The organism is Enterobacter sp. NFIX58 (assembly GCF_900110475.1).
Taxonomy (GTDB): Bacteria; Pseudomonadota; Gammaproteobacteria; order Enterobacterales; family Enterobacteriaceae; genus Enterobacter; species Enterobacter quasiroggenkampii.
The window spans coordinates 228,212-343,554 of record NZ_FODW01000004.1 but is presented as its reverse complement, the minus strand read 5'-3'; the positions used below and the strand labels follow the sequence as shown (position 1 = coordinate 343,554).

The 115,343-nt window shown below is 56.2% G+C and carries 108 protein-coding genes, 2 tRNA genes, 1 pseudogene and 1 other annotated feature (1 of these 112 cut by a window edge); of the genes and pseudogenes, 59 read left to right on the top strand and 52 right to left on the bottom strand.

From position 1 onward, the window contains the following. The first annotated feature begins 260 nt into the window (after positions 1-260). On the top strand, positions 261-3,146 hold the full coding sequence (locus tag BMW97_RS17970) for an autotransporter family protein (protein WP_082087731.1): 2,886 nt from the start codon (positions 261-263) through the stop codon (positions 3,144-3,146). Positions 3,147-3,193: 47 nt separating this feature from the next. On the opposite strand, the gene BMW97_RS17965 is transcribed toward BMW97_RS17970, so the two are convergent. From BMW97_RS17965 to BMW97_RS24355, 10 genes and pseudogenes are all read right to left on the bottom strand, one after another. Next, positions 3,194-3,427: a YgdI/YgdR family lipoprotein gene (locus BMW97_RS17965; protein ID WP_045907769.1), complete on the bottom strand. Its 234-nt coding sequence runs from the start codon at positions 3,425-3,427 to the stop codon at positions 3,194-3,196. 181 nt (positions 3,428-3,608) lie between these two features. Then, positions 3,609-6,833 carry a carbamoyl-phosphate synthase large subunit gene (carB, locus tag BMW97_RS17960; RefSeq protein WP_045907768.1) on the bottom strand — a complete coding sequence of 1,075 codons (3,225 nt, stop codon included), beginning with the start codon at positions 6,831-6,833 and terminating at the stop codon, positions 3,609-3,611. Between the two features lie 18 nt (positions 6,834-6,851). Further along, the gene (gene carA, locus BMW97_RS17955; RefSeq protein ID WP_045907767.1) at positions 6,852-8,000 is read right to left on the bottom strand and encodes a glutamine-hydrolyzing carbamoyl-phosphate synthase small subunit; all 1,149 of its coding nucleotides are present in this window, start codon (positions 7,998-8,000) and stop codon (positions 6,852-6,854) included. Positions 8,001-8,454: 454 nt separating this feature from the next. Then, positions 8,455-9,276 (bottom strand): 4-hydroxy-tetrahydrodipicolinate reductase, encoded by an 822-nt coding sequence (dapB, locus tag BMW97_RS17950; RefSeq protein ID WP_045907766.1) that lies wholly within the window; start codon positions 9,274-9,276, stop codon positions 8,455-8,457. A 205-nt stretch (positions 9,277-9,481) separates the two neighbouring features. Then, positions 9,482-10,432, bottom strand: coding sequence for a 4-hydroxy-3-methylbut-2-enyl diphosphate reductase (gene ispH / locus BMW97_RS17945; protein WP_045907765.1), 951 nt, complete (start codon positions 10,430-10,432; stop codon positions 9,482-9,484). Between the two features lies 1 nt (position 10,433). After that, a complete protein-coding gene (fkpB, locus tag BMW97_RS17940; RefSeq protein WP_003856450.1) occupies positions 10,434-10,883 on the bottom strand; it encodes an FKBP-type peptidyl-prolyl cis-trans isomerase in 450 nt (149 codons plus the stop codon). 117 nt (positions 10,884-11,000) lie between these two features. Next, positions 11,001-11,501, bottom strand: a complete 501-nt coding sequence (gene lspA, locus BMW97_RS17935) for a signal peptidase II (RefSeq protein WP_008502034.1) — start codon at positions 11,499-11,501, stop codon at positions 11,001-11,003. Continuing rightward, on the bottom strand, positions 11,501-14,317 hold the full coding sequence (gene ileS / locus BMW97_RS17930) for an isoleucine--tRNA ligase (protein ID WP_045907764.1): 2,817 nt from the start codon (positions 14,315-14,317) through the stop codon (positions 11,501-11,503). The genes lspA and ileS overlap by 1 nt, the downstream gene beginning before the upstream one ends. Before the next feature lie 45 nt (positions 14,318-14,362). Next, the gene (ribF, locus tag BMW97_RS17925; protein WP_045907763.1) at positions 14,363-15,289 is read right to left on the bottom strand and encodes a bifunctional riboflavin kinase/FAD synthetase; all 927 of its coding nucleotides are present in this window, start codon (positions 15,287-15,289) and stop codon (positions 14,363-14,365) included. Between the two features lie 7 nt (positions 15,290-15,296). Further along, positions 15,297-15,503 (bottom strand): annotated as a pseudogene (locus BMW97_RS24355) (DUF2575 domain-containing protein); the annotation flags it as partial. Positions 15,504-15,618: 115 nt separating this feature from the next. On the opposite strand from BMW97_RS24355, the gene rpsT reads away from it, so the two are divergent. Beyond that, positions 15,619-15,882, top strand: a complete 264-nt coding sequence (gene rpsT, locus BMW97_RS17915) for a 30S ribosomal protein S20 (protein WP_003856458.1) — start codon at positions 15,619-15,621, stop codon at positions 15,880-15,882. Positions 15,883-15,941: 59 nt separating this feature from the next. Here the strand turns inward: rpsT and nhaR are convergent, their stop codons facing one another. The 4 genes from nhaR to dnaK form a co-directional block, all read right to left on the bottom strand. Further along, a complete protein-coding gene (gene nhaR, locus BMW97_RS17910) occupies positions 15,942-16,841 on the bottom strand; it encodes a transcriptional activator NhaR (RefSeq protein WP_032660752.1) in 900 nt (299 codons plus the stop codon). Positions 16,842-16,899: 58 nt separating this feature from the next. Then, positions 16,900-18,075, bottom strand: coding sequence for a Na+/H+ antiporter NhaA (nhaA, locus tag BMW97_RS17905; protein ID WP_047746184.1), 1,176 nt, complete (start codon positions 18,073-18,075; stop codon positions 16,900-16,902). A 172-nt stretch (positions 18,076-18,247) separates the two neighbouring features. After that, a complete protein-coding gene (gene dnaJ / locus BMW97_RS17900) occupies positions 18,248-19,393 on the bottom strand; it encodes a molecular chaperone DnaJ (protein WP_008502040.1) in 1,146 nt (381 codons plus the stop codon). An 87-nt stretch (positions 19,394-19,480) separates the two neighbouring features. Beyond that, positions 19,481-21,394: a molecular chaperone DnaK gene (dnaK, locus tag BMW97_RS17895; RefSeq protein ID WP_045907761.1), complete on the bottom strand. Its 1,914-nt coding sequence runs from the start codon at positions 21,392-21,394 to the stop codon at positions 19,481-19,483. Positions 21,395-21,690: 296 nt separating this feature from the next. Here dnaK and satP point away from each other — a divergent pair, with 296 nt between their 5' ends. Continuing rightward, entirely contained in the window at positions 21,691-22,257 is a 567-nt protein-coding gene (gene satP, locus BMW97_RS17890) for an acetate uptake transporter (RefSeq protein ID WP_032649862.1), read from the top strand. On the opposite strand, the gene BMW97_RS17885 is transcribed toward satP, so the two are convergent. The 3 genes from BMW97_RS17885 to tal form a co-directional block, all read right to left on the bottom strand. Further along, on the bottom strand, positions 22,234-23,556 hold the full coding sequence (locus BMW97_RS17885; protein WP_045907760.1) for an MFS transporter: 1,323 nt from the start codon (positions 23,554-23,556) through the stop codon (positions 22,234-22,236). The two genes, satP and BMW97_RS17885, sit on opposite strands and share 24 nt — an antisense overlap. Before the next feature lie 122 nt (positions 23,557-23,678). Then, the gene (gene mog, locus BMW97_RS17880; protein WP_008502044.1) at positions 23,679-24,266 is read right to left on the bottom strand and encodes a molybdopterin adenylyltransferase; all 588 of its coding nucleotides are present in this window, start codon (positions 24,264-24,266) and stop codon (positions 23,679-23,681) included. Positions 24,267-24,376: 110 nt separating this feature from the next. Beyond that, positions 24,377-25,330 carry a transaldolase gene (gene tal, locus BMW97_RS17875; protein WP_024907418.1) on the bottom strand — a complete coding sequence of 318 codons (954 nt, stop codon included), beginning with the start codon at positions 25,328-25,330 and terminating at the stop codon, positions 24,377-24,379. Between the two features lie 262 nt (positions 25,331-25,592). Here tal and BMW97_RS17870 point away from each other — a divergent pair, with 262 nt between their 5' ends. Beyond that, a complete protein-coding gene (locus BMW97_RS17870; protein ID WP_045907759.1) occupies positions 25,593-27,023 on the top strand; it encodes an alanine/glycine:cation symporter family protein in 1,431 nt (476 codons plus the stop codon). Positions 27,024-27,089: 66 nt separating this feature from the next. Beyond that, positions 27,090-27,863: a peroxide stress protein YaaA gene (gene yaaA / locus BMW97_RS17865; RefSeq protein ID WP_008502047.1), complete on the top strand. Its 774-nt coding sequence runs from the start codon at positions 27,090-27,092 to the stop codon at positions 27,861-27,863. Between the two features lie 32 nt (positions 27,864-27,895). Here the strand turns inward: yaaA and BMW97_RS17860 are convergent, their stop codons facing one another. From BMW97_RS17860 to yjjY, 7 genes are all read right to left on the bottom strand, one after another. After that, the gene (locus tag BMW97_RS17860) at positions 27,896-28,198 is read right to left on the bottom strand and encodes a DUF2502 domain-containing protein (protein ID WP_045907758.1); all 303 of its coding nucleotides are present in this window, start codon (positions 28,196-28,198) and stop codon (positions 27,896-27,898) included. Between the two features lie 319 nt (positions 28,199-28,517). Next, entirely contained in the window at positions 28,518-29,804 is a 1,287-nt protein-coding gene (gene thrC / locus BMW97_RS17855; RefSeq protein WP_023326668.1) for a threonine synthase, read from the bottom strand. Positions 29,805-29,807: 3 nt separating this feature from the next. Further along, positions 29,808-30,737 (bottom strand): homoserine kinase, encoded by a 930-nt coding sequence (gene thrB / locus BMW97_RS17850; protein ID WP_045907756.1) that lies wholly within the window; start codon positions 30,735-30,737, stop codon positions 29,808-29,810. A 1-nt stretch (position 30,738) separates the two neighbouring features. Then, positions 30,739-33,201, bottom strand: a complete 2,463-nt coding sequence (gene thrA, locus BMW97_RS17845; protein ID WP_045907755.1) for a bifunctional aspartate kinase/homoserine dehydrogenase I — start codon at positions 33,199-33,201, stop codon at positions 30,739-30,741. A 24-nt stretch (positions 33,202-33,225) separates the two neighbouring features. Then, positions 33,226-33,343 (bottom strand) — a sequence feature (Thr leader region). After that, complete coding sequence (gene thrL, locus BMW97_RS17840) at positions 33,282-33,350, bottom strand: thr operon leader peptide (RefSeq protein WP_015572623.1); 69 nt, start codon at positions 33,348-33,350, stop codon at positions 33,282-33,284. (Overlaps the previous feature by 62 nt.) Positions 33,351-33,561: 211 nt before the next feature. Continuing rightward, a complete protein-coding gene (locus BMW97_RS17835) occupies positions 33,562-34,248 on the bottom strand; it encodes a tRNA/rRNA methyltransferase (protein ID WP_090393055.1) in 687 nt (228 codons plus the stop codon). A 399-nt stretch (positions 34,249-34,647) separates the two neighbouring features. Then, positions 34,648-34,788, bottom strand: a complete 141-nt coding sequence (gene yjjY / locus BMW97_RS17830; protein WP_085928893.1) for a YjjY family protein — start codon at positions 34,786-34,788, stop codon at positions 34,648-34,650. Positions 34,789-34,883: 95 nt separating this feature from the next. On the opposite strand from yjjY, the gene arcA reads away from it, so the two are divergent. Next, positions 34,884-35,600 carry a two-component system response regulator ArcA gene (gene arcA, locus BMW97_RS17825; protein WP_003856501.1) on the top strand — a complete coding sequence of 239 codons (717 nt, stop codon included), beginning with the start codon at positions 34,884-34,886 and terminating at the stop codon, positions 35,598-35,600. Positions 35,601-35,646: 46 nt separating this feature from the next. Here the strand turns inward: arcA and creA are convergent, their stop codons facing one another. Further along, positions 35,647-36,120, bottom strand: a complete 474-nt coding sequence (gene creA / locus BMW97_RS17820; RefSeq protein WP_090393053.1) for a protein CreA — start codon at positions 36,118-36,120, stop codon at positions 35,647-35,649. A gap of 211 nt (positions 36,121-36,331) precedes the next feature. On the opposite strand from creA, the gene robA reads away from it, so the two are divergent. Next, on the top strand, positions 36,332-37,201 hold the full coding sequence (gene robA, locus BMW97_RS17815; RefSeq protein WP_045907752.1) for an MDR efflux pump AcrAB transcriptional activator RobA: 870 nt from the start codon (positions 36,332-36,334) through the stop codon (positions 37,199-37,201). On the opposite strand, the gene gpmB is transcribed toward robA, so the two are convergent. Then, positions 37,198-37,845, bottom strand: a complete 648-nt coding sequence (gene gpmB / locus BMW97_RS17810; protein WP_008502057.1) for a 2,3-diphosphoglycerate-dependent phosphoglycerate mutase GpmB — start codon at positions 37,843-37,845, stop codon at positions 37,198-37,200. The genes robA and gpmB overlap by 4 nt on opposite strands. A 50-nt stretch (positions 37,846-37,895) precedes the next feature. Between gpmB and yjjX the strand changes: the two genes are divergently transcribed. Beyond that, entirely contained in the window at positions 37,896-38,411 is a 516-nt protein-coding gene (gene yjjX / locus BMW97_RS17805) for an inosine/xanthosine triphosphatase (RefSeq protein WP_045907751.1), read from the top strand. On the opposite strand, the gene trpR is transcribed toward yjjX, so the two are convergent. Continuing rightward, positions 38,408-38,734, bottom strand: coding sequence for a trp operon repressor (trpR, locus tag BMW97_RS17800; protein WP_021240574.1), 327 nt, complete (start codon positions 38,732-38,734; stop codon positions 38,408-38,410). The genes yjjX and trpR overlap by 4 nt on opposite strands. A gap of 55 nt (positions 38,735-38,789) precedes the next feature. Continuing rightward, positions 38,790-40,727 carry a murein transglycosylase gene (gene sltY, locus BMW97_RS17795; RefSeq protein ID WP_045907750.1) on the bottom strand — a complete coding sequence of 646 codons (1,938 nt, stop codon included), beginning with the start codon at positions 40,725-40,727 and terminating at the stop codon, positions 38,790-38,792. A 227-nt stretch (positions 40,728-40,954) separates the two neighbouring features. Between sltY and ettA the strand changes: the two genes are divergently transcribed. Further along, positions 40,955-42,622 (top strand): energy-dependent translational throttle protein EttA, encoded by a 1,668-nt coding sequence (ettA, locus tag BMW97_RS17785; RefSeq protein WP_003856515.1) that lies wholly within the window; start codon positions 40,955-40,957, stop codon positions 42,620-42,622. 128 nt (positions 42,623-42,750) lie between these two features. On the opposite strand, the gene BMW97_RS17780 is transcribed toward ettA, so the two are convergent. Continuing rightward, entirely contained in the window at positions 42,751-43,650 is a 900-nt protein-coding gene (locus BMW97_RS17780) for a LysR family transcriptional regulator (RefSeq protein WP_045907749.1), read from the bottom strand. Between the two features lie 108 nt (positions 43,651-43,758). Here BMW97_RS17780 and BMW97_RS17775 point away from each other — a divergent pair, with 108 nt between their 5' ends. Continuing rightward, a complete protein-coding gene (locus BMW97_RS17775; RefSeq protein WP_044597175.1) occupies positions 43,759-44,760 on the top strand; it encodes a zinc-binding alcohol dehydrogenase family protein in 1,002 nt (333 codons plus the stop codon). Positions 44,761-44,825: 65 nt separating this feature from the next. Here the strand turns inward: BMW97_RS17775 and nadR are convergent, their stop codons facing one another. The 3 genes from nadR to serB form a co-directional block, all read right to left on the bottom strand. Further along, a complete protein-coding gene (nadR, locus tag BMW97_RS17770; RefSeq protein WP_032643997.1) occupies positions 44,826-46,058 on the bottom strand; it encodes a multifunctional transcriptional regulator/nicotinamide-nucleotide adenylyltransferase/ribosylnicotinamide kinase NadR in 1,233 nt (410 codons plus the stop codon). 35 nt (positions 46,059-46,093) lie between these two features. Next, positions 46,094-47,479: a DNA repair protein RadA gene (gene radA, locus BMW97_RS17765; RefSeq protein WP_023293325.1), complete on the bottom strand. Its 1,386-nt coding sequence runs from the start codon at positions 47,477-47,479 to the stop codon at positions 46,094-46,096. Between the two features lie 74 nt (positions 47,480-47,553). Next, positions 47,554-48,522, bottom strand: a complete 969-nt coding sequence (serB, locus tag BMW97_RS17760; RefSeq protein ID WP_008502066.1) for a phosphoserine phosphatase — start codon at positions 48,520-48,522, stop codon at positions 47,554-47,556. A gap of 117 nt (positions 48,523-48,639) precedes the next feature. Here serB and BMW97_RS17755 point away from each other — a divergent pair, with 117 nt between their 5' ends. From BMW97_RS17755 to BMW97_RS17720, 8 genes are all read left to right on the top strand, one after another. Continuing rightward, positions 48,640-49,284 carry a YtjB family periplasmic protein gene (locus BMW97_RS17755; protein ID WP_045907748.1) on the top strand — a complete coding sequence of 215 codons (645 nt, stop codon included), beginning with the start codon at positions 48,640-48,642 and terminating at the stop codon, positions 49,282-49,284. Positions 49,285-49,323: 39 nt separating this feature from the next. Then, a complete protein-coding gene (lplA, locus tag BMW97_RS17750) occupies positions 49,324-50,340 on the top strand; it encodes a lipoate--protein ligase (protein WP_048028573.1) in 1,017 nt (338 codons plus the stop codon). 234 nt (positions 50,341-50,574) lie between these two features. Beyond that, entirely contained in the window at positions 50,575-51,285 is a 711-nt protein-coding gene (locus BMW97_RS17745) for a DUF1120 domain-containing protein (protein ID WP_045907746.1), read from the top strand. A gap of 245 nt (positions 51,286-51,530) precedes the next feature. Continuing rightward, on the top strand, positions 51,531-52,247 hold the full coding sequence (locus BMW97_RS17740) for a DUF1120 domain-containing protein (protein WP_045907745.1): 717 nt from the start codon (positions 51,531-51,533) through the stop codon (positions 52,245-52,247). A gap of 82 nt (positions 52,248-52,329) precedes the next feature. Next, a complete protein-coding gene (locus BMW97_RS17735) occupies positions 52,330-53,019 on the top strand; it encodes a fimbria/pilus chaperone family protein (RefSeq protein WP_045907744.1) in 690 nt (229 codons plus the stop codon). Positions 53,020-53,082: 63 nt separating this feature from the next. After that, positions 53,083-55,449, top strand: a complete 2,367-nt coding sequence (locus BMW97_RS17730; RefSeq protein WP_254783061.1) for a fimbrial biogenesis usher protein — start codon at positions 53,083-53,085, stop codon at positions 55,447-55,449. Continuing rightward, positions 55,440-56,003: a DUF1120 domain-containing protein gene (locus BMW97_RS17725; protein WP_052714348.1), complete on the top strand. Its 564-nt coding sequence runs from the start codon at positions 55,440-55,442 to the stop codon at positions 56,001-56,003. The genes BMW97_RS17730 and BMW97_RS17725 overlap by 10 nt, the downstream gene beginning before the upstream one ends. A 117-nt stretch (positions 56,004-56,120) precedes the next feature. Next, complete coding sequence (locus BMW97_RS17720; protein WP_045907742.1) at positions 56,121-56,825, top strand: DUF1120 domain-containing protein; 705 nt, start codon at positions 56,121-56,123, stop codon at positions 56,823-56,825. A gap of 43 nt (positions 56,826-56,868) precedes the next feature. On the opposite strand, the gene deoD is transcribed toward BMW97_RS17720, so the two are convergent. The 4 genes from deoD to deoC all read right to left on the bottom strand — a co-directional run bounded on the left by deoD (position 56,869) and on the right by deoC (position 61,182). Continuing rightward, entirely contained in the window at positions 56,869-57,591 is a 723-nt protein-coding gene (deoD, locus tag BMW97_RS17715; protein WP_045907741.1) for a purine-nucleoside phosphorylase, read from the bottom strand. Positions 57,592-57,694: 103 nt separating this feature from the next. Continuing rightward, on the bottom strand, positions 57,695-58,918 hold the full coding sequence (gene deoB, locus BMW97_RS17710; RefSeq protein WP_014882457.1) for a phosphopentomutase: 1,224 nt from the start codon (positions 58,916-58,918) through the stop codon (positions 57,695-57,697). 53 nt (positions 58,919-58,971) lie between these two features. Further along, a complete protein-coding gene (gene deoA, locus BMW97_RS17705; protein ID WP_024908263.1) occupies positions 58,972-60,294 on the bottom strand; it encodes a thymidine phosphorylase in 1,323 nt (440 codons plus the stop codon). A gap of 108 nt (positions 60,295-60,402) precedes the next feature. Next, entirely contained in the window at positions 60,403-61,182 is a 780-nt protein-coding gene (deoC, locus tag BMW97_RS17700) for a deoxyribose-phosphate aldolase (protein ID WP_003856543.1), read from the bottom strand. Between the two features lie 262 nt (positions 61,183-61,444). Between deoC and BMW97_RS17695 the strand changes: the two genes are divergently transcribed. After that, positions 61,445-62,992, top strand: a complete 1,548-nt coding sequence (locus tag BMW97_RS17695) for a YjjI family glycine radical enzyme (protein ID WP_045907740.1) — start codon at positions 61,445-61,447, stop codon at positions 62,990-62,992. After that, complete coding sequence (locus BMW97_RS17690; protein ID WP_045907739.1) at positions 62,967-63,827, top strand: YjjW family glycine radical enzyme activase; 861 nt, start codon at positions 62,967-62,969, stop codon at positions 63,825-63,827. Before BMW97_RS17695 ends, BMW97_RS17690 begins: the two co-directional genes overlap by 26 nt. Here BMW97_RS17690 and BMW97_RS17685 read toward each other — a convergent pair. The 8 genes from BMW97_RS17685 to BMW97_RS17650 form a co-directional block, all read right to left on the bottom strand. Then, on the bottom strand, positions 63,822-64,604 hold the full coding sequence (locus tag BMW97_RS17685) for a TatD family hydrolase (protein ID WP_045907738.1): 783 nt from the start codon (positions 64,602-64,604) through the stop codon (positions 63,822-63,824). The two genes, BMW97_RS17690 and BMW97_RS17685, sit on opposite strands and share 6 nt — an antisense overlap. Continuing rightward, a complete protein-coding gene (locus tag BMW97_RS17680; protein ID WP_045406360.1) occupies positions 64,601-65,653 on the bottom strand; it encodes a patatin-like phospholipase family protein in 1,053 nt (350 codons plus the stop codon). Before BMW97_RS17680 ends, BMW97_RS17685 begins: the two co-directional genes overlap by 4 nt. Before the next feature lie 120 nt (positions 65,654-65,773). Continuing rightward, complete coding sequence (locus tag BMW97_RS17675) at positions 65,774-65,935, bottom strand: DUF1328 domain-containing protein (RefSeq protein ID WP_003856556.1); 162 nt, start codon at positions 65,933-65,935, stop codon at positions 65,774-65,776. A gap of 127 nt (positions 65,936-66,062) precedes the next feature. Next, positions 66,063-66,680 carry a molecular chaperone OsmY gene (gene osmY, locus BMW97_RS17670; protein ID WP_008502075.1) on the bottom strand — a complete coding sequence of 206 codons (618 nt, stop codon included), beginning with the start codon at positions 66,678-66,680 and terminating at the stop codon, positions 66,063-66,065. Between the two features lie 299 nt (positions 66,681-66,979). Beyond that, positions 66,980-68,569 (bottom strand): peptide chain release factor 3, encoded by a 1,590-nt coding sequence (gene prfC / locus BMW97_RS17665; protein ID WP_008502076.1) that lies wholly within the window; start codon positions 68,567-68,569, stop codon positions 66,980-66,982. A gap of 91 nt (positions 68,570-68,660) precedes the next feature. After that, entirely contained in the window at positions 68,661-69,338 is a 678-nt protein-coding gene (yjjG, locus tag BMW97_RS17660; RefSeq protein WP_045907737.1) for a pyrimidine 5'-nucleotidase, read from the bottom strand. A gap of 20 nt (positions 69,339-69,358) precedes the next feature. Further along, positions 69,359-69,802, bottom strand: coding sequence for a ribosomal protein S18-alanine N-acetyltransferase (rimI, locus tag BMW97_RS17655; protein WP_008502078.1), 444 nt, complete (start codon positions 69,800-69,802; stop codon positions 69,359-69,361). After that, a complete protein-coding gene (locus tag BMW97_RS17650) occupies positions 69,771-70,184 on the bottom strand; it encodes a DNA polymerase III subunit psi (protein WP_045907736.1) in 414 nt (137 codons plus the stop codon). The genes rimI and BMW97_RS17650 overlap by 32 nt, the downstream gene beginning before the upstream one ends. Before the next feature lie 102 nt (positions 70,185-70,286). On the opposite strand from BMW97_RS17650, the gene rsmC reads away from it, so the two are divergent. The 3 genes from rsmC (at position 70,287) to BMW97_RS17635 (ending at position 71,702) form a co-directional block, all read left to right on the top strand. Further along, a complete protein-coding gene (gene rsmC, locus BMW97_RS17645) occupies positions 70,287-71,315 on the top strand; it encodes a 16S rRNA (guanine(1207)-N(2))-methyltransferase RsmC (protein ID WP_045907735.1) in 1,029 nt (342 codons plus the stop codon). A 172-nt stretch (positions 71,316-71,487) separates the two neighbouring features. Beyond that, positions 71,488-71,574 (top strand) — tRNA-Leu (locus BMW97_RS17640). Between the two features lie 42 nt (positions 71,575-71,616). Continuing rightward, positions 71,617-71,702, top strand: a tRNA-Leu gene (locus tag BMW97_RS17635). Between the two features lie 38 nt (positions 71,703-71,740). Here the strand turns inward: BMW97_RS17635 and BMW97_RS17630 are convergent. After that, positions 71,741-72,010: a DUF1435 domain-containing protein gene (locus BMW97_RS17630; protein WP_045907734.1), complete on the bottom strand. Its 270-nt coding sequence runs from the start codon at positions 72,008-72,010 to the stop codon at positions 71,741-71,743. Positions 72,011-72,225: 215 nt separating this feature from the next. Between BMW97_RS17630 and BMW97_RS17625 the strand changes: the two genes are divergently transcribed. Together BMW97_RS17625 and fhuF are read left to right on the top strand one after the other, a co-directional pair. Next, positions 72,226-73,290 (top strand): GGDEF domain-containing protein, encoded by a 1,065-nt coding sequence (locus tag BMW97_RS17625; RefSeq protein ID WP_045907733.1) that lies wholly within the window; start codon positions 72,226-72,228, stop codon positions 73,288-73,290. Positions 73,291-73,385: 95 nt separating this feature from the next. Continuing rightward, complete coding sequence (fhuF, locus tag BMW97_RS17620; protein ID WP_045907732.1) at positions 73,386-74,174, top strand: siderophore-iron reductase FhuF; 789 nt, start codon at positions 73,386-73,388, stop codon at positions 74,172-74,174. Between the two features lie 83 nt (positions 74,175-74,257). Here the strand turns inward: fhuF and BMW97_RS17615 are convergent, their stop codons facing one another. Then, positions 74,258-75,604 carry a PTS sugar transporter subunit IIC gene (locus tag BMW97_RS17615; RefSeq protein WP_045907731.1) on the bottom strand — a complete coding sequence of 449 codons (1,347 nt, stop codon included), beginning with the start codon at positions 75,602-75,604 and terminating at the stop codon, positions 74,258-74,260. A 328-nt stretch (positions 75,605-75,932) separates the two neighbouring features. On the opposite strand from BMW97_RS17615, the gene BMW97_RS17610 reads away from it, so the two are divergent. After that, on the top strand, positions 75,933-76,391 hold the full coding sequence (locus BMW97_RS17610; protein WP_008502085.1) for a YbaK/EbsC family protein: 459 nt from the start codon (positions 75,933-75,935) through the stop codon (positions 76,389-76,391). A 38-nt stretch (positions 76,392-76,429) separates the two neighbouring features. Here BMW97_RS17610 and bglJ read toward each other — a convergent pair whose 3' ends face one another. After that, entirely contained in the window at positions 76,430-77,065 is a 636-nt protein-coding gene (gene bglJ, locus BMW97_RS17605; RefSeq protein ID WP_045907730.1) for a DNA-binding transcriptional activator BglJ, read from the bottom strand. Further along, a complete protein-coding gene (locus BMW97_RS17600; RefSeq protein ID WP_045907729.1) occupies positions 77,062-77,799 on the bottom strand; it encodes a helix-turn-helix transcriptional regulator in 738 nt (245 codons plus the stop codon). Before BMW97_RS17600 ends, bglJ begins: the two co-directional genes overlap by 4 nt. A 408-nt stretch (positions 77,800-78,207) precedes the next feature. On the opposite strand from BMW97_RS17600, the gene BMW97_RS17595 reads away from it, so the two are divergent. The 17 genes from BMW97_RS17595 to BMW97_RS17515 all read left to right on the top strand — a co-directional run bounded on the left by BMW97_RS17595 (position 78,208) and on the right by BMW97_RS17515 (position 93,025). Continuing rightward, positions 78,208-78,984, top strand: coding sequence for a threonine/serine exporter family protein (locus BMW97_RS17595; protein WP_045907728.1), 777 nt, complete (start codon positions 78,208-78,210; stop codon positions 78,982-78,984). Further along, entirely contained in the window at positions 78,975-79,448 is a 474-nt protein-coding gene (locus tag BMW97_RS17590; protein ID WP_045907727.1) for a threonine/serine exporter, read from the top strand. The genes BMW97_RS17595 and BMW97_RS17590 overlap by 10 nt, the downstream gene beginning before the upstream one ends. Positions 79,449-79,515: 67 nt before the next feature. Then, positions 79,516-80,157, top strand: coding sequence for a TetR/AcrR family transcriptional regulator (locus tag BMW97_RS17585; protein WP_045907726.1), 642 nt, complete (start codon positions 79,516-79,518; stop codon positions 80,155-80,157). A gap of 41 nt (positions 80,158-80,198) precedes the next feature. Further along, positions 80,199-80,651, top strand: coding sequence for a MarR family winged helix-turn-helix transcriptional regulator (locus tag BMW97_RS17580; RefSeq protein WP_023293337.1), 453 nt, complete (start codon positions 80,199-80,201; stop codon positions 80,649-80,651). A gap of 84 nt (positions 80,652-80,735) precedes the next feature. Continuing rightward, positions 80,736-81,164 (top strand): organic hydroperoxide resistance protein, encoded by a 429-nt coding sequence (locus BMW97_RS17575; protein WP_008502092.1) that lies wholly within the window; start codon positions 80,736-80,738, stop codon positions 81,162-81,164. Between the two features lie 148 nt (positions 81,165-81,312). Further along, positions 81,313-81,858 carry a primosomal protein DnaT gene (dnaT, locus tag BMW97_RS17570; RefSeq protein ID WP_045907725.1) on the top strand — a complete coding sequence of 182 codons (546 nt, stop codon included), beginning with the start codon at positions 81,313-81,315 and terminating at the stop codon, positions 81,856-81,858. After that, entirely contained in the window at positions 81,855-82,592 is a 738-nt protein-coding gene (dnaC, locus tag BMW97_RS17565; protein ID WP_008502094.1) for a replicative helicase loader DnaC, read from the top strand. The genes dnaT and dnaC overlap by 4 nt, the downstream gene beginning before the upstream one ends. 83 nt (positions 82,593-82,675) lie before the next feature. Beyond that, positions 82,676-83,158 carry a YjjA family protein gene (locus tag BMW97_RS17560; RefSeq protein ID WP_082087734.1) on the top strand — a complete coding sequence of 161 codons (483 nt, stop codon included), beginning with the start codon at positions 82,676-82,678 and terminating at the stop codon, positions 83,156-83,158. 270 nt (positions 83,159-83,428) lie between these two features. After that, complete coding sequence (gene opgB, locus BMW97_RS17555; RefSeq protein ID WP_045907851.1) at positions 83,429-85,720, top strand: phosphatidylglycerol--membrane-oligosaccharide glycerophosphotransferase; 2,292 nt, start codon at positions 83,429-83,431, stop codon at positions 85,718-85,720. 180 nt (positions 85,721-85,900) lie between these two features. Next, positions 85,901-86,539, top strand: a complete 639-nt coding sequence (locus BMW97_RS17550; protein ID WP_045907723.1) for an EAL domain-containing protein — start codon at positions 85,901-85,903, stop codon at positions 86,537-86,539. A 178-nt stretch (positions 86,540-86,717) separates the two neighbouring features. After that, a complete protein-coding gene (locus tag BMW97_RS17545; protein WP_045907722.1) occupies positions 86,718-87,212 on the top strand; it encodes a Csu type fimbrial protein in 495 nt (164 codons plus the stop codon). Positions 87,213-87,214: 2 nt separating this feature from the next. Further along, positions 87,215-87,991 carry a fimbrial biogenesis chaperone gene (locus BMW97_RS17540; protein ID WP_045907721.1) on the top strand — a complete coding sequence of 259 codons (777 nt, stop codon included), beginning with the start codon at positions 87,215-87,217 and terminating at the stop codon, positions 87,989-87,991. Continuing rightward, on the top strand, positions 87,912-90,200 hold the full coding sequence (locus BMW97_RS17535; protein ID WP_254783060.1) for a fimbria/pilus outer membrane usher protein: 2,289 nt from the start codon (positions 87,912-87,914) through the stop codon (positions 90,198-90,200). The genes BMW97_RS17540 and BMW97_RS17535 overlap by 80 nt, the downstream gene beginning before the upstream one ends. Further along, entirely contained in the window at positions 90,191-91,147 is a 957-nt protein-coding gene (locus tag BMW97_RS17530; protein WP_090393049.1) for a Csu type fimbrial protein, read from the top strand. Before BMW97_RS17535 ends, BMW97_RS17530 begins: the two co-directional genes overlap by 10 nt. A 126-nt stretch (positions 91,148-91,273) precedes the next feature. Beyond that, on the top strand, positions 91,274-92,014 hold the full coding sequence (locus BMW97_RS17525) for a winged helix-turn-helix domain-containing protein (protein ID WP_045907718.1): 741 nt from the start codon (positions 91,274-91,276) through the stop codon (positions 92,012-92,014). Between the two features lies 1 nt (position 92,015). Next, positions 92,016-92,489, top strand: coding sequence for a hypothetical protein (locus BMW97_RS17520; RefSeq protein ID WP_045907717.1), 474 nt, complete (start codon positions 92,016-92,018; stop codon positions 92,487-92,489). Positions 92,490-92,518: 29 nt separating this feature from the next. Further along, positions 92,519-93,025, top strand: coding sequence for a GNAT family N-acetyltransferase (locus BMW97_RS17515; protein WP_045907850.1), 507 nt, complete (start codon positions 92,519-92,521; stop codon positions 93,023-93,025). A gap of 228 nt (positions 93,026-93,253) precedes the next feature. On the opposite strand, the gene tsr is transcribed toward BMW97_RS17515, so the two are convergent. Both tsr and hpaR read right to left on the bottom strand, forming a co-directional pair. Further along, positions 93,254-94,918: a methyl-accepting chemotaxis protein gene (gene tsr / locus BMW97_RS17510; RefSeq protein WP_045335615.1), complete on the bottom strand. Its 1,665-nt coding sequence runs from the start codon at positions 94,916-94,918 to the stop codon at positions 93,254-93,256. Between the two features lie 83 nt (positions 94,919-95,001). Next, positions 95,002-95,442: a homoprotocatechuate degradation operon regulator HpaR gene (gene hpaR, locus BMW97_RS17505; protein WP_045907716.1), complete on the bottom strand. Its 441-nt coding sequence runs from the start codon at positions 95,440-95,442 to the stop codon at positions 95,002-95,004. A 270-nt stretch (positions 95,443-95,712) separates the two neighbouring features. On the opposite strand from hpaR, the gene hpaG reads away from it, so the two are divergent. The 14 genes from hpaG to yjiA all read left to right on the top strand — a co-directional run bounded on the left by hpaG (position 95,713) and on the right by yjiA (position 110,641). Continuing rightward, complete coding sequence (gene hpaG, locus BMW97_RS17500) at positions 95,713-96,990, top strand: 4-hydroxyphenylacetate degradation bifunctional isomerase/decarboxylase (RefSeq protein WP_045907715.1); 1,278 nt, start codon at positions 95,713-95,715, stop codon at positions 96,988-96,990. Next, entirely contained in the window at positions 96,987-98,453 is a 1,467-nt protein-coding gene (gene hpaE / locus BMW97_RS17495) for a 5-carboxymethyl-2-hydroxymuconate semialdehyde dehydrogenase (protein WP_045907714.1), read from the top strand. Before hpaG ends, hpaE begins: the two co-directional genes overlap by 4 nt. A 2-nt stretch (positions 98,454-98,455) precedes the next feature. After that, a complete protein-coding gene (gene hpaD / locus BMW97_RS17490) occupies positions 98,456-99,307 on the top strand; it encodes a 3,4-dihydroxyphenylacetate 2,3-dioxygenase (protein WP_014830538.1) in 852 nt (283 codons plus the stop codon). A gap of 9 nt (positions 99,308-99,316) precedes the next feature. Then, positions 99,317-99,697, top strand: a complete 381-nt coding sequence (locus tag BMW97_RS17485; RefSeq protein ID WP_045907713.1) for a 5-carboxymethyl-2-hydroxymuconate Delta-isomerase — start codon at positions 99,317-99,319, stop codon at positions 99,695-99,697. A gap of 107 nt (positions 99,698-99,804) precedes the next feature. After that, positions 99,805-100,608 (top strand): 2-oxo-hept-4-ene-1,7-dioate hydratase, encoded by an 804-nt coding sequence (gene hpaH, locus BMW97_RS17480; protein ID WP_024908290.1) that lies wholly within the window; start codon positions 99,805-99,807, stop codon positions 100,606-100,608. A gap of 9 nt (positions 100,609-100,617) precedes the next feature. After that, positions 100,618-101,415: a 4-hydroxy-2-oxoheptanedioate aldolase gene (hpaI, locus tag BMW97_RS17475; protein WP_045907712.1), complete on the top strand. Its 798-nt coding sequence runs from the start codon at positions 100,618-100,620 to the stop codon at positions 101,413-101,415. A 21-nt stretch (positions 101,416-101,436) separates the two neighbouring features. Continuing rightward, positions 101,437-102,789 (top strand): 4-hydroxyphenylacetate permease, encoded by a 1,353-nt coding sequence (gene hpaX, locus BMW97_RS17470; protein WP_045907711.1) that lies wholly within the window; start codon positions 101,437-101,439, stop codon positions 102,787-102,789. Further along, a complete protein-coding gene (hpaA, locus tag BMW97_RS17465; RefSeq protein WP_044597194.1) occupies positions 102,761-103,651 on the top strand; it encodes a 4-hydroxyphenylacetate catabolism regulatory protein HpaA in 891 nt (296 codons plus the stop codon). Before hpaX ends, hpaA begins: the two co-directional genes overlap by 29 nt. Before the next feature lie 195 nt (positions 103,652-103,846). Then, positions 103,847-105,409 carry a 4-hydroxyphenylacetate 3-monooxygenase, oxygenase component gene (gene hpaB / locus BMW97_RS17460; RefSeq protein ID WP_008501307.1) on the top strand — a complete coding sequence of 521 codons (1,563 nt, stop codon included), beginning with the start codon at positions 103,847-103,849 and terminating at the stop codon, positions 105,407-105,409. 17 nt (positions 105,410-105,426) lie between these two features. Further along, entirely contained in the window at positions 105,427-105,936 is a 510-nt protein-coding gene (locus BMW97_RS17455) for a 4-hydroxyphenylacetate 3-monooxygenase reductase subunit (RefSeq protein ID WP_045907710.1), read from the top strand. Between the two features lie 178 nt (positions 105,937-106,114). Next, positions 106,115-107,032: a helix-turn-helix transcriptional regulator gene (locus BMW97_RS17450; RefSeq protein WP_045907709.1), complete on the top strand. Its 918-nt coding sequence runs from the start codon at positions 106,115-106,117 to the stop codon at positions 107,030-107,032. Positions 107,033-107,223: 191 nt separating this feature from the next. Next, positions 107,224-109,377: a carbon starvation CstA family protein gene (locus BMW97_RS17445; protein WP_024908297.1), complete on the top strand. Its 2,154-nt coding sequence runs from the start codon at positions 107,224-107,226 to the stop codon at positions 109,375-109,377. Positions 109,378-109,473: 96 nt separating this feature from the next. Then, a complete protein-coding gene (locus tag BMW97_RS17440) occupies positions 109,474-109,677 on the top strand; it encodes a YbdD/YjiX family protein (RefSeq protein WP_003856610.1) in 204 nt (67 codons plus the stop codon). A 10-nt stretch (positions 109,678-109,687) separates the two neighbouring features. Further along, on the top strand, positions 109,688-110,641 hold the full coding sequence (gene yjiA, locus BMW97_RS17435; protein WP_045907708.1) for a GTPase: 954 nt from the start codon (positions 109,688-109,690) through the stop codon (positions 110,639-110,641). 68 nt (positions 110,642-110,709) lie between these two features. Here the strand turns inward: yjiA and BMW97_RS17430 are convergent, their stop codons facing one another. Beyond that, on the bottom strand, positions 110,710-112,068 hold the full coding sequence (locus BMW97_RS17430; protein ID WP_045907707.1) for an esterase-like activity of phytase family protein: 1,359 nt from the start codon (positions 112,066-112,068) through the stop codon (positions 110,710-110,712). Positions 112,069-112,479: 411 nt separating this feature from the next. Between BMW97_RS17430 and BMW97_RS17425 the strand changes: the two genes are divergently transcribed. Further along, the gene (locus BMW97_RS17425) at positions 112,480-113,025 is read left to right on the top strand and encodes a YfaZ family outer membrane protein (protein WP_024908300.1); all 546 of its coding nucleotides are present in this window, start codon (positions 112,480-112,482) and stop codon (positions 113,023-113,025) included. 175 nt (positions 113,026-113,200) lie between these two features. Here the strand turns inward: BMW97_RS17425 and BMW97_RS17420 are convergent, their stop codons facing one another. Beyond that, positions 113,201-114,571, bottom strand: a complete 1,371-nt coding sequence (locus BMW97_RS17420; protein ID WP_045907706.1) for an NAD-dependent succinate-semialdehyde dehydrogenase — start codon at positions 114,569-114,571, stop codon at positions 113,201-113,203. Positions 114,572-114,722: 151 nt separating this feature from the next. On the opposite strand from BMW97_RS17420, the gene BMW97_RS17415 reads away from it, so the two are divergent. Continuing rightward, a protein-coding gene (locus BMW97_RS17415; RefSeq protein ID WP_045907705.1) for a helix-turn-helix transcriptional regulator crosses the window boundary here: on the top strand, positions 114,723-115,343 show its 5' portion. The gene runs 123 nt beyond the window's last position; the window shows 621 of its 744 coding nt (coding positions 1-621); its start codon is at positions 114,723-114,725; the stop codon falls past the right edge of the window.

Below are 115,343 nucleotides of genomic sequence, written 5' to 3'. Positions count from 1 at the left end.
ATGATTGTCCCGGACGGGTATAGCAGGCGAAAAATGACCGTTTACAGAGAATATATTAAATGAATGGTTAAGGATGAAATATATTAATTAACGATCAATTAAGAAACTCTAAAATCATTATTTAATAAATCAACCTATACATAACGCATTGAAAAAATAATAATTTTATGCTCTTAGTCGTAAGCCCATTCTTGTAAGCAGCCTAAAAGGGTTACTCCATATCATTAATTAGCGTCACTTCTTCTCAAATGGATGTGTACATGCGCAACAAAAAATTCAAATTAAACAAAACCACAAGCAATCTCGGAAAGATATTTCCTGCCTTGTTTATATTCACACCGATAGTGGCCCTTGCCGGAACCATTGATCAATCCACCTCTGTCCCACAAGAGTTTTCCTCCGAAGCAGAATACACCATCAATAAAGACGTCACCATCTCGTCCTCGGGAAGTGAGAGCGCGGTTTCTGTTTCAGGATTCAACGTAACAACCGTGACTAACAATGGGAATATTTCTGGCGCAGGTAAAGGTCTGGACATTAATACCTCTGCGCAACGTGTTACCTTAAATAACGAGGAAGGTGCGACGATTTCCTCAACCGGTGCCTCTGCCGTTAACATTGAATCCATGCAGGGGGATATTATCAATAACGGAAGCATTACCGCTTTCGACAACGGTATTTATGTCAGTCAGAACTCCTCAGCGGTAAATATATCGAATGGCGCTACCGGGGTTATTAAAGGTAAAACAGGTCTTAGTGCACACGTCGGTGTGGCTATAAATAACGAAGGCACGCTTACCGGCACGGAAAATGATGGTATACACCTGAGCGACGGTAATACCAAAATCACCAATACCGGAACCGTTCAGGGCGCGCAGAACGGCATCAACGTAACGGATACGGCGAAAGTTGATATCACTAACAAGGGCTCGATTGGCGGTGGCGATACGGCGATTACGTTTGCCAGCAGCAAAAATAATACGTTGGTACTTGATACAGGCTCGTCATTGAAAGGCGACGTCATTTCTAGCGTCTCTAAAGGAAATACGGTAACTCTGGCAGGAACCGGCACAGAAGACAGCAATTTTGTTGGCTTATCGGAAGGCGATGGTTTTGCTTCTTTAGAAATGGACGGCGAAAGCTGGGCGCTCTCAGGGAATATCGACATTATCGGTTCTGGCAATTCGCTGCTGGTTAACAGCGGTGAGTTAATCCTGTCGGGGAATGTGTCTAATGCAGGCACGACTCTCGTTGCCAAAGATGCTTCTCTCCAACTGGGTGATGGCTCGAAAACCGCGACGCTGAGCGGTGGACTGACCAACAACGGCACCCTTATTTTTAATCAGGGCAGTAATACGGCGTTCGCCACCGGCATTACCGGTAGCGGCAATGTTGAAAAAGTGGATTCCAACACCCTGACGCTAACCGGTAAAAACACCTACACGGGTGATACCGTTCTGCATAGCGGCACCACGCTGGTCGGTGTTGGTTCAACGCTTGGTACAAAGAGTAGCAACGCGACGATTACTGTCGAAAATGGCGCTCAGTTTGCCACTGCTGGCGAAGTAAACGACAATATCAACATCCTCACGGGTGGTACGCTGGCAGCATGGAATGCGATTCAGGGTAACGATACGCTGAGCGTTTCAGGTATCGATACGGTCAACGGCAACGTCACCAACGGTGGCACACTGTTACTCAGCGCCGCCAATAACAGCGTTGGCAATAATTTCACCATTAACGGCGACTATACCGGCTCTGCGGGCAGTCAGATCGTGATGAACAGTACCCTGGGTGAAGACAACTCGCCAACCGATCATCTCACCATTACCGGCAGCAGCTTTGGCCAGTCCGACGTCAGCGTTAACAACATTGGCGGCCTGGGCGCGCAAACCGTTAACGGCATGGAAATTGTCAGCGTTGGCGGCAGCTCCGAAGCCCAGTTGACCCTTGCCAAACCGGTGGTTGCCGGTGCGTGGGAATATAATCTCTATCAGCACAGCAACGGCAACTGGTACCTGGAGTCAAAGGCCACGCCTTCCGATGAACCGTCTGATAATACCGATGATGGCGATAACACCGACAACGGTGATAACACCGACAACGGCGGTAACACCGACAACGGCGGTAACACTGACAACGGCGGTAACACCGACGACGGCGGCAACACCGACAACGGCGGTAACACCGACAACGGCAGCAACAGCGGTCCTGAGGTCATGGCTCCGGAGGTTGGCGCTTACTTAGGCAACTACCTTGCCGCGCAGAGCATGTTCCTGCACAAGCGTGACGATCGCGATCAGATCACCTTCCGTAATGAAGAAGACCTCAACACCTGGATGTACGTCAAAGGTCGCTACCATGAAAACAATGCAGGCGGCGACAAAGTCAGCTATGACACCACCACCACCGTGCTTCAGGTAGGCAGCGACTTTATGAGCAAGCCTATGGACAACGGTATTCTGCGTGCGGGCGGCATGTTCGGGGCCGGTCAGGCGAAAACCCACTCTGATGCAAAACACAACGTGCGTGATGCGCAGGGCAAAGTGGACGGCTTTAACGTCGGCCTGTATGCAACCTGGCAGGAAGATCAGAAGCTGCGCCTGGGCAGCTACGTTGATACCTGGGCCGCCTACAGCTGGTACAACAATAAAGTGACCAGCAATCGCAACGATGAAGACTACGACAGCACCGGTTTTGCCGCTTCCGTCGAAGTGGGCCATGCGTGGGTGGTTGATTCAGAGAATGAGCGCACCTGGAAAATCGAACCGCAGGCTCAGATCGTCTACAGCTATCTGGATCAGGAAAATCATACCGATCGCGACGGCGTGCGGGTGACAACGCTGGACAATGACGGTCTGTTTGGTCGTCTGGGCGTCAAATCAAGCTACTTCCAACAGAAAGATGTGAAAGCCTGGCAGCCGTACGTTGCCGTGAACTGGCTGAAAGGTGCGGGTCAAAACGATCTGGCGTTTAACGGCGAGACTGTCAGCAACGATACGCCGGAAGATCGTGGGCAGCTGGAACTGGGCGTCACCGGTAACCTGAACGACACCACCACGCTCTCCCTGCGCGCCAGCGGCGAGTGGGGTGAAAACAGCTATGCTGCTTATGGCGGTCATATCCTGCTGAACCACCGCTGGTAATCGTTCCTGAAAGACTAAAAGCCGTGGCAAACGCCACGGCTTTTTTATTAGTTATCCAGCTCGCCCATTGATTTAACCTGATCGCGGTTGATCTGCTCGGTCTGACCCGTTTCCGCATTTTTATACGACACCAGACCGGTATCATCATCGACCTCTGGTTTTCCGTCGGTGACAATGGTTTTGCCATCGGTGGTTTTCACTGCCTGGTTAGAGGAACAGCCCGCGACGGTAAACGTTGCAGTGGCGGCAAGAAGGGTGGCGATCAGTAATTTATTTTGCATGGTGTTTTCCCCTGCTCTCAGTTGAATTTCGTTATCGACCTAATGATTTTAGGCTAACTCACTGAATGCGGATGAAAAACCAGAAGGTTCTGAAGATGGATAAAGAAAAAAGCAGGGCGGGTAAGCGAAGCGCCACCCGCCATTTGCCCGGCGGCGCTACCGCTTGCCGGGCCTACGCAGATTACTTGCTAATCTGCGCGTGCATTTCCTGAACCGAAATCACCTTCTCGGTGGCATCCGCGTTCAGCGCCATGGCTGTTGCGAAACCGCCGTTCAGGGTGGTGTCGTAGTGCACTTTGTACTGCAGCGCGCTGCGGCGAATTAGCTTGGAGTCTTCAATCGCCTGGCGGCCTGCGGTGGTGTTGATGATGTAGGTGTATTCGCCATTCTTGATACGATCCTGAATGTGCGGACGACCTTCATGCACCTTGTTCACCAGACGCGGGTTGATGCCCGCTTCACCCAGCACAATCGCCGTACCGTGGGTCGCGTCCAGCTCAAAGCCCTGCTTCAGCAGCTTGGCGGCCAGGTCAACCACGCGCTCTTTATCGCCTTCGCGAACGGAGAGCAGCGCACGGCCCGATTTTCTCATGGTTGAGCTACTGCCCAGCTGCGCCTTCGCGAACGCTTCTGCGAAGGTGCGGCCTACGCCCATCACTTCCCCGGTTGAGCGCATTTCTGGCCCTAACAGTGGGTCAACGCCCGGGAATTTGTTGAACGGCAGCACCACTTCTTTCACCGAGTAGTACGGTGGAATGATCTCTTTGGTCACGCCCTGCTGTGCCAGCGTCTGGCCTGCCATCACGCGCGCCGCCACTTTCGCCAGCGGAATACCGGTGGCTTTGGAGACGAACGGTACGGTACGTGCCGCACGCGGGTTGACTTCAATCAGGTAGACTTCGTTATCTTTCACCGCGAACTGGACGTTCATCAGGCCGCGAACCTGCAGCTCGAAGGCCAACTTCTGCACCTGCTGGCGCATCACATCCTGAATTTCCTGGCTCAGGGTGTACGCTGGCAGAGAACAGGCAGAGTCACCGGAGTGCACGCCCGCCTGCTCGATATGCTCCATAATGCCGCCAATCAGCACCATTTCGCCGTCGCAGATGGCATCAACGTCCACTTCTACCGCATCGTCGAGGAAGCGGTCGAGCAGCACTGGCGCATCGTTGGAGACGCTCACCGCCGTCTGGAAGTAGCGACGCAGGTCGGCTTCGTCGTAGACGATTTCCATCGCGCGGCCGCCCAGCACATAGGAAGGACGCACCACCAGCGGGTAGCCAATCTCTTTCGCCTTCTCTACGGCCTGTTCGATGGCCGTCACCGTGGCGTTCGCCGGCTGTTTCAGCTTCAGACGGTCAACCGCCTGCTGGAAACGCTCGCGGTCTTCCGCACGGTCAATCGCATCCGGGCTGGTACCGATAACCGGTACGCCTGCCGCTTCCAGCGCGCGCGCCAGCTTCAGCGGAGTCTGGCCACCGTACTGCACGATAACGCCTTTTGGCTTCTCGATGCGCACGATTTCCAGCACGTCTTCCAGGGTAACCGGCTCGAAGTAGAGGCGGTCGGAGGTGTCGTAGTCGGTGGAGACGGTTTCCGGGTTACAGTTGACCATGATGGTCTCGTAACCGTCTTCGCGCAGCGCCAGCGAGGCGTGTACGCAACAGTAGTCGAACTCGATGCCCTGGCCGATACGGTTTGGACCACCGCCCAGCACCATAATCTTATCGCGATCGACGGACGGGTTCGCTTCGCACTCCTCTTCATAGGTGGAGTACATGTACGCGGTGTCGGTCGAGAATTCAGCCGCACAGGTGTCCACGCGCTTGTAGACCGGGTGCAGGTCATACTGGTCACGCAGCTTGCGGATTTCCGCTTCACGCACGCCCGCCAGCTTAGCCAGACGCGCATCGGCGAAGCCTTTACGCTTCAGCACACGCAGGAAGTCAGCGTCCAGGCCGTTGATGCCCAGCTCGGCCACTTTCTCTTCCAGACGCACCAGCTCTTCAATCTGCACCAGGAACCAGCGGTCGATGTTAGTCAGGTTGAACACGCCGTCGACGGACAGGCCGGCACGGAAGGCATCGGCGATGTACCAGATACGCTCTGCACCCGCGTCTTTCAGCTCGCGGCGGATTTTGGTCAGCGCTTCCGGGTCGTCCAGGCTCACTTTCGGGTCGAAACCGGTCGCGCCCACTTCCAGACCGCGCAGTGCTTTTTGCAGGGATTCCTGCTGCGTACGGCCAATCGCCATCACTTCCCCGACAGATTTCATCTGGGTGGTCAGACGGTCATTCGCGCCTGCAAATTTCTCGAAGTTAAAGCGTGGAATTTTGGTCACAACGTAGTCGATGGACGGCTCGAAGGACGCAGGGGTGCGGCCACCGGTGATGTCGTTCATCAGCTCGTCGAGGGTATAACCCACCGCCAGTTTCGCCGCCACTTTCGCAATCGGGAAGCCGGTCGCTTTAGAGGCCAGCGCGGAGGAGCGGGACACGCGCGGGTTCATTTCGATAACAATCAGGCGGCCGGTTTTCGGGTTCACGGAGAACTGCACGTTTGAACCACCGGTTTCCACGCCGATTTCACGCAGTACCGCCATCGAGGCGTTACGCATGATTTGGTACTCTTTGTCGGTCAGCGTCTGGGCTGGCGCAACGGTGATGGAGTCGCCGGTGTGGATACCCATCGCATCGAAGTTTTCGATGGAGCAGACGATGATGCAGTTGTCGTTTTTATCACGCACCACTTCCATCTCGTACTCTTTCCAGCCAATCAGCGATTCATCAATCAGCAGCTCTTTGGTTGGAGAGAGATCCAGACCGCGTTCGCAAATTTCTTCGAACTCTTCACGGTTGTAAGCGATACCGCCGCCGGTGCCGCCCATGGTGAACGATGGACGGATGATGCACGGATAGCCCACGTCAGCCGCAACGGCCAGCGCTTCTTCCATGTTGTGTGCGATACCGGAGCGCGCGGTGTCGAGGCCGATTTTCTTCATCGCCACGTCGAAGCGGCGACGGTCTTCGGCTTTATCAATCGCGTCGGCGGTCGCACCAATCATGGTGACGCCGAATTCGGCCAGCACGCCCTGACGCTCCAGCTCGAGCGCGCAGTTCAGCGCCGTCTGGCCGCCCATGGTTGGCAGCACCGCGTCCGGACGCTCTTTCTCGATGATTTTACGCACCACTTCCCAGTGAATCGGCTCGATATAGGTCGCATCTGCCATTTCCGGGTCGGTCATGATGGTCGCCGGGTTAGAGTTAACCAGGATGACGCGGTAACCCTCTTCACGCAGGGCTTTACACGCCTGCGCGCCGGAGTAGTCGAATTCGCAGGCCTGGCCGATGACGATCGGGCCAGCGCCAAGGATCAGGATGCTTTTTATGTCTGTACGTTTTGGCATTGTCTTCTCGGCTCCTGATTATTTAGCGGTCTTACGGTATTGCTCGATAAGTTCGATGAAGTGATCGAACAGCGGCGCGGCGTCGTGTGGGCCCGGGCTGGCTTCCGGATGCCCCTGGAAGCTGAACGCTGGCTTATCGGTGCGATGAATCCCCTGCAGGGTGCCATCGAACAGCGACTTATGGGTCACGCGCAGGTTAGCCGGCATTGAGGCCTCATCGACGGCAAAGCCGTGGTTCTGCGCGGTGATCATCACCGTGTTGTTATCGATATCTTTCACCGGGTGGTTACCACCGTGGTGGCCGAACTTCATCTTGACGGTGTTCGCACCGCTCGCCAGCGCCAGCAGCTGATGGCCGAGGCAGATGCCGAATACCGGGATGTCGGTTTCCAGGAAGGACTTGATGGCAGCGATGGCGTAATCGCACGGCGCCGGGTCGCCAGGCCCGTTGGACAGGAAAATACCGTCCGGATTCATCTTCAGTACGTCTTCAGCAGACGTTTTTGCTGGCACCACCGTCAGGCGGCAGCCGCGGTCAACCAGCATGCGCAGGATGTTGCGCTTGGCGCCGAAATCGTAGGCCACCACGTGGAACGGCAGCTCGCTCTCTTTTTTCGCTTCCGGCAGGTCGCCTTCCAGCGTCCAGCTACCCTGAGTCCAGCTGTAGGCTTCTGCGGTAGTGACTTCTTTCGCCAGGTCCATGCCGTTCAGGCCCGGGAAGGCTTTCGCTTTTTCCAGCGCCAGCGTCGCATCGAGGTTATCACCCGCGATGATGCAGCCGTTCTGTGCACCCTTCTCGCGCAGCAGACGCGTTAACTTACGGGTATCGATATCGGCAATCGCCACGATGTTATGGCGCTTCAGGTAAGAAGAGAGGTCTTCGGTATTGCGGAAGTTGCTGGCAATCAGCGGCAGGTCACGAATGACAAGGCCCTGCGCATGTACCTGAGAGGATTCTTCGTCAGCCGCATTGGTGCCGACATTGCCGATATGAGGATAAGTAAGAGTAACGATTTGGCGAGAATAGGAAGGATCAGTGAGGATTTCTTGATAACCGGTCATTGAAGTATTGAAAACGACTTCCCCAACCGCCGAACCCGTTGCCCCTATGGCCCGACCGATAAACTGGGTTCCGTCTTCCAGAACCAATAGCGCTGACTTAATCAAAACACCCTCCAGAGAATATTCACTCACTTTATTTGCATATTAATTCATAACCATGTCATGGATCAATGCAAATGTGTTGCCAGCGGATTTTTGGCAAACGGCGGCATTCTGGAGATTTGGTGGGTAAAAGTCAACTTAAAACCGATATTTTGTTTAGTCTTTTGCGTATCTGACGAGGTGAGTGAAGCTTAAGCGACAAAAAGATCAGGTAAATCACTGCGGAAAACGCTTGCGCGCCGGGTTTAATGAAAAATGAGTCGACGCAGCATCAAAAAGTGGACCAAATGGTCAAAATTTACATTTCAGTAACGGGAATTAAGGGGAATAGCTATACTTTCAAGGCCAAAGGAACAAAATGGGCGCGAAATAGATAAAATAAAAGGGCAATAAATTATTGCCCTATGCAATCAAAGGATTACGACTGCAATAACCACATCACGATGGGTAATAATGCTTACAGATTGTTGAGATCAAGCACATCTCTCATATCAAAAAGACCATTTTTCTTCTCTTTTAGCCACAAGGCGGACCGAACGGCACCATTGGCAAACGTCATTCGGCTGGACGCTTTATGCGTAATCTCGACGCGCTCGCCAATATCGGCGAACATCGCGGTATGTTCGCCGACGATGTCACCCGCCCGGACGGTTGCGAAACCAATGGTGCCCGGCACGCGCTCCCCGGTGTGGCCTTCGCGGGCATAGACTGCGCAGTCTTTTAAATCTTTATCAAGTGCATGAGCAATCGCTTCGCCCATTGCCAGCGCCGTGCCTGATGGCGCATCAACCTTATAGCGGTGGTGAGCTTCGACAATCTCAATATCGGTGTAGTTGCCCATCACCTTCGCCGCCTTCTCCAGCAGCTTCAGCATGACGTTAACGCCCACGCTAAAGTTTGCGGCGAAGACAATCGCAATCTCTTTGGATGCATCCTGGATAGCCTGCTTGCCCGCATCGTCAAAACCGGTGGTGCCGATCACCATCCCCTTGCCGTGCTGACGGCAAAACGCCAGATGCGTGAGCGTCCCTTCAGGACGGGTAAAATCGATGAACACATCGAAGTCATCTTTAACCGCGTCCAGGCTGCTTTGTACGGTGACGCCGGTCTTTCCCGCGCCCGCCAGCTCGCCAGCATCGGTCCCCAGAAGTGATGAACCGTCACGCTCCAGCGCCGCGCCAAGTGCTACGCCATCCATCTGAAGTGCCGCCTGAATAAGCTGACGGCCCATACGTCCACCCGCGCCCGCAATGGCGACACGGATCTGTGCATCATGCATAGTTATTCTCTTACGTTAAAATGATGTAAACCGTTTTCAGATTAACCAGCCTTTCTGAGCACTGCCAACTGAAAACACCAATAATTAGAATTTAACGTGAAACCGACTTAAATATCAGTAAAAGACATGATTTTGTCGTCACGATAAAGTAACGGGTAAAAAAAAGGCCAGCACAGGAGGTGCTGGCCTTTCATCAGAAAAGGGACTATTCGACTTCGCGGGCGTCGATTCTCAGCTCTTTCGGCACTTCGAAAACAATATTCTCTTCGCGTCCTTCCAGCGGCACCGCTTCGCCGCCGCCCAGCTCCTGCAGACGGGAAATGACGTTTTGTACCAGAATATCGGGCGCGGATGCCCCGGCCGTCACGCCTACGCAGGCCGCGTCTTTAACCCACACTTCCTGAATATCCGTGGCATCGTCGATCAGGAACGCCGCCTTCCCCATTCGCTGTGCCAGTTCAGCCAGACGGTTAGAGTTGGAGGAGTTCTTAGAGCCGACCACCAGCACCACGTCCGCCTGTTCAGCCAGTGCGCGCACCGCTTCCTGACGATTGGTGGTGGCGTAGCAGATGTCGTCCTTGCGCGGCCCGACGATTTTCGGGAAGCGCTGACGCAGGGCATCAATCACGTCTGAGGTATCGTCGACGGAGAGCGTCGTCTGGGTCATAAACGACAGACGCGCTTCGTTTTTCACGTTCAGCGTGAAGACATCTTCAGGCGACTCCACCAGGTACATTCCCCCTTCAGGGTTGCTGTACTGGCCCATGGTGCCCTCGACTTCCGGGTGGCCAGCATGGCCAATCAGGATCGACTCTTCACCACGGCGGCTGGCGCGCGCCACTTCCATATGCACCTTGGTCACCAATGGGCATGTAGCATCGAAGACGGTCAGATCGCGACTTTTCGCTTCGTTACGGACCGCCTGAGAGACGCCGTGCGCGGAGAAAATCAGGATCGCACCGTCCGGCACTTCGCTGATCTGCTCGATAAAGATGGCACCGCGTTCGCGCAGGCTGTCGACCACGTAGCGGTTATGCACCACTTCGTGACGTACATAAATCGGCGCGCCGTAAATCTCCAGCGCGTTTTCAACAATGCTGATAGCGCGGTCTACACCGGCGCAGAAGCCGCGCGGGTTAGCCAACAGGATCTGCATTTCAGGCCTCCAGTGCCGGATCGATTTCCAGCACTTCAACATCAAAATGAACGGTACGCCCGGCAAGCGGATGGTTGAAGTCAACGGTAATCGAGTCGCCGTTGATTTCGCGGATCACGCCAGGCATTTCGCTGCCGTCCATAGCGGTAAAGAGCATAATCGCGCCGATTTCCGGTTCACCTGCGTCCATAAACTCGCGGCGCGAGAAATACTGGATCAGGTCCGGGCTTGGCACGCCAAATGCCGCATCCGGCTCCAGCGAAAAGGCTTTTTTCTCGCCCTCTTTCAGGCCCAGAAGCTGCTGCTCAAGACCTTCAGACAGGGAGGTATCGCCAAGACGAAACAGGGCCGGTTTACCGTTATTGCGGGTGGACTCAGCCGTTGAACCATCATCCAGCTTCAGCGTGAAGTGAACGAGAACCGCGCTGTTGCTCTGTACGGATTTAGACATGCAAATTGCTCGCTTGTTTTGGGTCACCTGTTGCCCGGTGGCGCTACGCTTACCGGGCCTACGGGAAGCCACAAATTCTGTAGGCCGGGTAAGCGTAGCGCCACCCGGCATTGATGCTTACGCCTGCTCTTTCGCAGCGGGTTTAGGCAAGAAGCCTTCCAGCACGATTAACGCCGCACCGATGCAAATGGCGCTATCAGCGAGGTTAAAGGTCGCGAAGTGCCAGTCGCCGACGTAGAAGTCGATCATATCGACCACAAAGCCATGCCACAGGCGATCAAACAGGTTGCCCAGCGCGCCGCCAATGATCAGCGCGTAGGCGATGTTATTCAGCTTTTGCGTTGCCTTCGAGCGGTACATCAGCACCGCCAGGATCACGCAGATACCGAGAGCGATACCCGCAAAGAACCAGCGCTGCCAGCCACCGCTGTCAGCAAGGAAACTGAACGCCGCACCGTAGTTGCGCGCGTAGTGCAGGTTAAGCGACGGGAACAGCGGGACCGTCTCCCCCAGAGCAAAGTTCTGGAGGATCAGGAACTTGCTGCCCAGATCAATAATCAGCACCACCACAACCAGCCACAGCCAGCGCAGTCCTGTTGAACAGAGAGTTTTACTCATCAGGCAAACTTACGTTTTTCGCCGTCACCGGCGACGTTGCTTACACAGCGTCCGCAGATGTCTGCGTGTTCCGCCACCTGACCGACATCGGTGGTGTAATGCCAGCAACGCGGGCATTTCTCACCGTCGGCTTTGCTCAGCGCGACTTTCAGTCCTTTGAGCAGTTCGCTCTGCTGAGCATCAGCAGAAGCCTCGGCATAATCCGCAACTTTCGCACCGGAGGTCAACAGGACAAATCGTAATTCATCGCCCAGCGCCGTCAGCTTCGCCGCCAGCTCTGGCTCCGCGTACAGGGTTACTGCCGCTTCCAGAGAGCCGCCGACTTTCTTATCAGCACGCGCCTGCTCGATAACCTTGTTCACTTCGCCACGTACTTTCAGGAGCTCGTCCCAGAAGGCATCGTTCATCGCTTCGGTGCTGGAGAGATCGAACAGACCTTCGTACCACTCGCCCGTGAAGACATACTTCTCACGATCGCCCGGCAGATAACCCCAGATTTCATCCGCGGTGAAGGACATGATCGGCGCCATCCAGCGTACCAGCGCTTCTGCGATATGGAACAGTGCGGTCTGGCAGCTACGACGCGCTACGCTGTCCGCTTTCGCGGTGTACTGGCGGTCTTTGATGATGTCGAGATAGAACGAGCCCATCTCAATGGAGCAGAAGCGCATCAGGCGCTGCACCACTTCGTGGAAGTCATAAGACTCATAGGCCTTCAGGATATCCTCCTGCGCCGCTTTCGCGCAGCCTACCGCCCAGCGGTCCAGAACGACCATCTCTTCCGGTTTCACCATGTCTTTTGCCGGATCGAACCCGTTCAGGTTCGCCAGCAGGAAGCGCGCGGTGTTACGGATACGACGATAGCTGTCGGCAGCGCGTTTCAGGATCTCGTCAGACACCGCCATTTCGCCGGTGTAGTCGGTCGACGCCACCCACAGACGCAGAATGTCTGCGCCCAGTTTGTTCATCACATCCTGCGGAGAAACGGTGTTACCGATAGATTTGGACATCTTACGGCCCTGACCATCCACGGTGAAGCCGTGAGTCAGTACCTGACGGTAAGGCGCTTTACCCTTCATGGCGGTAGAGATCATCAGAGATGACATGAACCAGCCGCGGTGTTGGTCAGACCCTTCCAGATACATATCGGCAGCGTGACCGGCAAACTCCGGACGCACGTCAACCACGGAGGAGTGGGTAGACCCGGAATCGAACCACACGTCCAGGGTATCCGGCACTTTCTCGTAGTTATCCGCATCAGCGCCCAGGATGTCGCGGGCGTCGAGATCCCACCATGCCTGAATGCCGTCAACTTCGACGCGCTTCGCCACTTCTTCCATCAGTTCCAGGGTATTCGGGTGCAGCTCCTGCGTCTCTTTATGTACGAACAGAGACATCGGTACGCCCCAAGTACGCTGACGGGAGATACACCAGTCAGGACGGTTAGCCACCATGGATTCGATACGCGCCTGGCCCCAGTCCGGGATCCACTGCACGCCTTTGATCTCTTTCAGAGACTGCTCGCGCAGGCCTTTCTGATCCATGCTGACGAACCACTGCGGGGTCGCACGGAAGATGATCGGGGTCTTGTGACGCCAGCAGCACGGATAGCTGTGCTGCATTTTTTCAACGTGCAGCAGCGCGCCGCTGGTGCGCAGCATGTCGACGATGATGTCGTTCGCTTTGAAGACGTTGATACCGTCCAGAGCCGGGTAGGTGCCAGGCAGGTAAGAACCATCCGGGCCCACCGGGTTAGCGATTTCCAGACCGTACTTCAGGCTGATGTTGTAGTCGTCAGGACCGTGGCCACCGGCGGTATGCACCGCACCGGTACCCGCTTCCAGCGTCACGTGGTCGCCGAGGATCGCCGGAACGTCGAAGTCCAGGAACGGGTGTTTGAAGCGCATCAGCTCCAGGGCGTCACCTTTCACGGTGCCCAGCACGGTGTAGTCAGTGATATGCGCGCGCTTCAGCACGCTCTCAACCAGATCTTTCGCCAGGATAACCGCCTGACCGTCAATCTGCACCAGCGCGTATTCGAACTCACCGGACAGGGAGATCGCACGGTTGGCTGGCAGGGTCCACGGGGTGGTGGTCCAAATCACCAGAGAGATCGGGCCGTTTACCGAGGCGACGCCAAATTTGGCTTTTACCGCATCCTGATCCACCGCGTGGAAGGCCACGTCGATAGACGGAGAGGTTTTGTCGTAATACTCCACTTCCGCTTCTGCCAGCGCAGAACGGCAGTCCACGCACCAGTGCACCGGCTTAGCGCCTTTGTGCAGGTGGCCATTACCGATGATTTTGCCCAGCGCACGGATAATGTTGGCTTCCGTTTTGAAGTCCATGGTCAGGTACGGGTGCGACCAGTCGCCCAGTACACCCAGACGGATGAAGTCAGCACGCTGACCGTCAACCTGCGTGGCTGCGTATTCGCGGCACTTCGCACGGAACTCAGCGGCGGTGAACTTCTCACCTGGCTTGCCGAACTCTTGCTCGACTTTCAGCTCGATTGGCAGACCGTGGCAGTCCCAGCCCGGAACGTAAGGCGAGTCATAGCCCGCGAGTCCTTTGGACTTCACGATAATGTCTTTCAGAATCTTGTTAACCGAGTGACCAATATGAATGCTGCCATTCGCATAGGGAGGGCCATCATGCAGAATGAAGGTTTTTTTGCCTTTTTTGGCTGCACGAATGATGCCGTACAGGTCATCATCGGTCCAACGCGCCAGCATTCCCGGTTCGCGCTTGGCGAGATCGCCGCGCATCGGGAACCCTGTTTCCGGCAAATTCAGGGTTGATTTATAGTCACTCATCAGATTCTCGGTTCCGTATTTATCACGTAGGCAGTTAAGCCGGTTCTAAAGCCCAAAAAACTCGCGGGCCGTCAATTCATCTCGCGCAATTTGCGCTTTGAGTTCATCCAGCGAACCAAATCGCTGCTCATTGCGTATTTTTTTACGCAGTATTACATCTATATGGCGACCATACAGGTCCATTACAACGTCCAGCAGGTGCACTTCTAGCTGTTGACGCACACCGGCGACGGTCGGACGCGTGCCAATATTGGCGACGCCGTAGAACGGTTTATCGCCCAGTCCTGCCACTTCTACCGCATAGACCCCTTTAACCGGGGAAACCTGACGACGCAGCGGTATATTCGCCGTCGGGAAACCTATCGTGCGGCCCAGCGCATCGCCATGGACCACGCGGCCAGAGATGGTGAACGGATGCCCCAGCAGGGTTTCTGCCGTATCCAGTTCATCATCGGCCAGTGCCCGGCGTACCGCCGTGCTGCTGACGCGTACGCCGCCTTCACAGAAGGTCATCGCGCTGGTGACGTCAAAACCGTACTCCAGACCAGCCTTCTGTAATAGCAAGAAATCGCCCTGACGACCAGCGCCAAAGCGGAAATCATCGCCCACGGCAAGAAACTGCACGCCAAGACGCTTAACCAGCAGGTCGCTGACGAAATTTTGTGCTGTCAGCGCGGCAAAGCGGCGATCGAAACGTACGCACAATACGTAGTCCACGCCGGACTCAGCCAGATAGCGCAACTTCTCGCGCAGGCGTGTAAGACGGGCGGGAGATTTATCGCCCGCGAACAGCTCCAGCGGCTGCGGTTCGAAAATCATCACTACAACGGGCAGGCCGCGGGCCTCCCCTTCTTTACGCAATCCCTGCAGCAGCGCCTGATGACCACGATGCACGCCGTCGAAATTACCAATGGTCAGCACGCACCCGTGCGGGGCTCTGCTGAGATTATGTATGCCGCGTATCAGCTTCATGTCTGGCTCAAAACAGTGAAAATCGCCAAAGTATACCTTGTACAGCGGTTAAGGTTAACCGGCGATTGTTCGTGCAAAACAGAAAGCCGTAATGATTTCATCAGGCTGACCTTTCGCAGCGAAAAAATCTGCTCGCGAACTGCGATTTTTATGCCGAAAAGCTGTATTCACGAACAACAAGCTGGTAGAATCCTGCGCCATCACTACGTAACGTAGCGTCGCCACATTAACGGCGCTTATTTGCACAAATCCATTGACAAAAGAAGGTATAGAGGGCATATTCCTCGGCCTTTGAATTGTCCACATAGATCATATTTGGGAGTTGGACCTTGGCTAATATCAAATCAGCTAAGAAACGTGCCGTACAGTCTGAGAAGGCTCGTAAGCACAACGCAAGCCGTCGCTCTATGATGCGTACCTTCATCAAGAAAGTATACGCAGCTATCGAAGCTGGCGACAAAGCTGCTGCGCAGAACGCATTTAACGAAATGCAACCAATCGTGGATCGTCAGGCTGCTAAAGGTCTGATCCACAAAAACAAAGCAGCGCGTCATAAAGCAAACCTGACCGCGCAGATCAACAAACTGGCTTAATCGCCGCTTGTTGTTGCTTGTTTTAAAAGAACCCGCTTAACGCGGGTTTTTTTATGTCTTCAGATTGCCGGTGGCGTAAACAGCGCCGAGTAGTCACGGTTACAGATTCGCTGCACCGCAGGGTGCTGAATCATTCTTTCGGCAAATATGGCGTGATACTCCTCCATCACGTTATCCACTCTGCCTATCTCCGTAATCTTGTCATCCGAATAGAGATCGTGCGCGTAGAGCGTCGGCGCAACAAAGATGGCGTTATGCGCTTCACCAAAGGCTTTCATCAGCGCCGCATCGTCAAACTCACCGAGGATTTCCACCTTCAGCCCCTGGGAATTAAACCAGTTCAGCAGCTTGCGTCCGAGCATGGAACGTCTTCCCGGCACCAGCAGGCGACGCTCTTCCAGGCAGGCCGGGAAGGGTTTCTCCGGCGGCGGATTAATGCACCAGAAGCTCACGCCGCATTCACCAATCTTCACCGAGAACAAGCCTTCCTGCTGCGTGGAGTCAATCGGGCAGTCCGAGATAATCATGTCCAGCTTGTGCTGGCTTAGCTGTTCCAGCAGCATCTCGTGAGTGGATTCAAAGCAGCGAAGATGAATTTGTTCATCTTCAACCACCGCTGCGTCCAGCACGCCGCTCACCAGCCGTTTGGACAGCGCATCCGCCACGCCAACATCAAAGAGCAGGTTCGACTCTTTGCGATAGTTAACGATATCCAGCATCTCCTGGCTCAGGGTGAACATCTTGTCCGCGTAGCGGAAAACCAGTTCACCCAGTTCGCTGGGTTCAATCCCGCGCCCCTTACGCTTGAACAGCTTGCCCTGCAAACGCTCTTCCAGCGCCTTAATTTGCCCGGTGATGGTTTGCGGCGTCAGGTAGAGCGCCTCTGCTGCCCCGACCACCGACCCCTGTTTATAGACGTGCCAGAAGTAGTAAAGATGGTTGTAATTCAAATGAGACATCGCGTCTTCTCTCCCTGAGTGTGTATCGGGAGAAGGCTCGCCTCCTCCCGGTGTTCCGTTATGCCTGGACGGCCTGTCCGGACAATTTTACCTTCAGCAAGGTATAACCGATTACCGCGGCCAGTAATGACCCGATAAGAATGCCGAGTTTCGCCCAGACGATCAGCTCAGGCGCATGCGCGCCAAACGCCAGCGTCGAGATAAAGATCGACATCGTAAACCCGATACCACACAGCACGCCGACGGCCATAATCTGCTTAAACGTGGTGCCGTGCGGCAATGACGCCAGCTTCAGTTTCGTCGCCAGCCAGCAGAAGAGACTAATACCCAGCGGCTTACCGATAAACAGCCCGGCAATAATGCCCAGCGGCAGCACGGACGTTAGCCCGTCCAGCGTCACCCCGCCGAGGGAAACGCCCGCATTGGCAAACGCAAACAGCGGCAGGATCATAAAGGCGACCCACGGATGCAGCACATGCTCCAGCTGTTTGGCAGGCGACTTGCCGTCCTGCGGCTTCAGCGGCACGAAGAAGCCGACGATCACCCCAGCCAGCGTGGCATGCACGCCTGATTTCAGCACCGCCGTCCACAGCACCATCCCCACGAGGATGTAGATACCGATGCGGCGCACATTAAAGATGTTCAGCAGCGCCAGCACCGCAATCGCCCCGGCAGCCACGCTCAGGGAGAGGATCGACAGATCGCTGGTGTAGAACAGCGCGATAATCACAATGGCGCCAAGGTCATCAATAATCGCCAGCGCCATCAGGAAGATTTTCAGGGCTACCGGCACGCGGCTTCCCAGCAAGGCCAGCACCCCGAGCGCAAAAGCGATATCCGTCGCAGCCGGGATCGCCCAGCCGTGACGTGCGATCGGATCCTGCCAGGTGAACGCCAGAAAGAGCAGCGCCGGCACCACCATCCCGCCGAGCGCAGCAATGACCGGGAACGCCGCACGCTGGCGGCTGGCAAGCGAACCCAGCACCAGCTCACGCTTAACCTCAAGCCCCACAAGCAGGAAGAACACCGCCATCAGCGCATCGTTGATCCACAGCAGCATGTTCTTGTTGATTTCCAGCGCCCCGACCTTCAGCTCAACGGGCGTTTCCAGAAAAGCATGATACAGATCGCGGGTCATTCCGACGTTGGCCAGTACCATCGCGGCCGCAGCAGCCATAATCAGGATCACGCCGCCGGATGCCTCACTGCTAAAGAAACGGTGTAGTAATTTCACTTTAGTTCTCTCTTTTACAACAATACCTCGATAAAACCATAATACCAAGCCAGATAACTCGGCAAAAACAGATTAATATTGAGTATAGATTCAGTTTAACCGAGCAATACCGATAAAAAGAAAAAGCCCGGAATCGCTTCCGGGCTTTTGCGGATAAAAACCAGCTAGTCGATTAGCGGGTCAAATCATCGAAGAATTTTTTGACGCCATCGAAGAAGCTTTTGGAGCGCGGGCTGTTTTTCTCACCCGTCGGGCCACCGAAGCTCTCCTGCAACTCTTTCAGCAGCTGTTTCTGCTTGTCGTTCAGGCCAACCGGCGTTTCCACGACGACGCGGCACAGCAGGTCGCCCTGCGCACCACCACGAACGGATTTAACGCCTTTACCGCGCATGCGGAACAGCTTACCGGTCTGGGTCTCGCCCGGGATCTTCAGATTGACGCGGCCATCCAGCGTCGGTACTTCAATTTCGCCACCGAGTGCGGCCATCGCGAAGTTGATCGGCACTTCACAGTACAGGTTGTTCCCTTCGCGCTCGAAAATCGCGTGCTGTTTAACCTGCACCTGAACGTACAGATCGCCTGCCGGTGCGCCGTGTTCTCCGGCTTCACCTTCGCCCGCCAGACGGATGCGGTCGCCCGTATCGACGCCAGCTGGGATCTTAACGGACAGGGTCTTGGTTTTCTCAACGCGACCGTGGCCGTGGCACTTGGTGCACGGATCTTTAATCAGCGTACCGCGACCGTGACAGTGCGGACAGGCCTGCTGTACCGCGAAGAAGCCCTGACGCATCTGCACCTGGCCGGAACCGTGACAGGTTGGACAGGTCTGCGGCTGCGTACCCGCTTTCGCGCCGCTGCCATGGCAAACGTCACACTCTTCCAGCGTCGGAATACGGATCTCTTTGGTGACACCGCGAACGGCCTCTTCCAGCGTCAGATCCATGTTGTAGCGCAGATCCGCGCCGCGCGCCGCGCGCTGACGACCACGACCGCCGCCGAAGATATCGCCAAACACATCGCCAAAGATATCGCTGAAGTCAGCGCCGCCGCCAAAGCCGCCGCCGCCGAATCCACCGCCGCCCATGCCGCCCTGTTCAAAGGCTGCGTGACCGTACTGGTCATAGGCCGCACGTTTTTGTGCATCGGTCAGGACTTCGTAGGCTTCTTTGATCTCTTTAAATTTGGCTTCAGCCTCTTTGTCACCCTGATTACGGTCCGGGTGGAATTTCATGGCCAGGCGCTTATACGCCTTTTTGATTTCACGCTCTTCCGCAGTTTTCGGAACGCCTAAAATCTCGTAATAGTCTTGCTTTGCCATTGGTTTTTTTAAGCCCCTTAACATGCGAGCACGGGCGTGGAGAGTTCTCCTACGCCCGTGCCGATTAATTACCCTGCATCAGGGCGATTATTTTTTGTCTTTAACTTCTTCGAACTCAGCGTCGACAACGTCGTCGTCTTTCGCGTTGTTCGCAGAAGCGTCAGCGCCCGCCTGCTGTTGAGCGTGCTGCTGCTGAGCGATTTCCATCAGCTTCTGGGAAGCCTGTGCCAGCTCCTGCATTTTCGCTTCGATGTCCGCTTTGTCTTCGCCTTTCAGAGACGTTTCCAGCGCGCTCAGTGCAGCTTCGATAGCAGTTTTGTCTTCCGCTGGCAGCTTATCGCCGGCTTCTTCAACCTGCTTACGGGTGCTGTGCAGCAGATGGTCACCCTGGTTACGGGTCTGAACCAGCTCTTCGAACTTACGGTCGGATTCCGCGTTAGCTTCGGCATCGCGAACCATTTTTTCGATTTCTGCTTCGTTCAGGCCAGAAGATGCCTTGATGGTGATCTTCTGCTCTTTACCGCTGTTTTTGTCTTTCGCAGACACGTGCAGGATACCGTCAGCATCGATGTCGAAGGTGACTTCGATCTGTGGCATGCCGCGCGGTGCCGGGTTAATACCGTCCAGGTTGAACTGACCCAGAGATTTGTTATCCGCCGCACGCTTACGCTCACCCTGCAGCACATGGATGGTTACCGCAGACTGGTTGTCTTCAGCGGTAGAGAACACCTGGCTGTGCTTGGTTGGGATGGTGGTGTTTTTGTTGATGAGCGCCGTCATCACACCGCCCATGGTTTCGATACCCAGAGACAGCGGGGTAACGTCCAGCAGCAGTACGTCTTTCACTTCACCGGTCAGTACGCCACCCTGAACCGCAGCACCAATTGCCACCGCTTCGTCCGGGTTAACGTCTTTACGTGGCTCTTTACCAAAGAACTCAGCCACTTTCTTCTGGACCATTGGCATACGGGTCTGGCCACCAACGAGGATAACGTCGTTGATATCAGACACGGACAGGCCAGCGTCCTGCAGAGCAACTTTCAGCGGCTCGATAGAACGGTTCACCAGGTCTTCTACCAGGCTTTCCAGTTTCGCACGGGTCACTTTGATGTTCATGTGTTTAGGACCGGTCGCGTCTGCGGTGATGTACGGCAGGTTCACGTCGGTCTGCTGAGCGGAAGACAGTTCGATCTTCGCTTTCTCAGCGGCTTCTTTCAGGCGCTGCATAGCCAGCGGGTCGTTACGCAGGTCAATGCCCTGATCTTTCTTGAATTCGTCAACGAGGTAGTTGATCAGACGGGTATCGAAGTCTTCACCACCCAGGTGGGTATCACCGTTGGTTGCCAGAACTTCGAAGGTTTTTTCGCCGTCAACTTCGTCGATTTCGATAATAGAGATATCGAAGGTACCACCACCCAGGTCGTAAACCGCGATAGTACGGTTGCCAACTTCTTTATCCAGACCGTAAGCCAGTGCAGCCGCGGTTGGTTCGTTGATGATACGTTTTACTTCCAGACCTGCGATACGGCCAGCATCTTTGGTTGCCTGACGCTGAGCATCGTTGAAGTAGGCAGGAACGGTGATAACCGCTTCCGTTACCGGTTCGCCCAGGTAATCTTCAGCCGTTTTCTTCATTTTTTTCAGCACTTCAGCAGAAATCTGCGGTGGTGCCGTTTTGGTGCCTTTCACATCAAGCCATGCATCGCCGTTATCTGCTGCGATGATTTTGTAAGGCATGATGGAAACGTCACGCTGAACTTCTTCGTCCTGGAAGCGGCGGCCGATCAGGCGTTTAATCGCAAACAGGGTGTTTTGCGGGTTTGTCACTGCCTGACGTTTAGCCGGCTGACCAACCAGAGTTTCACCATCCTGGGTATAAGCAATGATAGAAGGCGTGGTGCGATCGCCCTCGGCGTTCTCCAGCACGCGTGCAGTAGTGCCATCCATAATCGCTACACAAGAGTTGGTTGTACCCAGGTCGATACCAATAATTTTACCCATCTAAACGTCTCCACTAAAAATTCAGTCAACATGTGGTTGTGTACCTGTAATAAGGGCAGAACGTGCTTTTTCAACTGCCCAGATTTGATTTTTTTCAGGTCCACACACTGCGGTTGACTACAAGATGGGGTCGCGACGGCATCCATCAAGGGGGAATGATAAAAAAAATTTTAATTTCACCCTGATGAGATCATAGACGCCATCGATTGCGCCCATTATGATGCCGCGCCCCGTCAGGGAGAACTGACGCGGGTTTAACCATTTCACCATATTAATGATGATTTTTTTGAGGACTTATGGGCAACACTAAGTTGGCTAATCCGGCTCCGCTGGGCCTGATGGGTTTTGGCATGACCACTATTCTGCTGAACCTGCACAATATCGGGATGTTCCCGATGGATGGCATCATCCTGGCGATGGGCATTTTTTACGGCGGTATCGCGCAAATTTTCGCGGGCCTGCTGGAATATAAAAAAGGCAATACCTTCGGCTTAACCGCCTTCACCTCTTACGGTTCTTTCTGGCTGACCCTGGTTGCCATTCTGCTGCTGCCTAAAATGGGCATGGCAGACGCGGCAAACGCCCACTTCCTGGGCGTTTATCTGGGCCTGTGGGGCATCTTCACCCTGTTCATGTTCTTCGGTACCCTGAAAGGCAACCGCATGCTGCAGTTCGTCTTCCTGAGCCTGACCGTCCTGTTCGCCCTGCTGGCGATTGGTCACCTGGTGGATAACGAAGGCATCGTTCATGTTGCAGGCTGGATTGGTCTGGTTTGCGGCGCAAGCGCTATCTACCTGGCAATGGGTGAAGTGCTGAACGAGCAGTTTGACCGCACCGTGCTACCGATTGGTGAAAAACACTGATCCTTCTGTCGTGTCCGCCTCGCGGGCACGACATCCCTTCTTCTGCCCCAGCCAAATCCCTAATCCCAGCCCCAGCACCGACAGCGCCAGCACGTACCAGGCCGGAGCCATGGGAGACACGCCCATCAGGACCGTCACCGCAATCGGCGTCAGCCCGCCGAAAATGGCATACGACACGTTGTAGGAAAACGAAATCCCGGTGAAGCGAACCTCTGGCGGGAACGCGCGCACCATCACGTACGGTACCGCCCCGACAACGCCCACGCACAGCCCTACCACGCCGTACAGCAGGAACAACTGTTCAGGATGGCTGCCTGCCAGATGGTAAAACGCCCAGCTTGAAGCGGCCAGTAACAGGCTGCCGACAATAAAGGTGACGCTGGCACCGAAACGATCCGCCGCCAGCCCGGCGGCCAGACAGCCAAAGCAGAGCATGATTGTCGCGATACTGTTTGCCTGTAGCGTCACGGCAGGGGCGAAACCGTACTGCTTTTGCAGCCAGACTGGGGACATCAATATCACTACCACAATGCCCGCCGAGAGCAGCCAGGTGAGTAGCATCGACACCACCACCGCTTTTTTATGGCGTACCACGACCGCCTTCACCGGCAGCTCCTGCGCCAGCGCTTTGCGCTGCTGCATTTCGAGGAAAATGGGGGTCTCCTGCAGCCAGCGGCGCAGGTACATCGCGACCAGACCAAACGCCCCGCCCAGCAGGAACGGAATACGCCATCCCCAGTCGTGTACGGCCTGCTGCGTGATGCTGGTATTCACAATGGTTGCGACCACCGAGCCGAGCAGGATCCCGACCGTCAGCCCCGCCGTTAAGGTTCCGCAGGCGATACCAATGCGGCGCGCCGGAACATGCTCCGCGACAAACACCCACGCGCCCGGCACTTCACCGCCAATTGCCGCGCCCTGCAGGACGCGCATCAGTAACAGCAGCAACGGCGCGAGAATACCCATCGAGGCATAGGTAGGCAACAGACCAATGGCCAGCGTCGGCACGGCCATCAGCAGGATGCTAAGGGTAAACATCTTCTTACGACCGACCAGATCGCCAAAGTGGGCCATGATAATGCCGCCCAGCGGACGCGCCAGATACCCGGCGGCAAAAATGCCGAAGGTTTGCACCTGACGCAGCCACTCCGGGATATCTGCCGGGAAGAAGAGTTCCCCCACCACGGCGGCGAAGAAGACGAAGATAATGAAATCGTAAAACTCCAGCGCGCCGCCTAAGGCCGCGAGCGTGAGGGTTTTGTAATCCTGTCGATTCAGAGGTCGGGTGTTATGTGACATAGCGAACCATTATGCGTGTATTGTGGATTTATTTTTACAGCAATCGTAAAGAAAAAATTACTATACCGTAAAACCGTTACCACGCTATCGCCGCTTCAGCTTATGTCACATATTGATTAATTTCAGGAGATTGTTTCGCGACGCGCGTTTTTAGGACGAAAAGCTGCTACCACTTTCTCATCGGTTTCGACATACGGGCCGTCAAGCAGCTGTATACAATACGGTACACTTGCAAAGATACCGTGAACGATGACGCTACCGTCTTCCGCTTTAAGCCCTTCCAGAGTCTCTTTGATCGACTTCGGCTGGCCCGGCAGGTTCAGGATCAACGCCTGCTTGCGGATCACCCCCACCTGGCGGGAAAGAATGGCCGTCGGAACAAAGTGTAGACTGATCTGGCGCATCTGTTCGCCGAAGCCAGGCATTTCACGATCGGCAATCGCCAGCGTCGCGTCCGGCGTCACGTCGCGGCGTGCGGGGCCGGTTCCGCCGGTGGTTAACACCAGGTGACAGCTCATCTCATCCACCAGCTCACACAGGGTCTGCTCGATGATCGGCTGTTCGTCGGGAATCAGGCGAGTCTGGATCTCAAACGGGGTAGTCAGTGCACTGGCCAGCCACGCTTCCAGAGCAGGGATGCCTTTATCCTGGTAAACACCGCTGGAGGCGCGGTCAGAAATCGACACTAAGCCGATGCGTAAGGTATTCATATCCATTCCATTCAAAGAGTACTGATTAAAGGGAATGATACACGCAGAGAGGGGATTCAGACAGGGGACGAAAGCAGTCGCGTGACCGGGAGCCCGGTCACGCGGAATGATTACAGCAGGTCGCCGATCATTTTTTCCAGTTTGCCCTGGTCAACAGCAAACTTACGGATACCGTCCGCCAGCTTGTCTACCGCCATTGGATCCTGGTTATGCTGCCACAGGAACTCGGATTCAGTGATGCGCTCTGGGCGTGCTTTCACTTCACCGGTGTAGGACAGTTTACGCTCCAGGGTACCTTCGCTTTCTGCCAGCTCTTTCAGCAGCGCAGGCGCGATGGTCAGGCGGTCACAGCCAGCCAGCTCGATGATTTCACCGACGTTACGGAAGCTTGCGCCCATAACCACAGTCTCATAGCCATGCTGTTTGTAGTATTCGTAGATTTCAGTCACAGAAATCACGCCTGGATCTTCAGCCGGTGCGTACTCTTTCTTATCGGTGTTGGCTTTGTACCAGTCCAGAATACGGCCTACGAACGGAGAAATCAGGTATACGCCCGCTTCTGCACAAGCACGCGCCTGCGCGAAGGAGAACAGCAGGGTCAGGTTACAGTTGATACCGTCTTTTTCCAGCTGCTCTGCCGCGCGAATACCCTGCCAGGTAGAAGCCAGTTTGATCAGGATACGATCGTTGCTGATGCCCGCGTCGTTGTACATTTTGATCAGACGTTTCGCTTTGGCAATAGACGCTTCGGTGTCGTAGGAGAGACGCGCATCCACTTCGGTAGAGATACGGCCAGGAACCAGTTTCAGGATCTCCAGACCGATGTTCACTGCCAGTTTGTCAGTGGCATCCACAACCTGCTGCGCGCGGTCATTGCTCTGCGCTTTCGCCCAGGTCACTGCGTCGTCAATCAGTTTGCGATACTCAGGGATCTGTGCGGCGTTAAGGATCAGAGAAGGGTTGGTTGTGGCATCCTGCGGCTGGTACAGCTTCATTGCCGCGATATCTCCGGTGTCAGCTACGACAGTGGTGAACTGACGAAGGGAGGTCAATTTATCCGTCATGATAGTGTTTCTCTTTTAACGTGCCCTGGATAATTCACGCTACCGACAGCATGCCTGCAGCGGAAAAATGACAGGTTTACTTGTTAGGGGGATGTAACCGGTCTGCCCTGATGATAACACGACGGAGGGGTAGCGCAACCGCAGACAGTGCGCTTAGGCAGAGTATGATAAACTGGAAATATTAACAGGCTGCTAAGCAACAGCATGCCCAATCAGTGGTAGCGCTTACATATTCACATTGGCATCAACAAGAGGGACGTTAATGCCTGATTTCTTTTTCTTTATTAACGAAGTCCTTTGGGGTTCGATAATGATATACCTGCTTCTGGGAGCAGGGATTTGGTTTACGCTACGCAGTGGGTTTATCCAGTTTCGCTATATTCGCAAGTTTGGCAGAAGTCTGAAAAACAGCGTCACGCCTCAGCCGGGCGGATTAACGTCATTCCAGGCGCTCTGTACCAGCCTCGCGGCTCGCCTCGGCAGCGGCAATCTGGCGGGCGTTGCGCTGGCCATCAGCGCCGGTGGGCCGGGCGCGGTCTTCTGGATGTGGGTGACGGCGCTACTCGGGATGGCCACCTCCTTTGCCGAAAGTTCGCTTGCACAACTCTACAAAGAGAAAGATAAGCACGGCCAGTTTCGCGGTGGTCCAGCCTGGTACATGGCGCGTGGCTTAGGGATGCGCTGGATGGGCGTCCTGTTCTCGGTTTTTTTACTGCTCGCGTACGGTCTTATTTTTAATACCGTCCAGGCGAATTCGGTCGCCAACGCCCTGCGCTATGCCTTCTCCTGCCCCGAGTGGATCGCGGGTCTCGCTTTAGCCCTCGTCGTTCTGCTTACCATCTCGGTCGGTCTCAAGGGCATCGCTCGCCTGATGCAGTGGCTGGTGCCCATTATGGCGCTGCTCTGGGTTGCCGCGAGCCTGTTCGTTGCCGCACTGCATCTCGATCAGGTGCCGGGCGTGATTGCCACCATCGTCAAAAGCGCCTTTGGCTGGCGCGAAGTGGCCTCCGGGGCGCTGGGCTACACCTTCAGCCAGGCGCTGATGGCGGGTTTTCAACGGGGCATGTTCTCCAATGAAGCCGGTATGGGGTCAACCCCCAACGCGGCCGCCGCCGCCTCTTCCTGGCCGCCGCACCCGGCCGCACAAGGCATTGTGCAGATGATTGGCGTCTTTACCGATACCATTATTATCTGTTCCGCCAGCGCCATGATTTTGCTGCTGGCAGGCCCCGTACCGCACGCGTCGGGCACCGTCGGGATACAGCTTCTCCAGCAGGCGCTGGTCAACCTGACCGGCGGCTGGGGAGCCGGATTTGTCTCGCTCATCCTGATCTTGTTTGCCTTCAGCTCGATAGTGGTGAATTACCTTTACGCCGAAAATAACCTTATTTTCCTGAAGCTCGACTCCCGCGCCGCAATCGGAACCCTGCGCCTGGGGGTTATCCTGATGGTGATTGCAGGCTCCCTGCTCAGTATGCCGCTGGTCTGGCAGCTGGCCGATATCATTATGGCGCTGATGGCGATCACTAACCTCACGGCAATCCTGCTGCTCTCGCCCGTGGTGACCCTGATTGCCAGAGACTATCTGCGTCAGCGTAAACTCGGCGTTCCGCCGGTCTTTGATCCCGCCCGCTATCCCGATATCAAGGCGCAGCTTGCCCCCGGCACGTGGGATGATTTGCCGCGGCAATAACAGCTATCGATCAATTCGGGGCGATTTTTTGCTAAAGTCGCTCTAAATTTCCTGCAAGGACTGGATATGCTGATTCTGATTTCACCTGCAAAAACGCTCGACTACCAGAGCCCGCTCGCCACCGAACGCTATACCCAGCCTGAACTGCTGGACTATTCGCAACAGCTGATCCGCGAAGCGCGTAAGCTCTCTGCGCCGCAAATCGCCTCGCTGATGAGCATCAGCGACAAGCTGGCAGACCTTAACGCGACCCGCTTTCATGAATGGCATCCGGATTTCACCCCTGCCAACGCTCGTCAGGCGATTCTGGCATTTAAAGGCGACGTATATACCGGCCTGCAGGCGGAAGATTTTAGCGAAGCCGATTTCGATTTTGCCCAGCAGCATCTGCGCATGCTGTCGGGTCTGTACGGCGTACTGCGCCCGCTGGATCTGATGCAGCCGTACCGTCTGGAGATGGGGATTCGCCTGGAGAATGCCAAAGGCAAAGACCTGTACCATTTCTGGGGCGATATCATCACCGATAAGCTGAATGCGGCGCTGCGTGCACAGGGCGATAACGTAGTGATTAACCTGGCGTCCGATGAATACTACAAGTCGGTGAAGCCGAAAAAACTGGATGCCGACATCATCAAGCCGGTATTCCTTGACGAGAAGAACGGCAAGTTCAAAGTGATCAGCTTCTACGCCAAGAAAGCGCGTGGCCTGATGAGCCGCTACATTATCCAGAACCGCCTGACGAAGCCGGAGCAGCTAACCGCCTTCAACAGCGAAGGCTATTTCTTTGACGAGGCGTCGTCAGGGAAAGGCGAACTGGTGTTTAAGCGCCACGAGCAGTAAAAACAAACCCCGCCAACTGGCGGGGTTTTGCATTAGTGGTGTTTCCAGTCCGGGCCGCGATCGTCGCGGCGGTCATCGTGGTGATGGTCATCGTGACGATCGTCGTGTTTACGATGCTCATCATGTGGGCGCCAGTGGTTATCGCGCCAGTCATAATGCGCTTTCCACCAGTCGTGGTCGCGCCAGCGGCCGCCGTCCCAGTAATGCCCGTTATTATCCCGGTCGCCAATCTGCAGTTTGACCGCGGGTACGAGGGTGATTTCGGATGCCTGTACCGCCATGGGAGCGACCAGCATCAGTGAAAGCGCAATCAGCACAGGTTTCAGTGTAGACATCGGTGACTCCTTATTATCTTTGCCCAACGTGGGCCGATGTAAGGAGAGTACGCGAGGGGAACGGGGGATGTTATTCTCTGCAATCCTAAACGCTAAGTGACCGCATTTATTGGGAATTTCTACTTTTTCCCTGCTATTTTTCTCCTTAATTTCTTCACAAAAAAAGCCGGGTGGCGGCTTCGCCTTACCCGGCCTACGTTCTGAGCCGTTGTCGTCGTTGTAGGCCCGGTAAGGCATAGCCGCCACCGGGCAACACAATCACGCACGCGTCATCATTGGTTGTAGGTCGGGTAAGGCGTAGCCGCCACCCGACAAAAAATCATGCGCGAGTCATCATCAGCTTACGCAGCGCGGCAAAGTCTGCCGGTAGCTCATGAGACAGCAGCGGCAAGTCGGCACGCTCGGCCAGCTCTTTCGGCAGCGGCAGCGTTTCGCCCAGAATCGCCTCCACGCTCTCTTTGAACTTCGCCGGATGTGCGGTTCCCAGGAACAGGCCGTATTCACCCGGATTAAGCTGATCGCGCAGCGCGCGGTAGGCAATCGCCGCGTGCGGTTCAGAGGTATACCCCACCGCCTTCAGCTCGCGCATGGTGGATTTGGTGGTCTCATCCGTCACCGCGGCATAGCCCAGGTCGCCCAGACGCCAGATCTTACGGCGGAACAGCTCTTCCACGCGCGGCCAGTTGTTTGGCTGTGACACATCCATCGCATTGGAGAGGGTCGCCTGCGTGGCGTTCGGCGCCCACTTCCCGTCTTTCAGGAAGCGCGGCACGGTGTCGTTGGCGTTGGTGGCGGCGATAAAGCGTTTCACCGGCAGCCCCAGGGATTTTGCCAGCAGGCCCGCCGTCAGGTCACCGAAGTTACCGCTCGGCACGGAGATCACCAGCTGGTTGCGCGCTTCCTGCGGCAGTTGCGCCACCGCTTCGAAGTAGTAGCAGATCTGAGCCAGCAGACGGCTGATGTTGATGGAGTTGGCGGAGTTCAGACCCAGCGCCACCTTCAGCTCTTCGTCGTCGAAGGCCTGCTTGACCAGCGCCTGGCAGGCATCGAAATCACCGTCAATTGCCACGGTTTCAATGTTGCCGCCGAGGGTGCAGAACAGTTTCTCCTGCAGCGGGCTGATTTTACCTTTCGGATAGAGGATCACCACGCGGACGTTTTTCAGGCCGTAGAACGCGTGGGCTACCGCCGCGCCGGTATCGCCGGAGGTTGCGGTCAGGATGGTCACCGGCTTGTCGCCGCTGATGTGGGTCAGCATCTGCGCCATAAAGCGGCCGCCGAAGTCTTTGAACGCCAGGGTCGGGCCGTGGAACAGCTCCAGACAGCCGACGTCAGGCTCAACCTGCTGAACCGGCGCCGGGAACGCGAATGCCGCGCGTACGCGCTCTTCCAGCAGCTCCTGCGGAATTTCATCGCCGATAAACGCGGACAGAATTTTGGTGCTGCGGGTGACAAAATCCTGCTTCAGCAGGTCATCAATCTCGGTCAGCTGGAATTCTGGCAGGTCATGAGGGAAAAACAGCCCCTGATTTTTACCCAGTCCCTGAGTCACCGCCTGCGCGAAGCTGACCTGCTCGTTATGATCTTTAAGGTTGTAGAGTTTCATTAATTATCCCAGTACTCGTGCGCCAGCCGTGTCCAGACGGCAAATATGAACAAAGCCTTCCTGATTTTGCAGGTAGTGTTTAGAGAGCCAGTCCGCCACGCGCTGCGCAGTGTCTGCCTTGTCGCACAGGGCGAACAGCGTCGGGCCGGAGCCGGAGATGCCGCACGCCTGCGCGCCGATATCCATTGATGCCTGTCGCGCCTCGTTAAAGCCGGGCAGCAGCTTCGTGCGGTACGGCTCGGCAATGACGTCCTTCATCAGTTTGGCCGCCAGCTGCGGCTGGCGGGTGTAGCAGGCGTGGATAAAGCCCGCCAGATGCCGCCCGTGGGCAATACAGTCCTGACGACGATACTGCGCGGGCAGGATCGCACGCGCTTCCGCGGTTGAAACCTTGATACCCGGATAGGCCAGCACCCACAGCCACTCATCAAACCCTGGCACCTGCTGGCTGATGATGCCATTTTCTTCGATCATCAACTGCATACCGCCGAGGAAGCACGGCGCCACGTTGTCATAGTGAATGCTGCCGGAGATACGCCCTTCCAGCTCGCCCATTAAGCCCAGCAGGCGGTTGTTGTTCAGCGGCTTGCCGCAGTGCTCGTTCATTGCTACCAGCGCGGCGACCACCGAGCAGGCGCTGGACCCCAGACCCGAGCCGATCGGCATACTCTTTTCCAGCGTCATGGCGACCGGCACGTTTTTGCCGATCTCCTGACAGAAGCGTTCCCAGCACTGATAAACGATATTTTCGCGCGGCTCAGACGGCAGTTTACTGGCGAAGCGGCCCACGTTATTCAGGCTGAAGCTGTCTGCCGCTTCCACCGTCACCGTATCACCCAGCAGCGAACCATCCACCGGCGTCACCGCCGCACCCAGCACGTCGAATCCGACGCTCATATTCGCGCTGGAAGCCGGGGCATAAACTTTGACCATGTTAAACTCCTAACTTCCATGACAGGGTACGCAGCAGATCGGCAAACACACCCGCCGCCGTAACATCGTTCCCTGCGCCATAGCCGCGAAGCACCAGCGGCAGTGGCTGATAATAGTGGCTGTAAAACGCGAGGGCGTTTTCGCCGTTTTTGACTTTGTACAGCGGGTCGTTGCCATCCACTTCGGCAATCTTCACCCGGCACACGCCATCTTCTTCAATGTTGCCAACATAGCGCAATACCTTACCTTCATCACGGGCTTTTGCAACGCGAGCGGCAAACGCGTCGTCAAGCTGCGGCAAACTGGCCATAAAGGCGCCAACATCGCCGCTGCTGTCAAATTCTGCCGGCAGGACCGGTTCAATCACGATATCAGAAAGCTCAAGCTCACGGCCCGTTTCGCGGGCGAGGATCAGCAGCTTGCGCGCCACGTCCATACCGGAAAGGTCGTCACGCGGATCCGGCTCGGTATAGCCCAGCTCGCGCGCGGCGCGGGTGGCTTCCGAGAGGCTCATCCCCTCATCCAGCTTGCCGAAGATAAACGACAGCGAGCCGGAGAGAATGCCGGAGAAACGCTGCAGTTCGTCGCCCGCGTTAAGCAGGTTCTGCAGGTTCTCGATAACCGGCAGGCCCGCCCCCACGTTGGTGTCGTACAGGAACTTGCGGCGCGACTTGCTCGCCGCCAGACGCAGCTGGTGATAGTAATCCATCGACGAGGTGTTGGCCTTTTTATTCGGCGTCACCACGTGGAAACCTTCGCGCAGGAAGTCCGCGTACTGGTCGGCCACCGCCTGGTTCGAAGTGCAGTCGACGATGACCGGGTTAAGCAGGTGATACTCTTTTACCAGACGGATCAGGCGGCCCAGGTTGAACGGCTCTTTTGCCTCCTTCATCTCGGCCTGCCAGTTTTCCAGGTTCAGGCCGTGGACGTTGGTCAGCAGCGCTTTGGAATTCGCGATCCCGCAGACGCGCAGGTCGATGTGTTTCTTCTTCAGCCACGCCTGCTGGCGCTTCACCTGCTCCAGGAGCGCGCCGCCCACGCCACCCACGCCAATCAGGAACAGCTCGATGACCTGATCGGTGTTGAACAGCATCTGGTGAACCACGCGAACGCCGGTGGTGGCATCGTCGTTATCGACGACAACAGAAATTGAACGCTCTGACGAACCCTGGGCAATCGCCACGATATTGATATTGGCGCGCGCCAGCGCGGCAAAGAATTTGGCGGAGATACCGCGCAGGGTGCGCATACCGTCGCCCACCACGGAGATGATCGCCAGACGCTCCTGAATCGCGAGCGGCTCCAGCAGCTCTTCTTTCAGCTCCAGATAGAACTCTTCCTCCAGCGCGCGGCGGGCGCGCAGGCAGTCAGCCTGCGGCACGCAGAAGCTGATGCTGTATTCGGAAGAGGACTGGGTGATCAGCACCACCGAAATACCGTTGCGGGACATGGCCGCAAACACGCGTGCCGCCATGCCGACCATTCCTTTCATCCCCGGACCGGAGACGCTGAACATCGCCATATTGTTGAGGTTGGAGATGCCTTTCACCGGCAGACCGTCCTCATCGGTGCTCGCGCCAATCAGCGTACCCGGCGCCTGCGGGTTACCGGTATTTTTAATCAGGCAAGGGATCTGGAACTGGGCAATCGGGGAGATGGTACGCGGGTGAAGCACTTTGGCGCCGAAGTAGGAAAGCTCCATCGCTTCCTGGTACGACATCGACTTCAGCAGCCTGGCGTCCGGTACCTGGCGCGGGTCGCAGGTATAGACGCCGTCGACGTCAGTCCAGATCTCACAACAGTCCGCGCGTAAACAGGCAGCCAGCACGGCGGCGGAGTAGTCGGAGCCGTTACGGCCCAGCACCACCAGCTCGCCCTTCTCGTTACCAGCGGTAAAGCCAGCCATCAGGATCATGTGGTCAGACGGAATTTTGCTGGCGGCGATACGGCGGGTTGATTCGGCAATATCAACGGTGGATTCGAGGTAGTGGCCCACCGCCAGCAGTTTTTCAACGGGATCAATCACGGTCACGCTATGGCCGCGCGCTTCCAGCACGCCCGCCATGATGGCGATAGAGAGTTTTTCACCGCGACAAATCAGCGCCGCGTTGATGCTGTCCGGGCATTGGCCAAGGAGGCTGATGCCGTGCAGGACATGTTTAATTTGCGCGAATTCCTGCTCAACGAAGGACTTCAGCTGCGCATGCGGGAAGCCAGGCAGCGCCTCTGCCAGCCCTTGCAGTAAGTCAGCGAAGATACGCTCTGCGTCGCTGATGTTCGGAAGTGCATCCTGACCACCGATGGTCTTTTCAATCATCGCCACCAGATGGTTCGTGATTTTTGCCGGGGCAGAGAGCACGGTCGCAACCTGCCCCTGCCTGGCGTTGCTTTCCAGGATATCGGCAACACGCAGAAAACGTTCTGCATTTGCCACTGATGTACCGCCGAACTTCAACACTCGCATGGTTCTACCTCGTTTCCTTTAGCCGAAAAAAAAGCCCGCACTGTCTAGGTGCGGGCTTTTTTCTGTTTTTCCTGTACGCGTCAGCCCGCATCGTTACCTGTGGTAATGATGATGGTTGTGGTAATGGTGGTGATGCTGATGCGTTTCATGGATGTTGTGTACTCTGTCATTATTATCTGTCTGTGCTGTATTCTTTTAGGGTTAAAGGATCGGGCACCTTAAGTCAACGAATTTTTAATTTGATCACAATTCGGGAGACTCTCACGTCCCGCTGTGTGCAGATTTATTTTCATCCGATTCCCCCATGTGCAACCCATCCAGACAGACTTATTCGCCATAGTAAAAACTTATGTCAGTGTTTTACTCGGCCAATTTTTTTTCAATATCGTGTAGCAAACGGTGCAGCATGGCGGTGTCCCGCTGTTCAAGACGCCCCAAACGCTGCTGCAACCAGTCAGCCATTTTTTGATCGTCCGCCACCCCCAGATGCACGAGCAGGTTTTCTACGCGCGCGCGAAGTGCTGCAAGCTGATTTTCATCGGTTCCTGTATTTTGCGACGGGGGAATTTGTATTAAGGATGCTAATTGATAGCAATACACCATGACCGCCTGGCCTAAATTGAGGGACGGATAATCCGCGACCATCGGTGCCCCCGTCAGCACGTCCGCCAGTTCCAGCTCTTCATTGGTTAATCCGGAATCTTCACGCCCAAACACCAGCGCCGCTTTCTCCAGCCACTGGCTTTTCTCGCTGAGCATCGGCACCAGCTCCGCTGGCGTGGCATAGTAGTGGAACTTCGCCCGGCTGCGCGCCGTGGTTGCGACGGTAAACGAAATATCGTGCAGCGCATCGGCAAGCGTAGCGTAAGTGGTTATATTATCGAGAATATCTCCCGATCCGTGCGCCACCCAACGGGCGGCGGGTTCCAGATGGGCCGTGCTGTCCACAATACGCAAATCGGTAAAACCCATGGTCTTCATGGCACGCGCCGCTGCGCCTATATTTTCTGCTCTGGCTGGGGCAATCAGTACAATCGACAGATGCATTTATGCTCTCTTTTTAATCAGTTAGCCGGTAAAAATGTGATGCACTTCAACATATTACGCAGCGCGAATTTACAAAATTGCAACACAAATCACCGAAATAGCGTTTCATAACAAATTAAAAACGCTAAACTATTCTGTGTCTGAACAATCAGTTAGAATGTTAACAGAACACTATTATCCTTATGTTTTATAATGATAATAGCGACATGAATACCCTATTCTGATTGGATTCGCTTCGTTTATAAATCAATGTCCGCAACTAGTTGGTTTATTGAAAAATTGTGACAAAGGCTAGCATTCGGCTACGATGATTTCATCAAACTGTTAACGTGCTACAATTGAACTTGATATATGTCAACGAAGCGTAGTTTTATTGGGTGTCTGGTGTCACTTAGCCTGTTATGTTGCTGTTAAAATGGTTAGGATGACAGCCGTTTTTGACACTGTCGGGTCCAAAGGGAAAGTACCCAAGACCAAGCTAATGATGTTGTTGACGTTGATGGAAAGTGCATCAAGAACGCAATTACGTACTTTAGTCACGTTAAGCCGATCATGTTAATTTGCGACATGCATCAGGCAGGTCAGGGACTTTTGTACTTCCTGTTTCGATTTAGTTGGCAATTTAGGTAGCAAACATGCAGACCCCGCACATTCTTATCGTTGAAGACGAGTTGGTAACACGCAACACGTTAAAGAGCATTTTCGAAGCAGAAGGCTACGATGTCTTTGAAGCGACCGATGGCGCAGAGATGCATCAGATCCTTTCTGAAAATGATATCAACCTGGTGATCATGGACATTAACCTGCCGGGCAAAAACGGTCTTCTTCTGGCGCGCGAACTGCGCGAGCAGGCGAACGTCGCGTTAATGTTCCTGACGGGCCGTGATAACGAAGTTGATAAAATTCTTGGCCTGGAAATCGGTGCGGATGATTACATCACCAAGCCGTTCAACCCTCGCGAGTTAACCATTCGTGCACGCAACCTGCTGTCCCGTACCATGAATCTGGGCACGGTCAGCGAAGAGCGTCGTAGCGTTGATAGCTACAAATTCAACGGCTGGGAACTTGATATCAATAGCCGTTCGCTGATTAGCCCGAACGGCGAGCAGTATAAACTGCCGCGCAGTGAATTCCGCGCGATGCTGCACTTCTGCGAAAACCCGGGCAAGATCCAGTCCCGTGCAGAGCTGCTGAAGAAAATGACCGGCCGTGAGCTGAAGCCGCACGACCGTACCGTAGACGTCACCATCCGTCGTATTCGTAAGCACTTCGAATCTACGCCAGATACGCCGGAAATCATCGCCACGATCCACGGCGAAGGGTACCGTTTCTGCGGTGACCTGCAGGAGTAATCCCGCAGTTAACGCATTAAAAAACGGCGCATTTGCGCCGTTTTTTTTATTCCCGCCACGGCATAATCGGCACCGCGCTGATCGCGTTCTTCGGTGAGCCTTCCACCACTTTGTCAGAATAGGCAAGGTAGGCCAGCGTATTGCGTTTGGCGTCGTAGAAACGCGCAACCTGCAGCTTTTTGAACACCAGCGAGGTCCGTTTCTGGAATACCACGTCGCCCTGCGCTTTGCCGTTTTTAATTTTATCGCTCAATTCAACCGGTCCCACCTGCTGACAGGAGATCGCCGCATCGGAGGTGTCCTCCGCCAGCCCCAGGCCGCCTTTGATACCGCCTGTTTTCGCACGGCTGACATAGCAGGTGACGTTTTTCACGTCTGGATCGTCAAACGCCTCAACGACAATTTTGTGGTCCGGGCCAAACATTTTGAACACGGTATCGACGGAACCAATCTGTTCCGCCTGCGCAGCGCGTCCGACCATCAACATCAGCGCGGTGAAGAGCAAAGTCTTGTATTTCATATTGTTACCATTCTTTAAAATTACACTGAGCGATTATTCAACACTTTAGACAAAAATGTAGCAAGATCACAGGATTAGAATATATTTGCCCATAATGCCCTGCAAAAAGCATGAATGCGCAAAAAAAACACTGAATGCTAAAACATCAAAAAATGCTATTATCCGCTAACCTGTTATCAGGCACCTGCTGTTTTAAGGATGAGGATAGTATATGGATCAGGCTGGAATTATTCGCGACCTGCTCACCTGGCTGGAAGGTCATCTCGACCAGCCTTTGTCACTGGATAATGTGGCGGCTAAAGCAGGCTATTCCAAGTGGCATCTGCAAAGGATGTTCAAGGATGTCACCGGTCATGCTATCGGGGCCTATATTCGCGCACGTCGTTTATCGAAATCTGCTGTGGCTCTGCGCCTGACCGCGCGCCCGATTCTGGATATTGCCCTGCAATATCGTTTCGATTCGCAGCAGACCTTCACCCGCGCCTTTAAAAAACAGTTCTCGTTGACGCCAGCGCTGTATCGTCGCTCGCCTGACTGGAGCTCGTTTGGCATGCGTCCGCCGCTGCGTCTGGGCGAGTTCGCGATGCCGAAGTATGAAATTATTACCCTGCCGGAAACCCATCTGATCGGCACAACGCAGAGCTACTCCTGTTCACTGGAACAGATTTCCGAGTTCCGTCATCAGATGCGCGTTCAGTTCTGGCGCGACTTCCTGAGCCACGCGCCGGCGATCCCGCCGATCCTGTATGGTCTCAACGAAACGCACCCAAGCCAGGAAAAAGACGACGAGCAGGAGGTGTTCTACACCACCGCGCTGACGCCAGAGATGGCCAATGGCTACATTCAGGGTTCGAAGCCTGTCGTGCTGGAAGGTGGCGAATACGTGATGTTCGCCTATGAAGGGCTGGGAACGGGGGTGCAGGAGTTTATCCTGACCGTTTACGGAACCTGCATGCCGATGCTGAATCTGAATCGCCGTAAAGGTCAGGACATTGAGCTCTACTACCCGGCTCAGGATGCGAAACCGGAAGAAGGCCCTATCAATCTGCGTATGGAATTCTTGATTCCAATACGTCGTTAACGCTGCAGTTCGTCAAGCGCAGGGGCATCGAGATGCGAAATGTCCCCTGCCATCTCCACGACCCAACCTGACGCCAGCCACGCGCTTTCCTGATAATCAATTCGGGAAATGGAGCAGTTACGCAGACGCAGACGGCGCTCAGCGTAAGCCGGTAACCCCAGAATGGTGCTCACCAGGCAACCCAACGCAATCCCATGACTCACCAGCAGCGGACGGCTTCCCGCCGGAAGCTTCAGACATTCCGCCAGTGCGGCATGCATACGTACGCTGAGCTCCTGCATGGATTCGCCCTCAGGAATACGGCCATCTTCGGTACCGTTCACCAGCGTGCGGCGCCAGCCCTCTTCCGTTTCCGTCAGCGTATCGATATGGCGTTTTTCCAGCACGCCCATATCCAGCTCGCGCAGGCGCGGCTCAAGCATGACGTCACAACCGCAGGCGTCTGCGATGATGCGCGCCGTCTGCTGTGTGCGACCTAAATCGCTGGTAATGACGTGGGTAATGCCCAGCGTTCTGGCACGCTCTGCCACCTGCCACGCTTGCTGCACACCCTTCTCAGTGAGAGGACTGTCTGACTGGCCTTGAATACGTCGCTCGGCGTTCCACTGCGTTTCACCGTGGCGAACAAGGTATACCTGTAACATGCTTTTTTTCCGTTATACTGCGATGAGTTTTTTTTGAATCGAGCTTAATTATGCACCATGTTGTCTCTGCTACCACTAATCCTGCCAAAATTCAGGCAATTCTAAGGGCATTTGACGAGATCTTCGGCGCAGGATCCTGCCATATTGAGGCCATCGGCGTCGAGAGTGGCGTTCCTGAACAGCCGTTTGGCAGCGAGGAAACGCGCGCTGGCGCACGAAATCGCGTGGCAAATGCCAGGGTTGCGGCACCGGATGCGGACTTTTGGGTGGCGATTGAAGCCGGTATCGACGAAGGTGCAACCTTTAGCTGGGTGGTGATCGAAAGCCGTGAACAGCGCGGCGAGGCGCGTTCGGCCACCCTGCCCCTGCCGGAGATCATTCTGGAAAAAGTGCGTGCGGGTGAAGCGCTCGGGCCGGTGATGTCGCAGTACACCGGCATTGATGAGATTGGCCGTAAAGAAGGGGCGATTGGCGTCTTTACCGCCGGTGCGTTGACGCGTTCAGGCGTTTATCACCAGGCGGTGATCCTGGCGTTAAGCCCGTTCCATAACGCGATCTATCGTTAAGCGTTTTTCAACAACACCGCTTCCAGCCACTGGCGCAGCTCAACGGGCGCCGACTTCAGGCTGTTCGATCCGCGGGTAATCGTTGCGATGCCCGCGCCGAGCTCATTTTTCAGCTCGCGCTGGCTCATCTCGCCGCGCAGCAGCTCTTCAATGATGCGCACACGCGTGCCCAGCGCCTCACGCTCGTCTGGCGTAAGCATCAGCTGCATCAGGGGTAAATGCAAATCCTGCTCGTAAGACTGGCGAAGCAACTCCACAAAACGAAGCCACTCCTGATGACGTTGTTCGGCCATTGCCGAGGAATACGGGGAATGCTGGGTCATGTTATGCTGCCTCTTGTACTCATTAGCGAGTACAGCATAACACAACCCACGCCGATCAGTAACGTCTCTGCCACTCGGCATCGCTCATCAGGGTATCTTTCTGCCCCATGAAGTAGCGATAGTAGGCGTCGTAGGCCAGCACGTTCTTCACGTAGCCGCGCGTTTCCGAGAACGGGATGCTCTCGACAAACGCCACGGCGTCGATGCGTCCGGCGCTGTTGCCGAGCCAGGTGCGCACGCGACCCGGTCCCGCGTTATAGGCCGCCGACGAGAAGATGCGGTTGTTGCCGAACTGCTGATACACATACTGGAGATAGCTGGTACCGATATTGATGTTGGTATCCGGATCGAGAAGCTGTGACGGGCTGCTGTATCCTGGGATGTTAAACATCTTCACCGTGTGCGTCGCCGTGCCCGGCATGATCTGCATCAGGCCGCTGGCGCCCACCGGGGAACGGACTTTCGGGTTCCAGGCACTTTCCTGACGGGCAATGGCCATCGCGTAGCTTTGCGGAATATCTTTGCCGCGGGTATAGCGTTCGAACAGATTGTTGTACGCCAGCGGGAAACGCTCTTCCAGATGATCCCACAGCTTACCGGCGATCGTCGCCTGCACGCTCAGATCCCACCAGTGGTTATCAAAGGCATAGCGGGCAAGCTGGGCTTTTTCATCGGTGGTGCGGCTGGTCACCAGATTCGCCCATTCGCTGCGCGCGGTGTTATCCATATTCCAGTACATCAGCTCGCGAACGCGCGCCATTTCTGGCCCCTGCGTCAGCGCCGGGTTCGCGTTAGCGGGCGCCTTATCAATGCGGAAGGTGTACTCCTCGCCCAGGCGCTGCGCGGCCGCCATCGGGTAGAACCCGCGTTGCTGCATCAGCGTATGGAGAATCTCTTTGGCTTCATCATCACGACCGCGCTCCATCAGCAAATCGGCCTGCCAGTAGCGCCATTCGTCTTTCTCTTTGGCCTCCATTGGCAACCGCGCGAGCCAGGTATTGAGCCCGCGACGATCGCCCGTACCCAGCGCCATGCGCACGCGGCGCTCCACCAGCGACGTGGAGTTCGAACGCATAATGGCATCGTCTCGCCAGCGCGCCTGCTCGTCGGTCACATCGGTGCCCATCAGTCGCCACGCCACAATATCGCGCAGCTCCTGGGTTTGCTCCTCATTAAGCTGCTGTGCCTGCACCAGCTGCGGGATCATCAGTCGTGCGTTTTCCACATCGTCACGCGCCACGCTGGCAAAAGCCACCGCCGCCATCTGGCGGGTAAAATCGGTCGCGCCCGTACTGCGGGCAAAGGTCAGCACGCTGTTGGGATCGTTTGCCAGCGAGATAACCGCCGTGGAGATCGTCTGGTAATCGGACGGCATCTGCCCCGCCAGCGTGGTCACCAGCCGCGTGTTGCCTGCCTTCATCGCCAGGCGGATGCGCTCAAGGTAGGACAGCGGGTCCTGTTTCCCGGATGCTCGCCACGCGCCGAACAAGGAATCACAGGCGTTCGGCTGATTTTTCCCGGTCAGCCAGAGCTCTTTCGCCCCGGCCCAGGCCTCTTCCTGCTGGCCGGTCGCCCATTTCGCGTAGTAGTAGTTACACTGCGCTTCGGTGGTATTCGGCTTTTCTGGGCTAAACGCCAGCAGCCCGCGCCAGTCTTCGCGACGCGCCAGCTCATTCACAAAACGAGACTGGAGATTTCGGGCTGGCGGCAGGGTCGGGTTCGCCTGAATGAAGTTATTCACGGTGACGGTGGGCTGGTTCATGAGATCGTCCGTGATCTGGCGATACTCGAGATACGGATACAGCGGATAATCCTTTAGCGTCGGCATCAGCGCCTGCACGGTATCCATCTGCTTGTTGTCCCACGCCTGTTTAATCTGAGCGTAGCGACTACGTTGTTCATCCAGTGAATCGGCATGCACCGCCTGGCTTACCGCCATTACGCATACGCTGGCAGCCAGCAGACGCCAGACCACCTGTTTGGCTTTTTCCACAAGCTCTTCCTCATTGTTTTTTCGTCAATTGCAGCGTCTTGCCACGTCAAAGTCTAATTAACTTATGCTAACCAGGCATCCTTCAACGCGCCACGTCATGGACACTTTTTTACCTTTCTTGCGCGTTTTAACACTCCCGACGTTCCTGGCTGGGATTAGGGCGGGAAAAAGGCTACACTTCGAGGCTGAAATTCCTTCTCATTACGATAAAAGAGGCGAAGTCCAACGTGGCTCAATTCGTTTATACCATGCATCGTGTCGGCAAAGTTGTCCCGCCGAAACGTCATATTCTTAAAAATATCTCGCTGAGCTTCTTCCCGGGCGCAAAAATCGGTGTTCTGGGTCTCAACGGTGCCGGTAAGTCCACCCTGCTGCGCATCATGGCCGGCATTGATACAGACATCGAAGGTGAAGCCCGTCCGCAGCCTGGCATCAAGATTGGCTACCTGCCGCAGGAACCTCAGCTGAACCCGGAACACACCGTTCGCGAATCCGTTGAAGAAGCGGTATCCGAAGTGGTTAACGCCCTGAAAGGTCTGGATGAAGTGTATGCCAAATACGCCGAGCCGGATGCGGACTTCGACAAGCTGGCCGCACAGCAGGGCAAGTATGAAGAGATCATCCAGGCGCACGACGGTCACAACCTGAACGTGCAGCTGGAGCGCGCGGCGGATGCCCTGCGTCTGCCGGACTGGGATGCAAAAATCGCGAACCTCTCCGGGGGTGAACGCCGCCGCGTGGCGCTGTGCCGCCTGCTGCTGGAAAAACCAGACATGCTGCTGCTCGACGAACCAACTAACCACCTGGATGCGGAATCCGTGGCGTGGCTGGAGCGCTTCCTGCACGACTTCGAAGGCACCGTTGTGGCGATTACCCACGACCGTTACTTCCTCGACAACGTCGCCGGCTGGATCCTGGAGCTGGACCGCGGTGAAGGTATTCCATGGGAAGGCAACTACTCCTCCTGGCTGGAGCAGAAAGATCAGCGTCTGGCTCAGGAAGCGTCTCAGGAAGCGGCCCGTCGTAAGTCTATCGAGAAAGAGCTGGAGTGGGTGCGTCAGGGCGCGAAAGGCCGTCAGTCTAAGGGCAAAGCCCGTCTGGCACGCTTCGAAGAGCTGAACAACACCGAATACCAGAAACGTAACGAAACCAACGAACTGTTTATTCCACCTGGAGCACGTCTGGGGGATAAAGTGGTTGAAGTGACCAACCTGCGTAAGTCTTATGGCGACCGTGTGCTGATCGACGACCTGACCTTCTCCGTACCGAAAGGCGCTATCGTCGGCATCATCGGTCCGAACGGCGCGGGTAAATCAACCCTGTTCCGCATGATGTCCGGTCAGGAACAGCCAGACAGCGGTTCTATCACCCTGGGTGAGACCGTGAAGCTGGCCTCCGTTGACCAGTTCCGTGACGCGATGGATAACAGCAAAACCGTGTGGGAAGAAGTCTCCGGCGGTCTGGATATCATGCGTATCGGCAACACCGAGATGCCAAGCCGCGCCTACGTTGGTCGCTTTAACTTTAAAGGCACCGATCAGGGCAAACGCGTGGGCGAGCTGTCCGGCGGTGAGCGCGGTCGTCTGCACCTGGCGAAGCTGCTGCAGGTGGGCGGTAACGTTCTGCTGCTCGATGAACCAACAAACGACCTGGATATCGAAACCCTGCGCGCGCTGGAAAACGCCCTGCTGGAGTTCCCGGGCTGCGCGATGGTTATCTCGCACGACCGCTGGTTCCTGGACCGTATCGCGACCCACATCCTGGACTACCAGGACGAAGGTAAAGTGGAGTTCTTCGAAGGTAACTTCACCGAATACGAAGAGTACAAGAAACGCACGCTGGGCGCCGACGCGCTGGAGCCGAAGCGTATTAAGTACAAGCGTATTGCGAAATAAAAGCAAAACGGCAACTTCGGTTGCCGTTTTTTATGGTTGTTCCCTCTCCCCGTGGGAGAGGGCCAGGGTGAGGGCATCAGGCCGCACAGTGTGTAGGCCGGGTAAGGCGAAGCCGCCACCCGGCTTTTTTATTTGCCCACGTAATACCGCTTCACCTCGTCAAACTGCATCGCAAACTCAATATAGCTCATCAGCGCGGGCGAATTCAGCTTGCGGCTCGGGTAGGCCAGCCAGAGGTCGTTGCCTTCAACGTTCCACTCCGGCAGCACCTGCACCAGCGCGCCCTTTTCAACCTTATCTTCCAGCAGAAATGCAGGAAGCAGCGTGATCCCCGCCCCGGCCATCGCGCACTCGCGGGCGTACACCAGATTATCGGTCATGTGTGCGTTATCCGGCAGGTAGCGGTAATCCTCATTCTCGCTTCGCAGAAGCCACTCCGACCAGGCTCTGTGCGTAATGCTGCGGTGCTCCACCAGTTGACGGGGATGCGTTAGCGGCGCCCGCCGCGCCAGATAGTCCGGCGAGGCCAGCATGTAGCGCGGACAATGCCCGATCATTCGGCCAATCAGGGAGGAGTCCTGCGGCTTGCCGGTACGCAGCGCCACATCAAAGCCGGACTCGACCAGATCCACCACATCATCAGAGATCGACACGTCCAGCGAAACCTCAGGATAGCGAAGCTGGAACTCGGCATTCATATGCGCCAGCAGGGTTGCTCCTATCCCAGCCGGACAGGTGATGCGCAGCCGCCCGCTCGGGTTTTCGCGCAGGCGCTGAATGGCATACTCCGCCCGCTCGCTGGCCGCCAGCATTTCGCGGCAGTGCACCAGATAGTGCTCGCCTGCAAACGTCAGGTTCAGCCTGCGCGTGGTGCGGTTCAGCAGGCGGATACCCACCTGCTGCTCCAGCTGGCTAATTCGCTGGCTGACGCTGGATTTCGGCAGTTCGGCTTTCTGGGCTGCCGCGGTAAAGCTGCCCATCTCCGCCACCAGCGCGAAAAACGCCATATCCTGCAGCTGTTTAAACATGATTGTTCATCCTGTACGAACGCTGAGTTCTTGATTGTCCATCTTATCATGCAGCTGGCCACTTAATAGACTAGCCTCAACAAAACGCATGCCATTGAGGAGCACACCATGTCAGTTAAAGCCATTGCCGTGAACCCGGAAAATCCGTCCACCTTCATTGAAATCACCCCACCGATGCCACAGCCCGGCGAGCACGATCTGCTGGTGGAGGTGAAGGCCGTCTCCGTTAACCCGGTCGATACCAAAGTCCACGCGGGCATTGCCAAAAACGGGCTGAAAGAGCCGCGCGTGCTCGGCTGGGATGCCAGCGGGATCGTCAAAGCCGCTGGCGCTGGCGTCACCGGATTCAAGCCGGGAGATGAGGTGTGGTATGCAGGGGACATCACCCGCCCGGGCAGCAACACCACACACCAGCTGATCGACGCGCGCATTGTCGGGCACAAACCGACAAGCCTCGGCTGGGCGGCTGCCGCTGCACTGCCGTTGACCGCACTCACCGCGTGGGAAGGCCTGTTTGAACGGCTGAATATTCAGGATGCCGGTACGGACAAAACCCTGCTGATCATCGGCGGTGCGGGCGGCGTGGGATCGCTGGCGATCCCGTTTGCGAAGCACAACAGCAAGGTAAAGGTCATCGCAACGGCGTCCCGTGAAGATTCCGCCCAGTGGTGCCGCGATCGCGGTGCAGATGTGGTGGTGAACTACCGCGATCTGAAAGGCGAACTGGCGAAGCACGGGCTGAACTTTGTGGATTACATTTTCATCCTCAACGATACCGACGGACACTGGGAGGCGGTCAGCGAACTGATTGCGCCGCAGGGGCATATCTGTTCTATCGTTGAGAATGAACACCCGCTGAACCAGGATAAGCTGAAGTCGAAATCCGCCGCGCTGCACTGGGAATTTATGTACACCCGCAGCATGTACCAGACCGCTGATATGGCGCGTCAGGGTGAGATCCTCAATGAGGTGGCGAAGCTGGTGGATAACGGCGTGGTGGAAAGCTCACTGAGTGAAACGCTGCACGGGCTGAGCGTGGAAAGCATTACGGAGGCGCACCGTAAAGTGCTGGACGGGCATATGCGTGGGAAAGTGGTGGTTGAGTATTGAGTGGGTTGCTCCCCCTCACCCTAACCCTCTCCCCATAGGGGAGAGGGGATAGCACGGAGCCGTCTTTAACCCTGCTCCCCCATCATCTCCTTCACCAGCTCGACGCAGCGCAGGAAACGGGAGTCGTAGTCCGACTCTTCCACGTGCACAAACTCAACGTTGTTTTCGTTGAGCATATCCACCAGCATGGTCTGGAATTCACGCCTGTCGACGGAGCTGCCGAGGCTGCGCATGCCGTCGGCCACCCACGGGGTGTTGTTTTCCAGCAGGATCACCAGGTCAAAGCGATATTCGTCAATCAGCGCCTGCACGAACGGATGTTCACGCCCTTCGTACTTTTTGCAGAACGCCTGGGTGGTGACAAAATCGGTATCGATAAACGCCACCTTGTTGGCGTATTTCACCGCGAAATCAATGTACTGAGCGTGACCGAGCGCGATTTTGTCGTAGTCGGAATACTGCAGCGCCATCTCATCGCCGCCCAGATGGGAAAAGACATAGTCGCGCCCGTACTCCCACGCGCTGGTGGTATTGAAGATATTCGCCAGCTTGTTGACCAGCGTTGACTTACCGCTCGACTCGCCGCCCAGGATCGCGACGGTGCGCACAAAGAACGGCTTCACCTCGGTCGGGATGTAATCCCAGTAGCGGAACGGGTTTTCGCGGATCTGCGCCCCGCTGATGTTCATAAAGGTGCGTTTCGGGTCGATCAGCACCGTCTCAATGCCCAGATGCTCGCGGAACTGCGGCGCGTCGGACTCTTCAGAGGTGTAGATCCAGTTAGGCGCAATGCCCTTCTCTTCCATAAACGCTTTGATGCCGTTGCTCCACACGTCCCAGCCGTGCGGGTACGGCTCCATGCCCTCTTCGTTGAAGGCATGAATACGGATGTTTTTCTGGTACTTGAAGGTCTGGAGCAGCCAGCGCAGGCGGTCCGGCACGGTCGGCTGCTGCGACATGGCGCTGTCTTCAAATAGCTGGCGATCGCGGGTTTCATCGTACCCCATGATGATGTGCAGCTCGTCCACCTGGCTGCAGGCGCGCTGGATCAGATAGATATGCCCGGTATGCAGCGGGTAAAACTTGCCGAACACCACGCCGATGTTCTTTTGCATACGCGGGAATTCCAGCCCCAGAAAGCGGTGCAGCGCTTCCAGCTTCTGCGCGCTGGGGCTTTTGATTTTGGCGTTCAGCAGTTGGCTCAGGTAGCCTTTGGTCATGCCGCTGGCGTCTGCCACCTGCTGCAGCGTGCAGCCCTTCTGGCGGATAGCGGTCTTGATGTAGTCAAATGATGACATAAATTACGGTGCCTCCTGCAAAATCGAATACGTAATTATAAGTCGTCAAAGACATTTAACGCATCTGCGAGTTTCTTCACGCCAAAAACCTGCATCCCTTCCGGGATTTTTTTCGGCACGTTGGCGGCGGGAACGATCGCGCGACGGAAACCGTGTTTTGCCGCCTCGGAGATTCGCTCCTGCCCGCTGGGCACCGGACGGATTTCCCCGGCAAGGCCCACTTCTCCGAAGACGACCAGATCCTGCGGCAGCGGTCTGTCGCGCAGGCTGGAGACCATCGCCAGCAGCAGCGCCAGGTCTGCGCTGGTCTCGGTGACTTTGACGCCGCCGACCACGTTCACGAAGACGTCCTGATCCGCCATCTGCAGCCCGCCGTGACGGTGCAGCACCGCCAGCAGGATCGCCAGACGGTTCTGTTCCAGACCAACCGCTACGCGCCGCGGGTTGCCCATCATCGAGTGATCGACCAGCGCCTGAATTTCGACGAGCAGCGGGCGCGTCCCTTCCCACAGCACCATCACCGAGCTGCCGGAGGTGATCTCATCGCCACGGCTCAGGAAGATGGCCGACGGGTTGCTGACTTCACGCAGCCCCTGCTCGGTCATGGCAAACACGCCCAGTTCGTTCACCGCCCCAAAGCGGTTTTTATGGCTGCGCAGGGTACGGAAGCGGGAATCCGCGTCGCCGTCGAGCATCACGGAGCAGTCGATACAGTGTTCGAGCACCTTCGGCCCCGCCAGCGAGCCATCTTTGGTCACATGGCCCACCATCACAATCGCCACGCCGCGTGTTTTAGCAAAGCGCGTCAGGTAGGCCGCGGTTTCACGGACCTGCGCGACGCTGCCCGGCGAGGACTGGATGTCCGCCATGTGCATCACCTGGATGGAGTCGATCACCATCAGCTTCGGCTGCTCTTCTTCGGCGATCATGCAGATCTGCTCGATGCTGGTTTCCGACAGCATGTTCAGGTTGCCGGTCGGCAGGCCCAGACGGTGCGCGCGCATCGCCACCTGCTGCAGGGACTCTTCCCCCGTGACGTACAGGGTTTTCATCTGTTCGGCAAGCTTGCAGAGCGTTTGCAGCAGCAGGGTCGATTTACCCGCGCCCGGGTTACCGCCGATAAGAATCGCGCTGCCCGGCACCACGCCACCGCCGAGCACGCGATCGAACTCTTTAAATCCGGTGGAGAAGCGCGGCAGCTCTTCGAGGCTGATGTCCGAGAGCTTCTGGACTTTCGCTACGCCCGCATTGCCCGCGTAGCCGCTCAGGCGTTCATTGCGCGCCACGCTCGGCGAAGCCGCCACACCACGCACTTCGGTGATGGTGTTCCAGGCATGACAGGCGCTGCATTGCCCCTGCCAGCGCGGATAATCCGCACCACATTCATTACAGACAAATGCGCGTTTTGGAGCTTTCGCCACGGTTTACCTCGTTATTTCTCTGCGGCCTGCGTGCCGGGTGGCGCTTACGCTTACCCGGCCTACAAAGCAGACCGTTATTTCTGATTAAGGCTGCCGGAGAGAATGCAGAACACCCCCATCAGGTCAGCGTGACGGATAGTCACTTCCGTCTTTTCATTCACTTTTGGCTTGGCATGGTAGGCAATGCCCAGGCCGGCCGCTTTGATCATCGGCAGGTCGTTCGCGCCGTCCCCGATGGCGACGGTCTGGACAACCGGAATTTCATATTTTTCCGCCAGACGCGTCAGCGTATTGGCTTTGTACTGGGCATCCACAATATCGCCGATCACCTGGCCGGTCAGCTTGCCGTCCATGATCTCCAGCTCATTGGCCACCACGGTGGTCAGATGCAGTTTTTCCCGCAGATAATCCGCGAAGAAGGTGAAGCCACCGGAGGCGATCGCCACCTTCCAGCCGAGGGACTGCAGCTTCAGCACCAGCTGCGTCAGCCCGGGCATCAGCGGCAGCACATCGCGCACCTGGCGCAGAATGTTGGCATCGGCCCCTTTCAGGGTCGCCACGCGCTGTCTCAGGCTGGCGGTGAAATCCAGCTCGCCGCGCATCGCACGCTCGGTGACTTCCGCCACCAGCTCACCGCTGCCCGCCAGCTTCGCAATTTCGTCAATACACTCGATCTGAATGGCGGTAGAGTCCATGTCCATGACCAGCAGGCCCGGCGTTTTCAGGTGTGGAATTTTCCCCAGCGGCGCAACGTCCAGCCCGGCGTCATGCGCCAGGCGCGTGGCGCGCTGCGTCAGAGAGCCCGCCAGGCGAATGACCTGATAGTCTTCCACGCACCAGGCGGCAACGATGACCATCGCGGCCCCCAGTTTGGTTTGATACTGGGTCAGGCGTTGCTTATCCAGACCGCGTCCGTACAGCAGCCAGCCGCTACGACCGGCGTGGTAATCCAGAGGCATCACCTCATCGCCACTTAAAGAGAGCGGCAATCCTGGCCATAAAGAGACATCCGTTGGCAGGTCACACCAGGTAATGTTCGGCATTAAAGCTCCTGTAATTTCGTTCGCGCCGGAAGGTTGCAGAGGGAAAATAACGCATGAGGCTACCCTGTAACCATCACTTCTGGCAACATTAAGCCGTAAATTTTCAGCAGGTGGAATATGGCTCGCGCAAAACTGAAATTCCGGCTCCATCGCGCCGTGATTGTCCTTTCCTGTCTCGCACTCTTAGTGGTGCTGATGCAAGGGGCATCGTGGTTTAGCCAGAATCATCAACGGCAACGCAACCCGCAGTTTGAAGAGCTGGCCCGCACGCTGGCACGCCAGGTGACGCTCAACGTCGCGCCGTCCATGCGAACCGAAACGCCGGACGATAAGCGAATAGGTCAGGTTTTACGCCTGCTGACGGAGAACAGCCGCATTCTTGATGCGGGCGTCTATGATGAGCAAGGCAACCTGATTGCCCGCGCGGGCGAACATGTCGACGTGCGCGACAGGCTGGCGCTGGACGGCAAAAAAGCCGGCGGCTACTTCAACCAACAGCTTGTTGAACCTATTCAGGGCAAGAATGGCCCTCTGGGGTATCTGCGCCTGACGCTCGACACCCATACTCTTCCGACTGAAGCCAAGCAGGTCGATAATACCACCAACATTCTGCGCCTGATGCTGCTGCTTTCGCTCGCCATTGGCGTTGTGCTGGCGCGCACCCTGCTTCGCGGCAAACGCACGCGCTGGCAGCAATCCCCGTTCCTGCTGACCGCCAGCCGGTCGGTCCCCGAAGACGAAGAGAGCGAGAAGAAAGAATAGTGATAAAGTAGGCGAACGATTCAGAAAAGGAACTTTGCCATGACGACGTTACGCCTGCTTATCTCTGACTCTTACGATCCCTGGTTTAATCTCGCGGTGGAAGAGTGCATCTTCCGCCAGATGCCTGCCACCCAGCGCGTCCTCTTTCTCTGGCGTAACGCCGATACGGTGGTCATTGGTCGTGCGCAAAATCCGTGGAAAGAGTGCAACACCCGGCGCATGGAAGAAGACAACGTCCGCCTGGCGCGCCGGAGCAGCGGCGGCGGTGCGGTGTTCCACGATCTGGGCAATACCTGCTTTACCTTTATGGCGGGAAAACCGGAATACGACAAAACCATCTCAACATCCATCGTCCTCAACGCGCTCAATGCGCTCGGCGTGACGGCTGAAGCTTCGGGACGCAACGATCTGGTGGTCAAAACGCCCGACGGTGACCGCAAGGTCTCCGGCTCTGCCTATCGTGAAACGATGGATCGCGGCTTCCACCACGGCACCCTGTTGCTGAATGCCGATCTGAGCCGTCTGGCGAACTACCTTAATCCTGATAAGAAAAAGCTACAGGCTAAGGGCATTACGTCCGTACGCGGGCGCGTGGCGAATCTGGTGGAACTGCTGCCCGGGATTACTCACGAGCAGATTTGCGATGCGATCCGTGACGCTTTCTTCGAACATTACGGTGAGCAGGTTGAAGCCGAAGTGATCTCCCCGGACAAAACGCCGGACCTGCCCAACTTCGCCGACACGTTCGCCCGCCAGAGCAGCTGGGAGTGGAACTTCGGTCAGGCCCCTGCCTTTTCCCATCTACTGGACGAACGTTTTACCTGGGGCGGCGTGGAATTGCACTTTGACGTTGAGAAGGGCCATATTACCCGCACGCAGGTCTTTACGGATAGTCTCAATCCGGCACCGTTAGAGGCGCTGGCCGCGCGTCTGCAGGGCTGTTTGTATCGGGCGGATATGTTGCAGCAGGAGTGTGATGCGCTGATCGGCGATTTTCCGCAACAAGAAAGGGAATTGCGGGAATTATCGGCCTGGATCGCCCAGGCTATAAAATAACCCGGATAAAAAGCGGTGAATAAATGCACCGCTTTTTTATTATTCGCCTCCCTCTACATGTAAATACATGCACAAATGTATTTACCCGCATTAATATTTCTCAAAACAAAAATTAGAATTAATCATTATAGAATTAACATTAACCATTAATAGAATCCTCGCGCTTGCAACACTGCAAGTTAATGACTTCATGATAATTAATACAATTATTCAATTATTGGTTAAGGAATAACAATGAAAAAAGTTCTTCTTGCAACACTGATTGCAATGACATCCACGGCAGCGCTGGCAGACGGCAGCATCGTGATGAAGGTTCAGGGTAAAATGAACCATGCTTCTTGCACCCCTGAATTAAGCAACGGCGGTTCTATTGATTTTGGGACTATCGCGCTGGATCAGCTCTCTCCAACCCAGACCAACCAGATGGGCCAGAAAGACATGTCTCTGACCATCAACTGCCCGTCTGCAACCAAAGTTGCCTGGAGTATTGCCGATAACAAAGAAGACTCCAATGCGGCAAACGATCTGAGCTCCAGCGAGTTTTATATTCGTGATGCCAAAGACAATGGCGGCGACGTGTATGGTGCTGGCACCACCTATGGCGTGGGCACCACTGCCGCTGGCGACAAAATTGGTGCGTATGCGATCAGCACCCGCGTCAATGAAATCACGGCTAACGGCATGCCTGCCCAGGCTATCTATGCCCCAGCCTACGTGAACAGCAAAGGCGAATACATGTGGCGCAACCTGGCGTCTGGCGTTATCGCTAACGGTAACGCGGAAATTATGACCGCAACCAAGCCTGGCTATACCGCACCGCTGGCCATCACCAACGTGGTTTATCCGTTCAAAGTGTCTCTGGCGATTGTTAACACTAACCGCCTGTCCACCACGGATGAAGCTCAGTTGAGCGGCGAAACCACCATCACGCTGGTTTACCTGTAATCATTGACGATTGGTCACTATCACGGCGGAGTATTCCGCCGTTTTCATTTAAATAAATACATTCATAAATGTTTAAATGAGCCTTATTAAATCTCAAAGCACGTGTAAGTAAAACTAATTATTGAATTACTTAAATCATTACTAAAATCGGCGCTGCTTGTCATGCCGATACTTATCGATTTGCAAGTCATTTTTAAATTAAAAATATCTGAGTTATTAACTCTTTCTATGGTTAAGGAATAACAATGAAAAAGCTCCTTCTCGCTACCGTTTTATCAATGGCAGCGACTGCGGTCTATGCTGAACCGACTGCAATGCTGAAAGTTCAGGGAACGCTGACCAGCGCTGGTTGCGTGCCTGAAATCAGCAACGGCGGTCTGGCAGATTTCGGCGAAGTGGGTCTGGATTCGCTTTCCTCCTCCGCGGCCTACCAGGCTGGCCATAAAGATGTGACATTCACCATCAAATGCCAGTCGGCTACCCGCGTAGGCTGGACGATCAAAGATGACCGTGCAGATTCAAATGCCGGTAAGAATAAAACATCAAGCGAGTTCCACGTGGATAACGGCACGGCGAACGGTGCTCAGGCATCCGGTAACTACCAGTTGAACGGCGTGGGTAAAACCAGCGCAGGGGAAAACATCGGTGCCTATTCCGTTGCGACCTATCTGACTTCCGTCACCGCAGACGGCGCAACGGCTCAGCCTATTGCCGCGTCTATGTACACCGGCGGCGCCATCAGCAGCAGAAGCTGGGTCAACATGTGGACCAGCGGCATCATCATGAACGACGGTACCGACGTGATGACCGTTGCCAAAACGGGTGAGCGTGCGCCAATGGCCTTCACCACTGCAGCTTTCCCACTGAAAATCGCCCTGGCTATCGCGCCAAGCAAAGATCTGACCCTGACCGACAAAACCGATCTCGACGGCCAGTCCACTATTACGCTGGTTTATCTGTAATTCAGCATGTTGCCGCAAAACTCTCCATTTCGATGGGGAGTTTTTTACTACCGTTAACCACGAAAAAATCATGACCAGAATAATGAAAACTTCATCCCTGTTTTCCGTCCTTTTATTCGCGCTTCCCACCACGCTGTTCGCCGCAGGCATGGTACCTGAAACCACGCTGCTGATGATCGATGAAGCCAACCACGGCGGCGTAATGAGCGTCAAAAATACCGACACCATACCGACTCTGCTCTACACCTCTATTAACGATATCGAAGGGGAAAATGGCGTAAAGCTCAACGTCACCCAGCCGGTTGTTCGTCTGGAACCAGGCCAGGAACAGCAGGTGCGTTTTATTCTTGAAACCGATAAACCTCTCACGGTCGAACACTATAAGCGCGTGATCTTCGAAGGCATTCCGCCGAAGAGCAAAGATAAAAACGTGAAGGTGGGGATTAACCTTCGCCAGGATCTGCCGGTACTGATCCATCCGAAAAGTCTGCCTGTCGTCACCGATGCGTGGAAGTTACTGACCTGGTCGCTGGAAGGAAAAGAGGTTGTGGTGCGCAATACCTCCCCTTACGTCGTGCGCTTCTCAACCGCCATTACCCTACTTCCATCGCGAGCAACCGGGCTGGTCAACAAGACCTTTATCCTGCCGGGTGAAACCATGAAAGTGCAGATGGACAAGCCGATGGGTAGCACCGATAACGCAGTAGAGTTCAGCCCCGCGAGCCGCTACGGGATTGAAGTGGATAACTACACAGCCCCCCTTAAACGCTAAAACGACAGGGATGCTTTGGTGACTGAGCTATCATTGCGCAACAGGATGCGCCGAGCGGCAGTAGTGGCAGTATTACTGCCGTCTTCCGCGCTGCATGCGTCCGATGTGGACTTTAATACGGATATTCTGGCGACACGTGGCATCAGTACCAACCTCGCCCACTATTTCTCTGAAGCTCAACGCTATCTGCCTGGCAAGCATGCCGTGCAGGTAAAAATAAACGGCATTGAAAAGGGCAGTCTCGCCGTCAAGATAGGGGACGAAGGGCAGCTCTGTGTTGATGATGATTTCATCAGCGCCGTGGGGCTTTTACCGCTAAATATCAGCGAAAAAGAGACGTGTCATGACCTGCTCAAAGACTACCCTTCAGCCACGATCAAGCTCATGCCCAACACCGAATCACTGGAGATATTCGTTCCGGCAGAAGCCATGGATAACGGGTTCTATGCCGCCAGGTTTTACTCTCACGGCGGCGTTGCGGGCCTCATTAACTACAACGCTTTCACCAACTACAACGAATATGGCAGCGGTGGCAACAGCACGTTTTCACAGGGAAATATCGGTACCGGTATTAACATTGCAAACTGGACGCTGCGCAGTAACTACATCCTGACGGACGATAACGGCACCCGCAGCGCCGAGAATCTTTACACCTACGCTGAGCACGTTTTTGAAGAGAAAAAAATGCGTGCGCAGGTCGGTCAAATCAATATCAACTCCGCCCTGTTTAGCGGCGCGCAAATTACCGGGGTCCAGCTCATGCCTGAAACCGGTCTTCAGCCCAATATTCAGGTCACGGAAGTCTCCGGTATTGCCCGTACAAACCAGGCTCGCGTAGAAGTTCGTCAGTCCGGTCAGGTTATCTATTCTTCGCTGATCAATGCCGGTCCCTTCACGCTGCCGGACGTACCGGTTTTGCGCAGCAATGTCGACCTGGATGTCAGCGTCATCGAAACCGATGGCTCAACAACCCATTTCACCGTGCCCTCATCAGCCCTCAACGTCATCGGGAGCAACCGTGCCGAGGGGTTAAATCTGGCACTTGGTCAGGTTCGCGACAGTGGCGATGAAAAGAATTCCCCCTGGGTGTTCACCGTGTCTGACGGTACGAGCCTGACTACACGCCTGACTGCCGTTGCGGCAAGCGTGCTGGCCGAGAAATACCAGTCTACCGGTGCAAAGCTCGACTGGTCCGTCAATGAAAACTGGCTCATTTCACCCAGCGTATTGCTGAGTCAGTCCCGCTTTTATGATACGCAGCGGGGCAGCAAGTTTGAGCTCAGCAGCAATATTTTACTCCCCGCGCAGCTGACGCTCGGGCTCAGTGCTTCCCAGTATAACGGCGACTTTCGTGAGCTCACCGAAGCCATGGACGAAGAATCGCAAAGCTATGAAAACGCATGGAATACCAGCCTCAGCTGGAACAACGAATACATCGGCTCCCTCTCTTTACAATACAGCGCGAACTCTGGCGATGAGAGCAGCGGTGACTCACGCTATCTGATGGCCTCGTGGAGCAAAAGCCTGGGGCGTACTTCGCTGTCCATAAACTGGCAACACGCCATGAGCAATAGCGAAACAGAAAACAGCACCAGCAACAATGACGATCTCTTCTATGTCAGCCTGATCGTCCCTCTGGGCGACGATCGCGTCAGTACCTACATGCGTACTCAGGGTGAAAAGCAAAACTATGGCGTCCAGGACAGCGGTTCTGTCGGCCGAAACCTTAACTACAACATTTCTGCCGATCGCGATAATCAGGACAAAAGTGATTCCTTTAACGGCAATATCACGACCAACCTGCACTATACCCAACTTGGGCTGTCTGCTGGTCTGAATGACGGAAACCAGCATAACTACAGCGCATCGTTAGGGGGTGGCATTGTCATGCACCGCCATGGCCTCACCTTTGCCCCCTTCCCGGTGAAAGAGACCTTTGGCATCGCAAGGCTAAGTGAGCCGGAAAGCGGAATAGAAATCACCACACCCGATGGCACCGTCTGGACAGATTACTGGGGGCAAGCCGTCGTTCCCGGGCTCAGAGAGTGGCAGAAATCACAAATTGTGATCAATACCAGCTCGCTGCCGCAGGGGATGGATTTATCAAATGGTATCCAGACCGTGTCCGCGGCCTACGGCTCATTTGCCCAGGTCGATTTCCAGGTGCTGAATACCCGTCGCGTGATGCTGAAGGTAAAACATGTCAATGGCGGCTGGCTCGAAAAAGGGCTAAGTATCGTGGACAAAGACAGCAACTATATTGTCAGCGTGATGGATAACGGCAGCGTGTTTATTTCTGATGCCTCGACGACGCCGGAGCTGTATGTCGTGGACGACAATATGACGCGTTTATGCCAGATCCACTACACGCTGAATGAAGAGAAAGATAAAGACGCCTATTACGAAAAAGCAGAAGGAACATGCCAGTGAAAATAGTTAACGTGATGCTGAGCGGTCTGACATTATTTTTCGCCTCTCAGGTATTCAGCGAGGAGTGCCAGATGACCCTTTCTCAGCCGACCGTCTCGTTTGGCCGATTCAAACAGGACGATATTGCTGCCTCTCTGAAAAACTGGAATCGCATGCCCGCAAAAGAGGTGATGATCAACGTGTTTTGCCCTCAGCCTCAGGTCATGGCCCTGTTCATGCAGTCCGCGTCTGGCGCCAACGGCGGCGTGCTGTTTGGGCAGGAGGGACGGCTGGCGCTGGTCGCGAACAACATGACGGTAGACGGACGCCGCTACGATCTCGTCAAAACCACCGACCGGGTAAAATTTACCTCATCAGACAGCCCCAAAGAACATGTTTTCCTGAAAAACAACGACGGCATCATTGCTCGCCAAAACGCGACACCGGTTCAGGGCAAGCAAATGAGCGTAACCATAAAACTTATACCCATCATTAATAATAACCAGCTGCGCAGAATTTCCGATAATACCGACCTGGAAAGCACCCTCGCCTGGGAATTATTAACAAGCGAGTAAAAGAATTCACCTTCGTATTCATTTTTTGGGTGAAGAGTAAGAAGAAAAATAAACCTTTTAAATTATGGATCCGTCCATTCAATTTAATATTCATTACATCTATGTTAAGGATTAACCATGAAAAAGAGTCTCCTTGCCGCCGCACTGGCACTGGCAGCGACCTGTGCTCATGCGGGTGACACAGCGGTACTGAAAGTCAAAGCGTCGCTGACAGGCAATTCCTGTACGCCTGAACTCAGCAACAATGGCGTGATCGATTTCGGTACCGTCCAGGTCGGCGATCTCTCTCAGACCCAGGCAACCCAGCTGGGTGAAAAGGGTCTGACACTCACGATCAACTGCCCAACGCCGACTAAAGTGGGCTGGAGCATCGCGGATAACCGCGCAGACACCAACGCCAGCACCGGCAGCAGTTCCAATCTGAAGGTGATGAATGCGACGTCTAACGGTGGCGAGCTGCGCGGCAGCATCTCGACCTTTGGTCTGGGTAAAACGCATGACGGTAAGAACATCGGCGCATACTCAGTGTATACCAGCACCGGTGACGTCACGGCGAACGGCGCAACGGTTGAGCCTATCCGTACTGCGCTGTCTGCAGGTACAAGTATGGGCCGCTGGCAGAAAGCCAATGGTGGCACCATTGCGAACAAAGACCTGGGTCTGATGAGCGTGGCATCTGCCGGTAAAACCGACCCGATGGCGGTGACCAGCGTCTCTTTCCCGCTGAACGTCTCGCTGGCAGTGGAAAACCTGAAGAAGCTGTCTCTGACGGAAGACACCGAGTTTGATGGTCAGGCGACGATCAGCGTCGTGTATCTGTAAGAAGTGAAAATGCCGGGCAGCGAATGCCGCCCGGCAGACAACATTACGCTTTGTCGCCCAGCAGAACGGATTCCAGCGCGATTTTGATCATGTCGTTGAAGGTGGTCTGACGCTCAGCGGCAGTGGTCTGCTCATGAGTACGGATATGGTCGGACACGGTGCAGATGGTCAGCGCTTTCGCACCAAACTCAGCCGCAACGCCGTAGATGCCCGCCGCTTCCATTTCCACGCCCAGAATGCCGTATTTTTCCATCACGTCGAACATCTCGCCGCCGTCTGGTGCATAGAACAGATCGGCAGAGAAGAGGTTACCCACGCGCGCGTCAACGCCCAGCGCTTTTGCCGCGTCAACCGCGTCACGCACCATGCCGAAGTCAGCGATTGCCGCGAAGTCATGGTCTTTGAAACGCATGCGGTTTACTTTGGAATCGGTGCAGGCACCCATGCCGATAACCACGTCGCGCAGCTTAACGTCCATACGCACCGCGCCACAGGAGCCCACGCGGATGATTTTCTTCACGCCGAAGTCGGTGATCAGCTCTTTGGTGTAGATAGAGCAGGATGGGATACCCATACCGTGACCCATGACGGAGATTTTGCGGCCTTTATAGGTACCGGTGAAGCCCAGCATGCCGCGTACGTTATTCACTTCACGCACGTCTTCGAGGAAGGTTTCTGCAATGTGCTTCGCGCGCAGCGGGTCGCCCGGCATCAACACGACGTCAGCGAAATCACCCATTTCTGCATTAATGTGAGGAGTTGCCATCTTCAGTTCCTTTTACATTGTTGTTTTTGCCGGGTGGCGGCTATGCCTTACCCGGCCTACAAAACCGTAGGCCCGGTAAGCGAAGCGCCACCGGGCAATGACATCAGAACATGGCCTTGCCATATTCCATGTCAGACGTACCAAAATATTTCGCCAGGGTCTGGCCGATGTCCGCGAAGGTTTCACGGTGACCCAGCGAGCCCGGCTTCACTTTCGGGCCGTACACCAGCACCGGAATGTGCTCGCGGGTGTGGTCGGTACCGGTCCAGGTTGGGTCACAGCCGTGGTCCGCGGTCAGGATCAGAATGTCATCTTCACCCACCAGCTCCATCAGCTCCGGCAGACGGCGGTCGAACAGCTCAAGACCCGCAGCATAACCCGCGACGTCGCGACGGTGACCCCAGGAGGAGTCGAAGTCCACGAAGTTGGTGAAGACAATGGTCTTGTCGCCCGCTTCTTTCATCTCTTTGATGGTGGCATCGAACAGCGCATCGAGACCGGTCGCTTTGACCTTTTTGGTGATGCCGCAGTTAGCGTAGATATCCGCAATTTTACCCACGGACACCACGTGACCGTCTTTCTCATCGACCAGCTTCTGCAGCACGGTTGGCGCCGGCGGCTCAACGGCCAGATCGTGACGGTTACCGGTACGCTGGAAGTTACCCGCTTTGTCACCAATAAACGGACGCGCGATCACGCGGCCGATGTTGTAGCCGCCTTCGGTCAGCTCTTCGCGGGCGATTTCGCACAGCTCGTAGAGTTTATCCAGGCCAAACGTCTCTTCGTGGCAGGCAATCTGGAACACGGAGTCAGCAGAAGTGTAGAAAATCGGCTTGCCGGTTTTCATGTGCTCTTCGCCGAGCTGGTCCAGAATCACGGTACCGGAAGAGTGGCAGTTGCCGAGGTAACCCGGCAGGTTGGCACGCTTCACCAGCTTATCGAGCAGCTCCTGCGGGAAGCTGTTCTCGTGATCGGAGAAGTAACCCCAGTCGAACAGCACCGGCACACCGGCGATTTCCCAGTGACCAGACGGGGTGTCTTTACCGGATGAGAGCTCGTGCGCCCAGGCATAGGCGCCCACGACTTCCGCGTTGCCGTCCATACCGGCTGCGATTTTACCGGTAGAGCCTTCATGCGCTTTCACCAGCCCAAGGCGGGTCAGGTTTGGTAGAGTCAGAGGGCCTTTACGACCGTTATCCGCTTCGCCTTTCGCACAGGCTTCCGCGATGTGACCCATGGTATCGGAACCCACGTCACCAAAACGTTCTGCATCTTCGGTTGCGCCGATGCCGAATGAGTCCAGCACCATAATAAATGCACGTTTCATAATTGTTCTCCGTACGTAGTGCTTCAAAAATTATCGATCAGATCAGTATACCGCTATTCGGTGATACGGCGATAGACAGTCGGTGTGGTTTCCGGTGCTTTATCGTCAAGCGTGATGGCCGCTTTCACCGCTTTCGCCGCTTCCTGCCAGCTGGCTTCGTCTTTGGCGTGGATCACCGCCAGCGGACGTTGGCCGTCAACGCTGTCGCCCAGACGGGCCATATCGGTAAAGCCGACGCTGTAATCAATGGTGTCTGAGGCCTGACGACGACCGCCGCCCATTGAGACCACCGCCATGCCGAGGGCACGGGTGTCCATGGCGGAGACAAACCCTTCGCTATCGGCATACACCGCTTTGCTGAGCGTCGCGGTGGGCAGGTACTTCGCGTAATTTTCGACGAAGTCGGTCGGGCCTTTTTGCGCCGCGACCATGCGGCCGAAGATCTCCGCCGCTTTGCCGTTGTCCAGCACCGCCTGCAGCTTCGCGCGGGCGTCGGCGTCGTCTTTGGCGAGCTTGCCGGAGATTAACATCTCAACGCACAGCGCCATGGTGACGTCGAACAGGCGCGGGTTACGGTATTCCCCCGTCAGGAACTGGACGGCTTCACGCACTTCGACGGCGTTACCGGCGCTGGAAGCCAGCACCTGGTTCATATCGGTGAGCAGTGCGGTAGTGCGCACGCCTGCGCCGTTGGAGACGCCAACGATCGCTTCGGCCAGCGCCTCAGAGAGTTCATAGGTTGGCATAAACGCGCCGCTGCCTACCTTCACGTCCATCACCAGCGCGTCCAGCCCTTCTGCCAGCTTCTTCGCCAGGATAGAGGCGGTGATCAGCGGGATGGAGTCAACGGTCGCGGTGATGTCGCGGGTCGCGTAGAAACGCTTGTCTGCCGGAGCAAGAGAGCTGGTCTGGCCGATAATCGCCACACCAACGTCTTTAATAATGTCGCGGAAGCGGTTGTCATCCGGGAAGATATCGAAGCCCGGAATGGCTTCCAGTTTGTCGAGCGTACCGCCGGTGTGGCCCAGGCCGCGCCCGGAGATCATCGGGATGTAACCGCCACAGGCTGCCACCATGGGGCCGAGCATCAGGGAGGTTACGTCGCCCACGCCGCCGGTGGAGTGTTTATCGACAATCGGGCCGTTAAGGTTGAGGCTCTTCCAGTCCAGAACGGTTCCTGAATCTCGCATCGCCATGGTCAGCGACACGCGCTCAGGCATCGACATATCGTGGAAGAAAATGGTCATCGCCAGAGCCGCAATCTGCCCTTCTGAGACGGTGTTATCACGAATGCCGTTGATGAAGAAGCGGATCTCTTCGTCGCTTAATGCATGACCATCACGTTTTTTACGAATAATTTCTTGTGCGAGAAACACGGTAACCTCCATGCGGAATCGGGGGAATTGTGGCGGGTGGTGCTACGCTTACCCGCCCTACGATCCTGTAGGCCGGATAAGCGAAGCGTCATCCGGCATTGTTGGCAATCAGTAGCTGCTTGCGCTCTTACCGTCGCCGTGACCCAGCGCCTTCAGCAGGCTGGCCAGCAGGCTGGACGCACCGAAGCGGTAGTGACGGGAATCGGCCCAGTCGGCGCCGAACAGTTCGTCGGCAATCGCCAGGAACTGCTGCGCGTCTTCGGCGGTACGCACGCCGCCCGCAGGTTTGAAGCCTACGGTTTTGGACACGCCCATGTCGCGGATCACTTCCATCATGATGCGCGCGCTTTCCGGGGTCGCATTTACCGGCACTTTACCGGTAGAGGTTTTAATGAAATCCGCACCGGCTTTGATGGAGATTTCAGAGGCTTTACGAATCAGCGCCTCTTCTTTCAGCTCGCCGGTTTCGATGATCACTTTCAGCAGCACGTTGGCCGCCGCACACGCGTCTTTACAGGCTTTCACCAGGTCAAAACCGACCTGCTCGTTACCGGCGATCAGCGCGCGGTAAGGGAACACCACGTCAACTTCGTCTGCACCGTAGGCAATCGCCGCGCGGGTTTCTGCCAGCGCAATCTCGATATCGTCGTTGCCGTGCGGGAAGTTAGTCACGGTTGCAATGCGCACGTCCGGGGTGCCCTGCTCTTTCAGCGTTTTACGGGCAATCGGGATAAAGCGCGGGTAGATACAAACGGCTGCGGTGTTACCCACTGGCGTTTTCGCCTGATGGCACAGGGCGATGACTTTCTCATTGGTGTCGTCATCGTTCAGGGTAGTCAGGTCCATCAGTTTCAACGCGCGCAGGCTGCTTGCAGTTAAATCGGTCATAACAATCTCCAACGGCAGTGCCGTATAAATTTTACCTTGCGGGTCTGTGAGTATTCTAACATCCACCCGCATCCACACTTCGACATTCATCACAGTTAATGAAAACTGCGTACAAATTTGCATTACTGTAATGAGATCTTCTTCAAACTTTAGTGCGCAAATTGCCGACTAAAGCAGCAATACCCCCTGTGGGATCAAAAGCGCCAACAGGCAGGCTTTCTACAATCCGTTCATCATCCGCAGAACATTCAAGGAAGCGAATATGCCCCACTCCAGCCCCGACGCCCTGCAGCAACGTTGCCAGCAGATTGTGACAAGCCCGGTGTTAACCCCGGAACAAAAACGTCATTTTCTGGCGCTGGAAGCGGAAAACAACCTGCCGTATCCGGCACTTCCTGAAGTTGCGCGCGCCGCGCTGGACGAGGGGTTTATCTGTGACATGTTCGAAGGCCATGCGCCTTACAAACCCCGTTACGTTCTGCCGGATTACGCAAAATTTCTGGCTAACGGTTCAGAATGGCTGGAGCTGGAAGGGGCAAAAGATCTCGACGATGCCCTCTCGCTGTTAACCATCCTCTACCATCATGTCCCGTCCGTTACATCGATGCCGGTCTATCTCGGCCAGCTTGATGCGCTGCTGCAACCATATGTTAGAATTCTAACACAAGAAGAAATCAATAGCCGAATAAAACGTTTCTGGCGCTATCTTGACCGTACGCTGCCGGATGCCTTTATGCATGCCAATATCGGGCCGGAAGATACGCCCATCACCCGTGCCATTCTGCGTGCCGATGCAGATCTGAAGCAGGTCGCGCCGAACCTGACCTTTATTTATGATCCAGAGATCACCCCGGATGATTTACTGCTTGAGGTGGCGAAAAACATATGTGAATGCAGCAAACCGCATATTTCTAATGGCCCGGTGAATGATAAAATTTTCACAAAAGGCCGTTATGGCGTGGTGAGCTGTTACAACTCCCTGCCTCTGGCTGGCGGTGGCAGCACCCTGGTGCGTCTCAATCTCAAGGCCATCGCCGAACACAGCACGTCAAGTGAAGACTTCTTCAGCCGCGCCCTTCCGCACTACTGCCAGCAGCAAATGGCCATCATTGATGCCCGCTGCGATTTCCTGTATCAACAATCCGGCTTCTTTGAGAATAGCTTCCTGGTGAAAGAGGGGCTGATTGATGCCGATCGGTTTGTGCCGATGTTTGGCATGTACGGTCTGGCAGAAGCGGTAAACGTGCTCTGTGAGAAAGCAGGCATCGCGGGACGTTACGGCAAAGATGAGCAGGCCAACGCGCTGGGCTATCGCATCAGCGAACAGCTTGCGGCGTTTGTCGAAAACACGCCGGTGAAACACGGCTGGAAGCAGCGCGCGATGCTTCATGCGCAGTCGGGGATCAGCTCCGATTCGGGCACCACGCCGGGCGCGCGCCTGCCCTACGGTGACGAGCCGGATCCCATCAGCCATCTGCTGGCGGTGGCTCCCCATCACAAGCACTACTCTTCCGGGATAAGCGATATCCTGACGCTGGATGAAACGGTAAAACGCAACCCGCAGGCGGTGGTTCAGCTGTGCCTGGGCGCGTTCAGGGCGGGTATGCGCGAGTTTACCGCCAACGTAGCGGGTAACGATCTGGTGCGCGTCACCGGGTATATGGTGCGGCTATCGGATCTGGAGAAATACCGGGAAGCAGGATCGAGAACGAACACCACGTGGCTGGGGGAAGAAGCCGCGCGCAATACCCGCATTCTGGAACGTCAGCCGCGCGTGATTAGCCATGAACAGCAGATGCGCTTTAGTTAGTCAGGTCATCCCTTTTTCCTGCGTGGACGGGCCGGGCAGCCGCCTGGCCCTGTTCCTGCAGGGCTGCAACCTGCGCTGTAAAACCTGCCACAACCCGTGGACGATCGGCCGCTGCAACGACTGCGGGGACTGCGTGCCCCACTGCCCGCACGACGCGCTGACCATTCAGGCCGGGCGCGTCTGGTGGCAGGAGAGCGACTGCCAGCAGTGCGACACCTGCCTGCACCTGTGCCAGCAGCAGGCGACGCCCATGGCGCACCGACTGAGCGTGGAGGAGATCCTCACCCAGGTCCGCAAATCCGCACCGTTTATCGAAGGGATCACCGTAAGCGGCGGGGAAGCCACAACGCAATTGCCGTTTTTAGTGACGCTGTTCACCGCGATCAAAGCCGATCCCGCCCTGCGTCATCTGACCTGTCTGGTCGACAGCAACGGTTTGTTAAGCGAAACCGGCTGGCAAAAGCTGCTGCCGGTACTGGATGGCGCGATGCTGGACCTGAAAGCATGGGGGAACGAACACCACCGCTTCCTGACCGGACGCGACAATCAGCAGATCAAGCAGAGTATCCGCTGGCTGGCAGAACGCCACCGTTTGACGGAGCTCCGCCTGCTGGTGATTCCGGGGCAGTGTGATTACCTGGAAAATCTGAAGCCGCTGACGGCGTTTATCCACGGGCTGGGAAACGTGCCGGTACGCCTTAACGCGTTTCATGCGCATGGCGTGTACGGTGAGGCGGCGTCGTGGCGCAGCGCCACGCCGGAAGACGTTGAACCGCTTGCGCGGGCGCTGGAAAAACAGAGGATAACGGTGATCCGCCCGGCGCTTTATCTATAGCGTGATGCCAAATACCGAACGCGTATTTTCCAGCAGCGCATCGGCAATCACCTCTTCCGGCTCCTGTCGCAGTTCACACAGGGTGGTGAACACGCGCGCCGCCTGTTCCGGGCGATTCGGCTGTCCCTGAAAACCGTTCAGCGGCATATCCGGCGCATCGGTTTCCAGCAGAAGCGCCGACAGCGGCAGCTGTACCATCACGTCACGGGTTTTACTGGCACGCGGATAGGTGATGGTGCCACCCACTCCAATTTTATAGCCCAGTTCAATGAAACGCTGCGCCTGCTGCAGGCTGCCGGAGAAACCGTGCACGACGCCCCTGCGCGGCAGATCGATGCGTTTCAGGTGCATCGCCAGCTTATCGTGCGTGCGTCTGGAGTGGAGGATCACCGGCAGATCGTGACGCTTCGCCAGCCTGAGCTGCGCGTCGAGGATCGTCTGCTGGCGCTCAAAATGCGGATCTTCGCGATAAAGATCGAGGCCGATCTCCCCGATGGCGACAAGCTTGTCCCCTGCGGTCCGCAGGATCTCATCAAGTCTCTCAATGTGCTCATCACGATGCCGCTCAATCACGATCGGATGCAGGCCGAGCGCCGCATAGAGCGCGGGGTGCCGTGCAGCAAGATCCAGCACCCGGGAAAAGTACGCCGCCTCCACTGACGGCACAATAATGGCCTGAACGCCTGCGTCAGCCGCTTTCGCAATACTGTGTTCTTCATCTCCCGTAAACGGTGGGAAATCAAAGTGGCAATGGGTATCGACAAAGCGGTGCGTCACGCCAGATCCTCGTTATCCAGTAAAGCGTCATTCGCCTGCGGAATGTCCACCAGAGGCACCGTCAGAGCGTCGTTGGCGACAATCGCAGGCGGCGTAATAATGCGTTTATGGCGATGAAGCGGTGGTTGCTCCGCCAGCATTTTCCCCACCGTCGCCAGGAAGTAGCGTCCACACAGCCGCCCCGTTTTGTAATCCATGCGCAGCGCAGGGACACGGCTGCCCAGCGCCATGCTCAGCAGCGGCTTAGGCGGATAAATTTCAAAAATACGCAGCTTACCCGGTGGCTTTTCAATGAAACGCTGCATCGCGCCGTAGGTAGTTTCATGCTGCTTCGCGATGTTCACCAGCGGCTGCAGGCTGCTGTCGCCCAGCCAGCGCTCCATCCGCTTAAACCACTGCGGGGTGTAATACATTTGCGACGGTACGGTACGGATCACCACAATGGTTTTCGCCCCGCGACGGGCGGCTTCCTGCACCGGCACCGCGTCACTGATCCCGCCGTCCAGATAGCTAATGCCGTCCAGCAGCGCACCGGTACGATAAAAACCGGGAATGGCGCTGGAGGCGCGGATGATGTCCAGCCAGTTATCTTTTTGAGGCGAAAAATAGCCCGGCGAATAGTCATCCCCCCGGCTGGCGCACATCCAGAATTCTTTACCGCTATCAAACAGGCGGGCCGCGGTGTCCATGGCCAACGGCATCTGGCTGGAGGTTGATTCCAGCAGCCAGTCGAGGTCGATCAGATTACCGCCGCGCACAAAGCGCACCGGATTAAAAAATTCTTTCGCCGTGGTGTAGCGCATGATGACCTTTCGCGCGTAGCCGGGCTGGTTACAGACATAGGCAGAGAGGTTCTGCGCCCCGGCAGACGTGCCGAAGTACAGGTCAAACGGGTTGAACTGCGCGCGCATAAATTCGTCCAGCACGCCAGCGGTGAAAATGCCGCGCTGTCCGCCACCCTCGCAGACCAGCGCGAGTTGACCTGCGCGAAACGGTTTTAACGTCAGCGGCGCAATGTTGCCGAGCGTAACGGGAATTCGTTGCCCCACCTCTGCTTTCCTGTTTTGATTATTTTATAACACCACAGTAACGCACCCGACCTGTTACGCAAATAAGAAAAAGCCAGTCGCAGTGACTGGCTTTATTTTGTTGACGGAATATTGCGTTTGCTACGGACGTCGACGCCCCGTAAACAGGCTGACCAGGAACAGAATAATACCGACAACGAAGACAATTTTAGCTGCCCATGCCGCTGTACCTGCCAGTCCACCAAAGCCCAATGCGGCGGCAATTAACGCGATAACCAGAAATATAATGCCCCAACGAAACATAAGCTTCTCCTTTACCATAGTTAATGTCGGCCGCTAAACGTGAGCGCTCAGGTCACTCACCGGCGTTTTTCCAGAGTCGTTCTTATATCGCCCGCAGGTTTTAGCCAGACGGGCGAATGGTCCAGATTTACTTCGTTTTCAGATCGTTTTTAACGCTTTTCACACCATCAATCGCTTTCGCAATGGACTCGGCACGTTCACTCTGCGCCTGCGAATCGACCGTACCGGAAAGCTGAACCACACCATCGGTGGTTTCCACTTTCACCTTACGGGACGGCACGATGTCATCTGCTAAAAGTTTAGCTTTGATTTCGCTGGTGGTGGCTGCATCACCGGCATAACCTTTCACCGACGCATTTTTGCCGTCACGGACATGCAGCTTATCGCTGACGGAGGCAACGCCTTCGACGCCTTTCGCCACTTTCACCGCCTGTTCTGCCTGAGCCTGGCTTTCAACAAAGCCGCTCAGCGTGACCACTTTTTTGTCGGTCTTAACGGAAATATCGGTGCTCTTGATGGCTTCATCATCCACCAGTGCGGCTTTCACTTTTGCTGTGATAGAGCTGTCATCCATGAAATTGCCGACTTTATTCATAGAGCTATCGATTTTTTGCCCTGCGCTGTCAGCCGTGGATTGTGCTTTATCCATGGTGCTGCTTTCCGCCAGGGCGGAGCCGCTCACCAGAACGCTACCCAGTGTTACAGCCAGCAGAGTTTTAGAAATCTTCAGTCTTGTCATATTCATCGATCTATTCCTGTGTTGACCCGTTATTCGGGCTACGTACTTCCTTAGTAGTGATATATATTGCGAATAAACACGAGGGCAAAATGGATAACCTAAAGTCATGCATTGAACAGTTAATTTATCCACGCCCGGTGTTAAACACTGAGTTAAATATAGATCACTCTCACAGAGCCGCTTTCAGAATTGGGTAAAAAATGGGCGAATAGCGTGAAATTGCGTTGAATTAAGAACATTCCGCAAGGGATTAATAAGACAGGAATAAAAGAAGAGCACGGCTGCTGCCGTGCTCTGAGAGGGGATTAGTGCTCGCGGGTTTTACGGAACTGAACGTCCGGATAACGTTCCTGCGTCAGGTTCAGGTTGACCATCGTTGGCGCGATATAGGTCAGGTTATCGCCACCATCCAGCGCCAGCTGAACTTCATTCTTACGCTTAAATTCTTCGAATTTCTTCACGTCAGAACACTCAACCCAGCGCGCGGTCGCGACGTTCACCGATTCGTAAATCGCTTCTACGTTGTATTCGCTCTTCAGGCGCGCAACGACCACGTCAAACTGCAGCACGCCGACCGCACCAACGATCAGATCGTTGTTCGCAATCGGGCGGAAGACCTGCACGGCACCCTCTTCGGAGAGCTGAACCAGGCCTTTCAGCAGCTGTTTCTGCTTAAGCGGATCGCGCAGACGAATGCGACGGAACAGTTCCGGTGCGAAGTTCGGAATACCGGTGAACTTCATCATTTCACCCTGCGTGAAAGTGTCGCCGATCTGGATGGTGCCGTGGTTGTGCAGACCGATGATGTCGCCCGGATAGGCTTCTTCAACGTGCGAACGGTCACCCGCCATAAAGGTCAGCGCGTCGGAGATGACAACGTCTTTACCGATACGCACCTGGCGCAGCTTCATGCCCTTTTCATATTTACCGGACACCACGCGCATAAAGGCCACGCGGTCACGGTGTTTCGGATCCATGTTGGCCTGAATCTTAAACACGAAGCCGGTGAACTTCTCTTCTTTCGCTTCCACTTCACGGGTGTCGGTTTTGCGCGGCATCGGCTGCGGCGCCCACTCCACCAGACCGTCGAGCATGTGGTCAACGCCGAAGTTACCCAGTGCGGTACCGAAGAAGACTGGGGTAATTTCGCCGCTCAGGAACAGCTCTTTGTCGAATTCGTGAGACGCGCCCTTGACCAGCTCCAGCTCGTCGCGCAGCTGCGCGGCCAGCTCTTCCCCGACCGCCGCGTCCAGATCCGGGTTGTCCAGACCTTTAACAATGCGCACTTCCTGAATGGTGTGGCCTTTACCGGTCTGATACAGGTAGGTTTCGTCTTTATAGAGGTGATAGACGCCTTTGAACAGCTTACCGCAGCCAATCGGCCAGGTGATTGGCGCACAGGCGATCTTCAGCTCGTTTTCCACTTCATCCATCAGCTCCATCGGATCGCGGATGTCACGGTCGAGTTTGTTCATAAAGGTGAGGATCGGCGTATCGCGCAGACGGGTCACTTCCATCAGCTTACGAGTACGATCTTCTACACCTTTCGCGGCGTCGATCACCATCAGACAGCAGTCCACCGCCGTCAGGGTACGGTAGGTATCTTCGGAGAAGTCTTCGTGGCCCGGGGTGTCCAGCAGGTTCACCAGGCAGTCGTGATACGGGAACTGCATCACGGAGGTGGTAATCGAAATACCACGCTGCTTTTCCATCTCCATCCAGTCGGATTTTGCATGCTGGCTGGAGCCACGGCCTTTAACGGTACCCGCAGTCTGGATCGCCTGTCCGAACAGCAACACCTTCTCAGTGATGGTCGTTTTACCGGCATCGGGGTGCGAGATAATGGCAAAAGTGCGGCGCTTGGCCACCTCTTGCAGATAAGGAGACAACGTCATAATTAAATCTTCTTTTATAAGCGCGGCAGCACGCCACGCATCATGGAATACAAAATTGCGGCTATTTTACCCATCAACGGGGGGCAGGCAATCATTGTTTACACAGGAGTTGCTCCAGTTCGTTCAACGACGTCACGGTCCAGGTCGGCTCGATGCCGTCAGGCTTCTCACGGCCATGCGCATTGAGCCAGACGGTCGACAGACCGGCCTTCATGCCGCCCAGAATATCTGACTCTGCCGTATCCCCCACCATCAGGACACGATCGCGGTCGGGATTGCCGGCCTGCGCCAGCGCGTAGTCGAAAATTCGCGGATCCGGCTTCGGCACGCCAACCTCTTCCGAGATCACCAGCGCGTCAAAATGATCGCGCAGGCCGGTACGCTCAAGGCGGATCTGCTGCAGGGCGGTAAAACCGTTGGTGATGATCCCCAGCTTCACCTTACCTTTCAACGCATTCAGCAGGGAAACCGCGCCCGGCAGCGGCGCACAGATATCGGCCATGGCGTTAAGGAAAGCCTCGTTCAGCGTTCCCGGACTGACCTTTAAGCGTTCCGCCCAGACGTCAAAGCGCTGGTGCTGAAGCTGTAACGCGGTGATGGCACCGTTCTGGTAATCCACCCACAGCGGTTTGTTGACCGCCTGATAGTCCTGAAAATCTTCAGCGGTGAAGGTTACGCTATAGTCGAGAAACATCCGCTGCAGGCCGCCGAACGAGTCGAACGTAAACAGCGTTTCGTCGGCATCAAAGAAAATCCAGTCCCATTTCATCGTTACAACCTTATTTTTTATTATCCAATCGGCAGAGCCATTATGATGGCGTCTTCACGTCCCTCTGCGGTGGGGTAGTAGTTACGGCGGATTGTCGCCTCGTTAAAGCCTAAGCTTTCATAGAGCGCGATGGCGGCGACATTCGACGCGCGCACCTCCAGCCACAGGGTGAAAACGTCACGGGTTTCGAGCTCACGGATGAGGTGCTCAAGCAGTTCTCTTCCCAGCCCACGGCGCTGAAACGCGGGATCAACCGCGATATTAAACAGCGTCGCCTCATCAAGAACAACCTGCGTGATCGCGAAAGCGGCCATGGTGCCGTCAACGTCCAGGCGGTAGTTCAGATACCGTTCGCCCTGATTGCTGGCGAAGGTTTTTTCGCTCCACGGAAACGCGTGGGCGCGTGTTTCAATCGCGAACGCTGTGGACAGGTCAGGCGTCGTGAGGGAAGAAATCGTGTTCATATTCGCAGATTTGTTGCCATAGCGCGCTGCGCGCTTTTGGGTTGGCTTTCAGTTCGTCCAGCGCTGGCGAGCAGATCTGGCTCCCCTGAAGAGAGATCTCATTCGCCTCACCGATACGCCAGCTGTTACAGCGACTATCAGGAGGCAGCATCGCGACACGCTCTGGCGTCAGCGGTAAAACCTGGTCGGCCGTCAGCTTCAGGCTGCGAAGGACATCATCGATCAGGGGGTCATTCAGGGCAGGCAGTTCTTCCGCCACCATCACCAGACGAACGTGCGCCGGGATGGAGATGGCGATTTCGCCCTGCAACGCCGTCGGGCGACGCAAAGCCCACTGGGTGATGCCCAGTTGCTGCAACTGCCAGTCTCGTCGGGATGTCATAGGGAAAACTCCTGTCTCTCAGGCGCGCAAATATAGCAAATGTGTCGAAAGTGCGCCATCTACCTACTATAATCCCCGCCTGAGTTTATTGAGGAACAATTCATGTCTGCATTTACCCCGGCAAGTGAAGTCTTGCTGCGTCACAGTGATGATTTCGAAGAAAGCCGTATTCTGTTTGCCGGAGATATGCAGGATGACCTGCCCGCGCGTTTCGACTGTGCTGAAAGCCGTGCCCACACCCAATACTACCACCACTGGCAGGTGCTGAGCCGCCAGATGGGCCAGCGCGCGCGCTTTAGCCTGGTGGCAGAGCAGAGCGATATCGCCGACTGCGATACGCTGATCTACTACTGGCCGAAGAATAAACCGGAAGCCCAGTTCCAGCTGATGAACCTGCTCTCCCTGCTGCCGGTCGGCTGCGATATTTTCGTGGTCGGTGAAAACCGCAGCGGCGTGCGTAGCGCGGAACAGCTGCTGGAAGGCTATGCGCCGCTGAACAAAGTCGACAGCGCTCGCCGCTGTGGTCTGTACCATGGCCGTCTGGAAAAACAGACAACATTTGATGCGCAGGCATACTGGGATGAGTACCAGCTTGACGGCCTGACCATCAAAACGCTGCCGGGCGTGTTCAGCCGCGATGCGCTGGATACGGGCAGCAAGCTGCTGCTTTCCACTCTGACGCCGCACACCAAAGGCAAAGTGCTGGATGTGGGCTGCGGCGCGGGCGTGCTCTCTACCGTGCTTGCCAGCCATTCGCCAAAAGTGCGCTTAACCCTGTGTGACGTGAGCGCCCCGGCGGTTGAAGCCAGCCGCGCAACACTTGCTGCAAACGGCATTGAAGGCGAGGTGATTGCCAGCAACGTCTTCTCCGACATCACCGGTCGCTTCGACATGATCATCTCTAACCCGCCGTTCCACGACGGTATGGAGACCAGCCTGGAAGCAGCACAAACGCTGATCCGTGGCGCAGTCCGTCACCTCAACAGCGGCGGTGAGCTGCGTATCGTCGCGAACGCCTTCCTGGCGTACCCGAAAGTGCTGGATGAAACCTTTGGCTTCCACGAAGTTATCGCCCAGACGGGTCGCTTTAAGGTCTACCGCACCGTGATGACGCGTCAGGCCAAAAAGTAATCGCCTCCCCTGCAGGCCGGATACGCGAAAGCGCCATCCGGCTATACAGGGCGCGTCCATCGGCCATTTTTCCATCAATCAAGGCATCACGCGCACTTTTCTGTTGACGTAAAGCTGAAAACATCTAGAATGCGCCTCCGTGGTTACGATACTTTTACAGTATCGATGGTATGCGAAGGTGGCGGAATTGGTAGACGCGCTAGCTTCAGGTGTTAGTGTCCTTACGGATGTGGGGGTTCGAGTCCCCCCCCTCGCACCAACGAGGCGATATCAACATAGCAATAAAAAGTAAGATGACTGTGCGAAGGTGGCGGAATTGGTAGACGCGCTAGCTTCAGGTGTTAGTGTCCTTAGGATGTGGGGGTTCGAGTCCCCCCCCTCGCACCAATTATCTTACAACCCGTCTGAATGTCTTCTTTTCCCTGTTATTTCAAACTCATCAGTATCGCCAGAATTCCGCTGACCAGCGCAACACACGATGGCAGTAAAACAAAGTGACGCAGTTGCTTATGCCAGATCATGCCTGACGTGACTAACAGTCCTGACACAATGATGGCTTTCCAGGTATCAAGAGAGAGATCGGCAAACGTCAAACCGCCGAGAATGGCTCCCGGTAGCAATACCCCCCAACCGCTGCCCAGCGCCCTGTTCAACATGATCTGCCCTCTTTCAACGATAATGATAACCAATATCATATGACAGAGATTATCATTTGTCAGCTGAATGAATCAAAATCCATCGACCTTTACCTTTCCCGTAATGACAGGAATTGCCTAAGGTGATAAATTGCGCACCTGTTAACAACGTCTAAAGATTTTCTGATAATTACTCTTTGCGCTTTTTGCATATTTTATTGCGAAACGACATCTATTTATTTGTTTTAATTAAATTTTAATAAAAACACACGACTATGACATCACAATCCTGGCGGTCTTTGGTTCACAGAAAATATCAATTATCGTTACGTTTATTTTTATTTCTGAACGCAACCTCGGCAGTGTTCTCGGTAACAAACCCGCTCAATTCTGTACGCCTGTTTTCCGCCCCTCTGATTGCTATTTTCTCCATCAGTACCGGCCTGTTCATCTGGCACTGGAGAAAGCGCGCGCGGAAGATAAATATTCCTGTCGTTTCAGGGATCTTCGGTATTTTGTGGGCATGGCAAATTGTCTCCAAATTCGCCTTAATTACCCATGATCATGCGACGTATTTGTTAATCGCGCTTTTAACGGTGCTTTTTATCGGCACGCTGGCGTTCGCCAGTAATATCAAAGCCTTTACGCTGCATTCACTGCCCACCTTTATTGTCTGCCTGTGGTTAAGCGATCACGATATATGGCTGAGAATGACCTATTCTTTCGCACTTCCTGTGGTGGCAATTGCTATTCATAACATTTTGCAAAGACGCAACGACCGTTTCGCTCAGGAGCTGCTCTCTCGCCTTCTGGAAGAACGAGAAACCCTTACCGATCTCAGCATGATGGACCCGCTTACCGGCCTCTATAATCGTCGCGGTCTGCAAAGCCGTCTGGAGAATTTGCCCACGGTAGAAAATGGCGAGCATTTTGTTCTGCTGATGGATATCGACCACTTCAAAGCCTATAACGACCATTACGGCCATATGATGGGCGACCAGGCGCTGAAGCGCGTCTCTGCAGCAATCCGCGATGCCGTGCGTTCTCGCGATATTGTGGCGCGTTTTGGTGGGGAAGAGTTTATGGTGCTGCTGACCAACATTTCACTCGAACACGCCCGCCAGACGGCCGAGCGGATCCGTCAGAAAGTCTATGATTTGAAAATCCCGCATCTGTTTAACGAAAGCGTCGCGACAAACGTCACCATCAGCATTGGTATCGCCATTTTCGAGGATGAAGACGTGGAAGGCGCGCTGGAAAAAGCGGACAAAGCCCTCTATGAAGCAAAGCATATGGGACGCAATAACATTCTGTTAAGTGAAGAGATTCAGACGGCGTAGACATAACGACGATGTCACCCGGACAAAAGTCTTGCCATTGGTATGAGCAATAGTTAGGATTGGCAATCATTATCATTTAGATTTCTATCTATACTATGGCCACGCATACTGCACACATCGTCGAACCTCTCCTCTGGCGAGCGCCGCTCACCAGCGGGAATGCTTCGCTTGCAGATGCGATACGGGACAAAATTGCGGAAACACGCGCCCACCTGCTGGATTTTATCCGGCTTGATGAAGCGCCCCCGCCCCACGCGATGACGCTCTCAGAGTGGCGACAGCCGTCAAAGCTGCAATCGCTGCTGGCCACCTATTCCGACCATATCTATCGCAATCAACCCACCCTTACGCGGGAAAATAAACCCCTACTCTCTCTCTGGGCGCAGTGGTATATCGGGTTGATGGTGCCGCCGCTCATGCTGGCGCTGTTAACACAGAAGAGCATGCTGGAACTCTCGCCGGATAATTTCCATGTTGAGTTTCACGAAACCGGACGTGCTGCCTGCTTCTGGATTGATCTCCACGAAGACCATAGCGCTGAACGCCTGACGGCTCAGGAACGTATGGAGCAGCTCATCACCCAGACTCTGATCCCGGTGGTGGAAGCGCTGGAAGCGACGGGAGAGATTAACGGGAAGCTTATCTGGAGCAATACGGGCTATTTAATCCACTGGTATTTAACAGAAATGAAGCCGCTGCTTGGTGATGAGAACGTTGAGGCCCTGCGTCAGTCCTGTTTCTTTGCCAGGCAGCTTTCCGATGGCCGTGACAACCCGCTATTCCGCACCGTTGTACTCCGTGACGGGCTTCTGGTTCGCCGCACCTGCTGCCAGCGTTATCGCCTGCCGGACGTTAAGCAGTGTGGGGATTGCACGCTGAAGTAGAGCAGTAAATTGCCCGGTGGCGCTTCGCTTACCGGGCCTACAAAAACAAAAAACGGCAACCTGCGTTGCCGTTTTGTTTTCACCTATGCCACCTGCTGATTGTCCTCTTCCGCGCTACGCTGCGCTTCTTCCGCTTCCTGCTCCAGCAGTTGCTTCTCATACACTTTGAAGAACGGGAAGTAGATGATCGCCGATACGCAGGCCAGAACCACAACCAGAATCGCGGCGCGGAAGTCCCAGCCCAGGGCCCACGCTGCGCCTATCGGCGCCGGTGCCGTCCAGGGAACGACCGAGATGACGCGCCCAATCAAATCAAACGTCATCGCCGCCCACGCCAGCACGGCGTTGACCATCGGTGCCAGCAGGAACGGAATAAAGAACACCGGATTCATTACAATCGGTGTACCGAAAATGACCGGCTCGTTGATGTTAAAGAAGCTGGGAACCACGCTCAAACGGCCAATAGAGCGTAAATGCGCTGAACGACTACGCAGATAGCAAATCACCAGCCCCATCGTGGCGCCCGACCCGCCAATCACGATAAAGAACGTCCAGAACGCCTCCATGAAGATGTGCGGCAGAGGCTGGCTGGCGGCCAGTGCCGTCTGGTTAGCGCCCAGGTTAGTCAGCCAGAACATCTGCAACATTCCGGAGACGATGGCAGCGCCGTGGATCCCGGCGAACCACAGCAGATGACCAATCAACACGGCCAGCAGGATCGCAGGCAGGGAATCCGCCGCGGAAACCAGAGGTTTAAAGACCGACATAATGGCCTGCGGGATCAGCATGCCAAACTGAGACTGAATCACCAGGCTCAGAGGATAGAGGGTCACCACCACCACCAGCACCGGGATCAGCAGATCAAAAGAGTTTTTGATCATCGGCGGGACCTGGTCCGGCAGTCGAATGCCGATGTTATGCGCTTTGAGGAAACGCATCATCTCAACGCAGTAAATCGCCACCAGAATCGCGGTAAAAATGCCCGTACCCCCCAGACTATCGACAGGGAGCGTGCCTTTGGTTTTGGGTGCCGCGACCAGCAGAAACGCCATCAGCGACAGCATGGCGCACATAAACGGGTCCAGCTGATGAGATTTGACGTAGTGTTTGCCAAGGTTATAGGCAATCGCCGCACAGATATAAATAGACATAATGCCCATTGTCATATCAAACGGCGTCAGGATTTGGCCCTCAAACTGCTTCGCCATATCCAGCCAGGCGCGGGCGAAACCCCAGGTGGTATCAGGCGAAAAAGGTGGGTAAGCGAACACTAACAAAAACGAACCTACAATCATAAATGGCATCGCGGAGATGAACCCGTCACGAATAGCCATAACATGACGCTGGGACGAGATCCGCCCGGCTATCGGGCTGACGTAATTTTCGACGAAACGGAATATCAGGTTAAACGCAGCATGGTTGGCAGACATGGCAGATCTCCTGTCAGACGTTTGTTACGGGCACATACGCGCCGCACGTTGTTCCATACATCAGCTTCACAACCTTGCTGGCTTGCCAACCAGCGGTACTGCTCAGACGAAATGGTTTCATATTTGGCTCTTATTATTGGATACAGGGGACGTTACGTACTCAGTATTAATCTACGCTTCCCGCTCTGCAACCGGTTACTGTAACCGGTTTCTGTGATTGTGAAGAGGATCCAGAAATCAGCCGTTTGGGATATTTGTTACTTAAGAGATATTTACAGAGCATAATTTCTTATGACAGATTACGCAGGATATTTGTCAGGAGGAAACAATGAGTTTGCAGTCTGTACAGCAGTTTTTTGCCGACAACGCGCCGGATATAGACGTTATTGAGCTTAGTCAAAGTACTGCTACCGTTGCGTTGGCTGCTGCCGCCCATCGTGTCGAGCCGGGACAAATCGCCAAGACCCTGTCACTCAAGGTTAAAAATGAGGTGATTCTGGTCGTGGCGAAAGGCGATGCGCGTCTGGATAACAAAAAGCTGAAAGACACGTTTGGTGCGAAAGCGCGCATGCTTAGCAGTGATGAAGTAGTGACCATCACCGGTCATCCCGTTGGCGGCGTGTGCCCGTTCGGGCTGGAAAACCCGCTCGCGGTATATTGCGATATCTCTTTAAAGCAGTACGCCGAAGTGCTGCCTGCCGCAGGCGCAATTCACAGCGCTGTGCGCATTTCACCTGACAGAATGGCAGAGCTGACTTCCGCAAAATGGGTGGATGTCTGTATCTGATTGACGCGCCAGAGCGTATCTGGCGCGCAAAAAACGGTTTATAAAAAGGTGGGCGTGAGGAGAGTCAAACATTGCGGCTCTCTTGCAGGAAGATGCGTAATAATATCTGCCGCATCAAGTAACCCTACGTCTGAATTCACGCCCAGTTTCACCATCGCATTAAACTTATGTGCCCGGATGGTCTTAATATTCCGTTCAAGATGTGCCGCGATTTCAGGGATGGAATACCCGCAGGACATATAACGCAATATTGCCCGTTCTGTGGGGCTCAGCATCCTGTGTTGGCTCCGGTACCAGTGATTCAGCATATTGTCATTGATACGCAGCGTTTCGCTCAGCAACTCCACGAGTTCCTTCTGCAGATGCTCAAGCGTCACCGATTTACTGACGACACCGTGCAGGCGTGATGGAGAAAGATGGCTAATTAGCCGTGCTTCCATCTCGTCAGAAACCAAAATGATGCGCTGGATATGGCCGTGCGTAAACGCAAGGTCCCGCAGGTGCGCCAGGCAGTTACGGCGCTCCTCTCGCGCATCGGAAAGGGAATAGATCAGCGAGAAAAAATTAACGTGACGAAGTGCATTCTTAAAGCTGTCAAATTCACTAAACAGGTGTAGCTGATAATGGCTCAGGCCGGGCATCGCAAAAAGATGCTGTAGCCCGACAGCCGTCATCGTGCAACTTTCGATGATGGCGATATGTCTTGTTGAATCGGTTTTTTCCATTCCTCGAACTCTCCATAGGCTGACAACAAACTCAGCTCTCTCATTCCCTGTGTACTGTTGATCCAGGCGTACATATCCGCATTGCTGCGTAATGAAAGCCGTCGCATCGCACTGTTTTTCTGCGCACTGATGGTTTTATTGCTCTTCTTAAGCAATGTGGCGATTTGGTTAATCCCCCATCCTTTCCCTAACAGACGCAGGACCTTACGTTCGGAGTGCGTAAGCGCGATAACGTGTTCGCTTTCATCCTCCGTGCCCTGAGGCTCCGGGGTTAATAACGTCTGGCTTATCCGCTCTGCCCGCTCACTCCCTGCCCGAATCGCGTTAACCACGCCTTCAATGGGTTCCATATCAGAAAGCAACGTACTTTCCGGGCGCATAAGTAACTCAACCGCAATAGGGTAAAGCGGACGCGAGACTAAAAAGATCCAGTGAATGTCCCGGTATTGATTCAATAAACTGTAGTATTCTTCAAGCGCACCCCGAGGATTCCTGTATTCGCCTGAAATATCGGCAATAATGACGTCCGCGCGGCGTAACTGGAGCAGCGTTAATTCCTGCAATGAGCGGCAATAGCTCAATTCAAAATCGGGGAAATGACGTGCCATCACGCCCCCTAACCCGTTTTGCATCACGGGCATCCGGCTAATGACAACGCCATGCTTACCATGCAATGACAACATAGACCCTCCGTGTCCATTTTTCATTTGATGAGTAACGTTAAAACACATCAACGTATGACTATTTCGTCCCTGAGTGTAAGACTGGTTAATACAAGCAGAAGATGAGATGTATGCTTAGTTTAAGAAATGCCTAAACAGCAGTAATATCTCACAAAGCGAAATAAAATTTAATTGTGGAATCATTAAAATAACGACAATTTAAAATTAGAATAACTAAATACAAATATTTTATATTTTGATATTAATAATTCACGGCATTAATAAATTAATCCCGCCCCCTTTCACGATACCGCCTGCCACTGTTTGCACAAACCTTGATCTGGCCCACAGCAAGAGGGACTGCACTTTGTGCTAAAAGTACTCATTATGGGCTAACCGGCAACCTCTCCATCTTTTTCAGGACACGACATGCAGGCAGAGCGGTCAACGCAGCGTGCTATCACGCGGCTATGTATTCAGTGCGGTCTTTTTCTGCTCCAGCACGGCGCGGAAAGCGCGCTGGTTGAGGAGCTTTCCACCCGGCTGGGGCTGGCGCTAGGGATGGACAGCGTCGAAAGTGCCATCTCATCCAATGCCATTGTGCTGACCACGATTAAAGACGGTCAGTGCCTGACCTCCACGCGCAAAAACCATGACCGCGGCATAAACATGCACGTCGTGACCGAAGTGCAGCACATTGTCATCCTCGCTGAACATAAGCTTCTCGATCTCAGGGAGATTGAAAAACGGTTCAACCAGATCAAGCCATTACGTTATCCGCGCTGGCTCGTCGTGTTGATGGTAGGGCTCTCGTGCGCCTGCTTTTGTAAGCTCAACAAAGGCGGATGGGACGGAGCAATCATCACCTTTTTCGCCAGCAGTATCGCCATGTATGTTCGCCAGCTGCTGACGCATCGGCAGCTGCACCCGCAAATTAACTTCTGCATTACCGCATTTGTCGCCACCACGGTTTCTGGCCTGCTGCTGCGTCTGCCGCAGTTTGCCAACACCCCGACCATTGCCATGGCCGCCAGCGTGCTTCTGCTGGTTCCGGGCTTTCCGTTGATCAACGCCGTCGCCGACATGTTTAAAGGGCACATCAATACCGGTCTGGCACGCTGGGCTATCGCCAGCCTGCTGACGCTGGCGACCTGCATCGGCGTGGTCATGGCCATGACACTCTGGGGGCTACGCGGATGGGCGTGATCGATTTTCTGCTGGCACTGGCGCAGGACATGCTTCTGGCCGCGATTCCGGCCATCGGCTTCGCGATGGTATTTAACGTCCCGCAACGCGCTCTGCCGTGGTGTGCCCTGCTGGGCGCGATTGGCCATGGCTCACGCATGGTGATGATGACGGCGGGTTTTAACATCGAATGGTCGACATTTATGGCCTCCATGCTGGTCGGCAGTATCGGCATTCAGTGGTCGCGCTGGTACCTGGCACATCCCAAAGTGTTCACCGTTGCCGCAGTGATCCCGATGTTCCCGGGCATATCGGCCTATACCGCAATGATTTCCGCGGTGAAAATCAGCCATTTCGGCTATACCGAGCCTCAGATGATCCTCCTCCTGAGCAACTTTCTTAAGGCATCCTCCATCGTCGGTGCGCTCTCCATCGGGCTGTCGATCCCCGGCCTGTGGCTGTACCGCAAACGCCCACGCGTTTGATATTTGTGTTATTTCGCTGCCGTGGAGATAATCCGTCTGGTCCGTTTGGTGAAAATAAGGAAAGGATGTGGCTAACCCTGGCAGCGAACACCCCGAGCACAGTGAAGAATCCAGCCTGAAAGAAAAAATCTTTCAGAGCGCCATCGCGCTTTTTGCCGAGTACGGATTGAACGGTGCACGGATGGAGCAGATCGCAGAGAAAGCAGGCACCACCAAACGCATGGTGGTTTACCATTTCAAGAATAAAGAGAACCTCTATCTCCTGGTACTGGAACATGTTTACACCCAGATTCGCGCCAGTGAAAAAGCGCTAAGCCTGACGGGAATGCCCCCGGTCGAAGCGCTGGTCAATCTGGTTGAAGCCACCTTTGACTATCATGCCGGCCACCCTGACTACATCCGGATTATCTGCATGGAAAACATGCAGCGCGGCCGCTTTATGCAGCAGTCGAGCTATCTCCGCCAGGTCAATCGCAGCGCGCTCGACCTGCTGGAGGAAATCCTGCGCCGGGGGAAAGAAAAACAGCTCTTCAGTGAGACGGTTGACGCCCGCGATCTTCATCGTCTGATAAGCAGCTTCAGCTTTCACTACGTTGCCAACAGCTACACCTTTACGCTGCTGTTTGAAGAAGGCGCAGACGAACAGGCGCAGCGCCAGCACTACCGCAAAATGGCCGTTCAGGTGGCGCTCCGTTACACCTGCCCATAAAATTGCTTGCAATTAAATCGTACACTATCTATATTCATCTCATGAACGCGAAAACGAACGATGCAACCGCTGCGCTCAAGCTGGATAACCAGCTCTGCTTTGCCCTCTATTCGGCAAATCTGGCGCTTAACAAGCTGTACCGGCAGTTGCTGGCACCGCTGAACCTGACCTATCCACAATATCTGGTGATGCTGGTGCTGTGGGAGCAGGATGATATGACGGTGTCGGACATCGGTGAACGGCTGTTCCTTGACTCTGCGACCCTGACGCCGCTGTTGAAGCGTCTGGAAAGCGCCGGGCTCATCAACCGCCACCGTTCACGCAAAGACGAACGTCAGGTCGCCGTCACCCTGAGTGAAGCGGGACGTGAGCTCCAGCAGCAGGCTTTGGGTATCCCCCATGCGGTGGGGTGCGCAGCGCAGTGTGATACTGACACCCTGCTGGCGCTCAAACAGCAGCTCGAACTTTTGCGACAACAGCTACACCGCGCGTAACGCTATACTTTACGCGTGATTATTTACCCATATATATCGCACGCTATTTAATAGCACACGTTAAAACAAGATGAGGAACCTGCCATGTCTTTAGAAAAAGTTGTTTATACCGCCAAAGCAAAAGCCACCGGTGGCCGTGACGGTCGTGCCACCTCCTCCGATGGCGTACTGGACGTCAAACTGGGCGTGCCAAAAGAGATGGGCGGCATGGGGGGAGACGTGACCAACCCTGAGCAGCTGTTTGCCGCGGGCTACTCTGCCTGCTTCCTGGGCGCGATGAAGTTCGTGGCCGCACGCGACAAATTTACCCTGCCAAAAGATGCCTTTATTGAAGGCGAAGTGGGTATTGGCCCGCTGCCTACCGGTTTTGGTATTGAAGCAAAACTGAACATCCATGTTGAAGGTATGGATCCTGCGGAAGCTAAAAAGCTGGTCGATGCGGCGCACATTGTTTGCCCGTACTCTAATGCAACCCGCGGCAACATCGACGTCACGCTGAACATCATCGCGTGATAACTGCCTGACGGCGCTGCGCTTATCAGGCCTACAACTGTAGCCCCGGTCAGCGCAGCGCCGCCGGGGAAATCCCCTCCTTCCCTTTCCCCTCTCTGTGCTACCATAAGCCCATATCACGCCCGTAGTCATCAGTAGAGTAAGCGTTATGTCCTCCAGAATTCTGACTACCAGCATTGCTGGTATTGATGCCTTTATGCGCGACCCTCGCAGTGTGTTGACCCACGCCGAAGGGGGTACGGTTGCGGTTTTTGCCGACAACGCGCCAGCGTTTTACGCAATCACACCGGAACGTCTGGCACAGCTTCTGGAGATCGAAGCGCAATTGTCACGCCCGGCAAGCGATGTCACGCTGGATAACCAGTTCTTTGATGAACCGGTTAACGTTCCCGTGACCGTTCCGATGGGTAAATTTGCCCTCTATGCGGGCTGGCAGCCGGATGCGGATTTTCAGCGGCAGGCCGCGCTGTGGGGCATTGCGTTAACCCAACCCGCCACCGCGGAAGAGCTTGCCGCGTTTACCGCCTGGTGGCAGGCGGAAGGGAAAGTGTTCACCCATATTCAGTGGCAGCAAAAGCTCGCGCGTCATCTCCAGATTACCCGCGCCGGCAACAACGGCCAGCCAAAACGTGATATCAATGCGTTTTCAGAACCGGATAAACAGATCCCCAGCGGATTCCGAGGTGCGAAATGAAGAACGTCGGCGACCTGATGAAACGTCTGCAAAAAATGATGCCTGCCAACGTGAAGCCTGCTTTCACCACCGGTGAAGAGCTGCTGGCGTGGCAAAAAGAGCAAGGTAAGATCCGCGCCGCCGCGCTCGCACGCGAAAACCGGGCGATGAAAATGCAGCGCACCTTTAACCGTTCCGGTATTCGTCCCCTGCACCAGAACTGCTCGTTCGATAACTATAAAATTGAGACCACCGGGCAGATGAACGCGCTGGCCGCCGCGCGGCAGTACGTGGATGAATTCGACGGCAATATCGCCAGCTTCATCTTTAGCGGCAAGCCGGGCACCGGCAAAAACCACCTGGCTGCCGCCATCTGCAACGAGCTGCTTCTGCGCGGTAAATCGGTCCTGATCATCACCGTGGCCGATATCATGTCCGCGATGAAAGACACCTTCAGCAACCGCGAAACCAGTGAAGAACAGCTGCTTAACGATCTGAGTAATGTCGACCTGCTGGTCATCGACGAGATTGGCGTTCAGACGGAATCCCGCTATGAAAAAGTCATCATCAACCAGATTGTCGATCGCCGTTCCTCGTCCAAACGCCCGACCGGCATGCTGACAAACCACAACATCGACGAGATGACCCGCTTGCTGGGGGAACGCGTCATGGACCGCATGAAGCTGGGTAACAGCCTGTATGTCATCTTCGACTGGGACAGTTACCGCAGCCGCGTCACCGGGAAAGAGTATTAAGACAGTTCCAGGAATCGCCGACAGGTCGCAGGTATATACTGGAACCCCTTCGGCCCAAAACGGACCTTTTTGAGAGAGCCATGATGAAAAAACAGATTCTAATCAGCACCTTTTTAGGCGCGCTGCTGGTAACCGGTGCAGCGCAGGCGGCGTCCTGGCAGGAGTCTCTGTCAAGCGCAGCAAACGAGCTGACCAAAGAGAGCAGCAGCACGCAGGGCGGACTCTCCGCCTCTTCCCTCACCAGCCTGCTGGGCAACAGCGGTCAGAACCTGAGCGCGGGCACGATGAACAACGCGGCGGGGATTCTGGAATATTGCGCGAAGCAAAAACTGGCCTCCGTGACTGACGCGCAAAACGTGAAAAACCAGGTGCTGGGTAAACTGGGTCTGGATACCCAGGAGCAAAAAGCGGACACCAACTATATGGACGGCATTCAGGGCCTGCTTAACGCGCAGAACGGTCAGCAGCTTAACCTGAGCACCCTCGGCAACTCTTCTCTGGCCAAACAGGTGAAAACCAAAGCCTGCGATCTGGTGCTGAAACAAGGCGTTAATTTCATCTCCTGATCCACCCCATTTTCTGCCACAACACGCCGCGTTTAATGCGATAGTCTTGCAACGCGGCGCTAAATGAGCGTTTTTCCTGCCTGCCACCGTCTCAGCGTCCGTTTGTCAGGATGTGCACGTCTTCATAAAAACGATTTTCTAAACCAAATCCTAACAACAGCACACTTTCGTGACACTAAAATTGCAGCTTAACGACATCGCAATTACATTGTATGACCCAAAAAATAAACAGTTAGCCAGCGAAGCATCTGGCGTCACGAGGATATGCTGTTGTCTGAATTCCTGTCTCTTATCCTTTTTCTGGCTTCTGTCGGCGTTTACGCCTGGAAAGCCGGCCGTCACACCTGGTGGTTTATCGCCACGCTGGTGGTGCTCGGCATTTTTATTATTTTAAACATTACCTTATACGCCAGCGATTACTTTACCGGTGACGGCATTAACGATGCGGTGCTCTACACGCTGACAAACAGCCTGACGGGCGCGGGTGTAAGCAAGTACATTCTGCCGGGGCTCGGCCTTGTCGTTGCGCTGGTCACCATTTTTGGCGCACTGGCCTGGGTGCTGCGTCGACGTCGCCATCATCCGCACCATCATGGTTACAGCCTGCTGGCGTTATTCCTGGCGCTGGCCTCCGTCGACGCCAGCCCGGCGTTCCATCAGATCACCGAACTGGTGAAATCCCAGTCGCGCGATGGCGATCCGGATTTCGCGGCTTACTACAAAGAGCCGTCGAAAACGATCGCTAACCCGACGCTCAACCTGGTCTATATCTACGGTGAAAGCCTGGAGCGCACCTACTTTGATAACGATGCCTTCCCGGACCTGACGCCAGATCTGGGTGCGCTGAAAAATGAAGGTCTCGATTTCAGCCACACCATGCAGCTGCCCGGTACGGATTACACGATTGCCGGTATGGTTGCCTCCCAGTGTGGTATCCCGCTGTTCGCGCCTTTTGAAGGTAACGCCTCAGCCTCCATGTCGACCTTCTTCCCGCAGAATATTTGCCTCGGCGATATCCTGAAAAACTCCGGCTACGAAAACTATTTTGTGCAGGGAGCAAACCTGCGCTTCGCCGGAAAAGATGTGTTCCTGAAATCCCACGGTTTTGACCACCTGTACGGCTCAGAAGAGTTAAAAACGACGGTTGCCGATCCGAGCTACCGCAACGACTGGGGCTTCTATGACGATACGGTACTCGACGAAACCTGGAAGAAATTCGAGGAGCTGTCCCGCGCGGGCAAGCGTTTCTCTCTCTTTGCGCTGACGGTGGACACTCACCATCCTGACGGGTTCGTCTCGCGCACCTGCAAGCGCAAAAGCTATGACATTGATGGTAAAAACAATAAATCATTTAGCGCCGTCACCTGCAGTCAGGAGCACATTGCCGCGCTGGTCGAGAAAATCAAAGCCTCGCCCTGGTTTAAAAACACCGTCATCGTCGTCTCGTCTGACCATCTGGCGATGAAAAACAGCGCGTGGGACCAGCTCAACAAGCAGGATCGCAGCAATCTGTTCTTCGTCCTGCGCGGCGACCAGCCGCAGCAGGAGGAGATCGCCACCAAACGCAACTCCATGGATAACGGCGCCACCGTGCTAGACATCCTGGGCGGCGACAACTTTATTGGCCTGGGCCGCAGCACGCTGTCGGGGCAATCCCTGTCGGAAGTGTTCCTCAACATGAAGGAAAAAATCCTCGCCTGGAAGCCCGACATCATCCGTCTGTGGAACTTCCCGAAAGAGATGAAGGACTTCACCGTCGATCGGGATAAAAACACCATTGCCTTCTCGGGCAGCAACTTCCGCCTGCCGCTGCTGGTACGCGTGTCGGAGGGTCGCGTTGAGCCGCTGCCAGAAAGCGAGTATTCCGCGCCGCTGCGCTATCAGCTGGCCGATTTTGCGCCACGCGATAACTTCGTCTGGGTCGACCGGTGCTACAAAATGGGCCAGCTCTGGTCGCAGCCGCTGGCGCTCTCTACCGACTGGTGTGTTTCTCAGGGCCAGCTCGGCGGCGAGCAAACCGTGCAGCACGTGGATAAGGCAAACTGGAAAGGCAAAACCGCCTTCAACGATACGGTGATTGATACCGCGCGCTATCAGCGTAACGTCGACATGCTGAAAATCGTCGACAACGATATTCGCTACAAAGCGGACAGCTTTATCTTTAACGTGGCCGGCGCGCCGGAAGAAGTGAAACAGTTTAGCGGCATCTCGCGGCCGGAGTCCTGGGGACGCTGGTCCAACGCGCAGCTGGGCAATGAGGTGAAAATTGAGTACACCCATCCCCTGCCGGAACAGTTCGACCTGGTGATCACCGCCAGGGCCTATGGGCCGAATGCTAACAAGCCCGTCCCCGTGCGCGTGGGCGATCGGGAGCAGACGTTAACGCTTGGAAACGACGTGAGCACGCACACGCTGCATTTTGAGAATCCTTCACGCAGCAATACCCTGGTCATCGTGCCGCCGGACCCGCAGTCCACGAACGAGGGGAATATCCTTGGTCACTCACCGCGTGAGCTCGGGATCGGCATGGTCGAAATCAAAATCATCAGCAAAGCGGGTTAATGCGCGTCGCGCCCGGCGTTCTGCCGGGCGCTTATGAAAACAAATAATCCTATATAATTCTTATAAATTAGATAAAAACACTTTATATAAGCCATTTTTATCTATAAATATCCTGCCAAAAACCAAATCCATAAAATGTGCAGCTCCTGAAATCACCACGGAGCGTTACGCACGTTTATCATGCTAACCGGCTATAAGTTCGAATCCATCCGGGCACTGCGCAGTGAAAATGTGATTGCCTGGGAGGTATTGTCCACGGCAAAGCCCAACGTCAATCTTGAAGATTACTTTGGCTCGATGTCGGCGACGCAGCGTAAAGCGCACTTCTTTGCGCAGCTTCGTCACGCCATGTTTTGCAAGGATGGCGACAAGTATTATCTCAATGCGACATCGGATTTACTGCTGGAAACGGACTTCCTCGACAGGCTAAAAGAAGAAACCCCGTGCCCGGAGAGACTTGCTATCGAGATCACCGATCTCCATACGATGGTCCAACTCGACGATACGCAAAGCCGGGTGCTGCAAAAATGCATCGCGACGCTCCATCAGTGGGGGGTAGAAGTGTGGGCAGACGATGTCTGCGAAGACCTTCTTCCCGACCTGCTGACCAGCCAGATCCGCTTCTGCGGCATCAAAATTGACAAACATACCTTCTGGAACGGACGGACCGAGCAGGCGAAGTTTCTGCATCTCACCCGCGAGTGCAAGCGCGTCGCCAGCAAGGTGCTGATCGAAGGCATCGAAACCGCGGGTGATTTCGCGCTGGCCCGCGCCAGCGAGGCCGATTACGGCCAGGGCTATCTGTGGGGGAGAAAATGACCCCTTTCATTCCGAATGCTGGCGATCGGGTCATCGTTCTGCGCGGCAACGCCTGTTTATGGCCCTGCCCCACTTTTTGCTGCCACAACCTGGCGAAATGCCATCAAAAACGCTGCCTGCTGGACGCTCAGTCATTCGCTTTGTAATTGCACTGTTACTCACGTCAGGAAATAAGATCATGAAAATTATTCCCACCGTTGTATGTTGTTCCGCTCTCCTGCTTCCTGCTGCTGCGATCGCCGCAGACAGTACCGCAAGCGCGACGATGCACGTCTCACTTGAAGTCGTGAAGTCGTGCACCCTCAAAGCCAACGATCTTAACTTCTCGCGTCACGGCTCCGATGAGTCGAGCGAAATCCAGGCCAAAACGCAGGTCGATATCGTTTGTACCAACGGCACGCCGTTCACCCTCACCGCCACCAGCAACGACGGCGAAAACGGTACCTTCTGGCTGAAGCCGGAAAATGGCGAAACGGGCGCGCAGAAGATTGCGTGGAAGCTCTTTGCTGACGAAGGCAAACAGACGCAAATCACCGGTACGAATGGCCTGGACGATACCGGCAACGGAGCGGAACAGGAGGAAACGCTGTATGGCGTCATTGACGCCGGGGCGCTGACAACCGCCCAGGCAGGGAACTACAGCGACGATATCACGTTAAAACTGGAGTATTGATCGTGCGTCGTTACCTTCCCTGCTTCATTTTGTGGCTCATGATGCTGGCGCTGCTGTCACGCTACGCGCTGGCCGCCACGCTTCAGGTGGCCCCGGTAACGCTCGATCTGCAGAGCGACCAGCGGGCAGCGGCGGTCTATCTCACTAACAGTGGGAAAGCGGCTATCCATGCGCAGATTCGGGTGTACGAATGGACGCAAAAAAACGGTAAAGATGTGCTGGTGGCCACCGGGGAGGTGGTCACCAGCCCGGCGATGACATCACTGGCGCCGGGCCAGCAGCAGCTGGTGCGCATTATCGTCATGCAGCCCGGCAACCGTGCGCAGGAACAAAGTTACCGGCTGGTCATCGACGAACTGCCGGACGCCGCGTCCCGTGCCGCCAACCCCTCCGCGGTACACTTCCTGCTGCGCTACTCGATTCCGGTGTTTATTGCCCGGAACCAGAGCGCGCCCGTCAGCCACGATGCCCTGAGCTGTGAGCAGGCAGACATACCGGCCACTCTCCGCTGCTTTAACGCCGGAAACCGCCACATCCGCCTGAGCCACCTTGAGGCCCTGACGGCCGATAGGAAAGTTGTAGGGTCGATTAAAGGCCTGGCGGGCTATGTGCTCCCGGGACAAACCGCCCTTTTATCGCTCAAGCAGCCCACACGTCACGCGCTCAGCACGCTGCGCGTCTATCTCAATGATGACCATCATGCCAGCCAGATACCTCTGCGCCCGCTCGCTTCTCGCGCTCCTGTTTTGGCTACCGCTCATGCTGTCAGCCCGGACTGACCCCGCCGACACCGTGCAATGGCTGGCCATTACCGTGAACCACGCCCCGCGAGGCGAACTTTGGGCCTGCCGGGTGGTGGATAATGCGCTATGGATAAGCCGCAGCGACATGAAAAAGCTGGGGCTTCACGCCCCGGAGGATCGCGCCGGGTGGGTTGAGCTGACCTCCCTGCCGGGCCTGAAGGTCAATCTCGACGTGCTGTCCCAGCAGGTGTCAATTACCGCAGAGGCCGACGCGCTCGAAGGCCAGCAGCATCTGACCGTCTCAAAGCCCGCGCCGATGTACCGCTATCCCGATGCGCAGCCCGTCAGCGCCTATACGCTCGGATACGCGCTCTACGCCAGCGACGTACAGGGGAAGCGCCAGCTTAACGCCCAGACCATGCTGACCGCGTCCGGCGGGCTGCCCGGAACGTTCAGCAGCAGTTTTTCAAGCCATGCCGGGGAGGAAAACAGCGCCGGTCGACCGACCCACACGCGTCTCGAAACCCGCTGGCAGTGGGACAACACCGACTCGCTGACCACGCTGGCGCTGGGCGACAGCGTCACCACCGGTACCCGCTGGAGCCGACAGGTGCGCTTTGGCGGGCTGCACTGGGCACGTAACTTTGAGCTCAATCCCCAGCTCAATACCGAACCGCGCAGTCGCTACAGCGACACCGCCGTGCTGCCTTCCACGGTCGATTTGTATATCGACGGCCTTAAGCAGAGCAGCCAGCGCGTCACGCCGGGAGACTTTCTGCTGGATACCCTGCCCTCCTTCACCGGAAGCGGGCAGGCGGAGGTGGTCATTACCGATATCAACGGCCAGCGTCGCGCCGTACAGCTCGATCTCTACGGCGCGCCGGGCATGCTGGCGGAAGGGCTCAGCAGCGGTTCGCTGGACATCGGCTGGATGCGCGAAAACTACGCCCTGCATTCCGACGACTATGCCGCCTCGCCGCTGCTGGACGCGGGCTGGCGCTATGGGGTGAATAATCACCTGACGCTGGCACTGCATACGGAGCAGCAGCGCAGGCTGCACAACGTGGGCACGGGCGCTGACTGGCTGGTCTCCCCCGCCGTAGGGGTGCTCAGCCAGCACGTTGCCGTGAGCGACAGCCCTTACGGTCAGGGCGTTCAGTGGGGCCTCGGCTGGCAGTGGAACGGCAGAGGAACGGGCATTTCTGCCAGCACCGTCCGTACCGAAGCGGATTTCGCCGACAACGCTCGCATGAGCGGTGCCGCGCCCGTCAGGCGCAGCGACAGCGTGTGGGTAAGCCAGTCCATCCCCCATTTCGGTACCGTGGGCGCGGGCTGGGTACAGCAGAACATTCAGGGCAGCACAGAGCGTTACCTCAACGCCTCCTGGTCGGTATCGCTGCCGGCACACATCTCCACCACGCTGAGCTACACCCGCTCGTTTACGGATGCGTCGAGTCACGTTCAGCTGCTGTTTTCCGTCCCATTGGGTCGCGAGGACACGCTCTCCGCTCAGGCCAGCCGGGATACGCCGCGCATGGATTACCGCCACCAGCCGGACGATGAGGCCGGCGGCTGGTCATGGGAGCTGGGCCAGGGCTTTGGCGAACGACGTGAAAAATATGCGGACGTAGGCTATCTGGGCCGAGCGGGCGAATGGCACGTTGGGTTGCAGCAAGGTGCCAGCCAGGGCAACCAGTACGCCTCCGCCGAAGGTAGCCTGACGCTGCTGGACGGCAGCCTGCACGCGCTGCGCTACATCCAGCAGGGCATGGCGCTGGTCTCCACGCACGGTGTTGGGCACGTACCGGTGATGCTGGAAAACCGCCCGGCCGGTGAAACGGATGAGGACGGTTATCTCCTGCTGACCGACCTGCCGCGCTACCACAACAGCAAAGTCAGCATTAACCCGCTCGATCTGCCCGCCGATGTGATCGCCCCCGTCACCGACATGCATGCCAGACCGGGCAACAGCAGCGCGGTCAAAGTCGATTTTAACGTCCATCACGCCGTCACGGTTCAGGCTCGGCTGGTCGACGGCCGCCGCAGGCCGCTCCCGCTGGGCAGCGTCGTGTCAACGCCGCTGGGTGCCACCATCGTGGGACGCGACGGCTTTATCTGGCTTGAAAATCCGCCGCTGCCGGGTGAGCTGGTGGTGAAGACCGGTGAGGGGGAGTGCCGGGTCACGCTTCCGGCGCCGCGCACCGGGTCATCTATACAGAATATCGGAGAACAACTGTGTCACTAAGAGCGCCGTTATTATTGCTGCTCGCCCTGTCCGTGAAGGCGATGGCGGCAGCCTGCTGGATAACCTCCATGCCCGCCATTAACTTTGGCAACGTCGTGGCGGGCAATACCACCTCCGTCAACACCGAGGTCAAGTTTAGCTGCCAGGCCGACAACGAGGGCAGGACGGAATATATCAACGTCTGCCTGAGCAGCGTAGACGCCCCGCCCTTTGAGATGATCTCGCCGGGGGATCAGGAGGGGAAACAGTACACCCTCCTCTTCCGCCTGCTGAACGGTGCAGCGCGATCTCAGGAGCTGGGGCCTGCCAGCAGCGGGAACCTGATTCAGCAGACTCTGGCTGCGGAAAGCAATGCCAACGTCAGCGGTACCTTTCCGCTTATCGCCACCATTCCGGCAGGGCAAAGCCAGCTTCCGGCCTACCACTATTACAACTACAACATGAATCTGCGTATCGCCTGGCACAGCGCCCTGCGTCAGGATGCCCTGCAAAACTGCTCGGACGGTTCCGCAGAGGGGGAGCAGGTGCAGGGCGGCACCAGCGCGCAGGCCGAAATCAGCCAGGGATGCTACATCGAGCGCGTAACGCCCCTTAACTTCGGCACCCTGACCAGCACCGCGACCCTGCGTCCGACGCGTTCCACCGCCACCCTGACCACGCGCTGTCCGGCCGGAACCGCGTTCACCCTTGCCATGGGCAAAGGCAACCATGCCAGCGGTAACCAGCGGCAGCTCTGCAACAGCGAGGGCCAGTGCCTGCGCTACGGGCTCTGGCAGGATGAGGCGGCCACGCAACGCTGGGGAGATCAAAGCAGCGGCGATGCGCTGCAGGTCACCAATCCCGCTGGCGGCACCCAGAACTACACCGTTTACGGCGAGGTCCCGGCGCAGCCGCTAACCGGCACCGGGGAATTTATTGATGACGTGATTATCACCCTGACTTATTAAATCACCCAAAATCCTGTCTGGATCAATGTTATCGGTAACAGTGGCGTTAAAATAGCCAGCAGTGCTGCCCGGAAGGCGTAAGCCTTCTCTTTTTATTCGTTATCTCTGTTTTTATTACAAGAACTTATGAAATACCTGCTTGCTGACGCCATCGTCTACAACGACGAGGACGGTTCTGTTTCTCTTATCAATGCGCCGGATGAGGATGCGCAACTCCTCACCTGTACGGCCAATACCATCATGAAGCTGCTGGTTCAGCATCATGGGAACGTGGTTGAACGGGAAACCTTTCTCCAGGAAGTCTGGGATCGGCGAGGGCTCCAGGGGTCTAACAACTCCTTAAACCAGTACATCAGCATTCTGCGCAAGATGCTGGCGACACTGCTTCCCGACGCGCTGTTTATCGTTACCGTACCGAAAACGGGCTTTATGCTCAGCGCCGATGTCACGGTCACTCCGCTGGAGGAGGCTCCGCCGACCGCCGAAACGGCGAAACCTGCATGGCGCGTTCGCCCGGAATGGCTGTTCTGCGGCGCGCTCACGCTGGTCGTCGTTGCGCTATGCCTCTGGATCGCGCTCATCAAGCCGGAAAATTCACAGCGGGAGATCCATCTGCTGACGCACATTGGCACCTGTCCGGTCTACACCTTTACGCCGCTGGCGGACGTGTTTCACGGGAAGGCGATTACGCTGGCGCAAACGCTTCAGAAGGACGGCCATCTTCCGTGCCTGAAAAATTCAATTTTCTACATGCACATTCAGAGAACGCTTTTCTACGGCCACGAAGGGCGGCTGGTGCTCTCCCAATGTTCCCTCACGCAGGGTAAAGCCAGCGCCTGTCGTACGCTTTACTATTACGAGTGGTGATATGAGACACAAAAAAGTTTGGCTAATCCTGATCCTCAACCTGCTGCTGCTGGGCACCGTGCTGGCGTGGTACTTTCACACGCCCCCGCTGTCGGTGGCCTGTGACGGAAACCTGACCTTCTCCGACCGGCGCGACAGTCACGATTTCACCTTTGACGGTGAGATCATTATGCGTTTTCATCCCGACAAAACGGGGTACATCACGGTTAACGGCAGCGTGGTGAATGCCCCACGCAGCTGGGAGGTTTCCCGCCAGGAGATGTTTAAATGGCGTCACGTGGAGGGCGAACTGTATGAGATCGCTATTCAAAAAGTGGAGCGTTTTAGCCATGACGCCATGCCGCCCGGGGTCTTTGAAAAATACGTTGCCGGCCTGACGCTGGGCAATAAAAGGCTTCTGACGATCGAGCGCACGCCGGAAGACGCGCTGGTGATCAGCAATTTCTATTCGCCGGTGCTTATCTGCTCGGAATAATGTCGACGGGTCAGGTTATACTTGCCGCCATGACTATTCGCATTCGCCCCACCACCCGCAACGACGTTGCTGCCCTGTCCGCCATTGAACGCGCGGCGGCCGGGCGCTTCCGTGACTTCCCGGCACTCGCCTGGCTTGCCGACGGCGAGGTCATTTCCGCTGAGCAACACCTCGGCTATGTCGAACGTGGGCTAAGCTGGCTGGCGCTGGCAAACGACCACCCCGTCGGGTTTATCCTTGCCGAAGCCCATCCGTCATCACTGTTTATTGTCGAACTCTCGGTTGATCTGGACTGGCAGGGAAAAGGGATCGGCAGGCAGCTCATCGCCTGCGTGGCAGACCATGCCCGTAACAGAGGGCTGACAGCGCTGACGCTGACGACGTTCAGGGACGTCCCGTGGAATGCGCCGTTCTATGCACGGCTGGGGTTTGAAAAAATGACGACGCTGACGCCTGAACTGCGTCAGAAAAGGGAAGAAGAGACAGCGCACGGTTTCGTGTATGAAACGCGCTGCGCCATGCGCCTGCCTCTGTAATATCGCCCGGTGGCGCTGCGCTTACCGGGCCTACAAAACCCTGAACCGTAGGCCGGGTAAGGCATAGCCGCCACCCGGCAAAACCACGAACCGTAGGCCGGGTAAGGCGCAGCCGCCACCCGGCAAAACCACGAACCGTAGGCCGGGTAAGGCGCAGCCGCCACCCGGCAAAAGCCACGAACCGTAGGCCGGGTAAGGCGCAGCCGCCACCCGGCACAACTTACGGCGTTAGAACGTTTCCCAGTTATCACCTGCATCAGCGGTAACCGTTTTACGCGCCATCGCCGGTGCTGCAACGGTTTTCGCAGAAGCGAACTCGCGCGCTTTCATCTGCTCCTGCTGAATGCGGAACACCGCCACGGCCTGCGTCAGACGGCTTGCCTGCTCTTCCAGTGCGGCTGCCGCTGCGGCAGACTCTTCCACCAGCGAGGCGTTCTGCTGGGTCACGCGATCCATCTCTGCCACCGCCAGACCGACCTGGTCGATACCGCGGCTCTGCTCGTCAGACGCAGAGGCGATTTCACCCATGATGTCCGTGACGCGGGTGACTGCATTCACGATCTCACCCATGGTTTCACCGGCACTTTCGACCAGCGTTGAACCCACTTCCACGCGACCCACGGAGTCTTCGATCAGGCTCTTGATCTCGCGTGCCGCCTGGGCGCTGCGCTGGGCCAGGTTACGCACTTCACCTGCTACCACCGCAAAACCGCGGCCCTGCTCGCCCGCACGCGCCGCTTCTACCGCCGCGTTCAGTGCCAGGATGTTGGTCTGGAAAGCAATGCCGTCGATCACGCTGATAATGTCGGCAATTTTCTGCGAACTGCCCGCGATATCGCGCATGGTCTGCACCACGTTATCCACCACTTTGCCGCCTTTCTGCGCGGTTTCGGAGGCGCTCAGGGCAAGATGGCTCGCCTGACGGGCGTTTTCGGCGTTCTGCTTAACGGTCGCCGTCAGCTGCTCCATGCTGGCAGCGGTCTCTTCCAGGGAAGCGGCCTGCTGTTCAGTACGGGAGGAGAGGTCATTGTTGCCCATCGCGATTTCACTCGCGCCGCTGTAGATCGCATTCGCGCCGTTACGCACGTCGCCAACGGTACGCACCAGCTCGCCCTGCATATGGCGCAGTGAGTCGGCCAGTTCACCCATCTCGTTGGTGCCCTGAACTTCAATACGCTTCACCAGGTCGCCGCTGGCGATATGGCGAATGTTGTCGATCAGACGATTCAGCGGGGAGATCAGCGTCTGCTTGATGTTCAGCCAGACGGCCACGATCACCACCAGCACGGCAATCAGGACGCTGATCAGCACCCAGATAGCCTGGCTGTAGGAGCTGTTGCTGTCTTCGACCGCCATCTGGTACAGCTTGTCGTTCTGCTGCAGGTAGCTCACGTACTGCTTCTCAAAACCGTCCTGGTAACTCTGGGTCGGCTGGTCGAAGAAGGCGTTGATTTTGCCCGCGCCCAGCAGCTGGATCAGCTCCGCCAGCGCGCCGTGGTAAATATCATAGTTACGCTTGATCTCCATGGCATCCGCATCGCTTTGACGCGGATCGCGCGGCAGGGCTTCGTAGGCAGCCCAGTTTTTTTCCGCCTGTTTCAGAGACGCAGACGCGATTTGCATCAAATCGTTCACGGTCGCGCCGCTGCCGATATTGCTCTGATCCATCATGTAACGGATACCCGCGCGGTTCAGGGTATTACGGGTTTGCAGCAACGCTACCCAGCTGGCGTTCAGCGTGGACTGTTGCTGGCGAATGGTTTGCAGGACGGTGAAATTCTCTTTGTCATTCTTCAGAGCATTAAAGAAAAGACCACCGGATGTGAGTTGTAAAAGGCCAAATATCGCTAAAACCAGCATTAAGCTGGTGACAATCTTGATACGGTTTAACATGTTTTCTCTTTCCTCAGACAGATACAGAATTTTCGGCCTGGAAAGGGAAAACTTTACGAAATTCATCCTGGAATTTGTGGTTTTTACTCTTCATCCCGCGCTGCGTTATGACGGTTTCCGAGTTCAATAAACTCTTCCAGCAGCGCCGTCAGCTGTTTCATCTTCTCCGGCGTATATTCCGCCTCAATCTGCTGATACGCCTCTTCCACCTGCGCCTGGGCGTGCTCATACAGCGCATTGCCCTCTTTGGTCAGCGAGACGTACAGCTTGCGCTGGTCGTTCACCGGCTTTAAGCGCAGCACCAGACCGTCGCGCTCCATGCGCGTCAGGATGCCGGTCAGGCTCGGGCGCAGGATGCAGGTGCGAAACGCCAGATCGTGAAAATCCATCGACGGATGTTCAGCCAGCACGCGCACAATACGCCACTGCTGCTCGGTAAGATTATGGCGCTTCACAATCGGGCGGAAGTAGGACATCGCCGCTTCCCGCGCCTGCAGCAGCGCGATGGTTAATGAATCATGCATAGCCTGTTCCCTTCACATCATTAACAAGTAAACAAACACGAAAAGATGTTTTTATAAACAACACGTTTTCTGCCAAAAAGTCTAACAGAAACCCATTAATTTTATTAACCAACTGATTTTACTATGCATAAAAAAGAATATGTAAATTTATTGTTATTCATATCACAAATTTTTCACTTCTGATTGCGAAACAAACAGCAAAAGCATAAAACCAGATCATTAACATATTAATGAAATCCAAACCGGACCTCCGGCCTGAGGAGTATGTGAATGAAAGGTACCGTTTTTGCCGTCGCCCTCAACCATCAAAGCCAGCGCGAAGCCTGGCGTGAGGCGTTTGAAAAAGCCCCCTACAACACGCCGCCGAAAACGGCGGTGTGGTTTATCAAACCGCATAACACCGTGATTCGCGCAGGCGAGCCCATTCCGTTCCCGCAGGGGGAAACGGTGCTGAGCGGCGCCACGGTCGCGCTGGTGGTGGGCAAAACCGTCAGCAAGGTGCGCATGGAGGACGCAGCGGAATATATTGCGGGATACGCGCTCGCCAACGAGGTGAGCCTGCCGGAAGAGAGCTTCTACCGCCCGGCCATCAAGGCCAAATGCCGGGACGGATTCTGCCCGCTTGGCGAACCGGTCGCCGTTGATCACGTGGACAACCTGACCATCATCACCGAGATCAACGGCCGCGAAGCGGACCACTGGAACACCGCCGATCTGCAGCGTAACGCTGCCGAACTGCTGAGCGCCCTGAGCGAGTTCGCCACCCTTAATCCCGGCGATGCGATCCTGCTCGGTACCCCGCACAGCCGCGTTGAGATCCGCCCGGGCGATCGCGTGCGTATTCTGGCGGAGGGGTTTCCGCCGCTGGAAAACCCGGTGGTGGATGAGCGCGACGTCGCTAACACACACCGCACGCCGCCGCATGCCACGCTGTTTGCCCTCGGTCTGAACTATGCCGATCACGCCAGCGAGCTGGACTTCAAGCCGCCCACCGAGCCGCTGGTCTTTATCAAAGCGCCGAACACCTTCAACGGCGACAACCAGACGTCGGTGCGCCCGAACAACGTCGAGTACATGCACTATGAAGCGGAGCTGGTGGTGGTCATCGGCAAAACGGCGCGTAAGGTGAGCGAAGCCGAGGCGATGGACTATGTTGCGGGCTATACGGTCTGCAACGACTACGCCATCCGCGACTACCTGGAAAACTACTACCGCCCGAACCTGCGGGTGAAAAGCCGCGACGGGTTGACCCCCATTTCCCCCAACATCGTGCCAAAAGAAGCCATTCCCGACCCGCACAACCTCGCCCTGCGCACCTTCGTCAACGGCGAGCTGCGCCAGGAAGGCACCACGGCGGATCTGATCTTCAGCATCCCGTACCTGATCGCGTACCTGAGCGACTTTATGACCCTGCAGCCGGGCGACATGATTGCCACCGGCACGCCGAAGGGGCTCTCCGACGTGGTGCCGGGCGATGAGGTGGTGGTGGAAGTGGAAGGCGTGGGACGCCTGGTGAACCGAATTGTGAGTGAGGAGACGGCAAAATGAAAAAGATAAACCATTGGATCAACGGTAAAAACGTCGCGGGCAGCGACTACTTCCACACCACTAACCCGGCCTCCGGCGAGGTCCTGGCTGAAGTGGCCTCCGGCGGTGAAGCCGAAATCCATCAGGCCGTTGCCGCCGCCAAAGAGGCGTTCCCGAAGTGGGCCAACCTGCCGATGAAGGAGCGCGCGCGCCTGATGCGTCGTCTGGGCGATCTGATCGACCAGAACGTGCCGGAGATCGCCGCCATGGAAACCGCCGATACCGGGCTGCCGATCCACCAGACCAAAAACGTGCTGATCCCGCGCGCCTCGCACAACTTCGAATTTTTCGCCGAGGTGTGCCAGCAAATGAACGGCAAGACCTATCCGGTTGACGACAAGATGCTCAACTACACCCTGGTGCAGCCGGTGGGCGTCTGCGCGCTGGTGTCGCCGTGGAACGTGCCGTTTATGACCGCCACCTGGAAGGTCGCGCCCTGTCTGGCCTTAGGTAATACCGCGGTGTTGAAGATGTCCGAGCTCTCCCCGCTGACCGCCGACCGTCTGGGCGAACTGGCCCTCGAAGCGGGTATTCCGGCGGGCGTGCTGAACGTCGTTCAGGGCTACGGCGCGACGGCAGGCGATGCGCTGGTGCGGCATCACGACGTGCGCGCGGTCTCCTTCACCGGCGGCACCGCCACCGGACGCAACATCATGAAAAACGCCGGGCTGAAGAAGTACTCCATGGAGCTGGGCGGCAAATCCCCGGTACTGATTTTTGAAGACGCGGATATCGAGCGCGCGCTGGACGCCGCCCTGTTCACCATCTTCTCCATCAACGGTGAGCGCTGCACCGCCGGCTCGCGCATCTTTATCCAGCAGAGCATCTACCCGGAATTCGTCAAGCGCTTTGCCGAGCGCGCCAACCGCCTGCGCGTGGGCGATCCGACCGATCCGAACACCCAGATTGGCGCGCTCATCAGCCAACAGCACTGGGAGAAAGTCTCCGGCTATATCCGCCTCGGTATCGAGGAAGGCGCAACCCTGCTGGCGGGCGGCCCGGACAAACCGGTCGATCTGCCTGCACACCTGAAATGCGGCAACTTCCTGCGCCCGACCGTGCTGGCGGATGTTGATAACCGCATGCGCGTGGCGCAGGAGGAGATCTTCGGGCCGGTGGCCTGCCTGCTGCCGTTCAAGGACGAAGCAGAAGGGCTGCGCCTGGCCAACGACGTGGAGTACGGCCTGGCGTCGTACATCTGGACCCAGGACGTCAGCAAAGTGCTCCGTCTGGCGCGCAATATCGAAGCGGGCATGGTGTTCGTGAACACCCAGAACGTGCGCGATCTGCGCCAGCCGTTTGGCGGCGTGAAGGCCTCCGGCACCGGCCGCGAGGGCGGCGAGTACAGCTTCGAGGTGTTCGCGGAGATGAAGAACGTCTGCATCTCCATGGGCGACCATCCGATTCCAAAGTGGGGGATCTGAAAATGGGTAAATTAGCGTTAGCGGCAAAAATCACCCACGTGCCGTCGATGTATCTCTCCGAGCTGCCGGGTAAAAACCACGGCTGCCGCCAGGGCGCCATCGACGGACACAAAGAGATCAGCAAGCGCTGCCGGGAGCTGGGCGTCGATACCATTATCGTCTTCGACACCCACTGGCTGGTGAACAGCGCCTACCACATCAACTGTGCGGACCATTTTTCGGGCGTCTACACCAGCAACGAGCTGCCGCACTTTATTCGCGACATGACTTACGACTACGACGGCAACCCGGAACTCGGCCAGCTGATTGCCGACGAGGCGGTGAAGCTTGGCGTGCGCGCCAAAGCGCACAACATTCCGAGCCTCAAGCTTGAGTACGGCACGCTGGTGCCAATGCGCTACATGAACGCGGATAAGCACTTCAAGGTGGTCTCCATCTCGGCGTTCTGCACGGTTCACGACTTCGCCGACAGCCGCAGGCTGGGCGAGGCCATCGTCAGCGCCATTGAAAAATACGACGGCACCGTGGCGGTGCTCGCCAGCGGCTCGCTGTCGCACCGCTTTATCGACGACCAGCGCGCCGAGGAAGGGATGAACAGCTACACCCGGGAGTTCGACCGCCAGATGGACGAGCGCGTGGTGAAGCTGTGGCGCGAGGGTCAGTTCAAAGAATTCTGCAGCATGCTGCCGGAGTACGCCGACTACTGCTACGGCGAGGGCAATATGCACGACACGGTGATGCTGCTGGGCATGCTCGGCTGGGACAAATACGACGGCAAGGTGGAGTTTCTCACCGAGCTGTTCGCCAGCTCCGGCACCGGCCAGGTCAACGCCGTTTTCCCCCTGCCCGCCTAAGGAGCCACCATGCCGCACTTTATTGCTGAATGTACCGACAACATCCGCGAGCAGGCAGACCTGCCGGGGCTGTTCGCCAAAGTGAACGAGGCGCTCGCCGCCACGGGCATCTTCCCTATCGGCGGTATCCGCAGCCGCGCCCACTGGCTGGACACCTGGCAGATGGCCGACGGCAAGCACGATTACGCCTTTGTCCATATGACGCTGAAGATTGGTGCCGGGCGCAGTCTGGAGAGCCGGGAGGCCGTGGGGGAGATGCTGTTTGGGCTTATCAAAGCGCACTTCGCGGCGCTGATGGCGAGCCGCTACCTGGCGCTGTCGTTTGAGCTCGACGAACTGCACCCGACGCTCAATTACAAACAGAACAACGTGCACGCGTTGTTTAAGTAGACATCTTTTCCGCCCGGTGACGCTTCGCTTACCGGGCCTACAACGGCTCGAACGTAGGCCGGGTAAGCGCAGCGCCACCCGGCAACAGCCGCATGAAGGATATCGCCATGCTCGACAAACATACCCATACCCTGATCGCCCATCGTCTGCATCAGGCGGAACAGTCCCGGGAGCAGATCCGCGCGATCTCGCTGGACTATCCGGAGATTACGATTGAAGACGCCTACGCCGTCCAGCGCGAATGGGTGAGCCTGAAGATCGCCGAAGGCCGCGTGCTGAAGGGCCACAAGATCGGCCTCACCTCTAAAGCGATGCAGGCCAGCTCGCAGATCAGCGAGCCGGACTACGGCGCGCTGCTGGACGACATGTTCTTCCATGACGGCAGCGACATTCCCGTCGATCGCTTTATCGTCCCGCGCATTGAAGTGGAGCTGGCGTTCGTGCTGGCAAAACCGCTGCGCGGCCCGAACTGCACGATCTTCGACGTCTATAACGCCACGGATTACGTCATCCCCGCGCTGGAGCTGATCGACGCCCGCTGCCACAACGTCGACCCGGAGACCCAGCGTCCGCGCAAGGTCTTCGACACCATCTCCGATAACGCCGCCAACGCGGGCGTGATCCTCGGCGGCCGTCCGATTAAGCCCGACGAGCTGGACCTGCGCTGGATCTCCGCCCTGCTCTACCGCAACGGCGTGATCGAAGAGACCGGCGTGGCCGCAGGTGTCCTGAACCACCCGGCCAACGGCGTGGCGTGGCTGGCCAACAAGCTTGCGCCGTACGACGTGCAGCTTGAGCCTGGCCAAATCATTCTCGGCGGCTCGTTTACCCGCCCGGTGCCCGCCAGCAGAGGCGACACCTTCCACGTCGATTACGGCAACATGGGCTCCATCAGCTGCCGTTTTGTCTAGGAGAGCACGATGCAAAACGCATTTAAAGCGGCGCTGAAAGCAGGCCGTCCGCAAATTGGGTTATGGCTGGGGCTGACCAGCAGCTACAGCGCCGAGCTGCTGGCCGGAGCAGGATTCGACTGGCTGCTGATCGACGGCGAGCACGCGCCGAACAGCGTGCAGACCGTCTTAACCCAGCTGCAGGCTATCGCCCCTTATCCCAGCCAGCCGGTGGTCCGCCCGTCGTGGAACGACCCGGTGCAGATCAAACAGCTGCTGGACGTGGGTGCACAAACCCTGCTGGTGCCGATGGTGCAAAACGCCGACGAAGCGCGTCTGGCGGTACGTGCCACCCGCTACCCGCCTGCGGGCATTCGCGGGGTGGGCAGCGCCCTGGCACGCGCGTCGCGCTGGAACCGCATTCCCGATTACCTGCAGCAGGCCAACGACGCCATGTGCGTGCTGGTGCAGATTGAAACCCGCGAGGCGCTGAAAAATCTGCCGCAGATCCTGGACGTAGAAGGCGTCGACGGCGTGTTTATCGGCCCGGCGGATCTGAGCGCCGACATGGGCTTTGCCGGCAATCCGCAGCACCCGGAAGTGCAGGCCGCCATTGAGCAGGCGATCGCGCAGATACGCGCTGCCGGTAAAGCTCCCGGCATCCTGATGGCGAATGAACCGCTGGCAAAACGCTATCTTGAGCTCGGCGCGCTGTTTGTTGCCGTCGGGGTCGACACTACCCTGCTTGCCCGCGGCGCGGAAGCGCTGGCGGCACGCTTTATCGAAACACCGGTTACGTCAGTTCATAACAATAAATCCGTCTACTAAACGTAAGATCTGGAGCGCACCATGACGACCTCTACCCTGCAAACCCATGATAATAAAGCTGTTGAACACCGCGTCATTCACAAGCTGTTCCGACGCCTGATCGTCTTTCTCTTTATCCTGTTTGTCTTCTCGTTCCTCGATCGCATCAACATCGGCTTCGCCGGGCTGACAATGGGTAAAGATCTGGGCCTCACGTCAACCATGTTTGGCCTGGCCGCGACGCTGTTTTACGTCACCTACGTGCTGTGCGGCATCCCGAGCAACATCATGCTGTCGAAGATCGGCGCACGCCGCTGGATCGCCGGGATCATGGTGGTGTGGGGTGTAGCCTCCACCTGCACCATGTTCGCCACCAGCCCCGAAACCCTCTACGTCCTTCGCATGCTGGTGGGCATTGCCGAAGCCGGTTTTCTGCCGGGTATTCTGGTCTATCTCACCTGGTGGTTCCCGGCCTATCACCGCGCCCGCGCCAACGCGCTGTTTATGATTGCTATGCCGGTCACCATGATGCTCGGCTCGATCCTCTCCGGCTACATTCTGGCGATGGACGGACTGTGGAACCTCAAGGGCTGGCAGTGGCTGTTCCTGCTGGAAGGGCTGCCGTCGGTGGTGCTCGGCGTGGTGACCTGGTTTTACCTCAACGACACGCCGGACCAGGCCACCTGGCTGGATGAGGACGAAAAGCAGGCGCTCAAAACGATGATCGCCCGCGAGCAGGAGGTCGCGATTGCCCAATCCGTCACGCCGCGTTCGACGCTGCGCGAGGTGCTGACCCCGGCGGTGCTGCTCTACACGCTGGCCTACTTCTGCCTGACCAATACGCTGAGTGCGATCAACATCTGGACGCCGCAGATCCTGCAAAGCTTCAATACAGGCAGCAGCAACATCGTCATCGGCCTGCTGGCGGCGATCCCGCAGTTCTGCACCATCCTCGGGATGATCTGGTGGAGCCGCCGTTCCGACAGGCTGAAAGAGCGAAAAAAGCACACCATCCTGCCGTACCTGTTCGCCGCGGCGGGATGGATGCTGGCCTCCGCGACGGATCACAGCCTGATCCAGCTGCTTGGCATCATCATGGCCTCAACCGGATCGTTTACCGCCATGGCGATATTCTGGACCACGCCGGATCGGGTTATTAGCCTGCAGTCCCGCGCGGTGGCGCTGGCGGTGATCAACGCCATCGGCAACGTCGGCTCCGCCGTCAGCCCGCTGCTGATTGGGATCCTGCGCGACGCGACCGGCAGCTTCAGCTCGGGGCTGTGGTTTGTGGCCGGGCTGCTGGTGGTCGGCGCGCTGGTGCTGACGCGCATTCCGATGACGCAGCGGGATCAACAGAGGAACGATCATGTGCCAGAACCCTATCGCCAACATTGATATCAGCAAGGAGTACGACGAAAGTCTGGGCACCGACGATGTGCACTACCAGTCGTTCGCCCGCATGGCGGCCTTTTTTGGCCGCGACATGCAGGCGCATCGTCACGACCAGTACTTTCAGATGCACTTTCTCGATACCGGGCAAATCGAGCTCCAGCTCGACGATCACCGCTATTCGGTGCAGGCGCCGCTGTTTGTCCTCACGCCGCCGTCGGTGCCGCACGCGTTTATCACCGAATCCGACAGCGACGGTCACGTGCTGACGGTGCGCGAGGATCTGATCTGGCCGCTGCTGGAGGTGCTCTACCCCGGCACGCGGGAGGCGTTTGGCCTGCCGGGGATTTGCCTCTCGCTTGCCGACAGGCCGGACGAGCTGGCGGCGCTGAAGCACTACTGGCAGCTGATTGCCCGGGAATCCACGGAGCAGTTGCCCGGGCGCGAGCATACCCTGGTCCTGCTGGCGCAGGCGGTGTTTACGCTGCTGCTGCGCAACGCGAAGCTCGACGACCACGCCTCAGGCGGCATGCGCGGCGAGCTGAAGCTGTTCCAGCGCTTTACCCAGTTGATCGACACCCACTACCACCAGCACTGGACGGTGCCGGAATACGCCAGCGAGCTGCACCTGACCGAATCCCGACTGACCGATATCTGCCGCCGCTTCGCCAACCGTCCACCAAAACGCCTGATCTTCGACCGCCAGCTGCGGGAGGCCCGACGCCTGCTGCTCTTCTCCGACAGCACCGTCAGCGAGATTGCCTGGCAGCTGGGGTTCAAAGATCCGGCCTATTTCGCCCGCTTTTTTAACCGCTTAGTGGGGTGCTCGCCCAGCGCATACCGGGCGCAGAAAGTACCGGTTTCCTGAACGCATCACGGTTCGTAGGGCGGGTAAGCGCAGCGCCACCCGCCGAAAAGCCGCACAGATCACAAAACCACATCCCACCCGAAAAGTACCCGTCGTTGTCCCAAACGTCCCTTCACGTTACGTCCCTCTCAGGCTTCAATTAAACAACAAAAACAAAACATAAATTTAACAACACTATTCCGATACGAGGTCCCTATGAAGCCTGAAGAGTTCCGCGCTGATGCCAAACGTCCGTTAACCGGTGAAGAGTATTTAAAAAGCCTGCAGGACGGGCGTGAGATTTATATCTACGGCGAGCGCGTCAAAGACGTCACCACCCATCCGGCATTTCGCAATGCGGCAGCCTCCATCGCGCAGATGTACGACGCGCTGCACAAGCCGGACATGCAGGACACGCTGTGCTGGGGCACCGACACCGGCAGCGGCGGCTATACCCACAAGTTCTTCCGCGTGGCGAAAAGCGCCGACGACCTGCGCCAGCAGCGCGATGCCATCGCCGAGTGGTCGCGACTGAGCTACGGCTGGATGGGCCGCACGCCGGACTACAAAGCCGCGTTCGGTTGTGCGCTGGGCGCCAACCCGGCCTTCTACGGCCAGTTCGAGCAGAACGCCCGGAACTGGTACACCCGCATTCAGGAAACCGGCCTGTACTTCAACCACGCCATCGTTAACCCGCCGATCGACCGCCACAAGCCAGCGGACGAGGTAAAAGACGTCTACATCAAGCTGGAGAAAGAGACCGACGCCGGGATTATCGTCAGCGGCGCGAAAGTGGTGGCCACCAACTCTGCCCTGACCCACTACAACATGATCGGGTTCGGTTCCGCGCAGGTGATGGGCGAAAACCCGGACTTCGCGCTGATGTTCGTCGCGCCGATGGATGCCGAGGGCGTGAAGCTGATCTCCCGCGCCTCCTACGAGATGGTGGCAGGCGCAACCGGATCCCCGTACGACTATCCGCTCTCCAGCCGCTTTGACGAGAACGATGCCATCCTGGTGATGGATCACGTGCTGATCCCGTGGGAAAACGTGCTGATCTACCGCGATTTCGACCGCTGCCGTCGCTGGACGATGGAAGGCGGTTTCGCCCGCATGTACCCGCTACAGGCCTGCGTGCGCCTGGCGGTGAAGCTCGACTTCATCACCGCCCTGCTGAAGAAATCCCTGGAGTGCACCGGCACCCTGGAGTTCCGCGGCGTGCAGGCGGATCTCGGCGAAGTGGTGGCCTGGCGCAACATGTTCTGGGCACTGAGCGACTCCATGTGTTCCGAAGCCACGCCGTGGGTCAACGGCGCGTATCTGCCGGATCACGCCGCGCTGCAGACCTACCGCGTGATGGCCCCGATGGCCTACGCCAAGATCAAGAACATCATCGAGCGTAACGTCACCTCCGGGCTGATCTACCTGCCGTCCAGCGCCCGGGATCTGAACAACCCGCAGATCGACCAGTATCTGGCGAAATACGTGCGCGGCTCCAACGGCATGGATCACGTCGAACGCATCAAGATTTTGAAACTGATGTGGGATGCCATCGGCAGCGAGTTTGGCGGCCGTCACGAGCTGTACGAAATTAACTACTCCGGCAGCCAGGATGAGATCCGCCTGCAGTGTCTGCGCCAGGCGCAGAGCTCCGGCAATATGGACAAGATGATGGCGATGGTCGACCGCTGCATGTCCGAATACGACCAACACGGCTGGACGGTGCCGCACCTGCACAATAACAGCGATATCAACATGCTGGATAAGCTGCTGAAATAGCGCAGCGGGAGGTTTTCATGCAATCAGAACAACGCCTGCGTTTTCGCGACGCGATGGCCAGCCTGTCGGCCGCGGTCAATGTTGTCACCACCGAGGGTGAGGCCGGACGCTGCGGCATCACCGCCACCGCCGTCTGCTCGGTCACAGACACCCCGCCGTCGGTGATGGTATGCATCAACGCCAACAGCGCCATGAACCCGGTATTCCAGGGCAACGGCAGGCTGTGCGTTAACGTGCTGAACCACGAGCAGGAGATCATGGCTCGCCATTTCGCCGGGATGACCGGTATGACGATGGAGGATCGCTTTGCCCTCTCCTGCTGGCAGAAAGGCCCGCTGGCGCAGCCGGTGCTCAAGGGCGCGCTGGCCAGCCTTGAAGGCGAAATAAGCCAGGTGCAAACCATCGGCACGCATCTGGTTTATCTTGTTGAAATTAAAAACATCATCCTGAGTGATGCGGGCCATGGCCTGATCTACTTCAGGCGACGTTTCCACCCGGTCATGCTGGAGACGGAAGCCGCCGTGTGATCTCCCTCGCGCTGGCCCTTTTTTCCGGCCAGCGCCGCTTTCTACAAAAACTCCTAAGGTTTCCGCTAAATCACGCCGTTATATACCCATAAGAGAAATTTTCTGTGCCTGAATACTGACAGGTTGTGTCAGTGCACCCGCATCATTCAGCGCATGCCTATATATACAGGATGACCTTATGGCTAAAACGACGCGGAGCCGCTCGGCTGAACGTCTGGTCGATATTCTCCTTGAGCTACATTTAAACGGTGTGGTAAACCGCAGTGCGCTAATGGAGAAATTTAAAATTACCGAGCGCACCGTCTATCGGGATTTAAATGCACTCTCCCCCATTGTTGAACATACCGGTAACGGGCTATATCGTCTGATTCATTCTGCACAATCGCCCGGCGGACAAGGATTGCACCACACTCTGGCTAACTTTCTGAATGCCGACAGCTTTTTCCCTGAAAGAAATACGGAATTCTGGCAAAAGCTTGAAACGCGCGTAGACGAAAACCATATTCTTATTCTTGGTAATGAAGCGGAACACACGTTAGAACGCGATATTCGCCGTCATTTAACGAAAGTCGAGAAATCGATTAAAAACCATAATGTTTGCCAGATCGTTTATAAGGGCAAAACCCGCCTGATTAATCCCTATAAACTCATTAACAAAAAAAATATATGGTATTTACAAGCCACCGAAAATAGCCGACTGAAATCCTTCTCATTGAGCCAGATTAGCTGGTTTGATATTCAGAAAACGACCTTCACTCCCGAAGAAAATGTCCTTGAGCTGCTGGAAAAAAGCCTTGACCCTTGGGTGTCCGAAGATACTTTCGCGGTGAAAATATTCATTAAAGATAATATTTCACATTACTTCCTGCGCCGCGATCTTCTGCCGGAACAGGAGCTGCTGGAGGAGCAACAGGGCGGCGTCACGCTGCGCTGCCAGGCGGCCCACGAGAATCAGATCCTGCCGCTGCTGTTCTACTGGCTCCCCCATATTCAGATACTGGAACCAAGCTGGCTGAAGGAGAAGCTCATCAGGACGCTGGAAAGCTATCTGGCCGTGGAGCGTACCCCGAATAATCAAGTGATCTCAATCACATAATTTAGCCCACTGGCGGCGAGCCGAAACCGCTCGTCGCCGCCTTTGACCGCTCACCCGGCACTTTCAACCACTCATTCATTTACCGTCCTTTACACGCGCGAGGATCTGGCACGATCGCTCCAGCATTAATCAATACCTCCTCACAACGAACCCTGACCCTTTTTTCTTTACATAAAAAACCAGGTCTTACTATGGATACTAAAAAACTACTGAAGCACGTGCCCTGGGCCTTACTCGGGATCCTCGGCGCTTTTTGTCTGGCGGTTGTCGCATTACGCCGGGGCGAACACGTAAGCGCCCTGTGGATCGTGGTCGCGTCGGTTTCCGTCTATCTTGTGGCTTATCGCTACTACAGCTTATACATCGCGCAGAAGGTCATGAAGCTCGACCCGACGCGTGCCACCCCGGCGGTCATTAACAATGACGGCCTGAACTACGTGCCAACCAACCGCTACGTGCTGTTTGGTCACCACTTTGCCGCGATCGCTGGTGCGGGCCCGCTGGTCGGCCCGGTACTGGCCGCGCAGATGGGCTACCTGCCGGGTACGCTCTGGCTGCTGGCGGGCGTGGTGCTGGCGGGTGCGGTGCAGGACTTTATGGTGCTGTTTATCTCTTCTCGCCGTAACGGCGCCTCTCTGGGTGAGATGGTCAAAGAGGAGATGGGCCGCGTGCCGGGAACTATCGCCCTGTTCGGTTGCTTCCTGATCATGATCATCATCCTTGCGGTGCTGGCCCTGATCGTGGTGAAAGCGCTGGCCGAAAGCCCGTGGGGTGTCTTCACCGTCTGCTCTACCGTACCGATTGCGCTGTTCATGGGGATCTACATGCGATTCCTGCGTCCGGGACGCGTGGGTGAAGTGTCGGTGATTGGTATCGTGCTGCTGGTCGCCTCCATCTACTTCGGCGGCGTGATTGCGCACGACCCGTACTGGGGCCCGGCGCTGACCTTCAAGGACACCACTATCACCTTCGCGCTGATTGGCTATGCGTTTATCTCCGCGCTGCTGCCGGTCTGGCTGATTCTGGCCCCGCGTGACTACCTGGCCACCTTCCTTAAAATCGGCGTTATCGTCGGTCTGGCGATCGGCATCCTGCTGATCAACCCGGATCTGAAAATGCCTGCGGTAACGCAGTACATCGACGGTACCGGCCCGCTGTGGAAAGGCGCCCTGTTCCCGTTCCTGTTCATCACCATTGCCTGCGGTGCGGTCTCCGGCTTCCACGCCCTGATCTCCTCCGGTACCACGCCTAAGCTGCTGGCGAACGAGAAAGACGCACGTCTGATCGGCTACGGCGCGATGCTGATGGAGTCCTTCGTAGCGATCATGGCGCTGGTTGCCGCGTCCATCATCGAACCGGGTCTGTACTTTGCGATGAACACCCCACCGGCGGGTCTCGGCATCACTATGCCTAACCTGCATGAGATGGGCGGCGACAACGCGGCGCTGATTATGGCGCAGCTGAAAGACGCCAGCGCACACGCGGCGGCGACCGTCAGCTCCTGGGGCTTCGTGATTTCGCCTGAGCAGATCATGCAAACCGCGAAGGACATCGGCGAACCGTCCGTGCTGAACCGCGCCGGTGGCGCACCGACGCTGGCTGTCGGTATCGCACACGTGTTCCACAAAGTGCTGCCGTGGGCGGACATGGGCTTCTGGTACCACTTCGGTATTCTGTTCGAAGCGCTGTTCATCCTCACCGCGCTGGACGCCGGTACCCGTGCGGGCCGCTTCATGCTGCAGGACCTGCTCGGTAACTTCGTGCCGTTCCTGAAGAAAACCGACTCTCTGGTGGCGGGCATTCTGGGTACGGCGGGCTGCGTCGGCCTGTGGGGCTACCTCCTGTATCAGGGCGTTGTCGACCCGCTCGGCGGCGTGAAGAGCCTGTGGCCGCTGTTCGGTATCTCTAACCAGATGCTGGCTGCCGTGGCGCTGGTGCTCGGCACCGTGGTACTGGTGAAGATGAAGCGCACCAAATACATCTGGGTCACCGTGGTTCCTGCGCTGTGGCTGCTGCTCTGCACCACCTGGGCGCTTGGCCTGAAGCTGTTCAGCGCCAACCCGCAGCTGGAAGGCTTCTTCTTCATGGCTAACCAGTACAAAGAGAAGATTGCCGCAGGCGGCGCAGACCTGACTGCCCAGCAGATTGCCAATATGAACCATATCGTGGTGAACAACTACACCAACGCGGGTCTGAGCATTCTGTTCCTGGTGGTGGTGTACAGCATTATCTTCTACGGCATCAAAACCTGGTTGAAAGTGCGTAACGCTGAAGGCCGTACGGACAAAGAAACCCCGTACGTACCGGTGCCAGAAGGCGGCGTGAAGACCTCTTCACACCACTAACACAATGGCGGGTGGCGCTGCGCTGACCCGCCCTACAACGGTACTGTAGGCCCGGATCGCTGCGCGCCACCGGGCTTTTTCTTATCAGGACACGTTATGTTTGGTAACTTAGGCGAAGCAAAAAAATACCTCGGTCAGGCGGCGAAAATGCTGATTGGCATTCCGGACTATGACAACTACGTTGAGCATATGAAGACCAACCATCCGGATAAGCCATACATGACCTACACCGAATTCTTCCGCGAGCGTCAGGAAGCGCGCTACGGCGGAAGTGGAGAAGGCGGCGTCCGCTGCTGCTAAAGGAGAGACCATGACCCCGATTGCCGTTACCCTGCTGACCGGTTTCCTCGGCGCCGGTAAAACTACCCTGCTGCGCCACATTCTCAACGAGCAGCACGGCTTCAAAATCGCCGTCATCGAAAACGAATTTGGCGAAATCTCCGTAGACGACCAGCTGATTGGCGATCGCGCCACGCAGATCAAAACCCTGACCAACGGCTGCATCTGCTGCACCCGCTCTAACGAGCTGGAAGACGCCCTGCTGGACCTGCTCGACAGCCGCGATCGCGGTGAAATCGACTTTGACCGTCTGGTGATCGAGTGCACCGGCATGGCCGACCCTGGCCCGATTATTCAGACCTTTTTCTCTCACGAAATCCTTTGCCAGCGCTACCTGCTGGACGGCGTCATCTCCCTGGTCGATGCGGTCCACGCGGACGAGCAGATGAACCAGTTCACCATCGCCCAGTCTCAGGTGGGCTACGCCGACCGCATCCTGCTGACCAAAACCGACGTGGCGGGCGAAAGCGTTAAGCTTCGCGAGCGCCTGACGCGCATCAACTCCCGCGCGCCAATTTACACGGTGACGCACGGCGATATCGACCTGTCTCAGCTGTTCAACACCAACGGCTTTATGCTGGAGGAGAATGTCACTGCGAAACCGCGCTTCCACTTTATGGGAGACAAGCAAAACGACGTGGCGTCAATTGTGGTGGAGCTGGATTATCCGGTGGATATCAGCGAGGTTTCGCGCGTGATGGAGAACCTGCTGCTGTCGTTTGCCGACAAGCTGCTGCGCTACAAGGGGATGCTGTGGATTGACGGCGAGCCCAACCGCCTGCTGTTCCAGGGCGTGCAGCGCCTGTACAGCGCCGACTGGGACCGACCGTGGGGCGATGAACCGCCGCACAGCGTGATGGTGTTTATTGGTATACAGCTGCCGGAAGAGGAGATTCGGGCGGCGTTTGCGGGTCTGAAGAAATAGCCTCCCCGCTTAACTATGCGCTCCGAACAATCCCCTCTCCCCTATGGGGAGAGGGGTGAGCGGTAAACTTATTTCACCGCCTCCGGCAGCGTCACAATCCACAGCTCGCTGTCGGACTCCGGCTTCTTCAGCGGCTTCACGCTGAGCGTGGTTTCCACCGGTTTATCATCCAGCGTCAGCTTGCCTTCCGCGTTTACCCGGTAATCCTTGAGCTTCTTGCCCTCGACCGGGTTTTGCATCGCGACCTTCACGCCAAAATCGTTATCGTTCGCCACCGCAAGCGTTTTGCTGTCGATCAGCGCCAGCCCTTCAGCCTTCTCCTGCTGCCAGCCCAGCGCGCGGAGATCGACCACCTGCGTTTTTGACGCAAGGGTAATGCCGCGCTGCGCCAGGGTTTTCTCATCATCAAATTCCGGGTACTCGCCCGGCTTGTCGAAGGCGGAAAGATCGCTCGCCTTGCTGAGATCCACCTTGTAAATCAGGTTACGCATCCCGTCGTTTTTATCGCTTCCCTGCTCAATCAGCAGGATGTGCTGATTATCGAGCGCCACGATGTCGCCGATTTTGGCATCGCTGTTTTTGTCGTAGGCCGCGCTGTCGATAGAGTAACCGTACATCGCGGTTTTGCCGGTCGCTGGGTCAAAGCTCACCAGACGGGTGAAGAGCGCCTGCTTTTTGCTCTTACCGTCGATGTCCAGCGTGCTTTGCACGGCGGCGATAATGCGTCCGTCCGGCATCCGGGTCAGGCCTTCAAAGCCCCGGTTGGGCTGGCGCCATTTGATGATGTTTGGCAGACCGCCCGCGATGGATTTTTCCCCTTCCGCGGCCTGCGGCCCGTGGATCGCGAGGATCTTGCCTTTGCTGTCGACGTTAATCAGGAACGGGCCGTACTCGTCGCACAGCCAGTAGCCGCCTTTGCCGTCCGGCGTGATGCCTTCCGTATCCAGTCCGCGGTTGTCACCCTTGAGCGTCTTTAAGGTATCGCTGAACGCCACTTCATTGGTGGAACCAATCACGCCGCTTTGCAGCGGCAGACCGTTAATCTCGCCTTTATCGTCATGCAGCGGGCGGGCATCAACCGCCTCCGCTTTGCCGTTCTGGACGCGGATGGTCATCAACAGCGGCGCGAAATCTGGCGTGACAAATATTTTGGCTTCGTTTTTACCCATTTTTGGCGCATCGGCGTTGGGACCGCGATCGGTCACGGTCGCAAACGTCAGGGCATCGCCCTGCTTGCCCGTAAATAGCAGGCCAGAACCAATCCCCACCGGGAGCCCGTTCGGAAACGCATCGGCAAACGCGCCGCTGTATTTCACATGGGAGCCCTCAGGGAAGCTGACGACATAGCGCTCAGCGGTAGGCTGTGCCGCCAGGCCAGAGAAAGAGAGCGCACAACCGATAAGCACAGGAATAATTTTTCTTTTCATATTGTTAGCATCCAGTAAGTGAAGCCAACAACGTAAAGAATAAACGTGTCAGAAAAATGACATGGAAAGGCAATCGGCATGGGCGAGTGAACGTATATTCATTGCCCGGAAATGTAAGGTTATGTTGTATTGTGTGTCATCTGAAATACTTTTGGAAATTATTAGAAACTCAATTAATTCGCCTCTAATCACTATCCCTTCCTCGTTCAGTTTATGTTTAGTCAAAAAATTAAACGGTGCCTAAACGTCCGAACATCACGCGTTGACACCTCGACAATCAAACATCGATGCAACATTTCAAATAAAAAAGTTAACAATACCAGTATAAAACAGCGATCTTCATCACATTTGCAGTCATAAACATCGCTTGTTAAGGTGCCTCCAGATGAATTTAATGACGAGGCATAAAACATGAAAAAACTGAATATCCTTCTTCTTTCTGCTCTGACCGCCCTCTCGGGTTCCGCTCTGGCAATGGGCGGCAGCATTGAGCAGGGTAAAAACTTTACCAACCTCAACCTCGAAATGGGGAAATCCTCATCCGGCCTGTATGCCGAAAGCAACTGGCTTAAAAACACCGATGACGGTACCCAGACCGGCGGCGTGGGCGCAGGCTACAACCTGGAAGTGGGCCCGGTAATGCTGAATGCGGGTGCCAAAGCCATCTACATCGGCCCGAAAAAAGGCGATAACGGCGTGGCGTTCCCGATCGGCGGCGGCGTAAACGTTGCCCTGACCGACAGCATCCACGTGTACGGTGAAGGCTACGTGGCGCCAGAAGGGCTGAACAACAGCGTGAAAAACTACGTGGAAGCCAACGGTGGCGTAAGCTGGACGCCGATCGCGCCGGTGACCCTGAAAGTGGGCTACCGCCACGTGAGCGTTGATGGTAAAGACGGTCGTCCGAACCACACGCTGATTGACGGCGCATATGTAGGCGGTGGAGTGTCCTTCTAAGACTGTGTGTGCGTTTCGCCCGGCGGCGCTACGCTTGCGCGGGCCTACAATCAAAGGGGCAATATATTAAAATTGTTGCACATTGTAGGCCGGGTAAGCGCAGCGCCACCCGGCAAGAAAGGCGATGACATTGTTCTTAGTAAACCTGCCGGCTGGCAGGTTTTTTTATGACCTCTTACTGACGCACCACCACCAGCTTCTGGTTCACAAACTCTTTGATCCCCAGATCCGACAGCTCGCGTCCGTAACCGGAGCGCTTCACGCCGCCGAACGGCAGCTCTGGCGCGGTATCGGTAAGCCAGTTGATGTACACCATCCCGGTCTCGATCCGCGACGCCATTTTCTTCGCACGCTCGATATCCTGACTGAATACCGCCCCGCCCAGGCCGTAGTGGGAGTCGTTCGCCAGCGCGACCGCCTCGTCGTCGTTTTTCACCACGTACATCTGCGCTACCGGGCCGAAGAACTCTTCGAAGTACGCCGGGTTGTCGCGCGAGATGTTCGTCAGGATCGTCGGTTCAAAAAAGCTCCCATCGCGCTGCACCGGCTTGCCGCCATAGTGCAGCGTCGCGCCGTTTTTCACCGCCTCGTTAACCTGTTTGGTCAACGTTTCTAGCGCATCTTTCGACGACAGCGGCCCCAGCGTAGTACTTTCGTCCAGCGGATCGCCAATCTTCACCTGCTTAAACGCCTCGGTGAATTTGCTCAGGAAGGCATCCGCGATCTTTTCATGCAGGATAAAGCGCTTCGCCGCGGTACAGACCTGCCCGGCGTTGTTGAGACGCGCATTCACGCCAGTCTTGACGGCTTTGTCCAGGTCCGCGTCGTCCAGCACCACGAAGACGTCGTTACCGCCCAGCTCCAGCGTGGATTTCTTAATGTGCTTCGCCGCCTGTGCGGCCACCACACTACCGGCTTTTTCGGAGCCGGTTAATGCGGCACCCTGCACGCGATCGTCGGCAATGATGTTTGCCACCTGCTCGGACGAAATAAACAGGTTAGTCCATGCCCCTTCCGGCGCGCCCGCCTCGCGGACCAGGTGGGCAAAGGTCTCGGCGCAGTGCGGCACGATGCTGGCATGCTTGGCGATCACCGGGTTGCCCGCCGCCAGGTTTGGTGCCAGGACACGCATCAGCTGGTAATACGGGAAGTTCCACGGCTCAACGGCCATCAGCACGCCGATGGGATGATGCTCCACCCACGCTTCCCCGAGTTCGGATTGATACTTCACCGGGGCCAGGAACTGCTTCGCGTTGTCAGCATAATAGCGGGCGATCTGCGCGCACAGCTTCACTTCGCCGCGGCTCTGTTCGATGAGCTTACCCATCTCCTGGCTGGCGATTTTCGCCAGATCCTCGGTGCGCTCGTCGATCAGATCGGCAAGCTTATGCAGCACCGGCAGGCGCTGGCTGATGTCGCCTTTCGCCCAGTCCGAATGGTAAAGCGCATCGGCCGCTTTCAGCGCCGCGTCGATATCCGCGTCGGTATGTGAGGGGTATTCTTTGATGAGCTGGTTAGTGGCAGGATTTACTGTCTGATAAGCCATGTCGAATCTCCTTGTTTTACCGCTTAGGGTATTAAGGGTAGTCAACATGACTGGCCGTGGACGTAAAGTTGGGTATATCCGGAAGGTTCTTAATGAAGCGCTGCCAGACGGTTCGCTGACGTGGTATAAAAAACGTCCAGAAGGAGGGCATATGACCGTTACCCGACACATCCGGCAGACTTTTCACCGCGCCTCAGGCCTTGAGCTGCGCAGCACGTGGCAGAGCACGCAGGCGTACAAACGCCACAGTCACCCTCAGCTCTCTATCGGCGCGATTATGGAAGGCCAGACCTGCTGCATTTGTCATGACAAAGAATACATCCTTAACCCCGGGGACCTCATCGTGATCCCGGCCTCTGCGCCGCACAGCTGCAACCCCGTCGCCGGGCAACCGCGCAGCTACCATATGCTCTATATCGATACCGATATTCCTCTGGCGCTCCAGGTGATTCGCGACCCTACGCTGTTTAAGCGCTACCTTGATATTGTTGAGATGATGTCGCCTGTATCCGTGGACAGGCTGCTTTCAGCCCTGCCCCGCTGCGTGGAAAACGCAGATGCGCTTCGCTCAACCAGTCAGCACGTGCGGCAGGCGTTTCTTGCCGACCTGACCGCACCGCCTTCCCTCGACGAACTTGCCCAACGATTCTCGCTGCGCAAGGAGACGCTGATCCGCACCTTCCGGCAGGATACCGGCCTGACGCCGGGCAGCTTCCTCAACATCTCCCGCGTGGAGTTCGCCAAAGCGCGGCTACGTGCCGGGGACGACATC

Excerpts from the sequence above, each read along its gene's own strand:
- ileS (WP_045907764.1), bottom strand. The coding sequence starts at position 14,317 with ATGAGTGACTATAAATCAACCCTGAATTTGCCGGAAACAGGGTTCCCG.
- hpaR (WP_045907716.1), bottom strand. The coding sequence starts at position 95,442 with ATGCATGATTCATTAACCATCGCGCTGCTGCAGGCGCGGGAAGCGGCG.
- BMW97_RS17575 (WP_008502092.1), top strand. The coding sequence starts at position 80,736 with ATGTCTTTAGAAAAAGTTGTTTATACCGCCAAAGCAAAAGCCACCGGT.
- tal (WP_024907418.1), bottom strand. The coding sequence starts at position 25,330 with ATGACGGATAAATTGACCTCCCTTCGTCAGTTCACCACTGTCGTAGCT.
- BMW97_RS17590 (WP_045907727.1), top strand. The coding sequence starts at position 78,975 with ATGGGCGTGATCGATTTTCTGCTGGCACTGGCGCAGGACATGCTTCTG.
- BMW97_RS17695 (WP_045907740.1), top strand. The coding sequence starts at position 61,445 with ATGCCCCACTCCAGCCCCGACGCCCTGCAGCAACGTTGCCAGCAGATT.
- BMW97_RS17420 (WP_045907706.1), bottom strand. The coding sequence starts at position 114,571 with ATGGCTTATCAGACAGTAAATCCTGCCACTAACCAGCTCATCAAAGAA.
- BMW97_RS17550 (WP_045907723.1), top strand. The coding sequence starts at position 85,901 with ATGCTAACCGGCTATAAGTTCGAATCCATCCGGGCACTGCGCAGTGAA.
- BMW97_RS17735 (WP_045907744.1), top strand. The coding sequence starts at position 52,330 with ATGAAAACTTCATCCCTGTTTTCCGTCCTTTTATTCGCGCTTCCCACC.
- BMW97_RS17745 (WP_045907746.1), top strand. The coding sequence starts at position 50,575 with ATGAAAAAAGTTCTTCTTGCAACACTGATTGCAATGACATCCACGGCA.
- dapB (WP_045907766.1), bottom strand. The coding sequence starts at position 9,276 with ATGCATGATGCACAGATCCGTGTCGCCATTGCGGGCGCGGGTGGACGT.
- yaaA (WP_008502047.1), top strand. The coding sequence starts at position 27,090 with ATGCTGATTCTGATTTCACCTGCAAAAACGCTCGACTACCAGAGCCCG.
- hpaB (WP_008501307.1), top strand. The coding sequence starts at position 103,847 with ATGAAGCCTGAAGAGTTCCGCGCTGATGCCAAACGTCCGTTAACCGGT.
- osmY (WP_008502075.1), bottom strand. The coding sequence starts at position 66,680 with ATGAATATGACAAGACTGAAGATTTCTAAAACTCTGCTGGCTGTAACA.
- BMW97_RS17615 (WP_045907731.1), bottom strand. The coding sequence starts at position 75,604 with ATGTCTGCCAACCATGCTGCGTTTAACCTGATATTCCGTTTCGTCGAA.
- BMW97_RS17835 (WP_090393055.1), bottom strand. The coding sequence starts at position 34,248 with ATGCATCTGTCGATTGTACTGATTGCCCCAGCCAGAGCAGAAAATATA.
- deoB (WP_014882457.1), bottom strand. The coding sequence starts at position 58,918 with ATGAAACGTGCATTTATTATGGTGCTGGACTCATTCGGCATCGGCGCA.
- ispH (WP_045907765.1), bottom strand. The coding sequence starts at position 10,432 with ATGCAGATCCTGTTGGCTAACCCGCGCGGCTTCTGCGCCGGTGTAGAC.
- hpaH (WP_024908290.1), top strand. The coding sequence starts at position 99,805 with ATGCTCGACAAACATACCCATACCCTGATCGCCCATCGTCTGCATCAG.
- thrB (WP_045907756.1), bottom strand. The coding sequence starts at position 30,737 with ATGGTCAAAGTTTATGCCCCGGCTTCCAGCGCGAATATGAGCGTCGGA.
- yjjG (WP_045907737.1), bottom strand. The coding sequence starts at position 69,338 with ATGAAATGGGACTGGATTTTCTTTGATGCCGACGAAACGCTGTTTACG.
- deoC (WP_003856543.1), bottom strand. The coding sequence starts at position 61,182 with ATGACCGATTTAACTGCAAGCAGCCTGCGCGCGTTGAAACTGATGGAC.
- BMW97_RS17625 (WP_045907733.1), top strand. The coding sequence starts at position 72,226 with ATGACATCACAATCCTGGCGGTCTTTGGTTCACAGAAAATATCAATTA.
- BMW97_RS17970 (WP_082087731.1), top strand. The coding sequence starts at position 261 with ATGCGCAACAAAAAATTCAAATTAAACAAAACCACAAGCAATCTCGGA.
- ribF (WP_045907763.1), bottom strand. The coding sequence starts at position 15,289 with ATGAAGCTGATACGCGGCATACATAATCTCAGCAGAGCCCCGCACGGG.
- trpR (WP_021240574.1), bottom strand. The coding sequence starts at position 38,734 with ATGACCCAGCATTCCCCGTATTCCTCGGCAATGGCCGAACAACGTCAT.
- BMW97_RS17675 (WP_003856556.1), bottom strand. The coding sequence starts at position 65,935 with ATGTTTCGTTGGGGCATTATATTTCTGGTTATCGCGTTAATTGCCGCC.
- hpaA (WP_044597194.1), top strand. The coding sequence starts at position 102,761 with ATGTGCCAGAACCCTATCGCCAACATTGATATCAGCAAGGAGTACGAC.
- BMW97_RS17535 (WP_254783060.1), top strand. The coding sequence starts at position 87,912 with ATGCCAGCCAGATACCTCTGCGCCCGCTCGCTTCTCGCGCTCCTGTTT.
- thrC (WP_023326668.1), bottom strand. The coding sequence starts at position 29,804 with ATGAAACTCTACAACCTTAAAGATCATAACGAGCAGGTCAGCTTCGCG.
- hpaI (WP_045907712.1), top strand. The coding sequence starts at position 100,618 with ATGCAAAACGCATTTAAAGCGGCGCTGAAAGCAGGCCGTCCGCAAATT.
- BMW97_RS17725 (WP_052714348.1), top strand. The coding sequence starts at position 55,440 with ATGCCAGTGAAAATAGTTAACGTGATGCTGAGCGGTCTGACATTATTT.
- bglJ (WP_045907730.1), bottom strand. The coding sequence starts at position 77,065 with ATGACGGCTGTCGGGCTACAGCATCTTTTTGCGATGCCCGGCCTGAGC.
- BMW97_RS17600 (WP_045907729.1), bottom strand. The coding sequence starts at position 77,799 with ATGTTGTCATTGCATGGTAAGCATGGCGTTGTCATTAGCCGGATGCCC.
- BMW97_RS17870 (WP_045907759.1), top strand. The coding sequence starts at position 25,593 with ATGCCTGATTTCTTTTTCTTTATTAACGAAGTCCTTTGGGGTTCGATA.
- serB (WP_008502066.1), bottom strand. The coding sequence starts at position 48,522 with ATGCCGAACATTACCTGGTGTGACCTGCCAACGGATGTCTCTTTATGG.
- BMW97_RS17580 (WP_023293337.1), top strand. The coding sequence starts at position 80,199 with ATGAACGCGAAAACGAACGATGCAACCGCTGCGCTCAAGCTGGATAAC.
- BMW97_RS17610 (WP_008502085.1), top strand. The coding sequence starts at position 75,933 with ATGAGTTTGCAGTCTGTACAGCAGTTTTTTGCCGACAACGCGCCGGAT.
- BMW97_RS17520 (WP_045907717.1), top strand. The coding sequence starts at position 92,016 with ATGAGACACAAAAAAGTTTGGCTAATCCTGATCCTCAACCTGCTGCTG.
- BMW97_RS17965 (WP_045907769.1), bottom strand. The coding sequence starts at position 3,427 with ATGCAAAATAAATTACTGATCGCCACCCTTCTTGCCGCCACTGCAACG.
- fkpB (WP_003856450.1), bottom strand. The coding sequence starts at position 10,883 with ATGTCTAAATCCGTACAGAGCAACAGCGCGGTTCTCGTTCACTTCACG.
- rimI (WP_008502078.1), bottom strand. The coding sequence starts at position 69,802 with ATGAACACGATTTCTTCCCTCACGACGCCTGACCTGTCCACAGCGTTC.
- BMW97_RS17525 (WP_045907718.1), top strand. The coding sequence starts at position 91,274 with ATGAAATACCTGCTTGCTGACGCCATCGTCTACAACGACGAGGACGGT.
- BMW97_RS17650 (WP_045907736.1), bottom strand. The coding sequence starts at position 70,184 with ATGACATCCCGACGAGACTGGCAGTTGCAGCAACTGGGCATCACCCAG.
- hpaG (WP_045907715.1), top strand. The coding sequence starts at position 95,713 with ATGAAAGGTACCGTTTTTGCCGTCGCCCTCAACCATCAAAGCCAGCGC.
- BMW97_RS17780 (WP_045907749.1), bottom strand. The coding sequence starts at position 43,650 with ATGTTTAAACAGCTGCAGGATATGGCGTTTTTCGCGCTGGTGGCGGAG.
- BMW97_RS17630 (WP_045907734.1), bottom strand. The coding sequence starts at position 72,010 with ATGATATTGGTTATCATTATCGTTGAAAGAGGGCAGATCATGTTGAAC.
- creA (WP_090393053.1), bottom strand. The coding sequence starts at position 36,120 with ATGAAATACAAGACTTTGCTCTTCACCGCGCTGATGTTGATGGTCGGA.
- BMW97_RS17740 (WP_045907745.1), top strand. The coding sequence starts at position 51,531 with ATGAAAAAGCTCCTTCTCGCTACCGTTTTATCAATGGCAGCGACTGCG.
- dnaJ (WP_008502040.1), bottom strand. The coding sequence starts at position 19,393 with ATGGCAAAGCAAGACTATTACGAGATTTTAGGCGTTCCGAAAACTGCG.
- mog (WP_008502044.1), bottom strand. The coding sequence starts at position 24,266 with ATGAATACCTTACGCATCGGCTTAGTGTCGATTTCTGACCGCGCCTCC.
- BMW97_RS17450 (WP_045907709.1), top strand. The coding sequence starts at position 106,115 with ATGGCTAAAACGACGCGGAGCCGCTCGGCTGAACGTCTGGTCGATATT.
- hpaX (WP_045907711.1), top strand. The coding sequence starts at position 101,437 with ATGACGACCTCTACCCTGCAAACCCATGATAATAAAGCTGTTGAACAC.
- BMW97_RS17425 (WP_024908300.1), top strand. The coding sequence starts at position 112,480 with ATGAAAAAACTGAATATCCTTCTTCTTTCTGCTCTGACCGCCCTCTCG.
- BMW97_RS17885 (WP_045907760.1), bottom strand. The coding sequence starts at position 23,556 with ATGTCACATAACACCCGACCTCTGAATCGACAGGATTACAAAACCCTC.
- BMW97_RS17485 (WP_045907713.1), top strand. The coding sequence starts at position 99,317 with ATGCCGCACTTTATTGCTGAATGTACCGACAACATCCGCGAGCAGGCA.
- carB (WP_045907768.1), bottom strand. The coding sequence starts at position 6,833 with ATGCCAAAACGTACAGACATAAAAAGCATCCTGATCCTTGGCGCTGGC.
- lplA (WP_048028573.1), top strand. The coding sequence starts at position 49,324 with ATGACGACGTTACGCCTGCTTATCTCTGACTCTTACGATCCCTGGTTT.
- lspA (WP_008502034.1), bottom strand. The coding sequence starts at position 11,501 with ATGAGTAAAACTCTCTGTTCAACAGGACTGCGCTGGCTGTGGCTGGTT.
- yjiA (WP_045907708.1), top strand. The coding sequence starts at position 109,688 with ATGACCCCGATTGCCGTTACCCTGCTGACCGGTTTCCTCGGCGCCGGT.
- robA (WP_045907752.1), top strand. The coding sequence starts at position 36,332 with ATGGATCAGGCTGGAATTATTCGCGACCTGCTCACCTGGCTGGAAGGT.
- BMW97_RS17755 (WP_045907748.1), top strand. The coding sequence starts at position 48,640 with ATGGCTCGCGCAAAACTGAAATTCCGGCTCCATCGCGCCGTGATTGTC.
- yjjX (WP_045907751.1), top strand. The coding sequence starts at position 37,896 with ATGCACCATGTTGTCTCTGCTACCACTAATCCTGCCAAAATTCAGGCA.
- prfC (WP_008502076.1), bottom strand. The coding sequence starts at position 68,569 with ATGACGTTGTCTCCTTATCTGCAAGAGGTGGCCAAGCGCCGCACTTTT.
- BMW97_RS17860 (WP_045907758.1), bottom strand. The coding sequence starts at position 28,198 with ATGTCTACACTGAAACCTGTGCTGATTGCGCTTTCACTGATGCTGGTC.
- thrA (WP_045907755.1), bottom strand. The coding sequence starts at position 33,201 with ATGCGAGTGTTGAAGTTCGGCGGTACATCAGTGGCAAATGCAGAACGT.
- fhuF (WP_045907732.1), top strand. The coding sequence starts at position 73,386 with ATGGCCACGCATACTGCACACATCGTCGAACCTCTCCTCTGGCGAGCG.
- arcA (WP_003856501.1), top strand. The coding sequence starts at position 34,884 with ATGCAGACCCCGCACATTCTTATCGTTGAAGACGAGTTGGTAACACGC.
- hpaD (WP_014830538.1), top strand. The coding sequence starts at position 98,456 with ATGGGTAAATTAGCGTTAGCGGCAAAAATCACCCACGTGCCGTCGATG.
- BMW97_RS17545 (WP_045907722.1), top strand. The coding sequence starts at position 86,718 with ATGAAAATTATTCCCACCGTTGTATGTTGTTCCGCTCTCCTGCTTCCT.
- BMW97_RS17515 (WP_045907850.1), top strand. The coding sequence starts at position 92,519 with ATGACTATTCGCATTCGCCCCACCACCCGCAACGACGTTGCTGCCCTG.
- BMW97_RS17560 (WP_082087734.1), top strand. The coding sequence starts at position 82,676 with ATGAAAAAACAGATTCTAATCAGCACCTTTTTAGGCGCGCTGCTGGTA.
- BMW97_RS17720 (WP_045907742.1), top strand. The coding sequence starts at position 56,121 with ATGAAAAAGAGTCTCCTTGCCGCCGCACTGGCACTGGCAGCGACCTGT.
- BMW97_RS17775 (WP_044597175.1), top strand. The coding sequence starts at position 43,759 with ATGTCAGTTAAAGCCATTGCCGTGAACCCGGAAAATCCGTCCACCTTC.
- BMW97_RS17690 (WP_045907739.1), top strand. The coding sequence starts at position 62,967 with ATGAACAGCAGATGCGCTTTAGTTAGTCAGGTCATCCCTTTTTCCTGC.
- dnaK (WP_045907761.1), bottom strand. The coding sequence starts at position 21,394 with ATGGGTAAAATTATTGGTATCGACCTGGGTACAACCAACTCTTGTGTA.
- BMW97_RS17430 (WP_045907707.1), bottom strand. The coding sequence starts at position 112,068 with ATGAAAAGAAAAATTATTCCTGTGCTTATCGGTTGTGCGCTCTCTTTC.
- nhaR (WP_032660752.1), bottom strand. The coding sequence starts at position 16,841 with ATGTCTCATTTGAATTACAACCATCTTTACTACTTCTGGCACGTCTAT.
- rsmC (WP_045907735.1), top strand. The coding sequence starts at position 70,287 with ATGTCTGCATTTACCCCGGCAAGTGAAGTCTTGCTGCGTCACAGTGAT.
- gpmB (WP_008502057.1), bottom strand. The coding sequence starts at position 37,845 with ATGTTACAGGTATACCTTGTTCGCCACGGTGAAACGCAGTGGAACGCC.
- BMW97_RS17445 (WP_024908297.1), top strand. The coding sequence starts at position 107,224 with ATGGATACTAAAAAACTACTGAAGCACGTGCCCTGGGCCTTACTCGGG.
- satP (WP_032649862.1), top strand. The coding sequence starts at position 21,691 with ATGGGCAACACTAAGTTGGCTAATCCGGCTCCGCTGGGCCTGATGGGT.
- hpaE (WP_045907714.1), top strand. The coding sequence starts at position 96,987 with ATGAAAAAGATAAACCATTGGATCAACGGTAAAAACGTCGCGGGCAGC.
- BMW97_RS17440 (WP_003856610.1), top strand. The coding sequence starts at position 109,474 with ATGTTTGGTAACTTAGGCGAAGCAAAAAAATACCTCGGTCAGGCGGCG.
- dnaC (WP_008502094.1), top strand. The coding sequence starts at position 81,855 with ATGAAGAACGTCGGCGACCTGATGAAACGTCTGCAAAAAATGATGCCT.
- dnaT (WP_045907725.1), top strand. The coding sequence starts at position 81,313 with ATGTCCTCCAGAATTCTGACTACCAGCATTGCTGGTATTGATGCCTTT.
- BMW97_RS17455 (WP_045907710.1), top strand. The coding sequence starts at position 105,427 with ATGCAATCAGAACAACGCCTGCGTTTTCGCGACGCGATGGCCAGCCTG.
- nadR (WP_032643997.1), bottom strand. The coding sequence starts at position 46,058 with ATGTCATCATTTGACTACATCAAGACCGCTATCCGCCAGAAGGGCTGC.
- tsr (WP_045335615.1), bottom strand. The coding sequence starts at position 94,918 with ATGTTAAACCGTATCAAGATTGTCACCAGCTTAATGCTGGTTTTAGCG.
- deoD (WP_045907741.1), bottom strand. The coding sequence starts at position 57,591 with ATGGCAACTCCTCACATTAATGCAGAAATGGGTGATTTCGCTGACGTC.
- BMW97_RS17595 (WP_045907728.1), top strand. The coding sequence starts at position 78,208 with ATGCAGGCAGAGCGGTCAACGCAGCGTGCTATCACGCGGCTATGTATT.